This is a genomic window from Vibrio sp. CCUG 15886 (assembly GCF_028570825.1).
Classification (GTDB): domain Bacteria; phylum Pseudomonadota; class Gammaproteobacteria; order Enterobacterales; family Vibrionaceae; genus Vibrio; species Vibrio vulnificus_B.
This window is the reverse complement of sequence record NZ_JAQQBT010000001.1, coordinates 173,015-288,357: the sequence shown is the minus strand read 5'-3', so window position 1 is coordinate 288,357 and position 115,343 is coordinate 173,015. Positions and strand designations below refer to the sequence as shown.

Below are 115,343 nucleotides of genomic sequence, written 5' to 3'. Positions count from 1 at the left end.
AAACAGGCAACTGTGAAAAATGGCAGCCAAGCGAAGAAATTGCTGCCATCGTGCGTGACCTGTATGAATTCTCGCAAGCTCGCGCTGAATGGCGAGAGAAGAATGCGGTAGTCTTCCCAGATCGTCCTGATTACCGTTTTGAGCTGAGTGAAGATAACGATGTCGTTGCGATTCACGCAGACATGCGCCGCAGCGCAAACCGCTTGGTTGAAGAGTCGATGATCACAGCCAACATTTGCGCGGGTAAAACGCTGCAAGCCCATTTCGGCACCGGCGTATTTAACTGCCATGCCGGCTTCAAACCAGAGAAGATTGCCGATGTTGTGGAGCTGGTTAACCCAGAAGGTACGTTGGAGTTCACGGCTGAGTCGATTGCCACTCGTGAAGGTTTTGCTGCACTACGCCGCTGGTTAAGCAAACAAGAAACGACTTATCTTGATAACCGCATTCGCAAATTCCAAACCTACAGTGAAGTGAGCAACCAGCCTTTACCGCACTATGCGATGGGCCTTGATATCTACGCAACTTGGACGTCTCCAATTCGTAAATATGGCGATATGATCAACCATCGTATGCTTAAGGCTCTAGTTCTAAACAAAGAGCCTGTGCAAAAACCGGATGATAGTGTCGGCGAAGAGCTTGCTCTACACCGCAAACATCACAAGATTGCAGAACGTAATGTTGCAGACTGGTTGTATGCACGCACTCTAGCAGACGCTCCAGCAAATCAAACGCTGTTTACCGGTGAAATCTTCGATATTAACCGTGCTGGTATGCGCATCCGTTTACTTGAAAATGGCGCTGCGGCATTCATCCCTGGTTCTCTTATTATTGATAATAAAGAAAGAATTGAGTGCAATGGTGACCTAGGTACTGTTTCTATCGATAAAGAAGTGGTATACAAACTGGGAGACGTTCTTGAAGTCGTGTTAGCTGACGTTAACCAGGAGAACAGAAGCCTGGTTGCGAAACCTACCCAAGTATTCGCTGAATTACCCGTGGTAGAAGAAACTCAGAATTAACATCTTAAAAAGCGTTCAAATGAACGCTTTTTTTATACCGCCAATTCACAAAAACGTGATTTTCATTGGTAACACTGCAAGAACAGTTCTATTAAATATAACTATATTCATTCAGTGGTAAGCTACTTTATGCCAACAATAGAAATTATCAGATTTAACCACTTTGCTCCGAGGAAACAGGAACGTTATCCAGTGACAAAGAATGGCCTATTTTTCGTGGAGCAAGGCAGCCTAACCGTAACACAAGATTCCGGAGCAACGAGTGAGCTGACGGCAGGAGAATTTGCATTGTACAATTCCGGCCAATTAAAAGAAGCTCAAGCTCAACCGGGAGAAAATGGATTTTCAGCGTTAGCCTTGGTGTTTAGCATCACGCTGCTTCAAAAGTTCCGTAACGTTTACCCTTTATCTAAAATTCCAGCTCAACAGACTGACACCTTTTTCAAATTCAGTGGTCAACATAAGCGAATTGACCAGCTGAAAGATATGCTTATTGAAGAAGTTGAGAGAAAACAAAACTCGCAGGCGCAAGAACATTTAGCTTTGGCGTTAATGGCGCTCATGGTTGAAAAGCAGCCAGAGCTACTCAATATGATTATTCGCGCCACACAGTTTAGTGAAACGCAAAAAATCATTCAGTTTATTGAAAGCAATATCGAAGAAGAGATCTCATTAGAGACACTAGCCAAGCACATGGGTATGTCCACTGCGACCCTAAAACGACGCTTAGCGGCAGAAGAGATGTCATTTTCGCAGCTGTTGAAGATTAAGCGAATCTCTCACGCGGCGACTCAGCTTCGCGTAACCGATAAATCGATTACCACCATTGCGTATGAGTCTGGCTTTAAGAGTGCTGCCCATTTTAGTACCGCGTTTAAAGCCGTACAGCAAATGACGCCCAAAGAGTTCCGCGCAAAAGTACAGCAACACGGTAAAGCTTAGCAACGAGCTTTCCAAATCAGGTAAGCGTAATGCGTAGTGATTCACTCACTGCGCATCACCAAAAACACGCCAATGGGTCGTGTTCTATCTCCTCTAAAATCGAGTCAAGATCATCGGATTTCATCAGCGGGTAATAGGGTTCCCAATAGAACGTATCGCCGTCAAACTTAGCTTGAAAGAACAACCATTCGCCGTGCAATGCATCAAAGAGAATTTTGGCCACCGGTGAGGTGTATTCACTGTGACGAGAATCTAACAAATACGCAGCTTTGTAAAAAATCACTCCCGTCTCGATCGGTTGATATAGACATTTGCCGAGTTCAACGGGAAGGTTAACGTTTCTTTTTGTGCACAACGCTTGAGCACCTTTATTAAGCCGACTGATAGCAATTTGCGTCACTGACATAGTCATTCCTTCATCTATTCGGCTAGATTTGCTGACGTTTGCTGTCGAAGCCCCATCAGAAATCCACAGGCTTACTCGACGCCACCGTTTGCCGCTTTATAGACTTATTTTAGTATACAAAGTGTAATCGCCATGCGAGTGACTTAATGTTTAGACCTTCACAAAAATGTAACCTGAACGAAATATCATTCCACTCTCAAATAACCCTATTTTGGAGTAAGTTATGTTTCGCTTTGTGGTACCCGTCCTTTTATCTCTCTTTTCTATCGTCCCATTAAGCCACGCTAAAGAAGTGAATATTTCCGGTTCAACCTCCGTTGCACGTGTAATGGACGTGCTTGCCGAAGAGTTTAACAAGTCTCACACGGATTCTTTTATTGCAGTACAAGGCATTGGTTCGACCGCAGGAATCACGATGGTTAACAAAGGCGTAGTTGAGCTGGGGATGAGCTCTCGCTACCTCACAGAAAGCGAGAAAGGTGAAGATTTGAATGTGGATTTGATTGCTTACGACGGGCTAGCGGTGGTCATCAACCGTTCCAATACCCTTTCTAATCTGACTCAAGAGCAACTTTACAATATCTACAAAGGCAAAATTACCAACTGGAAACAAGTGGGTGGTGAAGACAAACCGATTGCTGTTGTCACTCGCGAGACTTCCTCTGGCACTCGCTATAGCTTTGAGAGCTTATTGGGTCTGACTCGTATTATTAATGATCGTCTTGTGTCGGACATCAATCCAAGCAACTTAGTTGTCAACAGCAATAGCATGGTGAAAACCATCGTAAATCATAACCAACATGCGATTGGTTTTATCTCGATGGGTTCGGTTGACAACTCCGTAAAAGCGATTAGCGTTGAAGGTGTTGCACCAAACTCAGATAACATCAAAAACCACTCATACTTACTGTCACGTCCATTCTTGATTTTGTATAAAGTCGGCTCTGTCGATAAAGACAGTAAAGCATTCATCGCTTTCATTAAGTCAACCCAAGGACAGAAAATCATTACCGATTATGGCTATACCTCAGTGAGCAGCCATAAAGAATAAGTGATTTCGCATTCAATAAAAAAGCCAGCCCGTTAAAGGACTGGCTTTTGACTTCTCCGCTCAAATTTGGCGGTAATTGAGAGAGATGTTAAGGCGTCACATCTGGCTCTACTGGTGTTTCAGGTTGCGTCTCGTCCACAATCGGCTTACGTAATTGCAAGAACCAGTACTCAGCCGACTCTTGGCCCTCAGTAGCAAGTATCACCGTGTCACCAAGGTTATACGCTTTCGCTTCAGTAGTTGAAACTTTCGCTGGCAATTGATACATGAAACTATCGCTAGACCAGTCGCCTTTCTCCCCTTTGACTGCTGCGCCGTGACCGAACAAAACAAACTGCTCGTTTGGTACATCCGCATTAGACACTGTGTATTGATTACCATCAATCACCGGGAATTTGGCGTAAGAGCCATCCAGCAGTTTGTCCTTCTTGTTGAAGATGTCACGACGAATCTGCTTCTCGATCACGCCTTCCACTTCCACATCAACAATCTCTGCCACATGGAACATGTCTGTGCCGTTGACAGACTGACGCCCAGCACTGTAAACGACATTGGCATCCGACTTAACACTGGCTACGCCATAGTTATCACCACCACGACGGGACATGCCTTCTTCGAACAGGAACAGGTATGGAAGATCAGCAATTGAGTTCCAAACCCAGTAGCCGATCAGGTCATAACTGCCGCGAGCAGCAATCAAACAACCCGCACCAGATTCAGCAAGTTCTGTTCTTAGCGCAACACTGACCGATTTAGGTTCAGCACAGAAGTAACCTGCATCACCTGGGTACATAAACTGCTGTGATGTCGCAGTTTTCGTTTCCATGTCATAGAGGTTCAATGTTGGTGGCGCAAACGCACCATAGTCCATCTGATTCGTATCTAGTGCAGCGATCATCCCTTGCTGAGACGGCAGTTGTACTGGCACACCATTGAGTGAAGCAATCTTGTCATTCCACGTATTGCTCGCGAAATCAAATTCAGACACTAACGTTGTATCATCTTCTTTGACGAGGAATAAGTTACCATTCGACGCAAAGTAGAAACTATCTGCATTGAGATTAAACTGCTTTTTGTACAAGTTGCTGGTGTCAACTTCAGCAAGCGTGCCATCCGCTAGCGTCATACGATACGCTTTGTGCTCAGGAATAACGCCACTTACGTGTTGGTTAGAGGTAACCAACATGACATAACCATTCGAAGCTGAGATCACTTGATTAGAGAGCAATTTGAAATCTGTTGTCGGCAAGAGCACTTCAACCGCATCACTCTCCCCATTTGCCGTTACTTGAGTAACAAACAACGCACCATTTTGAGATCCAGACACCTGCCAGAAGCGGTATAGCGTGTCACCACTTTGTACAGCTTGAACTAACGTTAGCCCCTGCAAACTTGCTTGATTACCTGCGACTTTGTGCCACTGATAGACATCTTGATTATCCAAAACAGCGACAGGGAGGTCGATGCGTGTTGGGTAGTCGTACGCGTCTGTAATTGCGCCAATTTCAGCGAAAATATTCTGCAGTTCAACTGGTACGGAATCGAGACCCAGCTTAGTTTCACCCGCTCGAACACCACGCATTAAGTCTGCATCTTTATCTAAGTTTGCGACTTGAAGACCCGATGCATCGACTTCCTCTCTAAACCCGTAACTTTCAAAGTCTAGTCCACCCGAAGTGGCAGAGAACTCATGAACAACGCCATTTGAACGCGTAAATTTGAAGGTATAAGGCAGTTTACTACCCTCATTCAAAATCATCTTGCCGTCGACGAACTCAGGTACAGAAGACACGATCATGGCTTGGGTTACCGTTACGGTTTGTTCCAACGTAAAGCCTTTGTAAGTAGCCGTAACAACAGACGTGCCTTCGACGATACCCGTTGCGAGACCTTGCTCATCAATAGTGAGCACATCTGGTGCGCTTGTCGTCCATGCGACACCTTCAACGATTTGAGATACAGAACCATCGTTATACTCACCGTTCAACGTTAGCTGTACAGATTGGTTCTTAGAGACGCTGCTATTCGGTAGGTTTAGGCTGATTCCTGTGAGCTTAGCTACCACACTAAACTCTTGAGATGCGCTGTAGCCTTCATAAGTTGCCGTTACCGTGGCACTTCCAACACCTTTCGCGACAAAGACACCCGAACCCGCAGGTTCAAGGATCGCTGGATTACTCGATACCCATTCAGCATTCTCGCTAAAGTCCACCACGTAACCGTTCTCGTGCACGCCTTCAGCGACCACTTTAAACTGGTCTTGGAGATACTGTTCGCGCTTGTCAAAGCCCAATCGCAAGCCAGATAATGTGGCTGGTTCAGCATTGAAAGCAATGGTTGACGTCGCACCTTGATAAGTCGCTGTGAGAGAGATATCACCCGTACCTACAACTTGAAGATGTCCATCAACAAATGTAATAGCGTTTGCTGGTGATGCTGACCAAGTGACGAATCCAGTCACCTCAGTTGTTGTACTGTCTGTCCAGATAGCAGAAACCAACGGCAGAAGCTTATCGCCTACGCTCACTTTTTTATCGACGCCGCTCAACACAATGTTGCTCAGCCCCACACCTTCAGCGGTAAATGTGCTTGATGTTGATACGCCTTTGTATTCAGCTTTAAAAGTGATCACACCCGGCTCTTTGACCTTCCAACGAGCGCCGACTTTTTCTAACGCAGTAACAGGCGTAACGGTGAAAGTAGCATCTTTACTGATGTCAGTTGACGATGCATCCGACCAAAGTGCAAATGTTGAAGGACTAATCAAATCCCCCACATGCGCGATTTGTGGCAGGCCAGTCACTAGCACATACTTGATACTTGCAGGAGCAGGGTCCGGTGAAATCACCGCATCATATTCTGAAGACCAACCTGGAAGGTTAGTGAAACGGTGTGCTTCTTGCTCGACGAACCAAGTATCGGCAAAAAGAGCGTTCCATGCATTGTTGTATGGAATGTCGTTAAGGCGATGCCACTGCTCCCATGAAATGTCACTTCTCACATTTCGTAACCAAGTCACGGTATTGTCGAACCCTGTGAGAGAGCCATCAAAATCAACAATCGACTTTAAGCCAACACCGTAGCGAACAATCATTTGCTCGGCGTAACGGCGATCGAGTGTTTGGTACGCCGCCCATTCATTTGCAGAAACAAAGTTGTCTTTGTTGACATCGGCCAATACATATTCAACCGTTGAGAAATTACTGATCAGAGCTTCAACACCTTCGCTGTCAATAGTCTGCTCCAGTGTTTGTCCGGCATATTCATAAAGAATCACTTCATTGCGTTGCGCCTTATAAGTGATTGGTAAAGATTTGAGGCTTTCGTACTCGTCTAGGTACACTTTTGCTTCAACAAAGTATCGACCATCTTGATCGGTCTTTGCTTGCGCCAAAAGCTTCTCACCTGCATAGATGGAAACTTCCGCATCGTACAGAGGGCCATCATAGACAATGCCCGTAAATTTTAAGCCTTTATACTCTCGTGAATCTGTCGCGGCATCTGAACCACCACTGTCACTACCACAAGCCGTTAACATCAAAATGAGTGGAATACCCATCAGGCCATTTTTATACATGAACTCTCCTTAACATGTATTAGATTTAAATATCGATAGCAGTTTAAAAACCAAAAACAGATATAAAAAAACATCCGTCACAGATGAATTAATATAAAAGTTGCTATCAAAAACTGACGCCCGCGGATTCTAATTTTCATAAAAATAAATATCAAATCAAACCATTCCCACTAAAAACGGCGCAAAAAACAAACTAATACCCACATTACCAATCAACACAAAATCAAAAAACAAACTAAATAACAAAGCCTTAAAAAGACAAATCAAACATTAGAAGATGACAAGATTATAAATAAACGAAATCAACATATTAATTAGTTGCACATTTCCGTTAAATGCATCGGATAAAACAACTCAATATCAGCCTTATTGAAACAAAATGTATAAGAAACGAATAGGTATTATTGAAGCCATATATCTCCAACAAAAACACGATTGAATTATCAATTACACTATTTTTGCGATCAACTTTACGTTCAATAATTAACAAAACTAAAAATATATACTTAAGCTAACGCTTAAAATTTATAAATATAGCGTAGATTTCATTCCATTCTATTTTTAATAGAGAATACCGTTGTGATGAAACTTATATTATTTAATCGTGACATCCACTCATCGCTTACGACTAAAACAAAACAATTTTTTAACACAATGCGTGCAATTGATTTTCAAACCCGGCTTGTGAACGGTTAACTTTCTATAAACAAAAAGAGACAAGCAACCCTTGTAGCATTCATGGTGGCTATAGCTTTTACATCACCTATACTCAATAAAGAGACCCGAGCGCCTCATCGCTGAATGGATATCAACACTCTTACACATTGGATAAGCATCATGGCAGACATAGATACCTCTCAATTAATCGTTCCGGATTCTGTACTAAAGAGCTGGCAAGAAATCGTCGATTTGGTTGCCAAAATGACGCAATGTCCTGCCTCTCTGATCATGCGTATTCACGAAAACGACATCGAGGTGTTTTCCAGCAGTCGTAGCGAAAATAACCCCTACGCGCAAAATGCAAAAGATTCGCTTGGACATGGCCTGTATTGTGAAACCGTGATTAGCGAACGGCGCATGTTGAATGTTCCCAATGCGCTTAACGATCCTGAATGGGATCATAATCCAGACATCAAACTGGGCATGATATGTTACTGCGGACTGCCTGTGTTTTGGCCAGATGACACCCCTTTCGGCACCATCTGTATGCTTGATAGCCAAGAGCGTTACTTTGATGAGGACGCGATGTCATTACTTGGCCGCTTTCAAACGGCCATTGAAGGACAATTAGAAACCCTTTACCGTAAAGAAGAGCTTGCCCAACTCAACCAAGAGCTGGAACAAAAGGTCGCAGAAAGAACCAAAACACTCGCCGATCTGAGTAGCCGATTGCTGACTGAAATCGAACAACGAACCGCTGCTGAAAGCCATTTGGACTTTCACCTTCATTACGACCCGCTCACAAAACTCCCCAACCGAATTACCTTGGCGGACGATCTCGCCGAACAGATGGCTTCTTTGGAAGATGATGAGCAAATTACCCTGATCTATTTCAGTTTGAAAAACTTTAAGTTTGTTAACGCAAGCTATGGCTATATGTTCGGTGATCAAATTTTATCCTCTCTGAGCCAACGCATTTGTCACAAGCTGCCTAAAAAGTGGAAACTGGCAAGAATTGTCGGATCGGATTTCGTCTTAGCAGCGCAGCATCTGCGCAAACCCGAGATACAAGAACAAGTCATCGAACGCATTACCAAGGCGTGCACCCAACCGTTTAACGTCAACGATATGAGTGTCAATTTGCAATGTCATTTAGGGGTCGCATTAGCCCCGATGGATGCAACAGACTCATTTAGCCTTATTCAGCGAGCGTGCTCTGCAATGAGCGAAGGTAAAAACGAAGGTTTGCAGGTCTCTTACTTTAATTTTGCCGCACAAAAAGCCGCAGAAGAGCGCTTGCAACTGGAGTCACATCTCTCTGAAGCACTCAAGAACAACGAACTTGAAGTGCATTTTCAGCCGATCATTTGCTTGAAACAGGGAGGGAAAATCATCGGTGCCGAAGCACTACTGAGATGGAATAATCCAACGCTTGGGCAAGTCTCCCCAGATCGATTTATTCCTTTAGCGGAAAGTAACGGCCAAATTATTGAAATCGGCTACTTCGTTTTACATCAAGCATTGAAACAAGCAGCGGAATGGCATCGCGCATCACCTCACGCGTTTAAAGTGGCGATTAACATCTCCCCCATCCAGTTCCGTGAACGACACTTTGTGCAACACTTACAAGACATTATTGATCTTTACCAATTGCCGGCAAAATGCATTGAACTGGAACTGACTGAAGGTATTCTGCTGCAAGATGAAGAGTATGCGCAAAACGTCCTCGCTCAGTTGCGTCAGTTTGGCGTCAGCATCTCGCTTGACGACTTTGGTACCGGTTACTCTTCACTCAGTTATCTGCAAAAATACGCTTTCGATACGCTAAAAATTGATCGCAGTTTTATCAATCAGTTGGAACACAATCAGCACAATCGAGAACTGACAAGAGCCATCATCGCCATGGCGCACAAACTCAATATGATGGTGATAGCGGAAGGGGTAGAAGATCGATACCAAGAAGACTTCATTCGAACCGAGGAATGCAACTACGCTCAAGGCTTTTTGTATGGCAAGGCGGTTCCGGCTGACGACTTCTCTCAACAATTAGCAAGTAGTCAGCAATTTTAACGTTATTTTTTAACTCACCGCATGAAAAAGCTGAGCGGCTCGCGCTTGAGCCGCTCAAATTGAGTTGAGTGTTGCGATGCTTTTTCGTTGCTTGCAACAGTAGAACGTTATTCTTCGATGATTTTATGTCCGCACTGTTCACAGACGAGATGGCGTTCAAATTCGTCCATCGAAGCGATGAATGCCCCTAAAACTGCGCCTTTTACAAAGCCTGAGAAAAACTCTTTCCAATCGCGCTTTTTGTCATCTTTATAAGGACTGGTTTTTCGTACCAAGATAACGACATGAGGTGTATCGGTGCCGCATTGTGGGCAAGCATGTGATTCGATTTTGTGTGACATAGAAAACTCCTGTAACAGCAAAGCCCCACTTGTAATCAGGACTCAACAGAAGCTAAAAAATACCATAAGCAATGAGTCATAGATATGACTCACCTCCAATTCATCCCATAAAGATATGAATAAGTTCTCTTATCTAATCATCAAAGCGATATTCGCTTAAGAAACGACCTGATACTGCTGCTCATGTAGCTCATGAGCTTTGGCATAAATCGACTCGTAACCAAGCTTTTCACGCTCTTCTTCTGTCATGAGTTGACGAATTGTGACATCACATTCTTTCATAATCTCTGCAGCACGTTTGATCTCCATCTCTTTTGGCCAATAGCGAGACAAAATAGTGATGATTTTGATGCAAACGGTTCTTAGCGTTGGGCTGCGCTCAAATATCTCCGCGTAAATGAGAAACAGTTTTTCGATGTTTTGTTTATGCTCAATCAGCGATTTGTACTTGCCTTCTAACCACTCGACTTTCTGCTGACCTTGCACTTCTAATGCTCTCGCCATCGCTGTCTTACTGGCTAAAATGGTTTCTAGCTCATCGTCGAGTAAACTCTCTTTACACCAGGTAATGCATTGTGAAAACTCGCTGTCAAACCCCATCGCATTCAACAGCCACGCGAAATGGTATCGATCATAAAAATGCTTAAACGGTTTGACACGATAAAGCTGGTTGAGTATCTCAAATGAAATTCGATACTGTTTTTCCGCCATGGCAATGTGTGCAGCAATCAGTTGAAACTGGCTTTCCAGCTCCTCATCAAAACTAAATTCGTAAGCATGTTTAAATAAGGTTTTCGCTTCTTTCAGCCAACGGAGTCTTTCTTGCGGCTCGGCGTCATTCAACGCATAGAGTAAAGCTCGAATATGATTCATGCGCATGAAATGGTTGTTACGAAAGGTCTCTTTGTTCACTTCCGAATAGAGGCGAAATCGTTGCAAAGCCGAGCGAGTGTCCCCTTCAGACAAACATAAGTTAGCGATCACCAATTCTCGTTCTGAGTTACCAGGTACAATTGAACTGGCAATCTTAAGGTGTGCAATGGCGTCAGGCACATCGCTGTTCATCAAGCTTAAGCTGGCGGCTTCAACCCTTACCGTGGTATTACTCGGCATTGCGGCAATCAACTCATGCACCAGTTTTGCGGCTTCCGACTTTTTACCTGTGTGCCTTAACGCATTGGCAAGACCCACTTTCGCCCAATCGAGCTCTTTCTTTTCCAGCGTCTGCTCATAAACCTTTTTGGCTTCTTCGTACAACTTCAGCCGAGTGAGGAAACCGCCACGAAATTTCTGAATAATGAAATAGTATTCGGGATGAAAGGGCTCCAACTCTGTACACACCGCCAAGCCCTTTTCCGCATTGCCTTCCGCCTCGGCTTGGTAAAGATCCACCAGCGCTTGCTTGCGCAACACCGCGTTTTCGAGCCGAGTTTGCAATATACCGATATTGAACGGTTTTAGAATGTATTCATCTGGTTTGAGCTCTAAGATGGAATGGACAATGAAGGCCGAGCTTTCCCCGGTCACGAGAATGAAAACAGCATCATTTGCCAGCAATTTATAATGTTTCAGCTCTTCAAAAATTTGCTTACCATTCATCCCTTTGCCGAAATTATAGTCACAAATAAAGATGTCGAACTTTTCTCGATTCGCTTTGAATACCGCCGATTTTGGGCTTTTACTGAACTGAATATTGCTATCGGAAAAACCCAATTTGAGCAACATACCTCGTAAACTAGTGATGACGACAGGTGCATCATCGATGATCAGAACTTTAAGCTGTGAAAAACGTCTTTTTGCCATAGTGTTATTAATCAGTACCATATCAATCTAGAGTAAAGAATCTCACCAGTTCCATGGCAGACTTGATCCCTAACTTTGTTTGAACTCGTGTTTTGTATGTGCTGACTGTCTTTTGATTGATGTCCAATTGATTTGCGATCTGCTTGTTACCAAGCCCTTTAAACAGCATCTGCGCCACCGCCAACTCTCTTTCTGACAGTTGATCGAGTTTATTTTGCTGTGCTGAGAAATCCGTTTTTTCGAGCTTACTGTGCGCTAAGATCTCTTGAACGGTATCGAACAGGGCGCTGCCTTTGGACAAAATGGTACTACGTGCGGTGAGCTCAGGTAACAGAACAATGTCAGGATTCGATTGTTCTGTCAGTAAAATCATCCGCCCACTAAAGCGCTGATCAATATCGGTCAACAATGTGTAATTTGTCGCATCAGACATAAACTTGATATCAACCACCACCAAATTGACTGGGTAATCCCTTAACGTTTTCACTGCGTGGTCGAGATTACGAGCAATCAATACTTGCGCCACACTGCTAGCACGTTGTAATTGTTTCGTGAGCGCGGAAGAGCTGACCGAGCACTCATCGATCACCAACGCGCAAATCCCGCCTTCAATGCTCTCTTGGCTCAGGCTACGACTCTGATTTTTGGCATATTGCTCAGAAAGCTCAGCGATCGTCAGTGGTGGCGAAGAGTAATAGCCTTGACACGTATCGACCCCAAGCGTACGCAGATATTGCCAAGACTCTTCGTCCTCGACGCCTTCCACCACGCAGTGCAACCCTAACGACTGGGCTAACATCAAACACATTTTGGTCAATTGTTGATGCTTGTAGTTAGTGACAAGATCAAAGACAAACCCTTTGTCTATTTTGAGCTCATTAAATGGCAACTTACCAAGCTGGCTGAGCGATGCGTACCCTGTGCCAAAATCATCAATGGATAAGCCAACCCCGTGCATACGCAGCCGAGCAAGATTGGCCAGAGAAACGGTGTTACCGTTGTAAACCTGATCTTCCGTGAGCTCTAACGTCAAGCGATGGGGATCGAAGTCGTACTGCTGGCATAACGCCATCACGCGGTCACACATCGGCTGTTGCAGATTGCTTTGGCTGATGTTGACCGACAGCTTTAAACCATCGCTCATGCTGGAAATCGCACTGATCGCCTTTTCCAACACGCGCCAGAATAACCTATCCATCCATTGGCACTGCTCAATCACTGACAGAAAGGAAGCGGGCGCCAACACGCCATGTTCCGGATGTTTCAGTCTGACCAGAGCTTCCACCCCAACCATGGCACCCGTAGCAAAATCGTATTGCGGCTGATAATAGTTGAAGATTTGATCGGTCTCGAACGCAACCTCGACCTCTTCACAACGAAGCGAATGTTGGATACTCGGCTCAACCGTGCGCTGTGTTGAGCTCGCATAGTGATTAATGACGTTGTAGAGCGACTCAATGCTAAAAGGCTTTTTCAGCACATCCACGTAAGGAAAGCCCGCCAGACTGCACATGTTTTTGGTCAGCTCAAGTACCGCGTCTTCGACCGCACTGAGAATGACGATGGCCGGCCGATGGGGTTGTTCGCTGAGTTGAGTGAGCAGGCTAATGCCATCCATCTCTGGCATATGAATATCACAGAAAATCAGTGAAAATCGCTGCTTCGCACAAAGCTTTAACGCTTCTTCACCATTGTCTGCCACTTGCACATCACAGTAATTGAGTGACGCCAGTTTTAATTTGAGACTGGTGGATTGTATCCGCTCATCCTCAACAATCAGTATTCTCATCGGTTACTCTCCCTTTGAACTGGCTAGCCATGCATTCGCCTGCTCGACCACCGTCTGCATGGATAAGATCAATTGCTGTTTGTTACGTTCAACGTGCTCAGGTTCTTTTTGCTGTTCAACGCGTTTCGCCAACGCGGCCAACTCATGCAACAGTAAAGCCCCTGCCGCCCCTTTTACACGGTGGGCAATGGCCGCGACATCGGCACCTTCTTGTTCGAGCTGTTCAATATCAAAACGAAATGACTCGATAACGACATTCGCCATCTCTTCTCTTTCTTCTTCTTGATATTCCTTCAACCAATTGGCGTTAGTGTCCGCTTGTTGAACTTGCTCAGGCAAATAGTGCGCGAGTACGCGTTGCAGTTGTGCCAGTGAATACGGCTTGTAGATCACCTTATCCATCCCGGCTGACATGGCTTTTTCTGCTGCGATGCGTGAATCCTCAGCGGTGCACCCAACAATTGGTTTCGCCGCAAATGAGAGAATATCGCTACGCGTTTTTGCCGTTAATTCAAAACCATCCATGATTGGCATATGGCAGTCAGTGATCAACAAATCAATGCCCTCGCCATGCTGTTGGAGATAACGAAACGCCTGTTCACCATCTGCCAGCGCAACGCTAGTAATGCCGATTTCTTTTAGCTGTTTTTGCATCAATAAGCGATTGATCGGTTCATCATCGACGATCAGCACCCTGCCCTGCAGCTGGCAGGTCACTTGTTCATTGGGACGACGAACGTTGTCAGACTCCTGAGCAAGCCACTGTTTGAGTAATAAATCCGGATAGAGGTTATCCATGGGTGACAATGACCAATCGACAAACTTTGGCAAACCGTGCACGGCATTCCCTCGCGTACCCCATTTTTCGAACCAAGCCATGACTAGGTCACTTGCTCCGAGGTAGTGCGCCACTTCAATCTCACTCGCATAAGCGCGGCCTTTAACCGGGATCCAGACCGACACCTTGGTTCCTTGCTCTAGCTCGCTATGGAATGCGATGGTGCCTCCCATCAAATCCAGCAAACTTTTAACGATAGACATCCCAAGGCCAGTCCCCCCAAAGCGGCGAGTAATGCTGGTATCGGCTTGAACAAAGGGCTGGAAGACACAATCGAGTTGAGCCTCAGTCATACCACAGCCAGTGTCTACAATCTCAATTGATAGCGCATTTTCGTCGCAAGCAATCGCCACCTTTATCTGCCCGGCTTCGGTGAATTTCACCGCATTAGAAAGCAAGTTGCTGACAATTTGGTTCACTCTCAACGCATCGTACTGCGCGTCAATGTACGCCGTGGGTTGCCAATGAACGTTAAACTGTAATCCCTTTAGCTGCGCGCTTGCTTCAAAACTTCGTAACACAGGGCCCAGCTCTTCGATAATTCGATACTCTTGAATGTCTAGCTGCAACTGGCTTGCCTCAATTTTTGAGAAATCGAGAATGTCGTTCACATGCAAACTCAGACGCTCAGCCGAACGGATGGCGTTATCAAGCAATTGCTGACTTTCGCTGTTTGAAAGGCGATGAGACAGAATCTCCATCAGCCCCAACATGGCAGCAATCGGGGTTCTTAATTCATGGCTCACCACCGCTAAAAATTGATTGCGTGCTTCAACGGCTTGCAACGCCGCGCGGTTGGATTCTCGCAGCGCCAGCTCGGTTTGCTTCAAGTTTGAAATATCGCTAAACAGCGTGAGATAGTGAGTCATTTCCATCTGGTCATGGAGGATGGCTTTGCGCGTCACATGGTAAAAACGCTCCCCCATACCACATTCGCTGGCCGGCACTTGAATGATCTCTTCAAATTCAGCTTGCTCTCGCTCAGATAAATGAAGAAACGAACAGACGCTCTCTAGATCGACACAGCCATTCTCTCGACATTGACGAAAACTCGCTTGATAAGCTTGGTTTGAAAGCACCAAACGCCCTTTTGAGTCCGAAATGGAAATCATGTTAGGGATGGTATCGAGCAACTTGGTTAACCAACTGATTTGATGTTGGGACAACTCAACCACTTTTTCACTCTGACGCAGCGAGTCTTTCAAGCGTGTCGACCAAAGAGAAAACAGCAACACGATCAGCAACGCCAGACACAAAGCGATCAACGAGTAGATAATGACCTGCTGCTTGTCATAGCCAAAATGAAGCATTACTTTGCGGTAGGCAGACTGAATAGAATCGATCTCCTTAACGGAGAATGTCTTCAGCGCGGTGTTTAGCATGTCATGAAACATGGGATCGTCTTTACGAACCACCATCGCTAATTTAACGACGAATTCGGTCTCTAGAGAATTTGCCAATGGCTTAAAGTGATCGCGATGATCGTCAATCAACAATTGATGAATCAGATCTTGATTCATCAACGCGTGACTCACTTTGCCCGATTCCAATTGCGGTAAGAGTTCTTCTAACTCACGGAACACACGCACATTTCGATAGTCTCGATTCACATCCAGATAGGAGTAGTAGTTGCCCGTGCGATCAAGAATTGCCAGATTACGCTCTTGATAGTCAGCGGTACTTTCCACCATATCAAAAGTGATATTGGCATAGGGCTCGGTGACGAGAAAGTCGCGCTGGTCCACGCCTTGGTAGTTACGAGCAGGCAGAAGGTCAACAACACCATCTTCCAACATTTGCAGCACATCGCGCCCTTCTGCTGGCACATACTCAAATTCGAGTACGCTGCGCATGCTGATACGATCCAGAATATCGTGCACATAGCCTTTCACTTTTCCATCTTGATCGCGATAGGAAAGTGGAAAGGTTTCTTCTTCGATCGTATAACGAATCACTTGCTCTCGCCCTTCGTCAAACAGCAAACGAAGGCTGGCTTGATCATTCAAAAAATAGATGTCTTTTGAATGAATTCGACTGCGTGTTAAGCCTCTTTGTTCTGCCAGAATCACTTTGTCGATAATGGACTTCAGTTTGCGCTGCTCTTTGTTAAACAACACACGATTAATTTGGGTACCCAGTGACTTGTCAAACAACACCTTGCCCTGGCTGACCTCTTTTTCGCTCAAGAAATGGCTAAGCGAGACATAGTTGCTGATAGTGGCATCGGCTAACCCTTGCAAGATCATTTGCGTAGCGGCCTGATAATTGCGTGCGGTGATAACGTTGTGATAACCCCGCTCGGCCAGCACTTCACAATAAGAGGTTTTTTCAACGCAGACCCATTTGAGGGATTCGAGCGGTTCAAGCTCAAGGGCTTTGTCGCGTAACCAAATCACGCGCACATTTTTGTACAGCGGCAATGAAAACAGGAAATCATTTGCGCGAGACGGCGTTTTGCCAAAGCCAATCACCATATCCACTTCTTCGTTTTTTAACCCAAGCAGCATCTCGCGAATACTGTCGTAGCCTTGGTAGCGGATCTGTATGCCTAGCTCTCTGGCAAAGCTCATTGCGTAGTCGTGGTGAATACCTTGAGGCGCGAGCTCTAGCCCTCCCCAATATGGTAACCAACTATTGTTTAGAATGCCGACATTCAGCACCGGATGGGCTGAAAGGTAATCGCGGTCTGCATCTGATAGATAATTAGCCGCAGAGGTCAATGATGTGAGCAAACTAAGCAAAGCGATCGCGGCGATTCGTAACAACAAGCAACAACTCTCTCTAGTGATGATTATAAGGTGGGGAAGTGTAGCGATTGATTGACAAGCGCACAACATTTAAACAGTGATGATAAATTTTACTTTTTATAACGATATCAACAAGATATATTTTTGTAGGAATATTCTCACAACAATTAATGAGCAATCACACATTAACTGATGAGTGAGAGATTGATGGCGAAAATGACTTTTCTATGTTCATTTTTTTTAAACTCGGTATAGTACCCGCCCCAACCTATTTTCCACTTAAGGATTGCGCCTGTGACTGCACCATTTAACACTCTTTCTCTCAAGCCTGAACTGCTATCGACTCTTGATACATTGGGCTATACAGAGATGACGCCAATTCAAGCTCAGAGCCTACCATTGGTGCTCGATGGAAAGGATGTGATTGGTCAAGGAAAAACAGGTTCAGGGAAAACCGCCACCTTTGCTTTGGGTCTGCTGAGCAACCTGAATGTCTCGCGCTTTCGCGTTCAATCGCTTGTTCTTTGCCCTACACGTGAATTGGCGGATCAAGTCGCAACGGAAATTCGTACTTTGGCTCGTGGCATTCACAACATTAAAGTGCTCACGTTGTGTGGTGGCATGCCTATGGGGCCACAAATTCTTTCGTTGGAACATGGTGCACACATCTTAGTTGGCACACCGGGGCGCATTCTCGATCACTTAAGCAAAGGCCGTATTGATCTTGCAGAACTGAATACGCTAGTGCTTGATGAAGCCGACAGAATGTTGGAAATGGGCTTCCAAGATGCGATTGATGCCATCATTGACGCCGCACCGACTCAACGCCAGACGTTACTTTTCAGTGCGACCTTCCCAGAGCAGATTGAAACCATCGCAAGCAAAGTGATGCAGAATCCGGAGATGGTGAAAGTAGAGTCTACACACCAAAAGAGCACCATCGAACAACGCTTTTATCAGCTCGAGAGCACCGAAGAACGTGACAACGCTTTGAAAGCTCTGCTGCTTACGCACAGACCTGAATCTACCGTGGTCTTTTGCAATACCAAGAAAGAAGTGCAAAACGTCACCGACGAGCTGAACCATCGTCGCTTCAGCGTTATCGAACTGCACGGTGACATGGAACAGCGTGAACGTGAACGCGCGTTAACCATGTTTGCCAACAAAAGCATTTCTATTTTGGTCGCAACTGACGTTGCCGCTCGTGGTTTAGACGTGGATAACCTAGACGCCGTGATTAACTTTGAGCTTTCTCGTGACCCTGAAGTGCATGTTCACCGCATTGGTCGTACTGGCCGCGCGGGCGCGAAAGGGATTGCGATCAGCTTCTTCAGTGAGAAAGAGTTGTATCGAGTAGAGCGTATTGAAGAATACATGGGTATTGATGTGCATCCGGCCAAACTGCCTCAACCGGAAAACCCTAAACCTTACTACCCTTCAATGCGTACGATTCAAATTTTGGGTGGCAAAAAGCAAAAAGTCCGTGCTGGCGATATCTTAGGCAGCCTAACCAAAGAAGCCGGAATTGATGGTAAGTTGATTGGTAAAATCAATATCTTACCTATGGTCTCTTATGTTGCTATCGATAACTCTGTGGCCAAAATCGCCGAACAGCAACTGCAAAACGGCAAAATGAAAGGGCGAAACTTTAAAGCCCGAATTATGAAAGGTTAAAAACGCGTTTCCGTTCATAGCAAGTGTCGGTGATCTTGACTCACCGACACTCAACTCCCCCTAAGCTCTACCACCTCTCCTCCTTCGACAACGCGCAAAGTCCATAAGCCACTCGCGTACAACTTAGTGACGAAATTCCCATGAAAGCATCGCGAAGAAGCCATTATAATCTTGTTCAACGCGCCCCATATTGGCCGTTTCTGCATCGAACAGATAATCCGCCTCATTGAAGTCTTCAAAACGCAGATTTAATAGCACACTTTGGTTTTCCGCCACGCGATAATCGCCTATAAATTCGAGGCGATGCGTCACCGAGTCTACATCTGGATAGCTGTAGCCTGCTCCTGTGGTATTGGTTTGTCCACGACCATGGTTGTAGCTATAGTCCAACGACAAGCTGAGTTTTTTCTCTAACAAGTTCTGCCGTTTAAAACCAAATCCCACTGTGGTCACCCTGTCTTTTGTTTCTGTTTCGTAGCGATTCCAACCCGGTGCTGCGCTGTTGGCGTGCTGCTGTTCAAAGCGAATAAATTGTTGATTGAAATAGAGATGACCCGTGGTGTCGTCTTCAAGATAAAAGCTGACGCCGAGATCATAGCCGTAATCCTGCCCTTCACTGCGACCGATATCAGGTTGCGGATACCGCTCATCAGCCAACCACGCGATAGCGGTAAATTGTGCGTTATCGGCAAGATCGTAACTGGCATCGCCACGCAGCTCCAAACGCTCACGATCTGCGAGGTAAAATTGACGTAGATGGGGCGCATCAGCAGAGGTTTGCGTCCATTTGGAACCATCACGTGTTTGATACGAGAGTTTTCCTCCCATTCGCCAATCGGCTTCAGGGCGATACACGGTACCTAGATAGAAGGTATGCTCATTGGTTTCTTCACGCACTGCGTATTGGCGCTTGTCTGCCCGATACTCATAGCCCGCATTCAAGCGTAACGAGCGGGAATAACGATGGCCCAACTTCGCATCAAACTTAAATGCATTCCTATCGTATTCTTTACGCGTTTGACCAATCACCACTTGGCGATCGGAGCGATCATCGCGATCACGATAATCCACCCCTAGCTTAAGCGAGGTAGAACGACTCAAACGATTGTGATAGTTCGTATCGATCTGAACCGTATCCACTCGCCCGTGGAAACTATCCGTTGTGACCGGAGACTGAGGAAATGGATTCATGCCCCCCCCTCTGAGGTAGCACGTGACAAAAGCAGGCGTCCGTTAAGACTTTGCTCTTCTAGCTGGTAATTTCCCGAAAGTGACAATTGATGAAAATCGTTTTCCGGCTCATACGCCAGTTGATTGGCATACGGATTCGCTTGCTCACCGTAGTAAAGGGCGCTGTATTTCTGACGAAAGAATGCGCCTTGATAAGAAATGTCCGCATTCCACTTCTCTTCAATGTAGCTAACCCCCGCAGCGGTATTCAGTGTTTCATAGTCCACCACCTTCGGAAGATATCCCGGTACATTGCCATAGGCAGGTATTGAGGAGGTATAAGCCGTCACTGTGCCTTTTTTTCTTTCATGTTGAACGGCGACATGCGGTTTCCAAGGAGAATGTGGCGTGAGCGCAAGCGAGAGATTCAGTGTTTCTCTTTTCACACCTTTCTCAAAAGTGGCTAACTCACCCGCCGTCTGTACATTATTTTCTCCACTGTACGCGCTGAGTAATGCTCCATTCCAATAGTATGGCGATTCTCGATAGCGCCCTTGGAAGCGTAGGCCATCATACTGGCCCACATCGAGTTGCATTAAAAACCGTTTTAACCCTAGATCTTCAATTTTCAGCTTGCTGTAAAACCCATCTTCGTCGTATCTCGATAGATCGGTGTTGAAGCTGCTACCCACGCCTTTTCCGGGATCATTGGAACTCCAAATTGGTGGGACCCAGTTATTAAACCGAGATGCGCCGTCGTTGTTTTGGTATCCCAGCCCAAAACTGATTTCCCCAATCCACTTGCCGTCACTTTCACACGGTTCACAACTCCAGCGACTGGTGTCTGCCTCACTCGCCTGTTGTAAGGCGTAGTCATCAGCGAGCGCGGGAATAGCGAGAGCGGCAACAATGGCGGCCCACAAAGGTGATACGTTCATGACACCCTCCCTAGTTTCTTAATGACATGCCGCGCGGATGATTGGTTCCGTGCACTTGATTGTGGCAGTTCAAACAACTGCCTCCCCTCACCTTGAGATCATTTTCCGGTATCTCAACATTAGCGTGCGGCACGCTATGGCAATCCTGACAAAGTTGCGGAAGCCGTTTAATCAATAACGCCTGATTGACCGCCCCGTGTGGATTGTGGCAGTTAGAACAGTCTTCTGTGACGGGTTCATGCTCCCACAAGAATGGGCCACGTTTTTCTGAGTGGCAATCCAAACAGGTTTCATTAATGGTGGTTTGCTTCAAGCTGTACTCATTGACGGTTTGATGGGGATCATGACAACTCGAACACTCCAGCGAACCGTTGAGAATCGGATGACTACTGCGTTTATGCAGATCAGACTTTGTTTTTGCATGGCAGTTAGTACAGGTTTCCACTTGTTTTTCGGCCACCATCATAGGGTCGTCTTTCTCATGCAATTTATGGCAACTCGAACAAGAGAGATCCTCAAAGGCATGTTCGCTACTGTGCCACGCTGAGCGACTCGAGTCGGTATGACAAGATAAGCACACACTGTTTTGCTTTTCTGACGGCACTGGAGACATAGGGCCAAAGGTAATCATGGGTTCACGCATTTCACCTTTGCGAGGGTTACGTTCATGATTGTTTGCCGGGCCATGGCACGCTTCACACTGTTTGTCGCTCATTGGCCCATGAATATTGGCCGACTTACCATGAATATTGTCGAAAATTCCCGTTGCGGGTAACTCTGAATCGTCATCATGGCAGCGTAAACAGCCATCAGGGCCACGTCGTGAATACTTTCCGTCACTAAACTTCTGATCCAATATTGCTTCAATCGCTTCACGAGAATCGACCACAGGCTGCGTAGAGCTCTCTTCGGCGCTCAAATTTGAAGAGAGACCAAGCGCCATCACTATCGTCACGAACCACCACTGAATCGTTGTTTTCATAAGATTTTCCTATTGCTCAACCGTGGTCCGGAAGGCTCTCCCGGACCACTCAGTTAACGGTATTCGTACACTTTATGGACTTTATCTACGCCTTGCTCCTGACCAATGGCGTGACACGTTGCGCACTGTTCTTTACCCGTTGCTTCCACAGCGGTATCCGCGGCAAACACGGCCCCGTTTTTGATCATATGATCGAGCACGGCATCACCAGGAATCGTATCGGGATCGGCATTGGCCAAAGGCGATTCAATATGACACGCTCCACACGCTACTAATGCGGGGCTGAAGTATTTTCCACTGGCCAACGAAGGTCGTGTATTTTTCTGGCTTGGTAAGTTGTATTGTCCTGAACCATGGCACGCTTCGCAGTTGTTAATCGCACCAGGGAAGACAGATTCACCTACATGCGCAGAGCCGAAGGCATGGAATGAATGAACATGATATTTGAGATCCGCGGCCATGCCTGCGTAATACGCAGAGCGCTCTGAATTGTGGCAATTTTTACACTGCTGCAAATCCGTTGCTGCGTGTGGATGAGCACCCAATTTGTGAATGGTGAGCTCTTTGTGACAATTGTTGCAAGACGTTACCTCTGCACCAACAGGCAAGGTATGCGGTGTTGCGATACCGCCCACATCAAACGTTCCTTTTGCGTTCTTAGCAGCAATCACATAAGGGTATTTCAAATTATCAATGCCAGTGAATGTCGAGCAATCCGCCAACTCACCCGTTGTTCGGTCGGCACACAGCGGCATATCGGCCACATTCACGGTCAACGTCGACGTTGCAGTTGGCAAAAGCGTCGCGCCAGTGAAGTCTTTCTGGCAAGTGAACAAGCCATTGCCTTGTGCGGTACAGGTAGAGAGATCCAAACCATTATTTGCCAGCATTGGGCCTTCACCGTTATCCCAATTGAGCAGTAAGTTGACATGACCATGCTCGTTAATAAATGGCGTGATTTCACTAAGCGCGCTAATGCCAACGCCATCTTTCTGAATGATGACATCAACTTCAAACATGGAATCCACAAAGCGCGCCTGCTTAATACTGACAAGCAACGTATCTCGTGCTGCCGCTAAGTTATCCAAACGGCCTAGATGCACTGTGCGAGCGCTTCGGCTGGCATCCATACCAATAATTGGGTCACCGTTCTCATCTCGCTCATAAGGGCGATGGCAACCTGTGCAGGTTTCTCTATCCCAGGTAAAACCGACTTCATTGTCGTGTGCGCCTCTGTCTCTGTACAAATGACAAGACTCACACGCCACTTGGCTAGGATGTTCAAACCAGTTGTTCGCATCTGAGGCTTTTGTCACATCTTGCGAGTGACAAGTCGTACAGTTACGCGCGTCTTGTGGAAATGGATTGCCTTCCATCACCAATCCATTGATGTCCGTAACCAAAACACCATTGCTATCGACTGGCTGTTTGTAGGTTGTCGGATCGCTTGAACTTGAGCCGAGGGCATACACATTTCCGTGATACTGATGCACGATGGCGGCCAGTGGTCGACGACGTGGGGCGGCACCGGGATTACTGTCATTGTGGCAAGACGTACAAACCGCGATGTTGTTATCAATGGAACGATACCCAGGACCATGATGCAGTGGTTCACCCATATGGCAGTTAGAGCAAGTCTCGTCTTCAATGACATTGCGAGAAACCGTTTGATCGGATGGTGTTCCAGGAATCCATTGGTACACATAGGTAAATCCTAGCTCTTGGTCACCATACGCCATCACAATACGATGCAACTTGTCTTCATCCCACGCGATCATGCCACCATTATCTACTGAGTCAGTGGGGTAAGGGTCGGCAACATTCAGAATGTCTGCAATCGCAAAGGTATAAGTGTAGCCACTCTCTGTTTTGAGCAACTCTCCCCCCGCTGTCCAAACATTTTCCATGCTCGCTCGATTGGTTGCGTCATTACTAGAATGGTGGAAGCTCTTCCAAAACGTATTGCCATCTCGCCCACCGCCGCTTCTTTGAGGCATTGCTTTAAGCACCGCGATACGAAAATCTTTCGTCGCATCGAATTCATAGGCGCGGCCTGATGCATCAAACACTTCAAAATCAACCACAAGCTTGGTTTCACTGGCCCCTTCAGGTACCACGAGTTGAGGGGTAGCCACTCTGACCGTAAAGTCTTTCCCAAGCTGGGGAGGCGGCGTATTTTGATCGTTACCACTTTCTGGTCCACAAGCAATCAGTAAAATACTGAGTACAGAGGCCAACATCGCTCTTAATATAATCATAGGATTATCCCTTATTCCTATTAATCTTCTGTATGTTGGAGTTGTTGCTTTATACTTTACGTAATTGTAGTGGAGTTTTCCCAGATTTCCCGTCAAGATACCCTATCGTAATAGGCTCATAAAAAGGAAGAAGCCAGTAAAAATAACTCGTTATAAATTATATTTCATCGGAGTGAATACAACTGTATTTTTATATTTATCAATTACTTTCCAACTATCAGACAAGACATTTAACGCGATTTACATAATAGCATTTCACTTTTGAGACATAAGGCACACATATGAATTTGAAATATTCAAGAATTAAACTACAAACTTAAAAACCAATATAATCAATCACATAAACAAAACAGGGCAGTTGACAAATGATATAAAGACTCATTTAACCCATGCATCCTCTCTATTTCCATTGAAACAGAATTAAGAAAAATCGACATCTAATTGATTTAGATCATCTATTCCATCGTCATAAACTAGATATTAATGAGGTTAAATAAAGCTAAACACCAAATACCTCACCCGTACATAAATGGCTCAATCACTAATCCAAATGAATCACGAATTCAATTCCGTAGCACAACAAATAAAAATATCAAAGAGATCGAGCAGATTTTAAATAATGTATTACTATCAAATTAGAAAGCCAACTAACTTTAGAAAGTATCACTGCACTATTTAATTATAGGAACGTCACGCTATGCTCGATAAAAAATCTACTTTAAACAACATCTTCTGTACCATTGCTCTGGTTATCGCTTCAATTGGATCAGCTTTCGCTAGCACGCAAGCCCTCGTTAGCGAGAAACAATGCGATGCATGCCATGGGGCAAATGGCGTGAGTGGGCACACTGATATTCCCACCATTGCGGGCATTCCTGAGTTCAATCTCAGCGACCAAATGCTACGTTACCTAGAAGGTCGCCCCGCCAATACCGTCCAACACGTGTCGGGAGATATCAGTCAATCCGGAGACATGGCAACCATCGTTCGTTCTTTAACGGAAGACGAAATAGAACAACTGGCAGCCTACTACGCTGATATGGAGTTTGTTCGCGCAAAGCAACCTTTTGATCAAGCACTGGCAAACCAAGGTAAAGCCATTCACCTAAAAAGTTGCGAAAGCTGTCATGCCGATGGCGGAAGCGATCCTCTTGATGAAGCGTCCATTTTGGCAGGCCAACAAAAAGGCTATTTGTTAACCACCTTAACGCAATTTCATCAAGGCAAACGTTCAGCAGATAAGAAAATGGATAAAGCGATTAAAGCCTTATCTCAAGAAGAGCGACAAGCACTTGTTGAATATTATGCAAGCTTCCAATAAATACGTTTATATCAGGGAGTGGTCTTATGAGCTTATGGGATAAACCTCGCAACAAATGGTGGTTAGGCGTTCCACTTGGAGGCGTTTTGGCTTTTGTTATTGGTGCCATAGCCATGACCGGCTTTCATTGGGGTATGACGTTCACCAACAGCAATGCGTTTTGTTTTGGCTGCCATATTGGGATGGATACAATTGTTGAAGAATACCAAGAGTCCGTTCATTTCAAGAACGCCAAAGGTGTGATTGCGGCAACGTGCAGTGATTGCCATGTCCCTCGTGAATTGCTGCCTAAGCTCAAGTTAAAAATCATGGCGACTGCGGATATCTTTCACAAGTTGTCGGGCGACATCACTCTGGACAACTTTGAGACAGAGCACCGACCTAGACTGTTTGAAAAAGTAACCAACGAATTTGTGGCAAACAAATCACAGCAGTGCCGCTACTGTCATAGTGTTGAGATGATGGATTTCACTGCGCAAGATCGAACGGTTGCTCGTCGGCATCAAACCATGGAGGAAAGAGAGAAATCGTGTATTGATTGTCATGCGGGAATCGCGCACAAACTGCCGCAACAATCTGAATAAACATGTCGACATTGCTATCGCTATACCCAAACAACTTGGCGTTGCAGGTCGGCGGCAAATGAGTGAGTCCTCATGAGCATAGATACGCTATGTGATTAGGCCGGGTTGGCGATCAGTGAACGAATGCAGCCAACACCGTTGCAGCTTCTAGTAGGAAGGGGATAAGTGGCTATGCCTACCAAGTAAGTAGCATAAGGTCACGCTCATTTGCTTATGCTAACTCCCCTATTTTGAAAAATAACTGTATTTAACAATAACCATATTGATAAATAAAATGGCGAGCCGATTGGCTCGCCATTCGCATTACTTACTGATGCTTACAGTACTCTGACAACTCGGAATCCTGCAAAGTTTGCTGCAGAATCAGGAGAAATAAACAACTGCGATTCCGCTTTTGCTTTTTCAGGAGAGAAGCTCCAAGCACCGCCTTTTAACAAGCCTTTGCTGTCTGCGGTCCATTCCCAAACGTTACCAACCACATCATAGAGACCAAAGCCATTGGCACTAAATGACTTCACTGGAGAAGTGCTGTTATTTGACCAAGGAGTTCCCCCCCACCCTGTATTAGCTTGGCCCGAACCAAACTTCTCGCCCCACCAATAATCGGCTTCCGATCCCGCTCTCGCAGCGATCTCCCACTCGTCTTCGGTAGGCAATCGGTAATGGTAGCCTGTTTTGTCAGATAGCCAGTTAACGTAGGCGTTCGCGTCATTTTGACTGACACAGACAACCGGAGAGTTTTCTTGCTGGCTGAAACCAGGATCACGCCAGTATTTGTTGGCAATAGGTGTGATCGCCGCTTGTTCGATACGAGTACAGATTTTGTGTAATTCAGCATCTGTCTGATAGTTACTTTGGTCAACAAAAACACGGAACTGAGCAACCGTAATCGGCGTTGTACTTATCGAAAATCCGCGATTCAAGCGAACTTGCTTACCCGCACGCTCACCTATCATATAAGTGCCTTCTGTCACGACCGCCATTTCAGGTGCTGGTAACGAGCCTAAGTTATCCGCAAACGTCTCACCCGTTTTGGCCACATTGCGTTTCGCCACTAGGTTCGCTCTCAGTGTTTGGTCTTGACTAACCATCAGATCGGTACGGAAGGTACTGTAGCCTTCTTTCTCAATGCTGATCTGGTGATTGCCCATCGGCAGCATAATCTCAACAGGGGTTGAGCCATACTTCACCCCATCAATCAAAACGGTATCACCATATTGATTGGAACGAATGGTCAGCGTATGCCAAGCGGTTTCGGTCACTTTTTCACCGTCAACGACCTGACTTGGAGAAAAACAGTATTTCGAATCAATGTTCAGCAGCTTACACGGCGCATTTTCAGCAGGTCGAGTGTTTAAAGAAACCTTAAGAATTTGCGTGTATTGATTCTCACCTGAAAACTCAGCTTTCGACGACTGGTGCTTCAATACATGGATATTCAGAGCGGCTTGCGATTGATTCTGTTTGGCCAATTTGGCTTCGGTTGTTCCGTCGATCAGTTCGCTTTGGTACTGACGAACCGCTTTTTGCAGCGCTAAGGTCGTTGTTTGTTTCGCACATTGTTCAAGTGTCATATCGCTACGACAAGTATTGGTGAACGATACGGTGAGATCCCCTTTCTGGCTGATTTCACTGCGTATGGTCGCAATACGAGCACGTTGACGTTCTTCTTGAAGCTGTGCAATTTTGCCACGAATCACCGTTTCTTCTGCGTTAATCGCGGCCAACTCGCTTGCGAGTGTTTCATGCGTTTGACGCGCTTCGAGCTGCTCGCTTTGATTCTGCTTGACCTTAGACCAAGCGGACTGATAGGCACTCTGAGCGGGCATCAAATCAAAATCAGGCGTATCACTTAAACGTTGATAATCTTTCTCAAGCTGTTGCTTCGCCTTATCGAGTCGTGCAACAAGTTCAGCCTCTTGTTGTTTCAATCGCTCAAGCTGCTCTGCTTGGTTATTCAACTGATTCTGTTTAGCCGATTTCTTCTTTTCCGTATCGCTAAGCAACGTGTTTTGGGTGAACAAAGCGTCATCAACAACCACCACAGGGCTTGCTTCTTCCGCCATCGCAGGAATTCCAGCAACAACAGGCAGCATGGCAAGTGTAAGTGCAGAAAAAACTAAACGCATGATAAATACTTCATTAAAACTTAGGGAACATGCCAAATTATCGAAAAATGGCGTTTAAATAAAAATGCGAAAGCAGGGTTACCCCTGCTTATCTTCAACCAACTTGACCCAAACGGTATCGGTCGAGCCGACATAAATCTCACGATTATACGTTTCGTAGCCCGGTTTCGACACCGTAAAACGATGCTTGCCTTTAGGCAAGAGCAATTCGACTGGCGTACTTCCGTAGCTAACGCCATTGATCGTCACCGCATCATTGTACTGATCCGATCTTACCGTTACTGTGACCCAATCTTTTTTCTCTTGCTTTGATGAGTTACTGCTCGCTGATAAACAGTAGCGGCTTGATACAGAAAGTAGTTTACATGCTGCCGTTGCTTCTGGTTTTGCTTGAAGCTGAGCCTGAATACTCGTGCTATACGCACCATTGCCAGAGAAGCCACTTTCAATCGTTTGACTCTCTTGAACGTGGATATTTAACTGAACACCTTGCAAGTTTTGCTTCGCCAACACCGATTCCGTCAAGCCTGACAAAAGTTTATCTTTAAAAGTGTTTACGGCTTTTTGCTTGGTGAGATATTTGCCTTGGCTAATACACTCGCCAATCGTCATCGTTGATGAACAAGTCGTCGTGTAACGTGTTTCTAGTACCGCGCTTTCGCGAAGCTCAGCTTCCAAACGTTTTACACGCGCTTCAACGTGAGACTCTTGTAAATTCGTGTATTCACTGTTTAAGCGTGCCAGCTTCTGTTTTAGCTGAGATAAACGAGATTCGCTTTCTACGATACTTTGATCACTCTTGAGCTTTTCGTTTTGATTCTGTTTCAACGCTTCCCAAGACTCTTGGTATTTTTTCTGGAAAGAAACAAGGTCAGTATCTGGGTCTTCCAGTAAACGAGCATACTGCTTATCAAGAGCAGATTTCGCTCGGTTACGTTTCGCTTCCAGCTCTTCGGCTTCTCGCTGCAAACGAGCGTTGTCGCCTTTCAACCCTTTCAGTTGACCGCTTTCTTCGCTGTATTGCTCTTCTACTGCTTTGATCTCTTGTTGTTTTGCATCGATTTTTTCATCAACGGCGGCAACTGGATCGGCCTGATTCACCTCTTCTGCCAACACAGAAGATGCCCATGGAAAACTTAGCGCAAGCAAAAGCGCTGGGATTGGACGTATGTTCATAGTTCCCTGCTCAAATAACGTTACATTCTGTACGTGCAAAACGAGATAAGCATCTCGTTAATCTAAACAAACCTTCCTTCTAGTACCGCGACAAATCCGTACTTGAGAAGAAGCTCAAGAGCTCTGCTAATTATTAGAAACGATCTCCTGAAAAATCATTGTATATCAATCCTGTTGAGAATATTGTTTTCAAAGTCTAAACCAAATCACACTTTTGAGCTAATTACATAATTTTATCGCTCAATTTTGCTCCTGCTGACAGTAATGGCATCAAGAAACAACCAGTTACATTACGAAAACTATTGAATAACCGAGCATCGTTTGCCGGTCAAAAAATCAGCATCATTAGCAAAAACTGTGTTTTCAAGTGAAACCACTCCAATATCTCTCTATAAAACATTTAACACAAAACGTGTAGCGAGATAGCCCAATAAGTCAGAAGCGTGAGCTAATCAAAAAAACCTATCTGCCATCTCAGCCTTAAGCAATGCTCAGCTAGAGGGCAATCACAATCTTGATTTTGCATGGTGTTTTATTATTGAAAGCGCTATTCTTCTGCACCTTCTACCCAAATAACGTCGATATCTTAAACTTGTCGGGCGGCCAAGCATCTCACCGTTATTTGAGTATAATAAACACTATGGCTTATTTAGACGATTAACCAAATGAAATTTAGAACATTTCTAATACTAGCAGTAGTCACACTTTTTGCAGGTTGTGCCACCTATGCTGGGCTCAACTATGATCAGCTGTTTGGCGAGGCCGAAGTCCGCGACCGGACCGAGCACATTCAATCGGCTCAAAGTGAGTTTTTTATGCACGATGTCAAGCCCATCATCGAAAACCGATGTGTGGTTTGTCACGCTTGCTACGACGCGCCATGTCAACTTAAACTCTCTTCTGTAGAAGGTATTGACCGTGGCGCAAGCAAGACGCTTGTTTATCAAGGGACTCGTCTCACAGCCACAGCACCCACACGCTTATTTGAAGATGCACAAACCACCCAAGAGTGGCGTGATGGGGGCTTTCACCCTGTGCTCAACGAGCGTGCCCAAACCGGTGTTGCCAACATTGATGCCGGCTTGATTGCGAGATTGCTGCAACAGAAGGAGCGTCATCCCCTTCCTCAACAGGACCAACTTGAAGGATTTGATTTTTCGATTGATCGCGAACAAACCTGTCCGACGATTGAAGAATTTGATCAGTACGAGCGTACCAATCCAAGCTGGGGAATGCCCTTTGGTATGCCAAATCTTTCGGCCAAAGAACACCAAACACTCATGGCTTGGTTAGAGAATGGCGCGATCATGAACGATCACCTCCCGCTCACTCGTGAGCAGGCGGCGGAGATCACGCGATACGAGCAAATGTTCAATAAGAGTTCGCGTAAAAACCAGCTTGCCGCACGTTATATCTACGAGCATCTTTTTTTATCGCACCTCTATTTCTCTGAGTTAGAGGGGGAACCTCGCTTCTTTACTATGGTTCGTTCGTCCACCCCACCAGGCGAACCCGTACAGCGCATTGTTACTCGTCGCCCCTACGATGATCCGGGTGTAGAACGTGTTTACTATCGAATCATTCCCGAGCAAGGCACTATTGTTGATAAGACACACATGCCTTTTGCTCTCAATAGCCAGCGAATGAAAGATTGGAAAGCGTGGTTTATTGACGCGGATTACGTCGTCGAGCAGTTGCCAAGTTACGATCCTGAGATTGCCGCCAACCCAATGAGCGCTTTTATTGACCTCCCAGTGAAAGCACGCTTTAAATTCATGCTAGATAACGCACAAAACACCATTATGGCTTACATAAAGGGACCAGTGTGCCGCGGCCAGTTGGCGCTGAATGTGATTAACGATCGTTTCTGGGTTTTCTTCCTCGATCCTGACAAAGCGGATATTCCTGAAGTTAATGAGTTTTATCGCTCACAAGCTGATAATCTAAAACTACCGGGCGAACTCGAAAGTAACACCCTACCAGTCACCAATTGGGTCAAATATTCCGCCCAACAAGCTCGCTATTTAGAAGCGAAATCGGAGTTCATTAACCATTGGTTTAAAAATGGTACGCATCTCACCACCGACATCATATGGGATGGCAATGGCACTAACCCCAATGCCGCGTTAACCGTGTTCCGTCACTTTGATAGTGCCTCGGTTGTACAGGGATTGGTGGGTGAGAAGCCCAAAACGGCCTGGGTTCTCGACTACGCCTTGCTAGAGCGCATCCACTACTTGTTAGTGGCAGGTTTTGATGTGTATGGCAACTTTGGCCATCAGTTGATCACTCGCATGTTTATGGATTTTCTTCGTTTAGAAGGTGAAAGTAACTTCATCGCCTTGTTACCCGCGGATATGCGCCACCAAGAGCAATCCAGCTGGTATCAACAGCAAAACCGCCAACTGAGCGATTTCTTGCAGCGCAATGTGGTGCCCTTTAGCCAACCGACTAGTGTTGTATATAAAACCGATGATCCCAAGTCTGAGCTGTTTGACATATTACGCCGTCAAGTGAGCCCAATCCTGAATTCGCGCTATGAGATTGTCGATACTGGCATGAGCCTGAAAAACGAAGCATTGCTGAAGTCATTGAATTTGGTAAAAGGTGAAAAGCTGTTGCCTATCCCGCAAATTACTATGTTGATGGTCAAAGCAGACTCTGGAAAAGAGCAGCTTTATACACTGCTGCACAACAATGCACATTTGAACATCTCAAGTTTGTTTAACGAGGAGAAAAATCGTGACCCAGCGAATGACGACCTCACCATAGTGCGCGGCGTTGTCGGAAGCTACCCTGCGGCGTTCTTCTCGTTGAACGAAAACCAAGTAGCCGAATTCGTTCAAATCATTACTTCAATGGAATCTGAGCAAGACTACGTTAAGTTATTGGATAAGTTTGCGATTCGTCGTAGCTCAACCAATTTCTGGTCGTTTAGCGACAAAGTTCATACTTGGTATCGCAACGATCAACCTATCGAATTTGGATTGCTTGACTATAATCGTTTTGAGAACCGATAGCACAACCTAACGTAAAGGAGGTTCCCATGAGTATCCGAGATAGAATCGAAGCTCTGGAGCAACAAATTTACGTCGCTTGTTCTGAAGGTGATTATGACACCGTGAACATGCTAGAGAGCAAATTAGAACGCCTAAGAGGGCGTGTTGAGCATCCATTTGATGACGACCCTAACGCGCTGGATACCCAATTTGATTGGGACAGCGACAATTAACTGGGTAAATATCGGGCATAAAAAAGCCTCCGTTGATTGACGGACGCTTTCTTTTTGGCCGGGAGCTGCTTGGAAAACGCTATTGAACCAAGTTCTTCAGTGCGTGATAACTTAGCTCAACACACTCTTCCAACGCTTCTTTTTCGTTGAGATAGAGACTCGTTGGTGAAGAGTGGGTTTCAATTGTTTTGCACAACGTCATTAACTTATTTAGACCCAAACTGCCTGCACTGCCCTTAAGTTTGTGGGCTAGCCCTTTAACTTGCGCTTCATTCGCCTCATTGGCAGCGCTCACTAAGGCTTGAAGAATTTCATCGCTGCTGCTTTTGAAAAGTTCGATAATTTGTCGCATTTTGTCAGCACCCAGCACCTCCATATCGGAAAGCACCACTTGAGGATCCATCAGGTTGCTAATTTGAGATTGGGCAATGCTTGAGCAAGCGTCACTGCTCACTGCCGTTGCTTGACTTTCTACGCACACCAGAACTTTTCCTTCTAACATTTTTTGAATCAGCGCTGAAAGCGCTTCTTTTTCCAGTGGTTTTGCAAGGAAACCATCAAACCCTGAGGCTAAATAGCTCTCCACTTCCTCATTAAATACATGAGCAGAAACCGCAACCATAGGTGTTTTTCTTTCACTTGAATACTCTTGCTGCTTTAAACGTTGGATCAAATCCGTGCCATTACAATCAGGCAGATTGATATCAACCAACGCAATATCAAATAACTGCTGCTCAAACAACATTTGTGCTTCCGCACCATCTTCCGCCATTACTACGGTATGGCCCAAGCTGCTGAGAAACCCTTCCGCAACAATGCGATTCACAGCGTTGTCTTCGACCAATAGGATCGTCGCTTGTCGGTTTTCGGTTTCGAGCGGACAAACAACGGGTTCAACGGCGTCGCAAGGCGTCAGAGGCACGGTGAACCAAAAACGACTGCCTTCGCCCTCTTCCGACGCCATTTCCATCTGCCCACCCATGGCTTGAATGATGCGGCGACTGATTGCCAAACCCAACCCTGTACCACCCGCGGCTTTTTGTCCGCCACTGGCTTGAGTAAAGGCATCGAAAAGGGTCGCCTGCTCTTGTTGAGCAATGCCGATGCCCGTGTCAGTGACTTCGAACTGAACCACATTCTCCTGTTCGAGATCGAGGCTAACGTAAATATCCACCGCACCTTGGTGAGTAAATTTAATCGCATTACCAACAAGATTGTTGAGCACTTGACTGATGCGCGTAACATCGCCACGCCAATAATGGTTAACATCACTCTCGATATGGTAAGAGAAAGTCAGTGATTTCTCGGCGGCGCGGCTTTGCATCAGTTGGAAAGTGTCTTCCACCATTTGATGCAACTCGAAGGCGGACTCTCTAATCTCAAGATGCCCGGCTTCAATTTTGGAGTAATCCAAAACATCATTCAAAATGGCCAGGAGATTTTTACCACTGCGATTGATGATATCGGCATAACGCTTCTGCAACGGATTCAGTCCGGAGTCCATCAGCAAGCGAGCGGTGCCAAGTACGCCGTTCATTGGCGTGCGAATTTCATGGCTCATCGTGGCCAAAAATGCCGATTTCGCTCGGTTTGCTTGTTCTGCTAGTGAACGCGCTTTGGCGTGATTGAGCACTTCGTGATTCAGTTTCTCATTGGTCAGTTGTAGCTGACGCGTGCGCTCAGTAACGAGCTCTTCTAAGTGTTCTTTATGCTCTTGAAGCTCTTTTTTCGCTTTGGCTTCCCCTTCAGCAACGATTTTCAGTGCTTGAGCCGTGTTCCTTGCTGTGATGATCGCCTGCCCCATATGCGCCAGCTCGTCATTACCCCGAACTTGAAGCTCAATATCAAGATTGCCCTGAGCCACTTGCAACAACGCCGCTGAGTATTCCGTTAAACGCGTCACCACTGAAACATAAACCACTCGCCAAACAATCACGATGGCGACGATCAGGCCAGCGAGTGAAATCACCGTTAGAATGAGCTGCGCTAAGTTCAGTGTGCGAGTTAACTCTGACACGGCTTTTGTTGTTGTCTGATTTGAGTCGTCCACAAGCTTATTAACGGTACCGTTGAGCTCAGAAAAGAGCGCGAGGTTTTGCTGCATGAGCTTCTGAGATTCTAGGTTGTTTTGGTATTGTTGCCCGAGGATGTTAAACACGACTTGGCGCTTGCCCAACTCGGTAAGTAAGCTGGACATTTGCGCAGAGCGAGTAGGATCTTCCACCGCTTGAACTCGACGAACCATAATTTTGAGGTTGGCATCAAACTCATTACGCACATCTTGGATACGCTCAATATTGGTGAGTGTACGTGCTTCTTCGATCTGGTTGAGCATTTTGAATGCGAGCAGATGCAGTTCATGCAAGCGCTCGGAAAGATCAAGGTCAACTTCCACCAAGGCATCAAGTGCTTGGTAAGCTTGAGGAATTTTGTTTGACTCCAATAAGTCATAGATATGTGTCACATTCGCAACCGCAATGGTGCTGGTATTGAGCACTTGAGTGCGCGTCAGTTGTTCAAGCTCTTCGCTGAGTAGGCGCATCTCTTCAACTCGGCTATCAATCTCTTTTGCTAACCACAGTTTTTTCTCCACCGATACGCCCAAGTCGGCCAAGTTATCGATCACACTTTGCACATGAGTTTCGAGGCGCTCTAACAATAGCGGATCAAACGACTCTCCACCGCCAAGCGCTTTAATATGCGAAAGTAGCGACTCCAACTGAGAGAAAAGTTCTTTCCCTGACTGTTTTCGCTCTTCTTCATTTTTGGCGTTTGATAAGGTTTGGACCGATGCAATAATACGCGAGCTGAGCTCAGAGACTTGCCTTGCTTCAATCATGGCGGGAATAGCCGTATCAACGACATTGCGCTCTGTTTTTGCCACGAACGAAAAGCCCGATACACCAATTAACGCCGATAACATCACCAACATTGCCATGGCGATGAACGAGAGTAACAACTTCCGGCCGATACTCGCTGTTGCTAATAACATATTTTTCTTAACCTTACACAACGGCAAACAGCAGATCAGCATTGGTTCGCCGGGGAGAATACGCTATATTCTGCTACGTAACTTCCAACGATGCCAATGAACCTTGCTGCATGTTAAAGACTAAGCACACTTTTTTGCACTGTTTGCGCAAAACTTTACCACTTTCCCTTCCAATTCTATTTTCTACCCCTGTTTATGCGGCGGAAAAACTCTGTGCGATTTATCCACATTTAAAAGACTCTTACTGGCTTTCTGTCAATTACGGCATGGTGTCTGAAGCGGAGAAGCAAAAGGTTAATCTGCGCGTGTTAGAAGCGGGAGGCTACCCAAACACTGCCAAGCAGCAGCAACAACTTATGCTATGCAGCAAATGGGGTGCAGATGCTATCTTGCTTGGTACCGTTGACCCCATGGCGTTTAACGAAAACCTGCAACAGTGGACGGGCAGCATTCCCATTTTCGCAACCGTAAACCAATTGGTGCTCGATGAAACGCAAAGTAAGAATCTGAAAGGCACCGTCGGTGTGGATTGGTATTGGATGGGTCATCAAGCGGGTCACTACTTGGCACAGAAACATCCTGCTGGCTCAGGAACCAAAAATGTCGTGTTATTGTTAGGCCCGAAAAGCAGTGGCGGCACCAAGCCCGTCGATAAAGGTTTTAGAGATGCCATTAAGGGCAGTGATATCCATATCATGGAGAGTTTCTGGGCGGATAACGACAAAGAGCTACAACGTAACTTAGTACAACAAGCGATCGACACACCCGATGTTGATTACCTCGTTGGCAGCGCAGTGGCAATGGAAGCGGCGATCAGCGAATTACGTAGTGCCAATAAAACCGGCCAGATTGGCTTGATTTCTACTTACCTCAGCCATGGCATTTATCGTGGCTTATTACGCAATAAAATTGAGTTTGCTCCAACAGACCAAATGGTACTGCAAGGGCGCTTATCGGTGGTTCAAGCGGTCAACTATTTACGTCATAAGCCATATCAGATTCACAGCTCACCAACTATTGAGCCACTAACCCCAAACACGCTGAACTTCTCAACTATTGAAGACTCTTTATCGCCATCCGAATACAGGCCAATTTTTGACGTCAAAGCAGTTGAATCTCAGTGACGATTTATGCTTAATTATTTTCGAACCGAATCAGGTAACCATAACGGAAACATTTGATGCAAAAAACAACTCGCACGATGCCAGCGCATAAACACATTGCATTGGTTGCACACGATAACTATAAGCCTGAGCTGCTACGCTGGGTAAAAGAGAACAAAGAAAAATTGCAGAGCCACTTCTTGTATGCCACGGGGACAACTGGCCACATGCTTAGTCGTGAAACCGGGCTTGCAATTAAAAGTATGATCAGCGGCCCAATGGGTGGTGACCAACAGCTTGGTGCTTTAATCTCAGAAGGCAAAATCGATATGCTGATTTTCTTCTGGGACCCACTGAATGCGGTACCGCATGATCCGGATGTAAAAGCGCTACTGCGCATTGCCAGTGTGTGGAATATTCCAGTGGCAACCAACCGTGCAACGGCAAAGTTCCTTTTTGAATCGCCATTGTTGAATGAAGAAGTTGATGTCGAAATCCCTGATTACCAAGCCTATTTGGCAGGTCGCACCTAATTCTTCTTTCTAGTGCCTCAACCGCTAAAAGCGGTGGTTTAGGAATGACAACAAAAATGCCAGCAACTGAGTTGCTGGCATTTTTATTTGTTCTTTCGTGCTGAGTTTACCTCAGCGACCATACTTATCTAGCTGTTGTGTTTCACCACTGGGTAGTCATTTTCCAACAGCTCCTGAACAAATCCGGAGCCTGCACCACTGTGTGTGATCCAAACTTTCTCTTTGGCGCGAGTTAACGCCACATAAAACAAGCGTCTCTCATCGGCGTACGCAAAGGTGTCTGAAGATTGAGTTAGTGCTCCATCAACATGCAGCTGCTTTTTCTTGGCTGGGAATTGGCCTTCATCAACGCAAAGAATAATCACGTAATCCGCTTCTTTGCCCTTACTGGCGTGGCAAGTCATAAAGTTGAGTGACAGGTTTTTGAAGCGTTTTACCCAATCATCATAAAGGTCCGGTTTGTGACAGTGATTACGACCAAGTAGCAGCACTGATTTCTGCTTGTCCGACTTTCTATCTAACTGGTCGAGGATCTTTTCCACCGAGTTACTTGGCGCTGTGTGTACTGCTTTTTGTTTCTGCTGTTTGTAACTCTGCAGCGTTTTCACCAGTTGTCGTGGATTCGCCTGAATAAATCGGTTTGCCACCTCTCCAATCATGTTATTAAAACGATAAGTGGTATCAAGGTGATGCACCGTTGAGTGCTCAAAACGCTGCTGGAAGCCCGTGGTTAAATCAACATCCGCGCCAGCAAACTGATAAATCGCCTGCCAGTCATCACCGACGGCGAAAAGAGAGGCTCCTGGCTGCTTATGGGTTGTTTCGCAGAGCGCTTCAACCAATGCCAGCCGATCGGGTGAAATGTCCTGATATTCGTCGACCATAATGAAACGCCAAGGAGAGACAAACTTCCCTTCTTTGACGTATTTCGTTGCACGACTGATCATGGTTGGAAAATCGATCTGCTCTGTCTCTTTCAGCATTTTTTGCCATGCGCTGAAGCACGGCCAGCACAGTGACAGTTCGCTGTTTAAGCGCGTGTAATCAGGCAGTTCCACCAATCGCTCTTGGATCTCTTTCTTACTAAAACCCAGTGACGCAAATTGAGTCAGTTGCCTGTCCAGCCAAGCAATCAGTTTGGGGTTTTCTGATTGGCTGCCCAACTCATCATCCCCTGTGAGGTAGGCAATCGGCCATTTGGTTAAATGTTTTTGCCAACGTTTGAAGTTGGTTGGGGTCATCCAATGTTTTTTCAGCCAATCCACACACCATGCTTGACGCAGTTTGTCATCCAAAGCGATGGGGGAAATCTCTACAGGCTTACTTTCCACTTGGTGAATGATCGACAAGCCTAACTGATGGAAGGTAGACACACTGGTGTTTTGTGCGGCAAGCCCTATTTTATCCACTAAACGCTGTTTCAGCTCCTGAGCCGCATCACGACCAAACGCCAACAACAGCATTTGTTCATCTGTCGCTTGATGGCTTTGTAATAAATACGCCACCCGGGCGGTCAATACGCTGGTTTTCCCTGAACCAGCCCCAGCCAAGACGAGATTGTGATCATCATTCAGCAACACCGCATGTTGCTGAGAAACATTGAGCGGCGAAGATTCGATTTGATTGAACAACACTTCCCAATTTTGCCTTTCCTGTTCAAGCCAAGACAAATTGCGCTGTTGAATCGCTTGCTCTCCATCAAGTAGCCAGCTTTCCATCGCAGCCACCCGCTCTGGCAGTCGCTGTTTCGCTTCATCAAGTGTCATGTTCATTTCTTTTAATTGACCATGAACATCACGAACCCAAGTGTCTACGGTTGAATGCGGTAAATAAGCCGGTAGATAGATTAAACGGTGTAGCCCGTCTTCCCAAATTGGCAAATACTGACTCAATTGGCGACATTGCTGATCGTGCCACTGTTGATATTGCTCTACCGCATTCCGAGCAAATTGTTTGCACTCTGGCCATGGAAGACCTTGTACCAGCCAGCTCTGCTGCTTACCTTCGACCGGATGCGCAAAAAACTGTAATGCCCCCCAAAACAAGCCTCGTTTTACATGAATCTCACCATTCCAAACCGTGAACGGAATGTGCTCCTCGCTTCCGACCGATACCAAGAGGAGAGACTGACCTTGCAATTCGACATGGTGATACTCTTTTTGGATAAAAAACTGGGCGGTTTTATTGGCCGTTAGCAGCATGGATTCATTTCTCTTGCTTCTGAAATCAAGGGTTTCAGGGTTATACCATTTTGTAACCGGAAAATGTAGCCATTAATCCCTATCAAGCAGCAGCGAGTGGAGAAATACTAAACAGGCAAAACTTTTTATGTGTCCAAGTCATATTGTTAATGGTGGTTTCTGCTACACTGCCGTGTAACTCGTTCATGCTCATTTACACAGGAAAACCGTGAACTTACGTTTCAAACTTCGTCACTTTTGGGCCAATAAAACCATTAGCTATAGTGTATTGATCCTCATCACTTTGCTCGGTGTTGTGGTACCAGCTTGGTACTACGAACAAAATACCTTGATCACGCCTTTAATCCTCGGCGTTATTGCCGCCGCTTTGGCGGAAAGTGATGACAGTTTTAGCGGCAGGCTTAAAGCCGTGTTGCTCACGTTTATCTGTTTTGCTATCGCGGCGTTTTCGATTGAGCTTCTCTTTAATACGCCATGGCTCTTTGCGATTGGACTCTTTGTTTCCACCTTTGGCTTCATTATGTTGGGCGCAGTCGGCCCCAAATACGCCAGCATCGCCTTTGGCTCTTTGCTTATCGCAATCTATGCCATGCTCGGCGCACACCAAAGTGTCAATATTTGGTTTCAACCATTGCTGCTACTCTCAGGCGCCGCATGGTACTACTTTATGTCGATGGTTTGGCAAATCCTCTGGCCAATGCAGCCTGTCCAACAGAGCCTATCCAACGTCTTTCACCAGTTGGCCAACTATCTTGATGCAAAAGCACAGCTCTTCCATCCGGTAACCAACATGACGCCTCAACCGATGCGCATTAACGCTGCAAGCCTCAATGCCCGGACTGTTAATGCACTCAACAACTGCAAACAGACGTTGCTGAGCCGTTCGAAACGAGGCCATATTGATGGGCCAAGTGACCGCTTCCTTAATATTTACTTTATTGCGCAGGACATTCACGAGCGAGTCAGCTCGAGCCATTACCGCTATCAAGATCTTGCTGTACAGTTCGAGCGGTCAGATATTTTGTTCCGCTTTAAGTATTTGCTTGAGGCGCAAGCAACTGCCTGTCGAGAAATTGCCGAATCGTTGCGCTTAGGCAATGAGTATAACCACGCGTCTCAATCCATTTTGGCTTTGGCAGAACTGCAAAACGCATTGAGCTACCTCCAAGAGCAAAAAAATCCAAAATGGTCTCATCTTCTCGGCCAACTTAACTACTTATTCAATAATCTCGCTACCGTTGAAAAGCAGTTTAATAACATCAGTAATCCTGATGCGGAAAAATTGGAAGAGAATTTGCTGGACGACACTAATCCGCATACTCTTAAAGCCATGTTTCAGCGCATTCGGGCCAACTTCAACAAAGACTCGATGCTGTTTCGTCACGCCATTCGTATGGCGATAGCGTTGACTGCCGGTTATGGCGTGATCTATGGATTCGAGATTGAAAGAGGCTATTGGATCCTATTAACCACTTTGTTTGTTTGCCAACCAAACTACAGCGCAACAAAACAAAAGCTGGTTGCACGTATTGCAGGCACCTTTGCTGGCTTACTTATCGGTGTTCCCCTACTCACGTTTTTCCCATCGCAAGAGAGCCAACTGGTGTTTATCGTCCTCTCTGGCGTGCTCTTTTTTGCCTTTAGAATCAATAATTACGGATTTGCGACTGGTTTCATCACCCTACTCGTGCTCTTTTGCTTCAACCAGTTGGGTGAAGGTTATGCGGTCGTATTGCCTCGATTGGCCGATACGCTCATCGGTTGCGCACTTGCTGTTGCTGCTGTGGTTTTGATTCTGCCTGACTGGCAGTCTCGTCGTTTACACAAAGTGATGTCTGATGCGATAGATGCCAACAAACAGTACTTACTGCAAATCATTGGTCAGTATCGGATTGGTAAAAAAGATAGCCTCGCTTATCGTATCGCACGGCGCAATGCGCATAACCAAGATGCAAATCTTTCTTCTGCGATCAGTAACATGCTGATCGAACCTGGAAAGTATCAGACAGCAGTCGATGAGAGCTTCCGTTTTCTCACTCTAAATCATGCCATGCTGAGCTACATCTCCGCCCTTGGAGCTCACCGCACTCGCTTGGATGACGAGTCCACACATCAATTGGTACTCGACGCACACCGAACAATCCACCAGCACTTAGAGACGCTTCAATCTCAGTTGTACAATCGCTGTGATGATTGTGATGTCGACACGAGTAACGCTGCGGACTTGGAAAAGCGATTGAGTGAATGGCGTGAAGATGACGAAGGCAGTGCTCGTATGGTGCTTCAACAACTGCACTTAATTTATCGAATGATGCCAGAGTTACACTCATTAGCCAGTAAGCTTGCAGTGCGTACGCAGTAACCAAACATTCCACTTCATCTATAGGTGATAAACGCCCTATTTGCACCGTTTATCACCTTTCATCCACGCCCTTTCTATACCGTCCAGTTTTACCGTGCTCTGACATTTTCCGGACAATAAAACAGCGTTCATCCAGTACATTGTTCATTATTCACTCGTTGTGATGGACAACACCGTAATGAATGATGAGCAAAAGAAACGATACAGATCGGTGATTAACATGAAACAAACTGATTTCGAGCGACTGCGTGAAGAGCTTAAAAGGCTGTCTCCTCTTCAGCTACAACATTTACAAGGCGACATTCAACTTGCTTTGTTAAAGAAAGACAATGACATTCTAAGCCTTGAAGAGCGTGATGCATTGGCTAAGTTATTTGTTTAAGAAGAGATTATCTAAACACGATTTTGCTAGCATAGTTGCCACCATTGTCAAATCCAACTATGCTTAAGACAGGTTAATTAGTGAGCGTTTTAACCATGCCAGTTTCAGGAGTTCAATCCGGTTATCAACTCATTCAGCAATCCAGTAAGATGGCTGAAGAGGCTGCGTTGGAAGTGAACCAAGCAAACGGAAATCCTACCTCTGATGAGCTCGCTTTTAATCGTGTCGAATTTGATCGCAAACCTGAAGAAAAACCCACTCAACCACCCAAAGATCACAACGAAGCTTTGATGAAACTGAGCCAAGCCAATAGCTATAACCGTATTGGTGCGAGCGTTATTGAACGAAACAACGATGTGATTGGTAGTCTATTGGATATCCAAGTGTGACCATTTGTTACGCTTACCACCTTGTTTACTCTTCCTGATTCAGTAGAATCGACGCTTCCTTTTTCTTGCTGACAGACTTATGCCCGTTAAAACTACGCAAAATAAAAATATTCATACCGCACTTCGCTGTCTAGATAGCGCGCAACAGATAGAGCAAAAACTCAACCCCAATTACGCCCCACCAAAACGCACCTTACCCAAGAGCCCTTTTATTAGCGATAAAACTCTAAAGAAGCGTTGGGATGTGGTGAACTGTCATGCCACTCAAGACCAATTATTAGATCAACATACTCTTAAGCACATGGCGCTCTATCAGAAGAACATTGAGCACTTTGTTGGTACGGTAAAAGTCCCCGTTGGGCTAGCTGGACCATTGCGCGTCAATGGCCTGTTTGCCAGCGATGATTATTTGATCCCCCTTGCCACGACAGAGGCCGCTTTGGTGGCCTCCTATTCACGAGGGGCCAATCTCATTACCGCTGCCGGCGGAGCAACGGCCATGCTGGTGAATGAAGGAGTGACACGCACCCCCGTATTCGCATTCACTAACTTAGTCTCCGCGGGTCAGTTTGTCGCTTGGGTGACCACCCACTACGAGCGTTTTAAGCAAATCGCCGAATCCACGACTTCGCATGGTACGCTCAGTGACATCAATATCAACATGGAAGGCAATCATGTCTACTTGATGTTTGAATACCAAACAGGTGACGCCTCTGGGCAAAATATGGTGACAATCGCGACCAACGCCGTATTTCAGTCAATATTGGAAACCTGCCCCATCGACATCAAAGAAGCCTTTCTAGATGGCAACCTCTCTGGTGATAAGAAAGCAAACAGCAAAACACTGACAAGCGTTCGTGGGAAAAAAGTGATCGCCGAAGTGACTCTTTCCCGCGAGATGGTTGAAAAGTACTTGCATACTACGCCTGAAAAAATGGTCAAATTCGGTCAGATGACGACGACGGGTGCGGCATTGAGCGGCGGAATTGGTGTCAATGCCCATTACGCCAACGCGTTAACGGCACTCTATTTGGCTTGCGGACAAGACGCCGCTTGCGTGGCTGAATCAGCCATTGGCATTACCCGGATGGAACTTACCGCCGATGGGCACTTATATGCGAGCGTGACATTACCAAATCTGATGGTCGGAACCGTTGGCGGCGGCACTGGCCTACCAAGCCAAAAGGCCTGTCTAGACATTCTAGGCCTGTATGGACAAGGCAACGCGCGTGCATTGGCTGAAGTTTGTGCTGCACTTTGCTTAGCCGGAGAGCTATCGATTGTTGGCGCTTTTGCAGCAGGACATTTTTCTCGCGCGCACCACAAACTGGCTCGCTAAAGCGACAGTCTCTCAAAACAGCTGTTTCTCACGGCTTAATTACTCTGAATTAAGCCGTGAAGAGCAAACGCCCAGATGATCAACCTCTTAGCGTTCAAAGAAAAGCCACGATGATCACAACAAGCGCCGGCAGGATAGAAAACCACTTATGCCCTTTTTCTTTGCACTCCCCACGATGACACATGGCAATCTGAATCGGAGCAGAAAAAAACATCACAATCAAATAGCTCACTGCGTAGGTTTGCCCGACTAGAATAAGAAAAACAGCATGCAATGCGATGTGCAATAAAGCATAAGCCTTTTCTACTTTCATTTTTACGATCAATAACAGCGAAAACAACACAGCAATCAAAATAGACATAAACAACACTTATCAATAATAATTCTCATTCGCAATGATATAGCAGTGTAAATTCGCTGTCCAACTATCGTTTCAATAGGCGAAAAAGATAATTCGTCCCAACATCTCCCTCTCTTTTATTGAGTAAACGAATAGTTGCGTTATTGACGTTTTTCTTTCTAAACGTTTGCGTAATCGCTAACCTTCTCTTAACCTTGAATTGAGGCTTTCATCACGGATTTTCCATTGATATAGTGCACTTAACGAAAACACGATTAGACCATTCGAGGCATGGAGCTTCCTCACTTATCTCAAGAAGAGAAGAATTGGTACCGACATATTCGGCAAGATTTAAGAGGGTCAAATTATGGAAATGAATATGGTTGAAATTCTAGGCTACGCAGCGTCAATCATGGTCGCAATCTCACTAACGATGAAGGACATCGTTCGTCTGCGCGTTTTAAACTTCATCGGTTGTGCACTATTCACTGCATACGGTCTGATGATTGACGCATGGCCAGTGGTTGTGACTAATGGCTTTATTGCGTGTGTCAACGTCTACTTCCTAGCCAAAATGCAGCAGGAAAAAAAAACTCTAACGCCTGAAAAAGCGTAATTTTATAGAGTAACGAATTGCTTAAAAGCCCCTAAGGGGCTTTTTTTGTTGGTCGGATTCGTTTTCAAAAAGACTTACCTAGGTTACCAGTGCCTTCAAACGTCATTTTGGCGTTGCGCCACATACCATTGCTAAACCCGTCACGAGGAGTACAATCAACTAAAACCGCGAAATGAGACAATACGATGAACATAGGTGCTATTGCAAAATTAACCGGATTATCAAGCAAATCCATTCGCATGTACGAAGAAAAAGGCATTATTTCACCACCGCTACGCAGTGACGCTGGCTATCGTGAATATGGACAAAAACACATCGTCGAACTCAATCTGGTATCACGCGCTAAAAATGCCGGGTTCTCTCTTCAAGAGTGCAAAGAATTTGTTCAACTGGCACAAAACCCTAACCGTAAAAGCAGCGAAGTCAAAGAGAAGACCAAAGAAAAACTGGCTGAAATTGAACAGAAGTTGGCGCATTTGCACGAGATAAAAAAGCAGTTGGAAGGTTGGGTTTCTTCCTGCCCTGGTAATTCAGACAGTCATTGCCCGATAATCGAAGAGCTCACCAAATAGCAAGGTTTTTACCATCGCCTCCTCATCTGGGAGGCGACTTACTCACTAGTTTAAAAGTAGGTACACATACGTTTACCGTCGCGTTCAATGACACTAAACGGCGTTTCGTAGATCTTCTCAAGCACCGCTTCTTCAATCACCTCTTCAACACTACCACTGGCGACAATTTGACCTTTTTTCAAAGCAATAATCTGGTCGGAATAACACGCCGCAAAGTTAATGTCGTGGATTACCACCACCACTGCCTTGTTCATCTCTTTGGCCAATCGGCAAATCGTCTGCATGATCTGCTTTGAATGGCGGATATCCAGATTGTTCAGTGGTTCATCAAGGAAAACATAATCGGTATCTTGGGCAATCACCATGGCAATAAAAGCGAGCTGCCGCTGCCCACCACTGAGTTCATCGAGATATTTGTCTTGGATATCACTGAGATCAAGATACTGAATCGCGCGGTCGATCTGTTGATGATCTTGCGCCGTCAATCGACCACCAGAATGAGGGAAACGGCCAAAGGCCACCATTTCGCGAATAGTAAATCGCATCGTGATGCTGTTTGCTTGGCGTAAAACAGCCAACTTCTTCGCAAGGACTTTGTTGTCCCACGTTTGAATCTCTTTCCCTTCGATCAACACCGCCCCGCCATCACGATCAAGCAAACGCGAAGCCATCGACAACAGTGTACTTTTACCAGCCCCATTCGGCCCAATAATGGAGGTGACGCTTCCTTTTTCAAATTGACCACTGGCTGCCGACACAACAGCAAACTTGCCAAAATGTTTAGTGAGTTTATCTAGAACAATCATTGCCTACCTACACAATACGATTTCGCAGCAACATCGACATGAAATAGATGCCACCCACAAAGTTGATGATTACGCTGAGCGTTGTTTGAAATGTTAAGACGTTTTCCACCAGCCATTGGCCGGCTAGCAACAGTGTGACACCCAAAATGGCGCAGCCGGGTAATAACTGGGCATGACGATAAGTGTGAAACATCTCTCTGGCCAAGTTAGTCACGAGTAAACCAAAGAACAAGATTGGCCCGATTAGCGCAGTGGCGACGGCAATTAAAACCGCGCTCAACATCAGCACCTGCTTGGTTACTTGACGAACATTCACCCCCAAACTGGTGGCGTTATCTTTATCTAACCAAAACACGTCCATGACGGCATGCATGCGATACATGAGCAGCGATGCAATCAACAGAATGGGTGCCGTAAAGTAGACCAATTGAGTATCAATATTGTTGAAGCTCGCAAACATACTGGCTTGAACCGTCGCGTAATCATTAGGATCCATGATCAAAACGAAGAAAGAGGCAACGTTAGAGAAGAGTTGGCCAACAATTAAACCCACCAACAACAAAGTAATCAGATTTTTCTCTTTTCCTCGAAAATAAAAGCCGAACAATGCCATAGAGAACAAAACCATGGCCACGACGGAGAGCGAAAAATTCAAGTAGGCGTTAAGTACATACTGGCTCAAACCGCCGAACACCACCACAATGATGACTTGCACCAATAAATAGAGAGAATCAAATCCCAATATTCCCGGTGTCAGTATGCGATTGTGCGTCACGGTCTGAAAAAGAAGCGATGCTTGAGAAATCGCAACACCTGCTAACACCATCGCCAACACTTTGGGGATACGGCGAGAGAGAAAGTATTGATAATTATCCAGTGTAAGTCCTTTGCCCAAGAACAGAATCACCATCACTAGACTTATCGCCAGCAGCAGCCACATTTTGCCACGATCAGACACGTTGCTTCCCTCTCAAGATCAGATAGATAAACACAACGCCACCCAAAATGGCGATCACCATGGAAATGGGCACTTCATAAGGGAAAATAATCAAGCGGCCAAGCAAGTCACAACCAAGCACCAGCAAGCCGCCATATAGAGCTGTCAGGGGAATATTGCGCCGTAAATTATCACCATAAAAATAGCTCACCAGATTTGGCACAATCAGCCCCAAGAAAGGCAATTGGCCAACAATCATGACGACACTGGCGGCAAGTACCGAGACTAATAGGACACCAATCACCACCACCTGCTGATAGTTCAAACCAAGGTTGAGAGCGAAGTCCTTACCTAAGCCTGCAGCGGAAATTCTTGTTGCATAGAGATAGCTGAATATTCCCACCGGAAGCGCAATGTAGAGCAGTTCGTAATCACCTTGCAAAAGGTTGGCAAAATTGGCGACCGACCAAGCAGAAAGGTTTTGCAGCAAGTCATACCGATAAGCAATAAACGTCGCCAGAGAATCGATGATATTGCCAAAAATGATGCCGATAAGGGGAATAAACACGGCATTTTTGAACTGTATACGTTGAACAAACGTGACAAACAACCATGTTCCGCCCATCGCAAAGCTGAAGATCAGTAACCAATTGTCCCCTTTGCCAAAAAACACTAAGCTGACGATGTAGCCCAACATGGCACATTCAATCGTGCCGGACGTAGATGGCGCAGCAAATCGGTTTTGGCTGACTTGCTGCATAATCAAGCCCGCGATACTCAAACCCGCACCAGAAAGCAATATCGCCAGCAGGCGAGGTAAACGGCTTGTCACGAGCAAATGAAGCGCCTGCGTGTCCCCAGACAACAACATCGCTGGTGTGAGATCCCCTACTCCGACAAACACCGACGCAAAGGACAGCAAAAACAGAGCCAGCAATAACTTTTTCACTCTGCCCCCACGAAAGAAGAGCAAAAGGCCAATGCTTGTTTGCTTCGACTTGACGATTGATTATCAGGCCCAAAAGCGGCGAAGGAGATACCAAAGATTGCTGTTTCAGTTGCCTCTACCCCGAACTCACGGTGAGAAGCGGGCATCATTTGGCGATGAGGGTCTCTATCCATGTACTTAATACCAATTGAGAAGTGTTATCATGCGCATTCGCAATATACAGATTCACTCATTAGTATTCAACTGGTTAAACAAGATGGGGCCGTCGCATTTGAGTTTAAAGCGACATATTAGGCCTTTTTGTTATCTGCCAATGCGTGAGTTTGCGTGTGGGAACGCGCTTTAGGTATATAAAAACCGCACGCAGCTCTTTTGGCGAAAGTGGGCTGCTCCCATGCCCCACATAAATCTTTGACGTTTTCTTTAGCACGACAAAAGTGCCGGCATTTACCGCAAGTCTCCATTCCTGCTCCTTGTAACGATATTTAGTCCTTGAGATCTACCTTCGCTGACACGAGGTACATCCGCGGCATGCTTGACGTGTATGTGGGTTCAAGCGACCCCGTTGTACTTTGCAATAGGCGTTTTTGAGTGCTCTTCTTGCCGAGAACCAATCGTCCGGTTTAGTAAGAATTAAGTATCCATTAAAGCGTTTAACCAGTTCACTGCGATACTCGTCAATAAAACGGCTGTCATAGCCGATGTCAAAGTAGTCTAGTGCTTGCTCAATACAAGTGAAACTGGCGATGACGTCTTGAATCGATGGTTTGCTCATAGGAAGTATGCTTGTTATTTTTACGCAGTGTAGGCCTATCGCCATTTCGCTTCTTTGACTTAGGCCAACTCCACTTCAACTATGTTTTTCATCAATTGATTCAACAAATTGCAACATAGATCGCTACAAACCAGCGACCTCGCAGGCTACACTCCCTCCTCATCGCGAAAGGAGCTAAGACGATGAAAGATTTCGAACAATTACTCGAAGTGGTCCGACGTAAGGCGAAGTACGATCAAAGTAACTCTTGGTATTTGGGGCCACATACCTATCTCAACGAACTGAAAAAGGAAGTCGACGAAGTGTTCGATGAGATCCCGCGAGAGCGTACGTGTTACTTAGAAGATGAATTGGCGGATGTACTCTGGGATTACCTGAATGCCATCGTAGCGCTGGAAAAAGAATCGGAGATCCGCTTAGATTCAATATTGCACCGAGCCTATGTCAAATATAGCCAACGCGTAGCGGCGATTGAATCCGGCACTGACTGGGCGGATATTAAAGAGGCGCAAAAACAAGCTCTTGAACAAGAATATTCTCAATCTTCTCGCTAACGTCTAGGAACAAATATGATCCCATTTCAATCTCACGCGGTATCGGGTGTGGCGCTGTCACGTTTTGATGGCCAATATAAAATCTTGATGATGAAGCGCACTAAAGGAAACTATTGGTGCCATGTCGCAGGCGGAATCGAAGCAGGCGAAGCGGGTTGGCAAACCATCGTTCGCGAATTTGCCGAAGAGACCCAAATAAACGTAGAAACACTCTACAACGGCCAATATCTGGAACAGTTTTATCAAGTCAAAAGTGACTCTATCGTCAACATCCCTGTTTTTGTTGTCTATTGTGAAGATAATCAAGTCGTTACACTCAATGATGAACACACTGAATATCGTTGGTGCGATTTAGAGCAAGCCAAATCTTTGGCCGAATTTCCGGGTCAAGAAGCGCTGTATGATCATGTTTGGCAACACTTTGTCTTACGCAGCCCTTCACCACTCTCACGCATTCCACTTGCCAAATAGTGGGTTAAACGCATCCATCAAAGAGTGAACTGAGTGGATGCGCTATCTCACTAACGGGTTTTAGGCTTGTGGTAAATCGTCAATAACGTTATCGCGATAGAAGTAACGTTTGTCATGCTCTCCAATCGGCCGCAACACTCGGCAAGGATTACCAACAGCCACGACATTGGCGGGGATGTCTTTCGTCACCACACTGCCGGCACCAATCACGCTGTTTTCACCAATCGTTACGCCTGGTAACACAACACTGTTCGCCCCAATCCAAACGTTATCTTTAATGTGCACAGGAATGTTGAATTGCGCTACTTTACGTCGCAGTTCAGGATCAATCGGATGTCCCGCCGTTGCGATGGTGACATTGGGTGCAATCATCACCGAGTTACCGATGTAGATGTGCGTATCATCCACCAAGGTTAAATTGAAATTGGCATAAACATTGTTACCTAAGTGTGTATGTTTACCCCAATTGGCTCTTAGTGGTGGTTCGATGTAGCAGTTCTCACCGACTTCAGCCAAGAGATCACGCAAAATCGCTGTGCGTTTTTCCATTTCTGAGGGTCTGGTTTGGTTAAAATCATAGAGAATTTCCAGACAAGCTTGCTGCTCTAACGCCACACTCTCATCATCACAAAAGTAAATCTTTTGTTGATGCATTCGCTCTCTCACACTCATTTTTCTCTCCACAAAACCGTTTTGCCTTGATGACCACCGCGCCACAAGGGAAAACGCTAATGTAGCAAAACCGATTGATTTCCTTCAGTTCTGTTCATTGAAATGGAGAGCGGGATAACAGATTTTCATTGCGCAGACACCATCACACGGCGAACGGTTTATTTCGGTAGCAACGCGTTGGACGGCCTACTTTGCCATGCGCTAAAAACGCATAAAGGTCTCCCCTTTCAACCGCCTTGTCGAGATATCGCCTCGCAGTGCTTTTACTCACGCCAAGTAACGCGGCCACACTCGCAGCGGTGTGCTCACTGTGGCCGTGGGGAAAGAGTGAAACCACCTGCTGCAAAGTAAACTCATCCACGCCACTGGCCTCATCCACCACCAGTTCAGTGGCGTGAAAAATGCCATCCAATTCACTTTGCTTGACCATTTTCTGGCTATCCACCAACTGTTTCATCTTCATCAAGCGAAGTAAACTGGCTTGTAAACGCGTGTAGTTAACGGGTTTCACCAGATAGTCGAACGCGCCGTAACGATGAGCGAGATGCACTGTATTGGCGTCGTTGGCGGCAGTGATCACAATGCACTCTGGTTTTGGTTGTAACACCAAACAGCGTTGAACTAACTCAACACCCAATCCATCGGGCAAGTAGTTATCAATGATCACCAGATCGGGTTTCGCGGCAATGATCAACTGCTCGGCGGTCGTCAGATTAGCCGCTATTCCTATCACCTCAAAATCATCCAGTTGAGCAATAAAGAACTGATGAAGCTCGGCGATTCTCTCATCATCTTCTACAATCACGACTTTTATCATGCTCACTCCTTCGGAAGATAAACGGTAAATAGCGTTTCTTGCTCGTCGCTGTCGAGCTCTACATGACCATGAGCCTCGGACAGAATGGATTTCACTAAGTGAAGGCCAATGCCATGCTCCCCTGTAGCACTCTTGGTCGAGTAACCCCAGCGGCATAAGCTTTCCAGATCCTCATCAAGACTAGGGCCATTATTAGAAAAAGTAAGAATGAACTCTTCTTCGGTTTCACGTAGTTTCACCACCATTGTGGCATCGTTTTGCCCTTGGCACGCTTCTAAACCATTGTCGATCAAGTTCCCCACTAGTGAACACACTTGTTCCTCACTCACTCTTTGCGTCAGTCCAGAAAGATCGCCATAACACGCAATGTTCAATGACTGGTTCGATTCTCTCGCTTTGCTCAGTTTGGCCAACAGCAACGCCGTTAGCTGAGGCATGCTTTTCACACCTTGTAGCGAGTCTATCCGTGTTTGATTTTGTGCCGCTTGCGCTAAACAGACAGAGAGCGCCTTATCAAAGGCTCCCATTTGCAGCAGGCCAGAAATGACCGACAGCTTGTTTTGATGCTCGTGATGTGTCACTCGCATGCTTTCAAGATACTTGTCGACCTGACTGATGCGATCCGAAAGGGCTTGCAACTCTGAACGCTGTCGCAGAGTAAATACCGCACCAGCTGCTTCCCCATTCGATGTACGCATGGTGACACGATTGATGATCACGCCATCTGAGCCAAGCTGCGCGACTTTATCTAAGAAATCGTCTCCATCTAAATGAAACAGATGACTGGCGTCATCCAACTGCTTGGTTTCCTTACCCACCAGCTCGCTTTGACGAAGAATGGCTCTCGCTGCGTCGTTCGCCAAATAAATATTTCCCTGTTGGCTCACTGCAACAACCGCTTCATGAGTCGCATCCAATACGCCTTGATGGGTTTTCAACGCTTGCTTTAATTGCCAAGGCTCCAGATCTTGCATTTGTTTTTTTACATAAGACGAAAATCGCCACGACAAGAGCAAAAACAGCGATAGAGCAGAAAGAGCAAATAAAAGCAGCGGTAACAGTTTTTCCCGACTCCAAAGGTTGAGCGTTTCGACAAGATACCCCACTTTAACCATGCCAACCACTTCCCCTTCAGGGGAAAAAATCGGTGAAATATAACGTACCGAAGGACCTAAAGAACCAACGCTTTGCGAGAGATATGCCTCACCAAAATTGAGTGCTCTTTGAATGTCTCCCCCAACCACGGGCAAACCGACACGCTCACTCACCGGATGTGCCAACCGGATGCCCTCTTCATCACTAACAGTAATAAAATCAGCATCACTCACCAATTGCACGACAGAAATGATCTCCGACACCAGCTGTGCATTTTCACGCTCAACGGCATCAATGAGACTGGGCAATTTTGCTAACTGCTGTGATTGCACCTGCGCACGCAAGGCAATTTGGTTATTCAGAACATTTTCTAATTGATACGCACTGTAACTCCACCAAGCAGCAATGCCAATCAGGACGGTACAACTCAGGATAAAGGCCAGCTGCCTTGTAAAGGATAATGTCATCGAATCGTGGCTAATGAGGAAAAACGACGCCTCCAGAATACCGCGAAGTAGAGAGTATTCCGTCTCTTTCGATGCAAAAACATGACTCTGATCGCTGGTTTAAATTTTATGATTTTTATTGGTTTAATTTTCTTAATCTCACGCTTTTTTCAAAGTGACTTTTCACTCAGTTACAAAATTAACAAGCTAAAAATCAATACCTTAATGAAATTGATTTGGCTCACTTTTCGACGCCACTGAGCACTTAAGATGAGTACAACACTTTGGAGGTTTGATTATGAATAGCACAAACTTAAAACTGCTGTCCCTTTTTGTCTTGGGTAGCGTGTTGTGGTTTTTACCCGTCCCTGATGGTTTGACAGAACAAGCGTGGCAGATGATGGTCATCTTCGTGACCACAGTGCTCAGTTTGATTCTCGCCCCGTTGCCCCTTGGTGCAATGGCCCTTTTAGGGTTGACCGCTGCAACTTTGTTGGGTGTTTTACCCATTAAAACGGCGTTGAATGGTTTTGCCCATCCAACAATTTGGATGATTGCTGCAGCCTTCTTTATTTCACGTGGTTTCATTACCACAGGATTTGGCCGCCGCGTTGGTTACTGGTTTATCTCGAAATTGGGACATAACTCGCTGGGTCTGGCATACGGATTGGTGTTAACCGATCTCCTGTTTGCCCCTGCAACCCCAAGTACCACGGCTCGCTGTGGCGGTATCATTGCCCCGCTTTTCCGCTCGGTTGCCAGCTCCTATGACTCTGACCCAGAGAAAGGGACCCAAAACCGTATTGGCGCATTCTTAGTGCAGTGTATTTTCCAATGTAACGCCATTACTTGTGCCATGTTCCTCACCTCTATGGCAGGTAACCCACTGGCCGCTAACTTTGCAAAAGAACAGGGGGTCGAAATAACTTGGGCTGGTTGGGCAGCAGCGGCTATCGTGCCCGGGCTGTTGTGTCTTTTCCTCATCCCACTCGCGATGTATCTGTTCTTTCCACCAGAACTGAAAAAGACGCCAGAAATGCGCGCGATTGCGAAAGAGAAGTTGCAACAAATGGGGGCCATGACCCGCGATGAAATCATGGTGTGCGCCACATTCATTGGCATGGTCACACTATGGGTACTGGGCCCAACACTCGGCATTCACGCCACCGTCACCGCATTGATTGGCCTCGTCTTCTTGTTGCTAAGCCGAACCATCACTTGGGACGCAGTACTCAGTGAAAAAGAAGCGTGGCACACCATTACTTGGTTTGCGGTGCTCATCATGATGGCGTCTGAACTAAATAAGTTGGGCTTTATCAAATGGTTTAGTAACGGCATCGGCGAGTCGCTTTCTGGTTTTGGTTGGGCAACCACCATTATTTTGCTCTTGCTGGTTTACTACTACAGTCACTACTTAATGGCGAGTGCGATGGCCCATATCAGCGCCATGTATTCCGCTTTCTTAGCCATCGCCATCTCGGCAGGTGCACCACCTATGCTGGCTGCGATTGTGTTGGGTATTTTTAGTAACTTGTATATGTCGACCACCCACTATTCGTCTGGCCCCGCGCCGATTCTGTTTGGCGCTGGATTCCACAGCTTACAGAACTGGTGGAAGATCGGCTTTGTCTTCTCCCTCATCGTTATCCCCATTTTCATCTTTGTCGGAGGTATGTGGTGGAAAGTGCTCGGCCTTTGGTAATAAGTGCGCGAAAAAACGATGTACAACAGGGCCTAAACACCCTGTTTTTTCGTTTGTCATTTTTATTTCATCTTCGCTTTGCACTATGGCTTCAAGAACTTCTGTCGCATGTTCACCGTGAAACCACTCAAACGTTATCAATACGAGCGCTACGCTGTCCTGTGTAATCTCGCCTATCCAAGGGTGTTTAAACAAACACGCTATGGTTTCGATCCCAATGGACAACGCATCATCAAAAACCAATTTGGCAAAACCATGATTCGTGTGCTGTGGAGTAAAAATGCGGATGAAGTGGTGGTCGTCATTAAAGGCTCACACAGCCTTAGCGACTGGCTGCTTAACTTCGCATTATGGACAAAAAGCACCCGGTCTCTTGGTCTTCCCTATCGTATTCATGCTGGGTTCCATCACCTGTTAACTCAAGAGAGCCAGCCATCGAGGAATCAAGATCACCTTGGAATGACGGTGCTTGAAAAACTTGAGCAGATTTTGCTTGAACGCGTCAAAGAGGGGAAGCGTATCGCGATCACCGGTCACTCATCTGGTGGTGCCATTGGCTGTGTTTTTGCCGATTATTTTGAGCGAAAATACCCCAAATCGATTAAACGTGTGGTCACGTTTGGCCAACCTGCCATTGGCGACTGGCGCTTTGCCAAACACTATTCTTTGGCACATAAAACCTATCGAATTTGCTGCGACCTCGATATCGTTACCTTTATGCCACCATTGCCCTTACTCTATTCTCACAGTGGCAAATTGCTCTGGCTCTATAACGGTAGAATCTATGAAAATACCCCTACTTATGAACGCTTGGGTCGCTCAGTGCTCAGTTGGCTTATCCGACCATTCACTTACCACCTAATGAGCAAATATATCCGAAATAAAGATTTTTTTGACGAACGATAAACAGACGCTCAAAAGCAAAAAGAGACCCATGGTCTCTTCTCGATAATTTTTCATGCCGACATTCGCTACAGGGAAGCGATCTCTTTCTCTAACTGATATTTTTGGTCGGTGACGATTTTCTCTAACACAATAATACGCTGGGTCAGCTTATCGATCTGTTGCTGCATCTCTCTTTGCACATCAGCAGACGCACCTTCCGTTTTCGTCAACTCTAACGCCTTAACCTTTTCACGATGATTTAAAACGATTTTTAGCATGCCACTACCAAAAATGGCGGTGAAAATAATCAAAACAATTAAAATGTCGCCCAACTGTTCCATGTTGCTACCTCTAGTTAACGTTATCCATTAATCAAAAACAATTCATGTAGTTTATAAAATAGCTAGAGTAATAACGCAATCATTGCGTCGCAGATCACATCGCGTTTGTCGCTGAAACAAAATGAAAGAGGGAGAAGAAAAAAACAAAGATTAAATCAATGATTACAAGGAATTATTGAATAAGATCGTGAGTAAATAGAACGAAAACAAGAGAAGAGAATGGAGGCGCGTCCCGGAGTCGAACCGAGGTCCACGGATTTGCAATCCGCTGCATAGCCACTCTGCCAACGCGCCTTTTAGATAACCATTGCTGGTTTGAGTTAGGATGGTGCCCCGGGCCGGACTTGAACCGGCACGACTCGAAAGTCGAGGGATTTTAAATCCCTTGTGTCTACCAATTTCACCACCAGGGCAACGCATACTGCGATGGTAACACCACCTGCTCTAACGACCTTCGCCGTGAGAACGAGGCGTACTTTAACGGATTTTTTATTTGGGTCAATAACAAAAACAAACTTTTTGAATCAAATGGTTAGTTTGCCATCGCCTCAGTACGGTTCGCGCGCAGTATGGGGGATTTTTCAACATTCTTCCGTTTTGCACTCTCATTGAATGTTTAGATAAGTCATGATGGCTCGATGATCTGAACCGATCACTTCATCGATAGACTCCCTTTTGCAGATAGCAAAATCACTGTTGAGCCATAAATGGTCGATAGATATTTGCAGCCATGACGGCAGTGTCAATGTCGGTAAGTTTGGCCAACTTGCAATAGGGGCAGTTTGCATTCCAGAAAAAAGCGTGTCAAAGCGCTCACTGTTCGCAGAAAGATTCATGTCGCCCATGATTAAAATATCTTTCGTCGGGCTTTGTGTCGCTTGGTATTCTAGCGCCTGAATAAGCGCGTTACGTCTCAACCACATCTCTTTGTTGCGAGGTGAAGGTGGGTGGGCGGTAAGCAAGAATACAGGGTGTTCTTCATCCACTTGCCAAATGCCTCGGATGAGATTTTGATAGCCTTCGATGTAAAAAACATCCATGCCATATAAAGGCTGGCGAGAAAAAATAAGCTGATGCGACGGTAGGCCCACTTTCGGCTGGCCACCGAAGCGATAGCGGTATACGTCATCCAACACTTTTAACTGCTCTAAATGTGGGGCTGTGACTTCTTGTAGCAAAACGAGATCAGGCTGCACCCGTGATAGGTAGTCGATCAATTGGTCGACATGTTGATTAGAGAACAACATATTGTACTGAAATAGACGGACGCTATTTCGGCACTCCCCTTTCGAAACCATCCCTTTCGGTACACCAATGACCGCGAAATAAATAATGAGCCCAATGGATGCCAGCATTGGTGTCCACGCACGTATTCCAAAACTGATGAATGCGACAATCACGAGAGGCACAATAAACAGTGCGGGATAAGCCGATATGTTTTCGGCCCACCATAAATGAGTTTGCGCTTTTACGCCCCAGTAGAAAAGGGTGCAAAGAATGATAATGAACCACAAGCCATAACTTTTAAGCATTGCTGAGTCATACCTATTGAGCCGCTACCTTAGTTAGTCTAGCAATGTTTATTAGAGAGGCTGCTCCATTTTTCTTAAATTTCAAACTTTTCTGACACTCTCCGCACATAGACAGTCGATAGACTTGGCTATACTTCTCTTTCAATTCACTACAAGGTATCCCCATGAAAGCAAAACTAGCAGTTGCAGCGGCAACGCTATTTTTACTGGCAGGATGTCAGCAAGAACCTCAAGAAAACAGTACGTTGAACGAACGTCATACCGCGATCTGTAGCTCTACAGAAAGTATGCCCGGAGGCTGGCATAACGCTGAAATCGATCACCAAGTGATGCAAGCACTCGACATGGTGCTTGAGCAAATGAACACTAACTCCCCGTTGAAAGAAGTGCTGTCAGCTCATACCCAAGTGGTTAGTGGCGTTAATTACGCTATTGAATTTCAGTTAGAAAATGGAAGCTCTTGGAACACCATCGTGTATCGCAACCTGAAAGGCGAATATCAAATTACCCAAACGGCTAAGCTAGGCTTGTTCTGTCAGCAATAAACTCGCATAACAACCTTCCAGAAGATACCAATAGCCAAACGACTTGGCGTACCAATTAGGCAACAATGAGTCACTCTCAATGAACCTTGCATCAAGGCGTTTGGCGAACAAAAAGAAATCCCCTTATCGGATTAAAATAAGGGGATTTTTAATCACTTTAAGCGGTAAAAGGCTAAATGCCGCTCAAAGCTCCGCACATCATGATCAAAATGCAGATAACCGCCAGAAAGCCCATCGGCTACTCCAAAGTGAGAACGACTCGACGGTTGCAACCATTCTGCTGGTTTTCTTCCGCCGCACAGATTGGAGTGGTTTCACCAAACGCCTTTTCTACGATTCGATTGCCCAAACCCAGATCTTTCTTGAGGAAACGGGCTACGGTGTTGGCACGTCTTGCAGACAACTGCTTATTGTAAGTATCTGAGCCTGTGCTGTCGGCATGCCCTTCCACTGAAATTTTACGATTTGGGTCAACAATACCAATATAGCTACGAATCGCATCTTGATGGATGTCGGTTAAACCAAATTTGTTGTGCTGGTAGTTCAGCACCAGTGACATTTTTTTCTCATCGAAGAAGCAATGTTCACTGCTGTTTTGTGCTTTTACTTTCTGCACATCACGATTCAAGACACGGGCTTCCGTCTGTCCTTCATCAACCACAATCGAGCCTTCGCTTTGTGTGGTTTTGTAATGCGTTGAGAGCAATGTTTTGGTTATGATCTGTTCTTCTGATGTATTGACACAATTGGCCTGGGCATAATTGGAAAGCAGCACCAGTAACAGTATAGGCAGTGTTTTTTTCATTTTAATCCTTAAGTCTACCTGTCTCTTCATTAATGAGATTCAAAATATATTTGTATACGTCATTGCCTTCTTTGGCATGATAGATATTGTCGTGACCAAAGCAGTCGCCAATCCCATCGCTTTTGTCTACGACGTAGTTAACCCCAATAACCCCCATCGTCACCTTGGTCTTTGACGCTTTGTCACTAGGGTTTTCACTTTGGAAAACGTTCCTTTTTTGTGAAATTCTCGTTTTTAACTTTTCGCACAAACCTGCCTTTACAAGTCTGTTTAGATATTTATTGTATCGAACTTCACGCCACTGCCTACCTTCCAAGTAGTAGCGAACAAAATCACCATCTCTACCATCAGAAAGCAAAATAAATACTTGCTCCGGATTTAAGTCCGTGGCTTGCTCAGCCATTTGGGCTGCACCAATAATGCCTTGCCAAGATTCAGTTAGGCCGTATCGGGAAGCATAATAATTTGAACTGTTAAACTTAGTTAGAAATGCGTCATAGTCTTCAGTTAAAGGGATATCCTCGAATGTTTTAATATTGCTGGAATCGTTCCGCGAGTGAACTTTCGGTGCCGTAAACATGTTATTCACCGTGGCTGATGGTGTCCTATATGATGAATAGTCAAACGCCGTACGCTGTCGGCCAACCTTCTTAACTGCAGTATGGTGGAACCCGATCACCGCCACTCGACTTTTCCTATCTGTTTTAAACTCCCGCAGGTCGTCCACGATTCGGTTGATCGTGTCTGCAACTACATCATATTTCGTCTTGCCACTTCCTCCCCAAGGATTCACCATCGAGCCACTCATATCGATAATGAAGTAAATATCTAGGGGTTGTGGGAGAAATTTTCTAGACGTAGATGTCCCCATAACTTCAAAGTCTTTGGTTAATCCCATCTCGCCGTCATTGTAAGAAATCCAGGAGTCGTGCTTTGTTTTGGCAGAAACAACAAAATCGGTAAAAGGCGCTAGTTCGCCACTGCGCTGCACGCAGCCGTCTTTGTACTCGCAGCGTCGATTAAACACTCGAGCAACGACTTCGCCTTTGTTGTCTGGAATATAGTGATCAACAATCTTTTGTGCGTATTCTTGGTTCTTCTCATCACCCTCTTTGGGACTCGCAATTAAAGCCAAGCTCGCCACTTCCGCCGCTTCTGTAATTTTGGCGTGCGCCATATGCCTTTGAGTCATTTGCATAGAGAACACCATGATGATCACAAGAACTGGCAACATGCCCATAAAAATAATGCCCGCGACCCCTTGTTGCTTTTTGATGGACATACTAGACCCTCGCAAACGAAAATGACGTGGATACCGCTTTAACGACATTGCCCTCTGCCAAACCAAAGATATTAAACGGCGTTTCGTAACAAAGCGTGATTTGGTACATCGGCAGCCGACGGTTGCGAGAAGTGATTGGCAACAGCTCTAGTGCCTCTTCTTTAGTGAGACTGTCTAGATTTGGCAAATTACAACCGTCGGTCGCGCCACTACTAAATTTTTTATAGCGTTTTCGAAAGTTGCTTGGCTTATCGCCCTCTACCGCAAGCTGTTCGACAAACACACCAAACTTAGATTCTTCAAAGCCCGGCATCATTCGCTTTAAGGAGGCTTTGGATAGATAATTCACAGCTCTCTTTGTTTCAGAGCAGTAAGGATCGGCTCTACCACAAATATCTAAATCACCATTAAAAAACTGTTTTCTTTCCGCCATGATCGTTGCGAGTGAATAAACGGCTCGGTCAAGTTGTCCCTTGGTATTGATAGCAACAACATAATTGGCCATGACAACAAAAAGCCCAGAAATGAACATCAATACTAGCGCAAGCTCTACCATAAAAGCGCCTTGTTGCTTAGCTTTCACAACCCGACCCTCCGCCAATTTTAAATGCACAACGCTCGTATTCTTGAATAGCCATAAGCTCACGTTTCACTTGAAAGTCTGGCAAAATACCATCCAAAATCGTGTTATAGGTGTACTGCATACGATACATCGCTATCGCCATATCCTTTGGTTCGTCTTTTCGCTCAGGACAAGTTTCAATATCGTCATAACCGACATTGCAAGTCACAAAGTCTTGATAGTTTTTGAAATAATCGACCGTAATATTGACGCTTTCTTCTTTGGCCAAATATTTCCATGCCACACCAGCACTTTCGTTAATGGTTTTTTCCAACAGTTTTTGATAATCCTGCGGGGTCGTGGCATTGGATGTCCCTGCTTTTTTGGTCTTGATGACCGATAGTGTCAAAGCATGGTCGGAAATACTCATTGAATAACTCAACATACAGAGCTCAATCCAACTAAACACCATGATAAGAAAAATTGGTAATCCCATTGCGACTTCAACCGTCAAGGCACCCTTTTGTCTTTTTTTCATAGTTCGACATACCTTTTCTTGGTGTAATCCACAACAAAGGCACCTTTGATGTTTAAGCTATTAAGAAAGGCTTTCGCTTCCTCTATGTCAGTAAATTCACCAATGCAGTAGCGCTTCCATAAACCATGCGTATACGAGTAGACAGTGCCATAGTTGGCTTTTAGGAAATTGAGATAATCGTTCGGCACTGCTTTGTAAGAAGCCAGCACTTGAATACGATACAGTGATGGCGCTTTAGGCTTGAGGTTATTCACATCGAGCTTACTTACAGGCACTACGTTATTAACTGGCTTGGCCTGTTCCACTTTTTTCGTTTCTTCTTGCGCTTTTGGTGTCACTTGAGCAGTCTGTACAACTGTAGCTCGGGTCGTGTCTTTGTTTATTTGAGCGACTTGTGGCTGCACGGCTTTCTTCCCTTTGTTCTTTCCTTTGTTGACAGTTTTCATTAATGCCGCCAACTGTTTTCTCGCGTCTTCTTCGCCTTTTTCATGTTTTAACACTTCCAGAGCGATATCAGGGCGGTTGGACTGCACAGATGAGATGATGAGATTTGACCGAACTTTGGCATCACTTGGCATAGCGACATAAAGGTCATAAAGAATTTCCGTCGCTTCGACATAACGATTTTGCAAAAGGTAGACCACAGCGATATTGTTGCCCGCCTCTCTATCCGAAGCGCCACTTTTACGACTTTCTTCGAAATGCTGAATAGCCGTTTCATACTCTTTACGTTGCGCGTAAATCTTACCAACTAATAGATGATAGGCCGCCTCATCTCCACCTTCATCAAGGAACTTTTCGCTCTCTTGCAGTGCTGAATCGTAGCGTTTTTTCTTATAGTTTAAGTTCGCCAAACTATAGATATAATCTGGTTCATCTAGATCTTTGGCTGTATAAGTATTGGTATAAAGTTCTGCTGACTTGATATCCCCCATATCCAAATAGAGGTTAACCAATTTCACCTTATAACTTGGCACTTCCGCCAAATTACCCTTATAGAATTCTACCAACTGCTGATTTTCACCCGAACTCAACAACAAACGTTCTTTAGTTTGCAATTCCGAACTAATAGATGAGCAACCTACAATCCAGAACAGAATTATTAATTTAATTATCCATTTAGCCATCAGTTAGCATCCTCATAATGCCAGGAGCAATAATCAAAATAATTATTGGCACCATGATAAAAACAATCATAGGGATTGACATTTTTGCACCAAGCTTTCCTATTTTCTCTTCAAGTTCCATCATATTTATTTGACGAATATCGGTGGCAAGTGTGCCTAACACTTGGCCAACTGAAGAACCAAATTGCAAACTTTGAACAAGCGTCATAACAAAACTTTGTGCTTCACTCGAGGGGACCATTTCATAAAACTCCTCAAGCGCTTTTTCTATTCCAATTACTTTGGATCTTTGCACAGTTACATTAACAGTAAATGCCAAATATTTATCAACCGTTTGCAGCTCTTTAGCAAGGTACTCTAGCGTTGCTTCAATGGTCATACCCGTATGAACACACACGTTCATCAAATCCAACAAAAATGGCAGGCGCGAACTGACGTGACGTGTGATAGTGTTCGTCCTCGAAGATAAATACAAATCTGGACCAGCAACAAAAATAATTAACGCAAAAGCGCCAATAAGTATCATTTCATTAAAATCAATGACCTCTTGACTCACTGCTAGTAAGCCACCTCCAATCGTTAAGAACAGAGGTACTATTTTAAATAAATAGTAAGTTTGAGAGATAAAGTCACTATAGATCCCCGCAGCGACCAGTTTCTTTTTTGTTTCATCTTTATTAAAACTAAAACGCTTGAAGAAGGATAAAAAAAGATCATCTCGTTTTTGTTGCTCTTTGGTTGAGCCAATTATTTTTCTAACTGATATTTCCGCCCTGGTTTCATCCCACATTTTTAAGGCAAAAATAGCCACAACAACAGAAACAATAAGTGCAACTAGAATAAAAATTGCACTAGGAAGCGAAAAAGTCATGATTTCACCCCTCTTAAAATAAACCAGATGCAAATAAATCCAATAATTTCACTAGTAAGAACGTAGTAAAATATCGGTTTTCCACCTTCTTCAAACATTACATAATTATAATTTTCTGGGCTTGTAAATTTCAAAATCAACAAGAAGATAATGGGTAAACAAGCAATGATTTTGGCTGACATTCTTGCTTCTGAAGTCAGAGCGTTTTTCTTCTTGTCGATAGCACGTGCTTCAAACATGATGCGGTTAATACGAGAGATAACCTCTTTTAATTGGCCACCTCGACTCAGGTTAATGCGAATAGTCGCCGCAAAGAAAAAGTATTCTACATATGGGAAAGAAGCGGCACTTCTTGACAGAACATCATCAGGGTCTTCACCAATCAGCAAGCGCTCCGCCATCAGCTTAAATTGCTTCCCTACATCATTTTGCAGCTGATTCCCTACATACTCAAATGCATGAACAATACTTTGGCCTGAAGAGAGCGCACCAGAAAGAATATTAAGCGCATCGGGAAAATCTTCTTTAAACTTAGCCGCTTTGGCTTGCTGAAGTTTAATCACAAACACGACAAATAAAGGTGGTTGTGCGTACATCAACAACGTCAGAAAATCCATCTGCAAGACAAAGTCGTTAATAAAGTAGAGTGCGATCGCCGTGACCAACAAGAACAGCCCTATCTTCTTAATTGGATTGGGCATCAAAATGGTCACAAACGCTTTAAAATGACGACGAACTTTGGCGCGAAAACTCACTTCAAATTTTTGCGCATCAATGACGGTTCTTTGCCCTTTAACCCCTTCAAAATCTTGTTCTAGCTCGATAATACGTTGGATCGCTTTTTCTTGTTTGCGCTTATGGGTAAGAAAGTAACCTCCCAGCAGAACCCAAGAGAGCACCATTAACCACATCATGAAAACAACTCCCGCACCGTATCTTCTAAACCAAAGAAACGAGCTCGCTCATAAATAACCGAACGCTTTGACAAACCAGGCGAGCGAAACTCACCTTGGATCTTGCCGCCATCAAAGCTACCTGTGGTTTCAAATCGGAAAATATCTTCCATCACCACATTGTTACCTTCTAGCCCGACTATTTCACTGATGTACATGACTTTACGGCTACCATCATGGAGACGTCTTACCTGCACAATCAAATCCACCGCACTCACGATGGTGCGGCGTATCGCCTCCAATGGTAACGAAGCAGTTGCCATCATCACCATGCTTTCAGTACGCGCAATTGCATCTCGCGGCGTATTGGCGTGTAATGTAGACATTGAACCATCGTGGCCGGTGTTCATCGCCTGCAACATCTCAAAAGCCTCTGCACCACGACACTCACCGACAATAATACGGTCCGGACGCATACGCAGGGCGTTGATAACGAGGTCACGAGCCGTGATCTGCCCCGTGCCTTCAACACTTGCTTGACGTGTTTCTAACCGAACGATATGAGGCTTTTGCAACTGCAATTCGGCCGCATCTTCAATGGTGACCACACGTTCGCCCTCGCCGATAAATCCAGACAGCGCGTTGAGCAAAGTTGTTTTCCCCGAACCAGTACCACCAGAGATCAAAATATTGCATTTACAGTGGCTGGCGATAGACAACAACTTGGCCATTTCTATCGACATGGCGCCAAACTCAACCAAGTTTTCTAGTTTGATCTTTTGCTCTTTGAATTTACGAATAGAGATGGAGGTGCCATCAATTGCCAATGGAGGAATAACGATATTGACACGGCTACCGTCTTTTAATCGCGCATCACACAAAGGAGATGACTCATCGATGCGGCGACCAACATTCGACGCAATGCGCTTGGCAATAGTATTCAGCTGCTTTTCATTGACGAATTGGATCGGTGACTTTTCTACCTTACCGCCAATTTCAATAAAGACGTCGTATGGGCCATTGATCATGATGTCCGAGATATCGTCATTTTCGACCAATTTTTGCAGTGGTCCCAACCCTTTAAGTTCATCGTAAAGCGCTTTAACTAGCTCGGCGCGCTTTAGCGAACTCACCTGCAGTTGTTTTTTGTCGATCAAGATATTGACCGACTCAGACAACTGCTCCGCCAGCTCTTCGTTACTGATTTCGCTTAAGGTTGAGGCATCAATCGCATCAAAAATTTCATCTCGCAAGTCGAGATAGATCTGCTTTAGTTGATTCATTTTTTAAACAACGTGAATTTCTTAGCGTTTTTAGTCTGGATTTGCTTTCCGGTAAGAGACGAAACCATTTCAGCGATAGACGTCGCGTATTTGCTCTTCATCAAGCCACTGGTGCCCATTTGAATCAGCTTTTGCTCCAAACCCGGTTCATAGGCAAAGTCGACAGACGAATGGCATTTAATTCGCTCTTTAGCATTTTTTAGTGTCACCAAATAATCTTTGTGAGGACGTGTCTGGCTAAAAATCACCTGATGCTCCGCTTTACCGATTTTCTTTTTGAATCGGTTGTAAGCGCGTAATGAAGAGACCGACGGTTCACAAACTAAGTAAATCCGGTGGTATTTATCCGCTAAATCTTGGTCGTGAACCTCTTCAAAGGAGCTCATCGGTACCGAATCAATAATAAAGTTATATTTATCAATCAGTTCCGAAGAAAGACTAAATAGAGTCGAGGCATGATCGCTCAGACACGCGGTGGTTTTTTCCAAGGCTAAATAGTCCAGCTTTTCGGTCACTTTACACAGATACGTGGTGGCAATAGCAGAATCGATCTCTGACTGATTCAAGTCGATGCTGTTTTCCTTGATTTTGTACCCCTTAACACCGAGAAAAATATCGCCATTCATCGCACCAGAATCGTGATCAACCACTAGAGTTTTTAGATTGGCATTTTTAACCAATGCATTGGCCAACACACTACTAATACAAGAAACCCCGATACCACCTTTTGTACCCAAGATAAGGATTCTTTTCGCAATACGTGTCTTACCGCTTTTAGATGCTTCTGCAATGTCACGCTTTAAGCTCGCTAATAATCCATCGAGCTCTTCATCCCAAAGAATGTAGCTGGCACCGCACGACTGCACACGGTCGCGTAGCTTGATCGAATCAAAATTACTAATAACCAAAAGCTTGATGCTGACATCAAGACGGGTCGCAATATCAGAAACCTCATCCACCATGTTTTGGTTATTACGCATATCCAAAATGACGTGATTTAAGGTGACGTCACTGCGATTCCAGGTTTTTTCTTCATCCAAATCGGTTACTTTGAGGGGCTTTTCAAACCCCTCGATTGCGTACAGTTCATCAACGGCAGCAAGAAATCCCGAATCGTCAGACACGATCAAATCTTGGTTGGTGTTGCCACCTTTTCTTTTTGAGGATGAACTTTTAAATAATGTATCGAGATCCATCATCAGTAAGTACTCTTCAATGGGTTGACCAAACTAATGTTTCGGTTGTGTTCTAACGCGCAACCGAATCGGTATTCGTCTTTGCTAGAAAATGCGAGACTTCCACAGTTTTGACTGCGGATATGAACATATTGAGCTTGAATTAGAATGGCTTTTTTCTGTTCGTTCGGCGCAATTTCAACTTCGTAGCGGATCTTGCTAATTTTTGAACTTTTTAGCTGCACCAAAAGCTTATCGATAAATTCACTCGCACTTGGCTGATAGTAAATCTTGAATTTTGCTTTTGGTTCACGCTCATTGACTTCATTAATAAATGACATGGCGCGAGATACCGAATACTCTTTGCCTGTTGCATCAAACTCATAGCTCTCTTGAAGCTGTTCCATCACACTGGTGTTTGAAATATTAACGTTTGAACAAGCGTTCAGAAGCAAAACAAATAAAACCAATAACCATTTTTTCATTAATTGAATCCCCCTTTGTTCAACGTATCTTCCAACTCAGGTTCATTCATTGATGAGAGGTCGATTCTCAGTAGACGCTCGATATCACTGGTGCGACGGAAGCTTGGTAGTTTGATGTCTTCCGCTTTTACTGGGTCAACTAAGTTCACCGTGGCGACAATGATTAATTCAGTCTTGGTTTGATTGGATTTTGTATGGCTGAACAAAGCGCCAAGAATAGGAATATCACCCAATACAGGGATTTTGCTTAATGACTCGCGCTCTTCCGACGTTAACAAACCTGCCAACACAAAACTCTGGCCATCCTTTAGTTGAACGGTCGTTTGAGCTTTACGTGTACGTAGCGCTGGCACATTGATCAAACCATTCGCGGTCTTATTTTCTTCGTCGATAGAACTAACTTCTGGCAAAAGTGATAAACGAATGTTTTCGGAATCCGTCACTTTGGCGACCATAGACAGTTTTACACCATATTCTTTATAAGAGATGGTAATGCCGTCTTCATCACGTATTGCAATTGGGATTTCCCCACCGACAAGAAAGCTTGCAGTTTCACCAGAAATCACCGAAAGATTGGGTTCGGCAAGTACACGACCAATTTGGTCGTCACCACTAGCAGTAATTACCGCAACGATGTCCTGAGCGGTAAAATCAAGCAGTTTGTTCACAAAACGCCCCGCCTGACCACTGTCTGAATAAGAGACACCTAGTTCAGATAGAAACGAGCTCGATACTTCAGCTACCGTTAGTTTGACGTTGATCTGCTCGGTAGTCAGCACCTTGAGATTATTAATAATGTTGTCGTAAATATAGGTGGCAGTGTAATCAAGCGAATCGACCTCATCGCCGTTAGCATCCTTTAACGTAAAAGTATTACGTGTCGAGTTCTTCTTGAGCATTTCGCCGACGGTACGGTAAATCTGAGTTTTAATCTCATCGCTGCTTACCACCCCATCGAGTACGACCTGTTCGCCCACATTAGTAATGTTGATAGATTCGTCTGGAAAACGGGCAATCAGTGTCTGCTTTACTAATCGCAAACTTTTGTTAACCACCACTTCCGCGTTGTAAAGTTCATTTCCAGCTCGGTCATAGACAATCACCGACGTCGCACCCTGGCCAACACCGTAAACTACTACTTTGGTTTCATCGATGATTTTATAATCGGCAATTTCTGGATCACCTACAAATACGGTTGAAATTTGACGTTTCAACGAAATGGTTTTTGCTGATCCCTGATTTAAATTCATTAGTTCATTAGAATTAACCGATAATGAAGCAAATCCAATCGTGGTGATTAGTAAACACAACAATGTTTTTTTCATTTTTATTCCTTACCACGTAATTCTCTAACGCCAAATTGATCTTCCAAAATATCGCTACTGCGAATCGATAGGTAACGTTTGGCTACGCTGGAAGGAACAATACTGATATCACCAATCTTTTGTGCCATTTCCAGTTTCAATACCTGCGGAACTTTCAAAGCAATCACGAGGCTATTTGGTGATTTTTCGGCTCCAGACTCTTTGTCGTCTTTTTCTGACTTTATGACTTGAATAACTTTTGCATCACTAATAATGATTTTGCTGACAAGATCACCGATATCTTGGTATCCGGTTTCTAATAAATTAGACTTTGATGATGTAGTGGAAACAAAACTGACACTGTCGCCAGGTTGCAAGGTTATATTTTCGATGATGCTAGATCTCTCTGGCTCGTAATAATATGGCACTTCATCTTTTTTTAGAGACAAGAACATATAATCACGATCACCAGGGTTACTGATAACATCGTTTGACAATATGGTTCCTTTGAGTAAAGGGCGGTTAAAAAGCGCTCCCGGCTGGATATTCAGTTCGTTCTTTAGTGTGTATCGGTTGCTGTGCGCTTCAGATAGCTTAACTTCAACTTCCTTGTACACAGACTTAGACACAATCCCAGACTTTTCAATACCTTGAGTCAACTCAAGCAAGACTACGGTGGGTTCTACTACAGGTTCTTCTGCGACAACTTCTTCAGTTTCAAACATATCACCCATAAGAAAAAACAGCGTGCTGAATATTGCAAGGGAAAGGAAGAGAATGATAACGGCTCTATTCATTATTTTTGGCTTTATTAAGTGAAATAAATGGAGGTTACCCTCCATTTTATGAGTATGAAAATGTTACGATTTAACAGTTTGCGCGCTTTCCATTTTTGTTTTAACAGCTTCCATTGCATTATTAATAGTGTCTTTGAGAGTGCCATCCTTAAAGACAAACAAAATAATTGCAGACATTGCCACTGCAATAATCGCGTATTCTACTGCGGTAACACCGCGAACATCGTTTTCAAGTTTCAGTTTCCACTCAATCGCTTTTGTCATAACTTTGTTAAACATACTATCCTCTTATTAACTTTAAAATGTGTCGTTATGGGGTGAAGACAAATTAAACTAATGGAATAACAAACGCCAATGAATAAGTTTTATATATCCATAATACAAAGTTATGATAAAAAAGCATTATGACGCTATAAATATAATAGTTACTAAGAAAGTGCAAACTAATATAAAATAGGATTTATTTTTGGAAACATTTATGCCACTCGCCATAACATTAATATTTTTTACAGCACTCTACGCATCATTTACTGATGCCAAATCTCGCGTCATATCGAACCACACCGTTGTTTTTGCTTTTCTTTGTTGTTTTATTTTCGCTTTTCTAAATGGTTATTTATTACACTCTTTGTTAATTGCAACCTTATGCTTTGCATTCAGTTTTATATTGTGGCTGTTAGGATTTTGGGGCGGTGGTGATGCAAAATACTTTCCAGTGATGATGGTGGGCGTAAAACCAGACTATGCAATTGAAGCCATTTGCTATATAGGCTTGTTTGGTGGAATCACTGTAATAGGTGTTTATGTGTATTGCTTGATTGCCAAAAAGGAGATAAAAAAAATAGGCATCCCTTACGGAATACCTATTTCTGCATCATGCTGTTTGTTTATGCTATTAAGCTTGTTGGTCCTCAGATAGCTGTTAATGATGCTGTTCAAAAAGATCGTTGAGTTTCGCCTTTAAGCCAATTTTGTCTAACTCATCAGACATCCCTTCGCTAAACCACACATTCATATTGACCTGTTGGCTAGTAGGAATCTTCTTGTAGTTAGGCTCTCTAACTGACCAATCTGGACAAACCATGATGGTGCCATGGTTTTCCAACTCTTTGTTCATCAGTCTTGCAGAACTCGTGCTTACCCAACTTGAGACAAACCGCGTATCGATTTTGTTCTCTTTCAGTAATTCTTGAACCAAGGTTTTCGACAAGGAGTTGCAATAAACCACTCGGAACGGATAGCACTCATATAAGTCTATACATGCTGTGTGACTAATTACATAACTTGATGATCTTAACTGATAAGAATTACCATTTTCAGAGCTCAATCGATTGAGGCTAAATATTACATCGAAGTTAGCGATATCGATCGTAGACGTTGTACTAAAACTGGTGATCGCTAAGTCTGTATTATTCAGTGCACGAAATTCGCTCACGACTTTTTCTACGAGAATAGGACAGAACGAATCTGCAATCGCAATGTTATATTGCTCTCTCGTATCCACTTTTTCTAAATCTTTGAATAGCTTTTCATACATGGACATTGTTTGATCCGCATATTCTAATAACACCTTACCGTGTTTCGTAAGCCCAAATCCCTCTTTTCTAACAAAAATACTAGCCCCAATTGTATTTTCGATCTTTTTGATATGCTGCGACACAGCGGGCTGAGTCATAAATAGTGACTCGGCTGCAGCTGTAAAGCTTTTGTGTTTTGCAACCTGTGAAAATGTCCGAAGATATTTTACGTCGATCATTCTATGAACGGTTTTCATGACAGCTATCTACCTTGATGTTACCCAGTTTTATGGTTTTTTTGTGTACTTGGTATTTCTGATTTTTAAAATCAAGACAAAAATATCAATACGCTACGCGAGTTACAAAAAACTATTGTTTATGCAACTATAAACACAGCTTATATGATGTATTTTCCTTTGTAATAAAATTGTAAATAAAATTCTCCTCAAGCCAGAACCCATATAGGCAGAGCAGTATTATCATCATGAGGCATTTATTCGAACTGTGAATTAATCTTTATGTAAACTGACTGACGAATATGTGACAACGGTCACATACAAAACTTCATCCTGATAGTTGGCACGTCATACCTTAAATAAACTTGACAGCGGAATTTTTCTCATGAATGGGATATTCAAGATATTTCGCGGCAAACAATAAGGATTTCAATGCATTATCACCGAAGTTTACAGTTGATTTCATTTCGAACAAACAATAAAGAAGAGGTGAAACACCTCTTCTTTTGCTGGTAATGGAAACTGCCGAATGTCTGGTTTCCTAGCTATTTCTTCTACGCCACAGTAAAACGAATGCCATTAGCCATGCCGATCCAAAGCCTAGAGAACCCGCATCTTCACCACCTGAATCTCCTGTTGGTGGGTTGTCTGAATCATCATTTTGACCAGAAATCGTGCTGGTTGGTGACAACTCTATTTCAAACCATCCCTGCTTGCTCTCTCCGTTATCAAAAAGAACTTCATAGTTGAATCTGTCGATCATGGTTAATGCTGTTTGAGACGGAGCTTGATAAATCAATTCCTGATTCACAATTTGCACTTCACCATGTTCTGCTGGGCGCGTAATACGCAGTTGGAACTTCCCTTTGTATTCAGATTCAAGAGGCTTCACATTCAGTGAGTTACCAAACTTGAGCTTAAGTTTGCCCTGCTTCACACTAGGCGTCGTGGCATGTACCGTTAATGTCAAACTATGAGTAACCGCCTCTCCTTGTTCGTCACGAACCGTTGCACTGAACACAAGCTTTTCATTGCCAACGGATTGAGAAGGAATCACAACGATTGCAACCGACTTATCCGCATTAAGTATTGTCGCTTTGCGCCCAGAGACTTGTTTCCAATTGAACTGGTGGTTGCTGGAATCAATGTCTTTTAATTGCACAACCGACAGTTCAATACGCTCGTCCGCACTGACTTGCAACTTAGAGGCGTTAACACTAAAAGTGTGTAAGTCGTTGACCGGCAGAATATTGATTGAAACCGTGGCAATATTTGAGGTCGTCCCCTCGGCATTCGTCACTTGGAACGTGAAACTATCTTTGCCAGCAAAGTTCGCTTGAGGTACATATTGGCCATTGTGAATCAGTCCATTTTTCGGCAGTTCAATAATCTTAACCTCTCCACCTTTGCCTGCTAATTGCTGCAAATTGAGGATAACACTTTCATCTTCACGTCCCTCAAGTGTGATGTTGTCGACCACTAAAGTCTTCGGTTTAACAAACTGAATGATCAGTGTTGCTTGAGACATCAGTCCTTGAGGGTCTTTGATCTCATACGTCACCGTTGTGCTTGTTTCACTGCCGAAAGTCGCTGGTGCACTGAATTCAATTTCATTTCCTGAAAGGCTCGCTTTACCCAGCCCTTGCTGAGAGACGATACGAGTTAAAGTGAGCGTCTCGCCATCTTTCTCAATATCGTTGTCCAACACTCTAAAGCGTTTTACTTCCCCTGCTTTTATTTGCCCGTGATCATTTTGCGCTTCAGGCTGATGGTTATTCACCTTCACTTCCACGTTTTGGCTGACTTCATTTTGGGCATCATCAGTCACAGTGAGCTTGAACTGCATGACATCACTCGCTGTCACACCTTCAGGAACCACAAAACTGCTGGTTTTCTGTTGGCCATTGCGTAGCGTCACTTTTGGACCAGAAATCTGCTGCCATTGGTAACTAAACGCTTTGGAATCTTCGTCCTCCACTTTGTCAACGCTCAGCTCAACGAGTCCTCCAACGTACACGACGTCATTAACCACTTTGGCCGAAATCACCGGGGGTTTGTTAATCGCCAGTACAGTAACAGATACTTTTGCTGTGTTACTTGCGTTTCCTTCACTGTCGCGCAAACGATATTGGAACTCATCAACGCCTTCAGCTCCTAAATCAGCTTGATACTCTTTTCCGTTCACGGTGCCTTTGCTTGGCTGAGTCATGAGCTCAACCTGAAAACTGTGGCCAGGCATTAAGTTGGTATCATTGTTCATTAAGTTGAGCTGTACACTCTGGCCCTGGGTAACTTGGAATTGATCGTCCAGAGCTTGAGGAAGCGGGTTAACTTGGGTTTGTAGTAGAGCTGCAAACGGGAAGTTTCGACCTCGCGAGCTGTTCATCCGGCCACCTTGTAACGTGGTATTGTCGGCGTAGAACTGCTCTTTGCGAATGCCATCGCTGAGATAAGCGTCGTAATAAGAAGTTGAAAATTCGGGAATTGCATTGGTTAGCTCAACCACAATGAGGTGACGCTCTTGTGTCAGTGCGAATGGTTGTGGGAACATCGCCCGTCCACCATCGGAATTCAGTTGCCCACGAGCAATTTCAACGCCATCTTCCGCCTTAAAGGTCACATCTCCACGCCAGTTGGTTTGATAAGGGTATTTGGTCACCTTATATTCCATAGGCTGTGTCTGATCACTTTTCTGCGCATAAAAATGGATGCCATCTAATGAGGTGTTTTCAAAATGTACATCCACCGCAAAGCCGAGTGCATTAATTCGGCGATCATATTGCGTATATTGACGTGCAAATGAGGTCATCCATGCATGTTTGCCACGCTGATCCGGCAATTGCAGTGTCAACGTTGAATGCTGATTCGTACTGACAATGTCACTGATAGTGATGCCGGTATTGCGCCCAGCCGTGTTCAACCTTAAGGAAGGCGTTGAGTCATCAGAAAGTAAGGTGACATTACTGCTGCCTGGGAAAACATCACCATTGTCACTCCAGCCTCCTGCGTTTAGTTCATCTAGCCCGTCCGCTTGGAATATTTGCACCTGCATTGGACCAGTACTGTTGAACTTGTTGTCAATCACCACAGAGGTCGCCAACAGGCCTTCTCCTTGCAATGCTCTGTCGTAGTCGACTTTTCGGCGGTTTTGCAAGTAGAGTCTTGGCCCCATTTTCTGTAGGTAAGGATCAAGATAGATGACGCTTTCACCTTGCGAGGTGTTGACGGTATAGCTTTGGTTACTGTTTAAAACATCTGGCTCCAAGAAGCCTGATGCTTCTTTGCTCCATGCTGTCATATTGACCGGCGTGTCGCCAGAATAAAGGTCGCCAGGTTTGCGGCCCCATGAACCACCGCCCATCAAACCCCAATGGCCTATCGAACCATCATGCTCATAAGAATACAAATCTGGAAGACCCAACATCAAATGACCGAGTTCGTGAGCAATAACGCCCATTGTTGACTGGTGGTCGCCTTGAAAATCAGCAAACAAGCAATACGCATTGATGGTGACACCATCGATGGTTTCATTGTTATGGGCAAACTTATGAGGCCAAATGTAAGGTCGACGATTACCGCCAGCGGCAGCATCGTAACCCGCAAACACGAACATCACTGAGAGTTCTGAAGGCTTGATAAAACCATCACCATTGCTGTCGTAAGTGGACAAATCAATATACTGATCAAGCTCGGCATAAGCCGCCGTAAAAATGGCACGTTGTCTAGTGGTACAAGTATTGTCCTCTTTGGAGTGACAATCAGGATGCGCCATATCTAATGAAATGTTAATCACCCCATCATTCGCAGTACCTTGCGTTTCTCGCGCAGGAGTAACAACGTACTTGTTGTAACTGTTTTTGAGAAAGTAATCTCTAACGCTTTGCCCATCCTGACCAAAAATTCGGTTAGTAAAGTCATTGACCATCACTTCATCATTAAAGCTGACTTGAACCACAAGCAAAGGTTGAGTAACAGGTTGATCTGCTTGACGGATTCGTAAAGCAACAGCATGGTGCTCCGTTGTGTTGATGTCTGATGAATACCCTTCATCAAAGCTAATTCGAGCTGGTTTTACTGGGTGAAGTGATGAATTAGATGCCGCTGGACTTTGCGAAGCTTGAGTAACAACAACATCGGTTGAAACCACTCTACCCTCACCATCAAATTCTGCGTATTTACCGTAGTACCAAGTATCGCCTTGATAGAGATAAATGGTGCCTTCACGGTCTTGGTACCACGCTAACGCTTGATTCCCCATTAAACGCATTTCACGTACCGATCCATCACTCATGGTAAACTCATGCCAATCCGGAGACGGCAAAGTAGTCGCATTAAGTGAGATGGAGGAGAGCAAACTTGATATAGCGATTCCGATTTTCGCTTTTTTTATTTTTAAAGACATTATCCCGCCTTATTATTGACAATAATAGAGGCAAAATATCAACCAGACCAATTAATTACCAATTAGCATTTGGATTCATAATATAAATTAAAGTTATACTTTCACCCCTTTATGACAATCAAATGAAAATGCAATAAAGATCAATAGGATAATGAACAATATAGCGTCCGGACAATAAGCTTAGAAAATTAAGAAGGTAAATAAATCAGAAGCCTACCCAAAATTGATGCTGACAATAAAAATGAAGTACTGATTATCGACTTAAATTTATAAGTCGATAAAAGAAAGTTATGGGGAAAATAAATCGCCTCGATCGTTGGTCTCAACTCACGAGGCGATTTTGTCTGTTTATACTGCAATATTTGCTCTGCACATTTCTCCCAAACGGATCGTCTGGCTATGTGCTATCACCCACTTACCACCTCAACTTGTTGAGGCATTAGCGGCAAAAGCGGACTTAAGGCGAATCGAAGAGCCCACTCGCGACGGTATCACGTCAATCCGCTGTTGCATCTGCTCTTTCAACTCTGACACATGGGAAATCACCCCGATCATCCGGCCTGTTTGCTGCAGCTCCACCAAGGTTTGAATCGCAAGATCAAGCGATTCAGGATCCAAGCTGCCAAAGCCTTCATCAATAAACAAAGTCTCTAAACGAATACCACCGCTGTATGACTGGACAACATCCGATAAGCCAAGAGCGAGGGAAAGTGCCGCCATGAAAGATTCACCACCGGAGAGTGTGGCGACATCACGCGATTTTCCGGTGTAGCTGTCTTCCACAATCAGATCGAGCCCACGACCCGCCGTGCCCTTAAAGCCTTCGGTTTTTCGCGTTAACTGGTAGCGGCCTTTACTCATTAGCGCCAAACGATGCGAAGCCTGAATCAGCACATCATCCAGCAACACCCCTAACACAAAACGGTGTAAGCTAATACGACTGCCTGTTTTGCCGCTCGCCACATCGTAGAGTGTACCAAAGACCTTGTACTCTTCTTCAAGGCGATGATTATGCGTGTGCAGTTCAGCGATCTTCGCTTGCACGGTCTCAAGCTTCGCCACCAGTGAACGCACCGCATCCAACTCATTTTTGTTCTGTTGATACTGCTGTTCTGTCGTTGTCACCAACAGCTCTAATTGCTCAAGCTCGGGCACTTGCAGATCTTTCAAACGCTCTTTAAGGTCGTGATAACTCTGCTCTAAACGTGTCGCCTGCTGTTGATGTTGCTCAATCTCACGTTTCCATTGTTCGATCTGTTCTGGCTCGACACGCAACGCCAAATAGTGCGGTTCATCGTCAAATGACGATGCAGACAACGCCTCCAACCATGCAGCTTGGTTTTGCTCACTGCGCTGCTGAGTCTGCAGCAACATCTCACTGTGTGCCTTAACTTCACTTTGACGCGCGGCAAGCGTTTGTTGACTCTCATCAAAACGCTTTTGGCTCGTCTCTTTTGCCGTTTGTAAAGTCGCCGTTTGTTGCTTGATCTGCGCGATTTCCTGCTCAACTTGGGCAACCTGGCTAAACTGCGCGGCAATTTGTTGGCTGAACTTCGCCAACTGTTGCGTTTTTTCTTTCAACGTTGCGCTGCTAGAAATATGTTGCTGAGCGAGTTCTTTTTCCATCTCCTCGCCTTTCGCACAGCGCTCGGTCAGTTGTTTAACATGGCTTTCTTGCTGAGTGAGATCCACCCCTTGCAGCTGTTTGAGCGTGTGACGGATTTCAAGTGCTTGCGCCTGTAAGGTTTCTAACGGACTCTTAAGCAGCTCACCGAGTTGTGTTGCTTTTTCCTCAATCGCTTTCTGCTGTTGCTTAACTTGTGCAAGGTGCAGCTCCAACTCTTGGTGATGTTGATTGAGCTGGGCGAGCGCGGTTTTTTCCTGCTCACGGGCCTGTTCTACTTGTTGTTTATGCACAGGCTCACCAATAAACTGCGCTTTTTGCGGGTGCTCAAGGCTACCACAAACCGGGCAAGCTTCCCCTTGATGAAGGCGTTGAGCCAAAATAGCGGCTTGGCCATTATGCCAACTCAACTCAATGTTATCCGCGGACTGTTGGGCATTGAGCCAATGCTGCTTGGCTTGCTGATGTAACTGCTCTTTTTGTTCAGTTTGCGTGAGCAAATTCTGAAGGACTTTATTAAGGTTCTGGTATTGCTCATAGTCACTGATCTGACGCTTTAGCTCACTCTCTCGCGCTTCAAGTCGCGGAATCTCTGCCGCTTGCAGCTTTGCCTTTTCAAACGCATCAACGGCAGACGTCAGCTCCTGCTGCATCACGACTTTATGTTCTTGCACGCGCTTTAATTGATGAGCAAATTTCTGTACGTCTTCTTCAAGACGAATGATCTCTTGTTCAAACTGGGCTTTTTCCACCAGCTTGCTTTTAACCGTCTCTAATTCATACGTTCGCTGTTGTAACTGAGGAATTTGCTCGGCATTTTTCTGCGCCTGCAAACAATGTTGTTCCAGCTCATTGCACTGCAACAACAGTATGCTTAACGATACGTTAAGCTCGTCAATTTTGCCTTGCTGAGCATGAACATCATTGAGTGCGTTTTTCCACTGGCGATACGGTGCGTCAAGCTGCTGAGCTTGTCGTGCTTGTTCCAGCTTTTGCGCCAACTGATGCATTTGATCATTTTTCGCCAAATGGGCATCTAAATTCGCTTTGGCCAAAGCCAGTTTATTAAAATCCTCGACCAGAGCTTTGGCCGTGGAAAGGGATTGCTTGGCCGAATTGTAACGCTCGAGAGCGTGTTTCTCTGTCTCTTGCCACTGCGTCAGTTGCGTTTTTTTGTCTACAAACGCCTCTTTGAGCGCCTGCTCATCACTGACATCCGCCACCTCTAGCGCCCCACGAATTTGGTTATCAAACTCTTCTTTGGCTTTACTAATCGCATTGGCTTTGTCTTTTAGCGCCCATTCAATGCGTTTGTAAATTTCGGTTTGGAACAGTTGGCCAAAAATCTCTTCACGCTCTTTGGAACTCGCCAGCAGCAAATCACGGAATTTCCCCTGTGGCAACACCATGACTTGGCGAAACTGCGTTTCGTTTAAGCCAATCAATTCCGTCACTCGCGTTTTTACTTCAGCCGTTTTGCTGGTGATCAGCTCTTCGTCATCTTGGCAAAGATAAAGCGCGGCAGTGTGTTTTTTGGTGGTGGTGCCTTCACCGCGCGCTTTTGCCGCCTCTTGCTCAGGCAGGCGAATTACCTTATAGCGTTGTCCGTGTAGCAGAAACTCTAAAGTCACTTCCGTGGCTAGATGGATAGAGGCCAAATCTGAACGCATCTGCATACCTTGGCGCTCATTGCCTGTGGTTTCGCCATAAAGGGCAAAACAGATCGCATCCAAGATAGAGGTTTTTCCCGAACCTGTGGGCCCATTAATTAGAAACAGTGGGTTGTCACCCAGTTGGGTAAAATCAATAACTTCACGTTCAGCAAATGGACCAAACGCCTGCATGGTAAGTTTGAGTGGTTTCATCGCGATTCCTAAGACTTGGTCAATTGTTGAATGAGTTGGCAAATCGCGGCATCTTGCGTTTCGCTCAATGGGTTGTCCTGCGCTTGTGCAAAGAAATCACGAAACATGTCAACTTCACTACGAGCCAACTTAGCTTGCGATAAACCTTGCTCTACGTTCATTAACATCCCTGGTTTTTCTAAATGAAGAACATTGGGATAGACCGCTCGTAACTTTTCCATCGGGTTTAAAATGGCATGTTTGTCGTGCAAGCGAACAAGCAAATAGTCCTGATAATTGGGATCTTGCTTACCTTGTTCGAGAATATCGTTCATTTCGCCCTCAATCACCCGCATGTCATGAGGGGCATCGAGCGCAATGTGTTCTGCGCAGACAAAACCGTTTTCATCCAACTCCACTAACGTGAATCCTTTTTTCTGGAACTGCTCAGAAAAACTGTATTTCATCAATGAACCACTATAACGAATGTGTTCTTCCACTCGCTTTTGTGGTTGGTGCAGGTGCCCTAAGGCGACGTAATCAAAAATGGAAAAATGCTCATAGCTAACGCGGTCAGATCCACCGATGGAAAGTGGACGCTCCGACTCACTGCTCTGCGCCCCGTCGACAAAACAGTGGCTCAGTAACACCTGACGCAGTTTGGGGTCAAAATGATGGCGAATTTCATCAACCAAGACGCGATGCGCCTCATCATAATTGCTCACCGGCACGCCAAATGCGTCACGCACTTGTTCAGGATCGCTGTAAGGCATGCCATAAAATGCCACATCGCCCGCCCTCTCACTTTTAAGCACAACCGGTTCGATCATTTGTGAGAACTGGCTAATGATATGCAGCCCTGAGGGTTTCATTTGCGAAGCACCAAAGCCCAAACGCGCAGCACCATCATGGTTGCCTGGAATCAGGATCATCGGTGTATCAAGCTCACCACAAATTTCATCAATCGTTTTGCCGAGCAATTCGATGGCGGCAGTAGGCGGCACCGAGCGATCAAAAATATCGCCAGCAACAACAACGGCATCAACGGGATGCTTTCGAATATAATTGACTAACTGGTCGAGCACGACGCGTTGATCATCAAGGAGTGAAACGTTGTGAAACTGGCGTCCGAGATGCCAATCTGAGGTATGGATGAACTTCATGAATTGTCACTGCCAACAAATGAGAGAAGAGTGTGGAATATTGTTGGCCATGATAGCACAAAACCGTGCAGATTCTATGGCTGCTCAAGGCGCAAATAAGTAGCAAAACCCATCACATTCAATGAGTTCCTTTTGACAAACTCACGTTATCTGGCACTGGTTTTCTGGGTAATTTCAGCGGCGTTTTGGTGGTGATGCTCGTCATCGCTAAATCTTGCCGCGACATCTCTAAATTGCTCATGAATGTTCATAAACGAATCAACGATTCGTGGGTCAAAATGGCTTCCTTTGCCCTCTGAAATGATCGATACCGCTTTTTCATGGCTAAATGCAGGTTTGTAGACACGATGAGAAATCAGCGCATCATACACGTCGGCAATCGCCATCATACGGGCACTCAGCGGAATCGCCTCCCCTTTGATTTTCTGTGGATAGCCAGAACCATCCCACTTTTCTTGGTGAGAATAGGCAATTTCTTTGGCGTACATTAAGAAATCACATTGAAAATCAATCGACTCTTCCACGGTTTCGATCACGAGTTTACCAAGCTCGGTATGGCTTTTCATGATCTCAAACTCCTCGTCCGTGAGCTTGCCGGGTTTGAGCAATACCTCATCAGGGATGCCGACTTTGCCGATATCATGCAAAGGGGCAGACTTATACAATACATCCAACGTGCTCTCGTTGAGTTGGTCTAAAAACAGCCCTTCTCGAATCAGTTGCTCGCCCAACAAACGAATATAGTGCTGAGTCCGACGAATGTGATTGCCGGTTTCATTGTCACGCGTTTCTGCCAAAGAGGCCATCGCACCAATGGTGGCATCTTGCAAGGATTCCAGCTCATGAGTTCTGGCCTTCACTTTGTCTTCCAGAACAGTATTTTGCTGCGCCAGCTCCTCCATCGCGTGTTTGAGTTTAAGGTGATTCCGAACGCGAGACATTAAAATTGGCGGGCTGATCGGTTTTAAGATGTAATCCACCGCTCCGACGTCGAAACCTTTTTGCTCATCTTCAATCTGTGATTTTGCGGTCAGAAAGATAATTGGAATGTGCGCTGTTCTGGGATCGGCTTTGAGTTGAAGACACACTTCATAGCCATCCATCTCTGGCATCATGATGTCGAGAAGAACAATATCAGGCAGGTGAGACTGGCACGCAGAAATCGCCTGCATACCATTGGTGGCAATCAATACTCGATAGGTTGAGCTGAGCAACCCGTTAAGTAGAGAACGATTTTCAGAGTTATCATCCACCACCAACACGGTGTCACGATTCCCTTCCATTTTTCTCTCCCGAAAGCTTCCCAAGATCTAAAGGATAGATGCTCACGGCCTTTCTCAGTGATTTACTCGCTGACTCAAAATCACAGTCATTCACGCAACGGCAGCACGCTTCAAAATCCTCAGACTTTAGTAAAGTATTGAGTAGCACGTAGTGCTCGTCAAGAAACTCGATCGCATAAGCGTCTAAACTGTCCAGCAGGCTATCTAGGGTGTGGATAATCATCAGCTCTTCATCTTTTAATTCCAGTCGCTTATCGCTACTTGGCTTGGGTCTGCCTAATGCCAACGCCAGATCCTGAAAAAAGTGCTCTAGATATCCATCCAGTTCCTTGTTCAGCTTATCGATCTCCGCTCTTTCTTTGCCATGCTGTATCGCCATTTCCAAGCGTGAAGCAATATCCGACAATCGAATCGCGCCTAAATTGGAGGCCGAACCTTTCAGTGAGTGAGCAATGATAATGGCTTGCTCAGTGTCTTGCTTATCCAGCGCAATGGTGAGCCTTTCTGGTGCCGAGATCTCTTTATCCATGAGCTGTGACAAGAGCCGGCGATAAAGCGTTTGATTACCCGCTACTCTGAGTAGTCCATTCTTGTAATCGAGTGATTCCAACGTCTCTAGTGTCCGCTTCTCTGCTGCCGCTCTCTCTGTCGACTTAGGCGTGGCAGCAGATTCGATGGATGAATCAAGCTGCTGAGTTTGCGATTGTTCGGCATCGACTGGCGACTCATCTTTTTCGTTTAGCGTTCGTGGACACCATTTCCGAATGGTGTTGAACAATATCTCAGGGTCAATCGGTTTTGAAATATGATCATTCATCCCTAAGTTTAAACAACGTTCGCGCTCTTCTACCATGGCGTGGGCCGTCATCGCGATAAGAGGAATGGTATCGTAACTTGAGTTAGCGCGAATTCGATGGCTAGCTTCATAACCATCCATAACGGGCATTTGTAAGTCCATGAAAATGATATCAAAGTGAGACTCACCTTTTGCCATGGCTTCTAAATGATCGAGTGCTTCTTGGCCATTATTGGCCACAGTGACCAGCAAACCATTGCCTTCCATCAGCTCAACAGCAATCTGTTGATTGATTTCATTGTCTTCAGTGAGCAGAACTTTCAGCCCTTTGAGATCATTTTTGCTGTCATGAGTGGGCAGCTCTTTCTTACGAATCTGCGTGGTTGGATTTCTATCACGACCAAACAACTCAACCAGCAGATCAAAAAGGTAAGATTGCCCCACCGGTTTAGAGAGAAAACCCGCGATATCGAGATCATTGGTTGCGTCCAGTACGTCTTCTTTGTCATAGGCCGTCACAATAACGATTTGCGGTTGATACTCGCTGGCGAAGGATTCTCGAATCAAACGGCTGGTTTCTATGCCGTCCATTTCTGGCATGTTCCAATCCATAAAAATCAAATCAAACTTTTCACGCTGTTCCGATGCTTTCCGTATGCAATCCACCGCTTGTTGACCTGAGTTGGCAAGCGCCACTTTGCCGGGCAAAGTACTGAGCATCTCTTGCATAATTTCAAGTGCATGCTCGTTATCATCCACCACAAGAATGCGTATTTTTTCCAGAGACTGAGGCACAATGCTTGGTGCCGAGCTGTTGGCTGGATCGGCTTTCACCAGTACGTTGAAAATGAAGTGGCTGCCTTTGCCCGCTTCACTTTCGACTCGAATTTGCCCGCCCATTAGCTCGACCAGTCGGCGGCAAATTGAAAGGCCTAAGCCCGTCCCACCATATTTTCGCGTGGTACTGCCATCGGCTTGAGTAAAGGCAGTAAAGAGGCTTTTCATCTGTTTGTCCGTCATACCGATGCCGGTATCCGAAATACGAAATTCAAGTTCCACCAAATCTTCAACATTTCTAATGTGATGTACAGAGACTGTGATTTCACCTTTCTCGGTAAACTTAACCGAGTTGTTGACTAAGTTGATGATGATTTGCCCCAAACGCAGCGGATCGCCGAGCAAACATCGGGGCGTCTCCCGTGGTAAGTCAAAGATCAGTTCTAACCCTTTCTCAAATGCTTTCTGTCCTGTCACCATCGAAACGTTATGAAACACGTCGTCGAGATAGAATTCCGTTGTTTCGATGCTTAGCTTACCCGCTTCAATTTTGCTGAAGTCGAGAATGTCATTGATGATGCCAAGTAAGAGCGTCGCTGAACTGTGAATTTTGGAGACATAATCATGCTGCTTGGGGGTAAGATCGGTTTTTAACGCTAAGTGTGACATTCCGATGATGGCGTTCATCGGTGTGCGTATTTCATGGCTCATGTTGGCCAAGAACATCGATTTCACTTCAACCGCCTCTTCCGCTTTCGCTTTGGCGTCATTGAGTTCTTTTTCCACCGCCTTTCTAGAGGTGACATCGCGCAGAAACAGTGCAGCATGGCACGCCCCATTGAGCTCAAAGATGGAGACCCCCAAATCGATCGGCACCATGTGCCCTTCTTTCGTTGTCGTTTCCACTTCGAAGAACCCGCCCTCAACGTCAGGCTGATTTTGCAATGCCAAAGGGGCAGAAAGCACATGCGAAAGTGCATCAGGCAAACTCATATTGAGCAACGTTAAAATGTTCTCTCCTGTCGCCTCTTCGCTGCTGTAACCATAAACATTTTGCGCGGTACTGTTCCACAGTGAAATAGACAGGGATTCATCCACAATAGCGACGCTTGACGGTGCGCCATCAATAATCGTGCGCGACAGCTCTTCGCTGGCTTTAAGGTCTGCGGTACGCAGCTCAATTTCTTTCTCTAGCCCGGCTTGATGCACAGCTAATTCTTGGTTTTTCGCTTTCAATTCCGACATCAACTCATCGCGGCTCGGCTTCGCCAAAAACTGTGTCAGTTGGTTTAGGATCTCATCAGACAGTGGAATTAATGAGGGAATGGAGACGCCGATGGCCTTCTCACGTTGAAATGTATGAACACAAGCAGGGAATGAACAAGCTTGCGGATCGAGCTCTGAGCTGGCAAGAATGACTTTCAAGCTGTCGTCATCTAGCTCAAAGCTCAAAGTAAAACGTTGAATATCTGCGAGCGTAATACGCACAAACTCACCGAGACGTAACATATGAATGTCACACCGACAAGCATCATAGCCAAAGGCTTGCAGGATGGATAGTAATCGCTGCCGAATCAAAAAACGGCTACTTTCATTATTGGTCAAGGTTAGAGAGATCGATTCAGTCATAGTAGTACCTAACTGCAATTACCGTTGAATCATCGTAGGACTTACCAAAATTGGTGGTTAAGAAATGCGTAAACGAACCAAGGGAATGGTATTGAAAGCTTCGGCAGGATTCTGGATCGATGTTTTCCTTGATGCCATCGGTGGTAAAGAGAAACGTATCACCATCTTTAAAAACATCGTGAAATGGTTTTAGTGTTGGCAACAATTCTCCGACCACTCCTGGTTGTGCATGATACGATTGCCACTCTTCTCCGCAACGGCGTAACAAGGTGTTGCCAATCGCGACCCCTTTGAGCTGGTGCGTTAACCGGTCGAAGTAAACCATTGTCATTGCCGCACCTTGAGAAGTTAAAAAATGTTCGTGCACTTTTTCCATCAACCACACAATGTCACTGGAGCAGATCTCTTTGATGTATGACTCCATTGCCCTTGCGGTTTTCGCTGCTTTTTCACCATGACCTAGAACATCAATAATGACGACCAAAAGCCCATGCTCAAATTCGTGGATAACAGCCCCATCGCCAGAGACATATTCGCCGCTGCAAGGATCATTGACAGTAACAAAGTCAAATCCCATCGTCACACCCACTTCTCAGCAACAATCGTGGTGCCTTTCTCTAACTCAGTTGTCAATTCAAAGCTATCCATCATGCGTTTCACTCCTGGCAAACCAAGCCCTAATGAGTGCCCTGTGCTGTAGTGGTCACTGAGCGCATCTTCAATGTTGCGTATCCCCGGCCCTTTATCTCGTACGGTCACTCTCAGACCAATTGCCTTGCCGTTTGTCAATTCAGAAAGCTCTACCCGACCAAACTCTGCGTACTTCACTACGTTCATTGCTAACTCTGATACCGAGGTGGAGATTTCACTGACTTGGCCTTCGTCAAAGCCCAATTCACGCGCTACGTTGTAACATCCCATTACCGCACTCATCACGTCGGTTTCTGATGCGATGTAATAGGTTTGTAGGCTTCTGACCACTTCTACCATATTGCGTTTCCATAACTAGCCATCATCATTCCAAATAAAGAAACCCCTGCTCTAAATCGGCGACACACAGAGTTGAGGCAAGATCAATACCGATGTCCATAAGGCCAATCACAACCCCCGGTCGAAGTCCAACGAGTAAGCAGCGACGCCCCATCACTTCAACGGTTTTCACGACATCGAGTAGGCGGTGCATACTGTCTCCATCCAGCGTTTTTACTCCCGATAGCTCTATCATGACCCCTTTTGCTCTGGTCGATTTCACCGCATCTAAAAGATCAAGGCTGAAATCTCTCAGCGTACTTTCGGTGAGATCAACTTGAACAGACGCGATCAACACATCTTGTAGTTTGGAAATCGAAATTGCACTTTGCATCGTCATCACTACTCATGAGGAAAGTGTTTCAAACCGCTCACGGTCAGCCCAACAATTTTGAATGCATTTTCGAGCGCATCTCGCAAGGTGGCATTGGTACGAACCTCACCAACATTGATACCCAGTTGGACCATAGTACGCGCGATAGAAGGTGAAACACCCGAGACCAGACAATCGCAACCCATTAATTTTGTTGCTTTCGTGATTTTAATAAAGTGGTTGGCTACCGCCGTATCGACGACCGCAACACCAGAAATATCCATAATAAAAATTTTGGCTCTATTCTCCGAAATCTTATTAAGTACTGCGGACATAATATCTTGGGCGCGTTTTGAATCGATAATGCCGACGATTGGCAACATCAAAATATCCTGCCAAATCATCGTCACCGGTGTCGACATCGCTAATAACGCTTCGCTCTGTTCAGAAATGCGTTTATTAATTAAACGCGAATAGGTATCTACTACTATAGTGGTATCCAAATGCAACAATTTGGTAAATGCCGTCACCAATGAGCTGTATTCATCACTGTATAAACTGCCGTCGTACATTCTTTTGGTAAATATCACCATCGAGATGTTCATACCGGCAAAATAAGTTGGCAAGGGTAAGCCGACACGGGCATGAATCTCTCCAACATCCCGTCTTTCCTTGAGGTAGGCCGAATCTATCCTGGCATCAAAGAAGGTCTTCCAGTAGCGAACTTGCGAATCTTGAACTCGTTGTAGCTTTTGCGCATCACCGAAATAGTGCTCATATTCAGGGGTGTTTCTGAGCCAATCGTAAAAGTGCTTAACGTACTCATCGAGTTTGGGCACCATTATTTGACCAAATTTACGAATCAGCGCTAAATCCGCTTCAGTAAGATCATGAAGTTTCAGAAGTTCATCTGCATCTTCGACTTTATTTAATACACTTCCCAGTGACATATCGGCTTCTCCACCTTTTGTATGCAGTATTTTTCAATAATAGACCAATGCCAATAAAAGCCATGGGTAATATGAAGGTTTGTACTTTTTCCAAACTGAACTAAACCTTATAAAAGAGCAATAATAATGATTGTTATTTAAGTTAAAGCTAAAGTAAAAGTCGTGGCTTATTTTTTCATTCAGGGATATGAATCAAGAGGCAATTTATGCGAATCAATCAACCCGTGACGCAGAAAGAGGTGACTTACCCTCCTCACTACAACCTTCTCTCTGTTACCTCTCCTTCCAGTCATATCACGTATGCGAGCAAAGAGTTTTGTGATGTCGCTGGTTATACGTTAGAGGAGTTGATGGGGCAGCCACACAACATCGTGCGACACCCTGACATGCCACCCGAAGCGTTTAAAGATTTATGGGAACATTTGAAAGCGGGCAAATCTTGGATGGGAATGGTCAAAAACCGTTGTAAAAATGGCGACCATTATTGGGTTGATGCGTTTGCCTCACCAATTAAAGACAGCACTGGTAAAGTTATCGAATATCAATCTGTTCGGTTGTGTCCAAGCCGAGAAAATGTCGAAAATGCCACTCGGCTATACGCACAAATTCGTGCTGGCAAGACGCCGATTCAACTCAAGCTTCCTCGCACTCGACTATGGCAAAGGCAATCAATACTGTTTTTTGGCGCGACTCTCTTAAGCTTGGCGTTCAATACCGCGCTTCCCGGCTTAGGTATTTGGTCACTTCTCTTACTGTCTGTGGCGATCAGCTACAGCTCCACCCGTCGATTAGAATCGCTTTCAGCAGAAGCGCGTAAAGTGTTCGATAACCCATTGATGGAACTGGTATACAACAAGAATGTAGACGATATTTCCGAGATAAAATTGGCACTTAAGATGCGCCAGTCTGAGCTCAATGCGGTGGTGGGACGTATTCAGGACTCCAATCAGCAACTGATTGACTCTGCAAGAAATTCATCTTCAAACAGTGACAAAGCTTCGCACAACCTCAAAGGTCAAACCCACGAGACAGAACAAGTGGCTGCTGCCATTACCGAAATGCACTCCACCGCCAATGAGATCGCGCAAAACGCGCAAAGTGCCTCTGATGCGACAGATCAAGCTCACTCCGCCGCGAGTGAAGGGATGATCACCGTGCAAGACACTGTCAAGGCGATAAAACTACTGGCAGGACAATTGGATGAAACTTCAGACGTGGTGAGCCAACTCGCGCAACACGGCAAAACCATTGGTGATGTGCTGATCATCATTCAAGGTGTGGCTGAGCAAACCAACCTACTCGCCTTGAATGCGGCCATCGAAGCCGCTCGAGCTGGTGAACAAGGGCGAGGCTTTGCGGTCGTCGCCGACGAAGTGAGAAAGCTTGCGCAGCGAAGCCATGAATCTACCGAAGAAATTCAGAAAGTGATTGGATTGATCCAAAGCAGCACTCAAAAAGCGGTCTCTTCCATGAGTGAAGGGACACACTTGGCTGAACAATGTGTCTCTTCAGCCGACGCCTCTGGGCAAAAACTGCAAATACTTCTCGACCAAGTAACGGACATTTCTGACCGAAACAACCAAATTGCTACAGCAGTTGAAGAGATGGCTCGAGTCACGGAAGACATGAGCTCTAGCGTGCAATCCATCAGTGATGCTTGCTCGGCCACCAACGTGCTCTCAAGTGACACCTGTCACCAATGTAACGCGTTGGTGAAATCCCTAGATAGCCAAGGTAAGCTGGTTTCTCAATTTAGACGCATTTGATGTGTTCAACCGATAAACGATAAGTAATAAAACGCACAACGGGCAGCCAAACCCCGTGGTGCGTTTTTATTTGGGCCGTGATACCGAGAGATTGGCTTGTTGTGAATAAGGAATCTTATCTTCGCCATCGGAGGTTGGAAGTGATAAGATCGCGCCAAAGCCGTCTGTACACACCTTAGCTGAAGTTGCTATCACAGCTTTTTAGCCAAATGCGGTATGTTTTCAGACAGACAAAGAAACACAAAGGGCAATTTATTCAAATGGTTAACAATTCAATTCAATGGTTTCCGGGCCACATGCATAAAGCCCAAAAAGAGATTGCAGAAGCGATTCCGCAGATAGATGTCATTATTGAAGTGCTAGATGCACGTATTCCTTTTAGTAGCGAAAACCCTCTTATTTCTAAAATCCGCGGTGAAAAACCCGTCGTTAAAGTACTGAACAAGCGCGATTTAGCCGATCCTGAGCTAACAGAACTTTGGATTGAACATCTTGAAAAAGAACAGAATGTAAAAGCGATGGCGATCACCACGTCACAGACTCAAGAAGTGCATAAAATTCTTGAGCTATGCCGTAAGCTAGCTCCTCATCGTGAAGAAGTCGGCAAAAACATTCGCACCATGATCATGGGCATCCCAAACGTGGGTAAATCCACCATCATCAACACTTTGGCCGGCCGTGCGATTGCACAAACGGGTAACCAACCAGCGGTGACTCGCCGACAACAGCGTATCAACTTGCAAAACGGCATTGTGTTATCAGATACCCCTGGGATTCTTTGGCCAAAAGTGGAAAACCCTCATAGTGGTTTTCGTTTAGCCGCTACTGGCGCGGTGAAAGATACTGCGATGGAATATGACGAAGTAGCATTTTACACCGTCGAGTACCTCGCAAAGCACTACCCAGAGAAGCTGAAAGAGCGCTACCAGATCGAAGAACTGCCAGAAACTGATGTTGAATTGATGGAAGAGATTGGTCAACGCCGTGGGGCATTGCGTTCTGGGGGTCGTGTTGACCTTCACAAGGCCAGTGAAATCCTGCTGCATGAGCTTCGTAGTGGCACTCTAGGACAAATTACCCTAGAACGCCCAGAGATGATCACGGAAGAATTGGTGGAAGTGGAACTCGAAGCTGCGCGCCGTGCGGAAGAAAAGGCAAAGAACAAAGAAGAGCGTCGTAAACGTTACCTACGTAACAAACGTTAATGAGCGTTAATAAGTGTGAATAAACGGAAGGGATGCCCCAACGGCATCCCTTTTTACTGAACTGAAAAATGCAACATTTTACTGGCTGGCTTCAACCGTGAACGAGTGCCAGTTCAAGCCCATCCAATAGTGCTTGCGCGTTTTGCCAAGTCATCACCTTTTCTACCACGATTTCCCCTGACAGATCTTCGCGCTGACGACTCTCAGCCACCCTGCCGCCAATATGCAGGTAAAACTCAATCGCCTCGGTGTTGGATTCACTCACCTGTAAATAAAGGCCACGATCACTAAAGTAATGTTGCTGCCACTGCGCAATTTCTTTTAATAACTTGCTGCCAATTCCTCGGTTTTGAAACGCGTCATCGACGTAGAGTGAATCAATGAAGGTACCCAACTCAAAGTCATGGTTACCGAAAGCACAAATAAAGCCTAGCAACAGACCTCCTTCTTCGGCCAAAACGATGTGCTGACTAAAGGGAGGGTTTGTTAATCGAGTTTGCCATAGCAGCAGTTTCTCGGCTGAGACCTCGTGAGTCAGGTACTGCTCACTCAAGATACCGCCATAGTGTGACTTGAGGCTGTTTGCGTGAAGTTGGGAAATCCGTTCAAAATCGCAATAATTCGCTACTTTAAAATCCATTTTTAAGTCCTTATCGCTACAAATAGTCTTTTCATAAAGAGTTAATACTACACTCTTCCCACCAGTAAAGGGAAACATTCCGTTCACATATTTTGCCATTTAGTTTGACTTACACCTGTTCGCTGATATTCTAGCGTACAACTGTTCGCTTAAATATTTGAGGTCTATCTTGCAACAACAGAAACCGCCATTCATATGGCTCAACATTGTCATCTTTGTTACGTCATTAGTACTCGCCCTTGTGGTCACACCTTGGTACGGTATCAAGGAAGGGTTTGGTTTTGAGCACCTCATCTGGTTACTCGTCACTTTTAGCTTCACCAACCTTTCCATTACTGCTGGCTACCATCGTTTGTGGAGCCATAAGACTTACGAAGCGCATCCTTTGCTCCGTGTTGTCTTTGCCATCGGCGGTGCTTTCTCTCTACAAAACAGCGCCTTGCATTGGTCTTCAGATCATCGTATGCACCACAAGTTTGTTGATCACCACGATAAAGATCCCTACTCCGCGAGCCGCGGCTTCTGGTTTTCTCATATTGGCTGGATGCTACGAGACTACAATCAATCAACCTACAACGATTACACTAACTGTCGCGACCTCCAAAAAGATCCCGTCATTATGTGGCAGCACAAATACTATGTGCCACTAGCAATAGCGACAAACCTGGGCATCCCTTTGCTACTTGGTTGGTATTATCAGGACATCATCGGCATGCTACTTGTGGTCGGTGCACTACGTTTAACGCTGAGTCATCATTCGACGTTCTTTATTAATTCCTTAGCCCATATTTGGGGGAAGCAGACCTTTACCGACAAAAACAGTGCAAGAGACAATGGGTTCTTAGCCGTTTTAACCTTTGGTGAGGGATACCATAATTTTCACCATATCTTTGAAAACGACTATCGCAACGGGATTTATTGGTGGCAGTACGACCCAACAAAATGGTTGATCAAAAGCTGTTCATGGTTAGGTCTAACCCGCAACTTGCGCCTCACTCCACAAATGAAAATCGACAAAGCCAGAGCCGCCACACGGCTAAAAAACGCGCTCAACCAACTTGCTCAGCGTGGTGAACAAGAGTCACTCAAACAGCAATTGCAATTGGAATTCGATGGCCTAGTTGCCACGATGAAAGATTACTACGATGCAAAGAAACAGCTTCTAGAGTGTAAAAAACAGACTGCTTTGAAGAAATATGAGGTGGCGTTAGTAAAAATACGCTATCAACAAGCCAAAGAAGACTTGTTAAGCCGTTATAAACGCTGGCACGCGCTCACTGCGCATTATGCTTAGCTCCTAAATATTTTAACCCTCTAAAACAATCAGGCTCCGTTATGGAGCCTGATTTGTTAGTCGATATGAATTGTGGCACTTGGTGCTTACGATTCAATGTTGAACACGTACTTATCCATCAAAGACACCATGCGGCCAATTTCTGGTTTGGTGATGGTGTCATTGGCACCCAAGGCCAATGCTTTCGCACGGTTGTCTTCACTCATTAATGAAGAAAACATCACAATCGGTAGAGTCTTGTAGGCTTCACTGTCTCGTAGACGTTTCACTAAGTGCATACCGTCCATGCGAGGCATTTCTACGTCGGTCACCACCGCATCAATCAGTTCACTCAACGGCAAATTCTCTTCACGCGCGACTTCAATCAGATTCATTAACTTATCGTGCGCTTCACCGCCATCTTTACAGGCGATGATATTGTAGCCTGCCGAGGTCAGTGTCTCTTGGATCAGAGAGCGAATGAACGCAGAGTCGTCCACCACCATAATGGTTTTGGCATTACGCTTGGTGACCATACGCTGATTCAAATCGACACTGCGGTCGGCTTTAACATCGTATTTCTCCATACTCAGCTCTGGGTTGATGTCAGCGATGATTTTCTCGAAATCGAGGATCATGATCAGATTGCCATCTTTTCGTACGACCGCGACTACGCAATCTTGTTCGCCCGCTTCCAAAAACTGACTCGGCGACTCAACATCATTCCATGAAATACGGTGAATGCGACTGATACTGTCGATTAAAAAGCCGTTCGTCATTTTGTTGAAATCAGTAACAATAACGAACTTGCGCTCAACCGCAGGACGAGTAGGTACGCCTAACCAGCCAGCCAGATCGACGAGTGGCGTTAACACATCACGCGAAGAAAATACACCAATCATATGCGGCTGAGCATTTGGATAATCCGTTGTTTCTGGAACTTGGATAACTTCACGCACTTTCGCAACGTTGATGCCGTAATAGCAAGTTTTCGTCTCACCGTTAGGCAAAACCTTCTCCAAATGAAACTCGATAATCTCAAGTTCATTGGTTCCACTTTCGGTCAAAATTGTACTACTTGAATAGCTCATGATTTCAAATACTTTTCATGGTTAATAAACCACCTGTTGCCAGGCTACGGTTTTTTATCGATTGTTTTCTTTTTAACTGCTTGGCTCAGTTTTGTAAATCGGCAAACAACTCAATAGTTCAAATATTTAAACAAAAACTGTGATTCACCACGTTTGCCAGCAAAAAATGCCCGTTATCTTCAATAATAGTCGCAGTTTTTTAATTCGCTGAAGTTTTCTTCATTCGCTGAATGATTCCTGTTTCCTTATATGCAACTAACCATGGAGAGTGATAGCGTGCACGCTTCAAACCGCCCATCATGGATGGTGCGATACACAAGATAAATGTCAAAGAACAAACGAAAACTAGAATGCAGGAGAAAGGGGGCAAGTATCGCTCAAGGAAAGACAAAAAAGGCACCTACGTTAGTGCCTTTTCAATTACTCTCTCATTTACTCATGAGAAAGGTATTTTCGTTTAAACTCAGATGCAGAGGCAAATACAAGCAACAAAACAAATGTGAATAGTGTCCCTAGGCCGTACCATAAGTTTTCATTGGCTAGTAGCTCGTAGCAGCTTACCGCAAAGATCATGAGCGCTACTAGTAGGTTAAAACGGTGTATCCAAGGATGTTTAACCGAAAAATGGGCGTATTTTCTACCAATCATACTTCAACTTATCAAACCTTACTTATTAATGTATCAATAAGACCACACGCTATTCCAATAAACAACTCTATTTCGCTATTTTTGGCTGAAAATCACATCCTTAAAATTTTCAGACGATATAACAAGCGAATCATTCGGTGAGCTAATTATTCCAAGCGAAGTCACGCCTAGATTGGCATAAAAGCAAGCAACTATGTAACTATTTTTTACTTAGAGTTACTAACAATGAACTAGATCTCATTGTCATGCCACTCAACGACACTGTTTCTCTCAATCAACGTCGGTTCAAGCTGTACTACCTGCACTTCTGCGGTCTCTTTATTAATTTTCTTTAATAGGGTCTCTACCGCTGCTTGGCCTAAACGATATTTGGGTTGATGAATAGTGGTAAGCGAAGGCGTCATAAATTTAGCGATGTGAATATCGTCATAACCGATAATAGAAAGGTCATGAGGAATCTCCACCCCCAGCTCATTGGCAGCATTGATCACCCCCATCGCCATCATGTCATTGCAAACAAACAAAGCGCTTGGCAAAGGGCCTTTGGCGACGATTTTTTTGAATGCTTGATAGCCCCCTTCGCATTCGAAGTCCGCTTCCACAATCCACGCAGGGTTGAACGGCAATCCGTGCTCATTGAGCGCCCGCTTATAGCCTTCATAACGCATTTGAGCTTGATGCTTAATCAATGGGCCAGTAATACAGCCAATCTCTTTATGCCCCATTTGTATGAGGTAATTCGCGGCAAGATAGCCACCACGTAACGAGTTGTCCTGAATCTTATCGCTACTAAACAGCATCGGCCCCCAATCCATGACTACCACGGGAATATCAGGGTAGCGCTCAAATACATCCAAACGCTCCCCTTCAAGCGAAGAACACATCAGAATCAAACCATCGACGCGTTTTTGCAGCAAGGTCATTATCGACGATTTCATCCTCTCGTGGTCGCCTTCCGTATTGCAGAGAATTAAGTTGTACCCTTTTTGATAACAGCTGCGCTCTACCCCCTTAACCACTTCACCAAAAAAAGGGTTGGTTGAGGTCGTCACAAGCATTCCGATGGTATTGGTTCGGTTGACTTTTAAACTACGGGCTAAGGCGGAAGGGGCAAAATAGTTGAGTTCTTTAGCGGCATGATTCACCCGTTCTGCAATTTCTTCACTGACAAAACGGGTCTTATTAATAACATGGCTAACGGTTGATGTGGAAACACCAGCAAGCTTTGCAATATCTTTCATCGTAGCCATGTTGTTCTCCTAATTATTGGCTAACTGTGCGCGGCTAAAAACTCATCGACCTCTTTACGGGTTGGAATAGAAGTTTGCGCTCCAAATCGAGTCACTGAAATCGCCGCCGCTGCATGAGCAAACTTAATCGCTGATTCTAAAGGCATATCCTCCAATAAACCAGTGACCAATGCCCCATTAAAAGTATCTCCCGCGGCGGTTGTATCGGTGACGTCGACTTTAAAACCGCAGATGCGTTGCCCCCTGCCATTTTCGCTGAGCCAAACCCCTTTAGAGCCAAGCGTAATCATGACGATCTCAATGCCTTTTTGATGTAAGACATTGGCGGCTAGCTGAGCGCTTTCATCATCCACTACCTCAATCCCGGTTAACACCTGAGCTTCTGTCTCATTTGGTGTGATCACGTCGATGCATGCTAGTAGCTCGTCGGATAATGTGCGCGCTGGTGCTGGATTTAAAATCACATTAGTTTTTGCCGCTTTAGCTTCTCTGGCCGCAAGCTCTATCCCGCAGATAGGGGTTTCTAATTGCATAAGAAGAAATCTAGCATCACGGATACGTGGCAAATCCGATTCAATGGCCACCTCGGTTAATTTGGCATTGGCTTCCGCCGAGATACAAATACTGTTCTCGCCGCTGTCTGCGACTTGAATCATTGCGATGCCTGTTGGGCAATTGGGCTGCATCTTCACGCCATCGATTTGAATACCATCAAGCTTGAAGTTTTCACGAATATTGATGCCAAACGAGTCATCCCCAACACAAGCGATGAAGCCCGTATCTGCGCCTAAACGTGCAGCGGCAACGGCTTGATTGGCCCCTTTCCCACCCGGAATCACTTGATAATTTCGCCCATGTAACGTTTCCCCAGGACGTGGGAAGGATGGGACTTGAAGCACATGGTCTGCGTTAACACTACCTAAAACCACTAACTTGTTCATTGGGTATTCCTCAGCTCTTGAATGAGCTTTGTTCATTGTAAAACGACACTGATGACGTTGAGTTTTCTGCTTACTAGAGAGCAAAGCGTGAACCAAAAACTCAATGGCATCGGGCGTTTATGCCTCTGACCAACGTCAGAGGCATAACGTGACAATTACTTCGTTACGACTTTCAGTGGAACAGGGATGTAATCTTCAACCTGTTCACCTTTCAGCACTTTGTCTGCGGTTTCAATACCTAGCGCACCGATAAGGTCTGGCTGCTGGGCAATGGTCGCGGCCAGTTTGCCACGATTCACCGCTGAGATACCGTCATCCGTGCCATCAAAGCCCACAATCATCACCTCTTTGCCCGACGCTTGAATGGCGCGCAACGCCCCCAATGCCATTTCATCGTTTTGTGCAAAGACCGCTTGGACATCTGGGTTTGCTGCCAGTAGGTTTTCCATCACGTTCAGACCTTTAGTGCGGTCAAAATCCGCAGGTTGGCTCGCAAGCAGTTCCATATGACTGCCTTTAACCGCATTCATAAAGCCTTCTCCGCGTTCGCGCGCCGCTGATGTTCCAGCAATACCTTCAAGCTGGATCACTTTCGCTTTTTCGCCCACTTTTTCGACGATAAAGTTACCGGCCATTTCACCGCCCACCACGTTGTCTGACGCAATATGACTCACAACGTCGCCACGGCTTGCACCACGGTCTAAAGTTAGAACAGGAATCTTGGAGCGGTTAGCAATACGAATCGCATTCGAAACCGCATCCGAATCGGTTGGGTTGATCAAAATCGCTTTCACGCCACGAATAGTCAGGTCTTCCACGTTCGAAAGCTCTTTGCTCGGGTCGTTTTGCGAATCCAAAACAATCAGGTTGTAGCCCAGCTCTTTTGCACGCGTTTCCGCACCATCTTTCATGGTGACAAAGAATGGGTTATTCAGCGTCGAAACAACGATCGCCATTGTATCTTGCGCCTGCGCACCAAGAGAAACGGTAGAGGTTAGTAGTGCAGCAGAAATCAGTGTTGCCAATTTTTTCATTGTTGTCGTCCTTTGTACTTTTTGTAGGGGTGCCAAGCCGAAGCTTGGCTGTCAGAGAGTTATTCCAGAGTTCAAATCATTTATTTTTGTTATCCACCATTACCGCCAGCAAAATAACAGCAGCTTTGGCGATCATTTGGTAGTAAGAAGAAACATCGAGTAAGTTCAGCGCGTTGTTTAGGAAACCGATGATTAACGCCCCGATCAACGTGCCCATAATCCGCCCTTTACCACCCATTAAGCTGGTACCACCAAGCACCACGGCGGCAATCGCATCAAGCTCATAACCCATCCCTGCCGTTGGTTGAGCCGAAGATAGACGTGATGTGACGATGATGCCTGCCAAAGCAGCAAGTAGGCCGCAAATCGCGTAAACACCGATTTTGACTTTGTCGACGTTGATACCGGATAGACGAGTGGCAGACTCATTCCCACCCAGAGCATACACATAGCGACCAAAGCGGGTGTGGTTAAGCAGATACCAAGCGGCCGCAAACACCACCACCATCAACCAAACCGGTACCGGAATGCCTAGCGCATAGCCAGTGCCAAACCAAGCGAATGCATCTGCCGTATCAGTGAATCCGGTAGAGATAGGACGGCCATCGGTGTAAACCATGGTAACGCCACGCAGCAGCGTCATCGTCACCAGTGTGGCGATAAAGGCTTGAACTTTGCCTTTGGCGATAATAATGCCGCTAATGGCCCCCAACGTTGCCCCCGCTAACAGCGCGGTTGGCACTGCGATTAATACCGGGACTTCCATCGCGACAAGGCTGGCAGCAAACGCACCACATAAGGCCAACACCGACCCCACACTCAAATCGATGCCCGCGGTCAGAATAACCAAGGTCATCCCCACAGCGATGATCGCGTTCACCGAGGTTTGACGAAGAATGTTGAGAATGTTGTCTACGGTGAAAAAGTTTGGATTGAGAAAAGAGACCACCACGATGAGGAAAAGTAACGCGATGAGCGATTTCTGCTCAATGAGCCACTCTTTACTGATCCAAGTTTTGTTTGTCTCATTTGATTTGTTTTTGCTCATGATTTCACTACTCATGCTGCTTCCTCAGATACTTTTTTGCCGACTGCACAGGCCATCAGTTTTTCCTGATCGGCGTGTTTTGCTTCAAACTCACCAGTGATGCGACCTTCATGCATCACTAAGATGCGATCGCTCATGCCGAGCACTTCTGGCATTTCAGATGAGACCAGAATGATGCTCATCCCTTCGGCTTTGAATTTGTTGATTAACTGGTAAATTTCTTTCTTCGCGCCGACGTCTACGCCTCGAGTCGGTTCGTCTAGGATCAAAACTTTCGGTTTGGTCATCAACCCTTTTGCAATGGCCACTTTTTGCTGGTTTCCGCCAGAAAGATTGCCAATAATTTGTTCGCGAGATGGCGTTTTGATGTTGAAAAGCTGGATAAAATCATCCACAGCAACCACTTCATCTTGATGTTGGATTTGCACACCTTTGCTTAGCTTATCGAGCGCACAAACTGACATGTTTTCTTTCACCGAAAGGCCAAGGACGAGGCCGTCGCCTTTGCGGTCTTCTGAAATGTAAGCAATGCCATTTGCCAAACCATCTTGTGGGCTTACCGGATTAATGGTGCGATTATCAAGATTGATCACGCCTCTCTCACTCGGCAAAGCGCCATAAATCACTTTCATCAGCTCTGTTCGTCCAGCGCCCATCAGACCAGATATACCCAAAATTTCACCTCGCTTTAAGGTGAAACTGACATCGTGTACACCTGAACCCGTCAGGCCAATCACTTCTAAACAGGTTTGACCGTGCACCACGTCAATTCTTGGGTATTGCTCTTCAAGCTTGCGCCCGACCATCATCTCAATTAAGCCATCTTCGTCTGTTTGCGCGACTTCGCACTGACCGATAAATTTGCCATCGCGCAACACCGTGATGTCATCACAAATTTCGAAGATCTCTTTCAAACGGTGGGAGATGTAAACAATGCCACACCCCTGCTCTCTCAGCTCTCGAATAACCGAAAACAGCGCCTCTGTTTCGGTGTCCGTCAAGGCGTCTGTTGGTTCATCCATGATGATGACTTTGGACTCAAAAGAGAGCGCTTTAGCGATTTCCACCATCTGCTGCTCACCCAGACTTAACTGACCAAGTAACGTCTTTGAGCTGTGCTTCACTTTCAAGCGCGCAAGCAGTTTGTCCGCTTCCGCGTACATTTGGGGCCAATCAATACGCCCAAACGCCGAGGTAATCTCTCGACCAAGAAAAATGTTCTCTGCGATGGTCAGTTCACGAATAAGGTTTAGTTCTTGGTGAATAATGCTGATCCCAGCTTGTTGTGAATCTCTTGGCCCTTTGAACTGCGCGGGTTGGCCTTGATAAACTATCTCACCTGCGTCTCGTGAATAGATACCGGTAAGCACTTTCATCAAGGTGGATTTCCCTGCTCCATTTTCTCCCATTAAAGCCATCACTCTTCCTGGGTAGACATTGAGCGAGGCCTTATCTAACGCCTTCACGCCAGGAAATGCTTTTTCAATTTCACTGAGCTGTAAAATCGCTTGGTTCATACTCTCTCCTCAACCACCTAACTTGGTGAAACCTGTCAATGGGTTAGAACACAACGCCAGCTTGAAAAATCACATTGGCGTAAGGGGTGCATTCACCGGTGCGCACCACCGCTTTACTCGACTCCGTTCGTTGCTTGAATTCTTCGTGAGAAACATGCGTCAGTGACAACACTTTGCCTGTTTTTTCTTCTTCACATTGAAGCTCAGCCACTAATGCCTGATAAAGCTCAGGGCTTACCTCTGCAAACTCCGTGGCCACAATTGCCCCTTCGATTTGCGATTCAGAGAGCATCACTCGTACGGTTTCAATAAAACTTGGCACACCGTGAGTCAACGCCAAATCAATGCGAGAGACGCCATCTGGGATCGGCAAACCAGCGTCACAAATCGTGATCTCGTCCGTGTGACCTAAGGTGGCCACGAGGTAGGAAAGTTCAGAGTTTAGCAGGGCACTTTTTTTCATTTTTGTTTCTCAATTTGGGTGAACTCTATCGATTCGCGTTAGAGAAAAAATCTCATCGAAACGTTTCGATGAGATAATAGAACGCGAATGAAAATTTTCTATCGGCTTTGTATCAATGTGTGATTGAGATCGTTTTCGAAGTGGAATGGGGAAAGAAAACAGCGTGATTAGTCACAAATACATTTCGACAAATGTCACGAATTGAGTATGCTATGCAGAGTTATTTGTTAGTAATTGTATCTTTACGTTACTTTTGTCCCATATTGTGAGGCATTTTCGCTCCATGAACTTCGCGCTACTTTCTGCTTTCATCCCAACCTTTTTCTTTGTCTCTATCACCCCGGGGATGTGTATGACTTTAGCCTTAACCCTTGGTATGAGCATTGGATATAAACGCACACTTTGGATGATGCTCGGAGAGCTGGTTGGTGTTGCGGTTGTTTCCGTTGCAGCGGTCGTCGGTATTGCCGCCGTTATGCTCAATTACCCTATGCTGTTCATTAGTTTCAAAATATTGGGCGCGACCTATTTGGTTTACTTAGGCATCCAAATGTGGCGATCTCGTGGAAAGCTGTCTCTTTCTGCTGAAACCGGCCCTGTCAGCCGCGCGAATAATTGGCAATTGATCATGCAAGGGTTCATTACTGCCATCGCCAATCCGAAAGGCTGGGCGTTTATGATTTCTCTCTTACCTCCTTTTATCGACAAAAGCGCGCCACTACCACCACAGCTTTTGCTGCTGGTCGGGATTATTCTGATTTCGGAGTTTGTGTGTATGACGCTCTACGCCACTGGTGGTAAAGGTTTGAAACGCTTGCTTGGTCAATCACAAAACGTGCGTCGCTTGAACCGAATTGCTGGTAGTTTGATGATTGGCGTCGGTATCTGGTTGTTTTTCAGCTAAAGCCTTCTATAGGAGAATCTGTTTATGCGCCATTATTTATGACGCATAAACACCCAAACTGGACCAATCAGCAAAAACTTCAGGTCCTCAAAAAACGAAGGCTTTCTCCCTTCAATCTTGTGGCCGACAAACTGAAAGATCCACAAGACAATAAAAAGACCAACGGCCATCTCGGCTAAGGGCAGCCCCAATAGTTCAACACTCCAAGCGAGCGCGATACTGGCAAGGGTATAACCCAGCATCATCAAAAAGACACTAATCGACAGCCGATAGTAGAACCACCAAACTGGCAAAGCGGCAACCCAGACCCAGTTCAGCGATAGAGCAGGCAGAGGAAGCGAAGGCAGCGACCAAATCAGCGCTACGATCGAAAAGAAAATCCCCGGCACAGCAAAGGTATGGATTTTTTGATTGGTCGAGTTTTGATGACTTTCACCGTAGGCATCCAGCCATTGTTCTAATGAGCGCATTCCCTTACCCCCAGTAGTCTTATTGCATCACTTGATTTAAGGACGCTGCGACTTAGGCAGCTTGTCCACCACCAATTGATATGAACGTTGGCACAAATCTTCAATCAAACCCGATTCCACATCGCCATTTAAGTACACAGTGATCCAGTGGCGCTTATTGGTGTGGTAACCCGGTGTGATGGAATCAAACTGAGACGTTAACACTTCGCCATCTTCGGGCTTCGCTTTAAGTGTAATGTATTCTCGCCCTTCTCGGCTGGCTAAAATCGCAAACATTTTGTCTTTGACCTTAAAGACTAAGGCTTCCGGGCCAAATGGAAAGCTGCTTTCTGCGCAAGCGAATGTATCAAGGTAGGCTTCAAGTTCTTTGGTGGTCATCATCAATCCTTCAACCGTTTTTATGGCTTATATTGTACTTACCATGCCACGGCTTAAGTTGAAGTTAAATCACGGCATCCAAGATTGTGAAACGGCACAAAAAAAGAGCTCGAGGAGCTCTTCTTCGTTTACCACTTTTTCAATAAGCGTCCAACTAGGCCTGGGTGATAAGCCCAACAATGGTCGAACATCGACATCAACGCAGGGTTACCATATTTCGACAAACTGACAGCGTGGAAACGGTTCTTTTGCTCTTTCAAAGCCTCTACTTTAGCCAGCATTTCTTCTGACTGTCTAGGAGCAATAAAATCCGATAACACCACTAAATCCGCATTGCGGTATTTATCCCCACTCATAAGATCGATCGATTTCATCAGTACAGGTTCAAATGCGGTGCCGCCGTGAAATGTGTAGGTAAGAAAATCCGCCGCTTCGCGCAAGCCATCTTGCTTGGTCAGCTCGTACGTAATTTGCTCTGTTGAGAATAAGATGACATAGCAGTCTCGCCCTTCAGCTAACGCAATCTGCATCAGCGCGTAAGCCATTGCTTTCGCACTCTGCTCAGGGAAACCACTCATCGAACCCGACGCGTCAACACACAGCACAAACGGCCCTTTCTCAATCTCTACTTGCTGATTATCCGGCTTTTGCGCTCTTACCTTGCGCAGCGTTCTCGACTTGCCCTGCACGCGATAATTCATCAAACGTTTGTCGGCCAAATGTTTGTAGAACACCACTTCCAGTTCTGGGTAGGCCAAAAACATGGTTTCGTTTGGCAGCAATTTGTTGAGATCATCACTTTCATGGATGCCGACGATATCATCCGTCGCTTCGTCGCTTTTCTCCTCGACCATCTGCAACTCTTCTGCTGGAGTGCGTTGCAGATCGGGATCATCTACTTCGTTGGCCATGCGACCTAACTGCTCAGCAATTTCCTGTAAACCATTGTTCTTTTTCAGAAACTCAGCGTAACGCTTCATGACAGAAACGTCTGTTTTGCTGAGTTTGGCCGATGCCATGTCCCAAAGTCGCCCAACGCTTCCTTCATCACCAGAATCCGTCACTTTGTCCATGTTCTTCATGGTTTCCATGCGTTGATAAAGATCGTTGAGGACTTTCTCTTTGTTGACTTCCAGTTCAGTCACTTGGGCTTGTTTGATGGCTTCAAACAGACTTTGATACCACTGATCGCAGAAATAGTGAGGAAACATTGGGTTATTTAACCCTTTGTTTTTATCGAGCAAGCGTCGAGCTTGTAGATAGAAGGCGGAATGCCATTCTAACTTACGCACGACATCATCAATGCGTTCGAAAAACTCATTTTCCGTCAGGTGAATCACTTCTTGATAGAGCGACAATTCTTGTTGGAAGCGTTCTGTTTCACACACTTTGGTAATGCGGCGCTTTACACTGCCACGCCATTTGGACAAATGGTTTTTCACCGAGGCTTTCACTCCTCGGTTTTCCGCCATCACCATTAACTGTGAGCGTGCCATCAGATCATTCACCGCAGACTCAACAATCCCTGAGTCTGCAATCATTAAGGCAAGGTTTAGGCCATCGGCTCCTAACATATTAATTCCTTACGAGAAATATTCGTTGAGGTGTTTAATACGGAACATGGTTTTCTCACTTTCGCTTTTCACACTTTCCAAAGTATGCGATACCTGTTGGATCGTCGCTTCCATCATTCTTGGTAACTCAGGGTCGATAAAGTTGTGCGGCAACGCACCGTGGAAATCCGAGCGAACCTTACGTAAATGGTGTTCTGCGTCAGTGAGCTTACTGAACGCGCTGTCACATTTTTCTGCCCATTTCTGGTAATGTTCTTCATTTAGACCATCTTTAGTCACCAAGCTGACCAACACCGCACGGTTGGCAATGTCTCTGATCACTAAGTTGTTGGATGCATCCAGATCAAACTTCAAGCGACATAAATTGGTATTTTGGTTTACGAAACCATAAAGCTCGCCCTGACCTTCTTTGATCACTCGATCGAGTTCATCTTTCTGTAAATACACCCAGCGGCTATCACCACGTTCAGATTCAGAAACAGACATGTTGCTTTGTAGCAGCACCAATTTGACCAAGTTGCGCGTTGGGCCAACGCTGTAAATACGAGCTTCTGACGTGTCAAAAGTATGCACTTCTTTACCCTTACGCAGCAGACCAGCAGACGATTCCATCGAAAGCACAATGCCATATTGCTCTTCAAGCTCTTGTTGGATATCCGCCAACTCTTCTCGGCAATAGTCGATTTGACTTTGTACTTCCTTTTGATCAAACGCGTAGTTAAGCGCAAACTCTTGGATAACCGAGGTCACGACCTCACGCGACTCTGGGCTGTTCCACAAGCAATCTTGCAACAGCAACAAATCGAGAGGGTTGATCTCGTCGCGACCATTAAAGAACGCACTGGCTTTGAGTAAACGCACGGCTTTTTTCCAACGTCGGTCAGAAACGTAGAGATCCGTCTCCGCAACATCAGCACCCACCGCTTCTGCTTTCTCTTCCAGCATGGTTTTCAGTTGGAACAGTTTTTCAAACACGCGATCGCTTAATTTAAGCGACTCTAAAGCCTTCTGCCACTGATGATACTCTTCGTCGGTGATCGCAAGCCCTTCAGGAATACGCGCTTCCTCCGGTGTGCCAACCGTCAGCATCGATTTAAAATTCTGTTTGTTCTGAATACGGTTAACAAACACGCGCACCAACATACGGTCATAAAGTGCTTCTAGGCCGCTGTCTTCGTCAGGCAATTCATTGGAAGCCGAGATAAGCAAACGCATTGGAACACGTTCAATATCGCTGCCGTTTTTGAATGTTTTCTCATTCACCACGGTCAGCAAGGTGTTCAAAATGGCAGGGCCTGCTTTCCAAATCTCATCAAGAAACACCACTTGCGCAGTGGGTAGGTAGCCTTTTGTCAAACGGACGTAACGCCCGTTATCTTTGAGCTCTTGGATACTGAGCGGACCAAACACCTCTTCAGGGGTTGAAAAGCGAGTCATTAAGTATTCGAAATAACTACTGTTATCAAAGGCTTGAATAAGGCGTTTAGCGATTAAACTTTTTGCAATACCAGGAGGACCAAGTAAGAAAACACTTTCACCAGCTAATGCCGCCAGCAAACAGAGTTTAATGGTGTACTCTCTTTCATACACGCCGTCGGCTAACGCGGCCGACAATTTGTTAATTCTTTCAGAAAGTAACGCTTTATCTGCATTAGACGCAAAAGAAGGGCGAATCATTACGTTACTCCTAATTCTCTTCAGTTATGGTATACGTACTTTTATACATTTGTTATCACTTTGTTACAAGTGCATTTTTTATTGACAAGCTCTTATAGCAGAACTGATTTTTCAGTGTTCCGCAGCAAACAAAGATTGCAATTATGGGAGAAAAATCACTGATTACGCAAACGATATCTGGGCAGTTCTCTAATAAGAACTTTCGTTTATCGGCTTTTGTGCGTATCTTGTTGGCTTCTCATCATGAGACAGTTAGCTAGGAAAATGACACATCTATGAGCACCGTCATACATAAATGGAAAAACATCGCCCTAATAGAAGAAGAGGTGCTACTCCCGACCGGACACGCCATCGCGCACACAACGATTCAACACCCGGGCGCCTCTGTCATCCTTCCCGTCACGGAAGAGGGCAACATCATACTGATTAATCAATTTCGTCCTTCCCTGAAAAAATGGTTACTAGAACTCCCTGCTGGCACCAAAGAACAAGGTGAAGATCCTCAACACTGTGCAGAACGTGAGCTGGAAGAAGAAACCGGCTACAGCGCAGAGGAGTTTATCTCTTTGGGCCAAGTCACACCGCTTGCGGGATTTTGCGACGAAATTCAATATTTGTTTGTGGCCAAGAAACTGACACAAACCAATCGCTATCAATGCGATGAAGATGAAGTGATTCAAGTGGTCAGCTTATCCCTTGAACAACTCGAAGAAAAAATAAGAGATGGCAGCATTAGCGACGCCAAAACCATTGCTTGCTTAAGCAAAGCCAAGCTTTGCGGCTATATATAGCCAACATGAGGAGACACTATGGATTTTCGTTCTGACACCGTAACTCGCCCTACTCCCGCCATGCGCGAAGCCATGGCTAACGCCATCGTCGGCGATGATGTTTACGGTGATGACCCAACCGTTAATGAGCTGGAAGCCTTTGCCGCCAAAGAAGCCGGCTTTGAAGCGGCGCTCTTTACTACTTCAGGTACGCAAGCAAACCTGCTAGGTTTGATGGCGCATTGTGAACGCGGTGATGAGTATCTTTGTGGCCAACAAGCGCACAACTATCGTTACGAGGCTGGCGGTGCGGCAGTATTGGGTTCCATCCAACCTCAACCGATTGAGAACAATCCCGATGGCACTTTGCCGTTTGACAAGCTAACCGCCGCCATCAAACCCGATGACAGCCACTTTGCGCGCACTAAGCTGCTGAGCCTTGAAAATACCATCAATGGTAAAGTGCTGCCTTTGAGCTATTTGCAGGAGGCGCGTGCTTTCGTCGACAAACACAATCTAAAACTCCATCTTGATGGTGCTCGTGTTTATAACGCAGCAACGGCGTTGGATGTCCCTGTAAGAGACATCGCTCAGTATTTTGATTCGATGACCATTTGTCTTTCCAAAGGATTAGGTGCTCCGGTGGGTTCTCTGCTGCTGGGTTCTAAAGAACACATCGCAAAAGCACGACGTTTACGCAAAATGGTCGGTGGCGGTATGCGCCAAGCGGGTATTTTGGCCGCGGCAGGTAAGCTTGCTTTGACCGAACAAGTGGCTCAGTTAAAAGTCGATCATGCCAATGCAAAAGCATTGGCGCAGGGTTTGTCTGAGTTGCCTGGCGTGCAGGTCAATCCTGATTTCGTGCAAACAAACATTGTGTTTGCCAAACTGGATGACGGTATCGACATCGACGCGATTGCGCAAAAATTGGCGGAAGAATCGATCATCATTACCCCAGGAAATCCGATTCGTTTTGTGACTCACAAAGATATTTCTCGCCAAGATATTGATCTATTTCTAGAAAAGTTGCGATTCTTCCTCGGCTAACGTCTTTACTCTTGAGCTTCCCCTTAGGGGAAGCTCTATGCTGCGACACAACACGTTTAGTTTGGAGCCGCCATGTTAAGACCAATTCTGTGCCTAGCCGCCACTGCTTTCACCTTCACCGCTCACGCAAACGCTCTTCAAGGTAATCCTGAACTCGGCAAAGTCAAAAGTCCAAGTTGCGTCTTTTGCCACGGCGCATCTGGCGTAGCGGCCAATAATGCTTACCCGCATCTGGCAGGCCAAAACGAACAATATCTGTTTGATTCCATGAAAAGCTATCAAAACGGCCAACGGACAGGTCCGCTAGCCGATATGATGCAGGCACAATTACAACGCCTGAATGACCAAGACTTAAGAGACGTCGCGGCCTATTATGCGCAGCAAACTCGTTAGTTTCTGCTGAATAGCCGACTCATAATTGCCGATCTTTCGGTTGATCATGACATTAAGAATCGATTTTGCGAAACCGCTGTAAGGGGAATAAAACAGTGGCGTGAGGGCAAACCGAGATTGAGTCATCACGGGCTTTAACTTCGAAAAGGTGTTAAAGCCTTCTCGACCATGATAATGCCCCATGCCACTCTCACCGACACCACCAAACGGCAAGTCGTGTTGTGCGACATGCAGCATGACGTCGTTGATACACAAACCACCAGACAGTGTTTCTTGGGTGAACTTTTTCTGTAACCACTTATCTTCACTAAAGAGGTATAACGCCAAAGGACGCGGCCTCTGAGCAATGTAGTGGAACACCTCGTCAATATGTTGATAAGTGATGATAGGCAGTATCGGCCCAAAGATCTCTTCTTGCATCACCGCCATGTCGCTCTCTACCTCCGTCACTAGATAGAATGGCAGTTTTCGACTGCCTCGCTCTGGTTCAGAGTTTGGAATGCAGTTGATGAGCTTCGCGCCTTTTTCCTTAGCGTCGCTGAGCAGGTGCGTTAAACGCTCAAAGGCATTGGCATCGATAATCGAAGTGTAATCTTGATGTTGAATTGTGCTAAAGCGTTTCGCCATGATGGCTTTGGTGGTTTCGACGACTTCGTTCAATCGAGATTGAGGCACAAACAGATAGTCAGGTGCGATACACGTTTGGCCACAGTTATACAATTTGCCACCAAGCAAGCGTTCTAGTGCGATCTTCACATCAAATTTTTCATCTAAGATCACTGGGGATTTTCCACCCAACTCTAAAGTCACTGGCACCAAATTATTGGCTGCGGATTGCATCACCGCTCGTCCCGTTTTCGTTGAGCCAGTAAACAGTAAATGGTCGAACTTGAGCTTAGAAAACTCTGGCCCCATCTCGGCTTCGTCCGCGTAAATGGCCACTTCATCACGATTAAACTGCGCTTCAAACAGCTCGACCAACAACTGAGCTAAATGAGGTGAATTTTGCGACATTTTGAGCATCACGCGATTTCCTGCCGCCAGCGCCGCAACCAGCGGACCAATGGTGAGCATCAGCGGATAGTTCCAAGGCACAATCACGCCCACCACACCTAACGGCTGAGGGACAACTCTGTTTTTAGCAGGAAAAAACCAAACAGAGGTATGTCGACGACTTGGCTTCATCCATTTCTTAAGTTGTTTTTTTGCATCTCGAATGGTTTCAATACTGGTAAACAGCTCGAGTAATCCCGTTTCACTGATTGAACGAGTACCAAAGTCTTGTTCGATGGCATAGATGATCTCGGCTTGATGCGCTTTGATGAGCGATTCAAGTTTGTTGAGGTTCTCGAGTCTTTTTTGGTAGGTGGGGTATGGGTTTCTTAAAAACGCATCGCGACTTTCTTTGAGCTGTTGACTCAATCGCTGTTTTAACTCCATGCGCCTACTCCTTATAAATGCTGACCAAACCACTATACGCGTTATTTGAGTATTTGTTCAATAAATGACAGTGATGATTTGCGCGTTTTGATACATCCATTTAATTCGTGCCACACGAACTATTTGTCTTTAGATCAATAAATTGTCGAATATTGTGTTTACAAAAGGCAGATGGTTTGACTTTTTATTCTAATTTAATGATATTCCATTCTCCTTTAACTTAACGTGAAAACAGACATGTCTCACACACATTCTCACTCGGTTGACGCAGCCGTGAGCAAGAAATCTTGGCAAATGCCAGATACGCTTATTCTGATTTTTATTGTTGGTATTTTCGCAGCCATTCTTACTTATCTTATTCCTGCGGGTCACTTCGACAGCCAACAAGTTAGCTATATGGTTGATGGTGCAGAAAAAACACGCACCGTTATCGACCCATCTTCTTTCAGCTATGCCACCGATGAACAGGGTGAACTGGTCTACAACCGTGTTGGACTTTTCGCCTCTGGCGGTGGCATTGGCTTGATGAACTTCCCATTTGAAGGGCTGGTTTCTGGCTCAAAATGGGGCAGCGCGATTGGCGTCATCATGTTTATGCTGGTGATTGGTGGTGCGTTCGGTGTTGTGATGCGCACGGGTACAATCGACAATGGCATTCTGCGCCTGATCGATAAAACCAAAGGGAGTGAGGCTTTATTCATTCCTGTGCTGTTTTTGTTGTTTTCACTTGGTGGTGCCGTGTTTGGTATGGGCGAAGAAGCCGTTGCGTTCGCTATTATCATCGCGCCTTTGATGGTGAGACTGGGTTACGACGGTATCACCACCGTGATGGTTACTTACGTCGCAACACAAATTGGCTTCGCCACCTCTTGGATGAACCCATTTTCCGTGGCTATTGCCCAAGGGATTGCCGGTATTCCCGTGCTTTCAGGCATGACGGTGCGTATGGCGCTATGGGTAGGTTTCACGCTAATCGGTATCGCCTTTACCATGATTTATGCCTCGCGCATCAAGGCCAATCCAGAATTTTCCTACAGCCGTCGTACCGATGCCTATTTCCGTCAGCAAGAGTTAGGAAGCCATGACTCGCGTTGGAACCTAGGTGATACGCTGGTGATTCTCACGGTGATTGCGGTCACCATTTGGGTAGTATGGGGTGTGGTCGTGCATGCTTGGTACATCCCTGAAATTGCTTCGCAGTTCTTCACCATGGGCTTTGTCGTGGCCATTATTGGTACGGTTTTCCGTCTCAATGGCATGACACTCAATGATGCCGCAGACGCGTTTAAAGAAGGCGCGAGCATCATGCTTGCCCCTGCTCTTCTCGTCGGGTGTGCTAAAGGGGTTTTATTGATTCTTGGTGGTGGCACCACAGATGAAGCGAGCGTCCTAAACTCTATTCTCAACAGTGCTGGCGGTGTGATCAGCGGTCTGCCTGATGTGATGGCCGCGTGGTTGATGTACGTATTCCAATCGGTGTTCAACTTCTTTGTGACGTCAGGTTCTGGCCAAGCAGCACTCACCATGCCATTGCTATCACCACTGTCAGACATCGCGGGAGTTACTCGCCAGGTCGCGGTACTGGCATTCCAACTTGGTGATGGGTTTACCAACGTGATTGTGCCAACCTCAGCCTCTCTCATGGCGACGCTGGGCGTATGCCGCATTGACTGGGGTGACTGGGCGAAATTCTGCTGGCGCTTTATGCTGTTACTCTTTACTCTATCGAGCATTGTTGTGGTCGCAGCGCATTTGATGGGCTTTGCGTAAGCAAAACCGTTTGTTGCAAGCCAGTCGGAAAAAAGACGGCTGGGCTTAGCCATCCCAATTGATAAGGGCGAGATCCATTCTCGCCTTTTTTTGATTTTGCTCCGGAGCGATTGAGTGACGCTCGCGAGTGATGACTAATTTGGAGTTTACCGTTTCATGACAACACACTACTTAGATGACGTTATTCAAGGTCACCAAGTAATCCAATCTCTCAACGTGGATGATCTTCCTGCGGGAGAACACAAATTTTGGTTCCGCATTGCAACCAATGCACTTGGTCAATGGCAACACATGCCTGTCCTCGTTTTCAAAGGCGCCGAATCAGGGAAGAAGTTTGTCATTACCGCTGGTGTTCATGGTGATGAATACAATGGCGTGCTGGCAGCCCAGCAGGTTGCACGCGATTTAGTGGGCAAGTCTATGGCAGGCTGCGTGACCATCGTACCAACCATTAACCTAACGGGCATGCTCAATCACAGCCGCGATTTTTACTCTGCCGATCCAGATGTGTCTCCTGCGAATCTAAACCGCTTTTTCCCGGGTGACGACAAAGGCAATGAAGCACAGCGCTATCTGCACGCTATTTGGCACCATTTATTAAAGCCCAATGCTGAACTGGCGATCGATTTACACACTCAAACCAGTGGCGCTATCTATCCACTGTATATTTTTGCCGATTTTCGTCTTGCTCAATCATTGGAAATGGCGCGCCTTGCAGGACCCGATGCGATTTTGAATGATCCTGGCGACGCGGGGGTACTGGAAACGGTATGGAATCAGCATGGTATCCCAAGCATCACCATTGAAGTGGGCATGGGGCGTTATACCGAAAGCGACTTGGTTGCTCGCACCGCTTCTGGCATCGCCAATATTCTGAGACATCATAACGTCATCCAAGGCGATAGCATCGCACCTAAGCCGTCTTTTGAAGGGCAAAGCGTGACCTCTATTCGCGCCGAGCTCGGTGGCTTTATCCTTCCACAAGTGGCGATGATGCAATCGGTCGAACAAGGAGCGCTGCTGGCGATTCAATACGACAGCTTCGGTGATGAAGTTTGGCGTTATCACGCGCCGAAAGCCGGTATCGTGCTCAGTCACAATATTGAATCCATGCGCGCGGCAGGCGCACTTGTGGTGAGATTGATTCACGCATAAATCACACAAAAAGGGCGATTGGCAACACCAATCGCCCTTTTTACCAATCTCTTGTAGATATGCCCAAGTGACTTCAAGGTGCCGGATTCAGAGCTTGGGGTTAAACCCTCATTTAGAACTGATAAGCAATATGGATACCTGCGCCATCATGGCTCACCCATGGCAGCACTTGGATATTTTCATCGTAGGCGTCAGTAAAGATCCACGCTGACAGCGTGCCTAAAGCAGCACCTGCGATCACATCACGCCAGTAGTGCCTCTCCGCCTCCACTCTCCCCACGCCAACCAAGGTGGCAATCGTGTAGGCAGGCAAACCCGCCTGCCAACCGTAGCGAATTTGCAGCGTCGTCGCGGAAGCAAATGCATTGGCTGTATGATTAGAGGGAAAACTATCAAAACCTGATTTATCCGGCCTTTCTTCTTCAATGGTCACTTTTCCCAATAGACCGACGGCAGACGCAGTGCCAATACTCAACCCCGCTTGCCAAAAGCCTTGCCAATCTTCTTTATAAAGTGGCACTGCCGCTGCGGTGGCGACCAAGCCATACGCTCCTATGTCACTAAACGTCTCCCACCCTTTAGAACCTTGAGCGTAAACAGGCGCAGCACATAATGCGCCTGCAGCAAGCGTTGTTAAACAGCAACGTTTCATGAAATACCTCATCACAAACAAGCTAATGTTTGCGCCAAACTGTGCACCAAACCATTTGGGTGACATTGAGAATAAAAAAAAGCCAATCACAATAAGAGGTGATTGGCTGTATATATTTGTGAACAATCAGGTTCACTAACAACGTCAGTTGGCTAGGTGACCCTCGGCTTAAAAAGGGTCAATCTTATTAAAGCAGAAAGCGTGCCAACTTTAAAAACGTACACCAATACTATTATTTGCTACATTTTTAACCAAAATGCAGATAAACAAGGTTCATATTCGTCGATAAACCAAGTTAATTTAATGCAAATTGCAAAAACAGATTTGCATTATGCAATTACCGCAAAGTTCAACAAGCTATACTCGCTGATATTGGATGACGTACAACTGCTCTATCCCAGGGTAAATTTCTTGAATGACTTCTTTCAACGTTTCCAGCGTCATATTTTCTTGCTCTGCATGAAACTCGTTCAACTCCGAGAACGCTATAGGGTCCACGCTTAAGATTTTCAGTTGGCAGAAAACGCGCCCTTCCTCTAGTGTCGAGACTTCAACGGTGGTTCCTGGTTGATAGTCCTTTTCTGACTCATCGCGAATTGTGATGGTTTTCTTGCCTGCAAGAATGTCTGCTTCAAAACGTGAGAAAAAAGTCATTTTGGTTGGTGCTGTCATCACTACCTCTTCTATTTGATCAGCCAAAAGGGGCATTAGAATGCATTCGTCATACACTTAAATCAGTGAACTGATGCAATGCGCATTTTCATAACGTTGTATATGTGTTTGAATGAGTAACCTAAAACACGGAAAGAGCTGATATGAAACGGATAATTCTACTGCTAAGCCTTTGTTTATTTCTATTCAACCCTGCAACTTTGGCATCACCACAGCAAGGTTGGATTTTTGACTCCAGCGACAATGGTATCACCATCCATTATCGTGAGCACACAGATGGCTTGGTGGAGATTCGTGCGCAAATGTTTTTCCCCACCAGCTATGCCGCATTTTTGAAATTACTCGAAGACACTGACAACGTGCCTAACTGGATTGACAATGTAGCTCACAGCCACGTCGTGCAACAGCTATCACCGCGAGAAAACATCGTTTACACCCAATTTGCTGCGCCCTGGCCTGCACAAAATCGCGATATGCTGACTTATTCAAAGTACAGCCTAGATGAAGCCGGATTCACCTTGAAGATCAGCGATGCACCTGAGACCGCTTTCCCTCGGGATCCTGACTACATTCGCATCACGCAAGTCAAAGCGCTCTGGGTACTGAATAAGCTCACCAACGACACCACTCACATTGAATACACCGCGTTCGCAAATCCTGGTGGCGCCCTACCCGATTGGTTGGTGAACAAGCTGGCCAAGGAAAGTGCACGCGCCACCTTTGAAGGCTTACGTGAGCAGTTACCGCGTTTTCAACACCTTCGGCATCCACACATTTCCGAGTAGCCTCAAACGATCATTATCCGCTACTCGTCATACGTTATCGTTATCCGTTATCCACTCACGTTAAGCGAACAGAGCGGTGTTTGGCTCTGTTTGCCAATGTCTCTGCAATCGTCAACAGCAAGCCAAACCAAATCAAGCCAAAGCTCACCATTTTCACTTGGTCGAAATACTCAGCAAAAATAAACACGGCGAGGAGAAACTGTAACGTTGGCTCAATATATTGCATCAGGCCAATGTTCGTCATATTGGTATAACGAATAGCAATGGAATAAAAAATAAGGGGCGCGATGGTGACAGGTCCGCTACCCAAATATAATAAAAGCGTTGAAAGATCGGAGGAAAGAGAAACCGCGTCGCCTTGCGCGTATTTCATCGCCATATAAATGGAGGCCACAGGAGCAAGCAGCAATGCTTCAAAAAATAATGTCGTGCTCCAATCGTAGGCTATTTTCTTTTTACAAAAACCGTAGAGGGTAAAAAACACCCCCATGGTTAATGCAACGTACGGAATTTCACCGTAATGGACAATTTGATACCCCAGCCCTAAAGCGGCAAAAATGATCGCCAGTTTTTTTCCCGGAGAGAGCGTTTCTTTGAGCACCAACACGCCAAGTGCCACCATCATTAACGGGCTAATGAAAAAACCTAGACTGGCATCAATCACGCGATCATTGGTCAGCGCCCAAGTGAAGGTGGACCAAGAGATGCACATCAGCAACGCGGCGATCAGGGTATAAAGTAGCGATCTCTTATCGTGCCAAACTCGACGAAATTGAGGCAACTTGCCTGTAATGAAGTACACAAGCACCAAGCCAACTGGAACAGATGCAATGATGCGCATAGCCAACAGCTCATCCATTTGAGCAGACGGCATCAAACGGTAATAGATTGGTGTCAGGCCCCAAATAAGAAAAGAGATGGCCGCCATGATATTGCCATAGCTGGTGGTTTTCATAAGTGCTCAATGACATAGTAAAGACGTGGCAATTCTAACTCTACACTCCATTTTTCGCTATAATATTTTGCAAATACATACAATCACAAAATATCTTCCCTTACATAGATTGCTTATATTAAATACAGAATTTAATTGACCGAATTAATATATCTACATCTATAAATAACGCTTCTAAATCATCTCTTTTTTTCATCACACTTTTTCGAGAAATTAATTCCAAATCCAATCAATTAATTCGCCTCATCGTTATTCTCATCCTAAATTATGCCTGACATCACACATAGGCAAACCTTCTGAAAAGATGGGACGCAAAGCTTCCGGTCTGTCGGTATTTTTATCATACCCAAGATAGCGGGGCCGCCGCTCTCACTAGAGAGTGTTCTCACCAAGCACGTCAGTGCGCTCTTTACGAGCGATTCATCGCCTTGGGAATAACATGCGTATGCTGTGGTTGAACATTGGCCATATAGCCAAATAAAGTCAGCAATCAAAAAGAGTATGTTATGAAAAAACAACCGCAAAAAACCTTACTGGCCATTGCTCTATCCGTCGTAAGCGGAACCGCAATGAGCCATGGTTATGTTTCTGCAGTGGAAAATGGTGTCGCAGAAGCTCGTGTGACACTGTGTAAGTTCGCGGCATCAACTGGAGAAAAAAACACCAACTGTGGCGCGATTCAATATGAACCGCAAAGTGTTGAAGGGCCAGATGGCTTCCCCGCGTCCGGTCCGCGTGATGGCAAAATTGCCAGCGCCGAGAGCGCGTTAGCGAACGCACTTGATGAGCAAACCGCAGACCGCTGGGTAAAACGCCCGATTCAAACCGGTGCGCAAAACTTTGAGTGGACCTTTACCGCCAATCACGTGACCAAAGATTGGAAATATTACATCACCAAACCAGATTGGAATCCAAATCAACCACTTGCCCGCGCCTCATTCGAGCTCACCCCTTTCTGCGTCGTGGACGGTGGCATGGTTCAACCGCCGAAGCGCGTTAGCCATACATGTAATGTACCTGAACGCGAAGGTTACCAAGTGATTTTGGCGGTTTGGGATGTGGGTGACACCGCCG

General features: G+C 45.5%; 98 protein-coding genes, 2 tRNA genes and 1 riboswitch (2 of these 101 running past the window's edge). Of the genes, 34 read left to right on the top strand and 66 right to left on the bottom strand.

Translation table 11 applies throughout. The features are described 5' to 3' along the window. Together rnb and PQQ36_RS01270 are read left to right on the top strand one after the other, a co-directional pair. Positions 1 to 1,022, top strand: the 3' portion of a protein-coding gene (gene rnb, locus PQQ36_RS01275; RefSeq protein ID WP_072616170.1) for an exoribonuclease II. 973 nt of this gene lie to the left of the window's left edge; the window shows 1,022 of its 1,995 coding nt (coding positions 974-1,995); the start codon falls outside the window, past its left edge; its stop codon occupies positions 1,020 to 1,022. Between the two features lie 129 nt (positions 1,023 to 1,151). Beyond that, positions 1,152 to 1,964, top strand: a complete 813-nt coding sequence (locus tag PQQ36_RS01270; protein WP_026050868.1) for an AraC family transcriptional regulator — start codon at positions 1,152 to 1,154, stop codon at positions 1,962 to 1,964. A 55-nt stretch (positions 1,965 to 2,019) separates the two neighbouring features. Here PQQ36_RS01270 and PQQ36_RS01265 read toward each other — a convergent pair whose 3' ends face one another. Continuing rightward, positions 2,020 to 2,376 carry a DUF3024 domain-containing protein gene (locus PQQ36_RS01265; protein WP_011151999.1) on the bottom strand — a complete coding sequence of 119 codons (357 nt, stop codon included), beginning with the start codon at positions 2,374 to 2,376 and terminating at the stop codon, positions 2,020 to 2,022. A gap of 217 nt (positions 2,377 to 2,593) precedes the next feature. Here PQQ36_RS01265 and PQQ36_RS01260 point away from each other — a divergent pair, with 217 nt between their 5' ends. Continuing rightward, positions 2,594 to 3,421: a phosphate ABC transporter substrate-binding protein gene (locus PQQ36_RS01260; protein ID WP_015727824.1), complete on the top strand. Its 828-nt coding sequence runs from the start codon at positions 2,594 to 2,596 to the stop codon at positions 3,419 to 3,421. Between the two features lie 88 nt (positions 3,422 to 3,509). On the opposite strand, the gene PQQ36_RS01255 is transcribed toward PQQ36_RS01260, so the two are convergent. Then, entirely contained in the window at positions 3,510 to 6,998 is a 3,489-nt protein-coding gene (locus PQQ36_RS01255; RefSeq protein WP_273660248.1) for an Ig-like domain-containing protein, read from the bottom strand. Positions 6,999 to 7,835: 837 nt separating this feature from the next. On the opposite strand from PQQ36_RS01255, the gene PQQ36_RS01250 reads away from it, so the two are divergent. Further along, the gene (locus PQQ36_RS01250) at positions 7,836 to 9,728 is read left to right on the top strand and encodes a bifunctional diguanylate cyclase/phosphodiesterase (RefSeq protein ID WP_176308195.1); all 1,893 of its coding nucleotides are present in this window, start codon (positions 7,836 to 7,838) and stop codon (positions 9,726 to 9,728) included. 107 nt (positions 9,729 to 9,835) lie between these two features. Here the strand turns inward: PQQ36_RS01250 and PQQ36_RS01245 are convergent, their stop codons facing one another. The 4 genes from PQQ36_RS01245 to PQQ36_RS01230 form a co-directional block, all read right to left on the bottom strand. Continuing rightward, positions 9,836 to 10,069 (bottom strand): hypothetical protein, encoded by a 234-nt coding sequence (locus PQQ36_RS01245; RefSeq protein ID WP_011081122.1) that lies wholly within the window; start codon positions 10,067 to 10,069, stop codon positions 9,836 to 9,838. 156 nt (positions 10,070 to 10,225) lie between these two features. After that, a complete protein-coding gene (locus PQQ36_RS01240) occupies positions 10,226 to 11,872 on the bottom strand; it encodes a response regulator (RefSeq protein ID WP_172665233.1) in 1,647 nt (548 codons plus the stop codon). Positions 11,873 to 11,894: 22 nt separating this feature from the next. Then, positions 11,895 to 13,661, bottom strand: a complete 1,767-nt coding sequence (locus PQQ36_RS01235; protein WP_263195089.1) for an EAL domain-containing protein — start codon at positions 13,659 to 13,661, stop codon at positions 11,895 to 11,897. A 3-nt stretch (positions 13,662 to 13,664) separates the two neighbouring features. Then, complete coding sequence (locus PQQ36_RS01230) at positions 13,665 to 17,336, bottom strand: hybrid sensor histidine kinase/response regulator (protein ID WP_337249682.1); 3,672 nt, start codon at positions 17,334 to 17,336, stop codon at positions 13,665 to 13,667. Positions 17,337 to 17,540: 204 nt separating this feature from the next. On the opposite strand from PQQ36_RS01230, the gene dbpA reads away from it, so the two are divergent. Continuing rightward, positions 17,541 to 18,920, top strand: a complete 1,380-nt coding sequence (gene dbpA, locus PQQ36_RS01225) for an ATP-dependent RNA helicase DbpA (RefSeq protein WP_273660246.1) — start codon at positions 17,541 to 17,543, stop codon at positions 18,918 to 18,920. Between the two features lie 123 nt (positions 18,921 to 19,043). Here dbpA and PQQ36_RS01220 read toward each other — a convergent pair whose 3' ends face one another. The 4 genes from PQQ36_RS01220 to PQQ36_RS01205 are packed head-to-tail and all read right to left on the bottom strand — an operon-like array spanning position 19,044 to position 24,250. Continuing rightward, a complete protein-coding gene (locus tag PQQ36_RS01220; RefSeq protein WP_273660245.1) occupies positions 19,044 to 20,111 on the bottom strand; it encodes an MtrB/PioB family decaheme-associated outer membrane protein in 1,068 nt (355 codons plus the stop codon). Further along, positions 20,108 to 21,028, bottom strand: a complete 921-nt coding sequence (locus PQQ36_RS01215; protein ID WP_273660244.1) for an MtrB/PioB family outer membrane beta-barrel protein — start codon at positions 21,026 to 21,028, stop codon at positions 20,108 to 20,110. The genes PQQ36_RS01220 and PQQ36_RS01215 overlap by 4 nt, the downstream gene beginning before the upstream one ends. A 10-nt stretch (positions 21,029 to 21,038) precedes the next feature. Next, entirely contained in the window at positions 21,039 to 22,010 is a 972-nt protein-coding gene (locus PQQ36_RS01210; protein WP_011081116.1) for a DmsE family decaheme c-type cytochrome, read from the bottom strand. A 53-nt stretch (positions 22,011 to 22,063) separates the two neighbouring features. Continuing rightward, on the bottom strand, positions 22,064 to 24,250 hold the full coding sequence (locus PQQ36_RS01205; protein WP_040110681.1) for an OmcA/MtrC family decaheme c-type cytochrome: 2,187 nt from the start codon (positions 24,248 to 24,250) through the stop codon (positions 22,064 to 22,066). Positions 24,251 to 24,965: 715 nt separating this feature from the next. Between PQQ36_RS01205 and PQQ36_RS01200 the strand changes: the two genes are divergently transcribed. Both PQQ36_RS01200 and PQQ36_RS01195 read left to right on the top strand, forming a co-directional pair. Further along, a complete protein-coding gene (locus PQQ36_RS01200) occupies positions 24,966 to 25,589 on the top strand; it encodes a c-type cytochrome (protein ID WP_015727815.1) in 624 nt (207 codons plus the stop codon). A gap of 26 nt (positions 25,590 to 25,615) precedes the next feature. After that, complete coding sequence (locus PQQ36_RS01195) at positions 25,616 to 26,173, top strand: NapC/NirT family cytochrome c (protein WP_263225148.1); 558 nt, start codon at positions 25,616 to 25,618, stop codon at positions 26,171 to 26,173. Positions 26,174 to 26,490: 317 nt separating this feature from the next. On the opposite strand, the gene PQQ36_RS01190 is transcribed toward PQQ36_RS01195, so the two are convergent. Together PQQ36_RS01190 and PQQ36_RS01185 are read right to left on the bottom strand one after the other, a co-directional pair. Next, complete coding sequence (locus PQQ36_RS01190; protein WP_263162706.1) at positions 26,491 to 28,302, bottom strand: SUMF1/EgtB/PvdO family nonheme iron enzyme; 1,812 nt, start codon at positions 28,300 to 28,302, stop codon at positions 26,491 to 26,493. A gap of 78 nt (positions 28,303 to 28,380) precedes the next feature. Then, entirely contained in the window at positions 28,381 to 29,478 is a 1,098-nt protein-coding gene (locus PQQ36_RS01185; protein ID WP_011081111.1) for a PEGA domain-containing protein, read from the bottom strand. Between the two features lie 665 nt (positions 29,479 to 30,143). Between PQQ36_RS01185 and PQQ36_RS01180 the strand changes: the two genes are divergently transcribed. Continuing rightward, positions 30,144 to 32,498, top strand: a complete 2,355-nt coding sequence (locus PQQ36_RS01180) for a fatty acid cis/trans isomerase (protein ID WP_263225151.1) — start codon at positions 30,144 to 30,146, stop codon at positions 32,496 to 32,498. 26 nt (positions 32,499 to 32,524) lie between these two features. Next, a complete protein-coding gene (locus tag PQQ36_RS01175; RefSeq protein WP_011081109.1) occupies positions 32,525 to 32,710 on the top strand; it encodes a hypothetical protein in 186 nt (61 codons plus the stop codon). A 79-nt stretch (positions 32,711 to 32,789) separates the two neighbouring features. Here the strand turns inward: PQQ36_RS01175 and torS are convergent, their stop codons facing one another. After that, a complete protein-coding gene (gene torS / locus PQQ36_RS01170; RefSeq protein ID WP_263225154.1) occupies positions 32,790 to 35,702 on the bottom strand; it encodes a TMAO reductase system sensor histidine kinase/response regulator TorS in 2,913 nt (970 codons plus the stop codon). Between the two features lie 110 nt (positions 35,703 to 35,812). Between torS and torT the strand changes: the two genes are divergently transcribed. Both torT and PQQ36_RS01160 read left to right on the top strand, forming a co-directional pair. Further along, a complete protein-coding gene (torT, locus tag PQQ36_RS01165) occupies positions 35,813 to 36,826 on the top strand; it encodes a TMAO reductase system periplasmic protein TorT (protein ID WP_103199768.1) in 1,014 nt (337 codons plus the stop codon). Between the two features lie 56 nt (positions 36,827 to 36,882). Beyond that, positions 36,883 to 37,338: a methylglyoxal synthase gene (locus tag PQQ36_RS01160; protein WP_011081106.1), complete on the top strand. Its 456-nt coding sequence runs from the start codon at positions 36,883 to 36,885 to the stop codon at positions 37,336 to 37,338. A 128-nt stretch (positions 37,339 to 37,466) separates the two neighbouring features. Here PQQ36_RS01160 and helD read toward each other — a convergent pair whose 3' ends face one another. After that, positions 37,467 to 39,539 carry a DNA helicase IV gene (gene helD, locus PQQ36_RS01155; protein ID WP_273660242.1) on the bottom strand — a complete coding sequence of 691 codons (2,073 nt, stop codon included), beginning with the start codon at positions 39,537 to 39,539 and terminating at the stop codon, positions 37,467 to 37,469. A 208-nt stretch (positions 39,540 to 39,747) separates the two neighbouring features. Between helD and yccS the strand changes: the two genes are divergently transcribed. From yccS to PQQ36_RS01135, 4 genes are all read left to right on the top strand, one after another. Next, on the top strand, positions 39,748 to 41,901 hold the full coding sequence (gene yccS / locus PQQ36_RS01150; RefSeq protein ID WP_072611138.1) for a YccS family putative transporter: 2,154 nt from the start codon (positions 39,748 to 39,750) through the stop codon (positions 41,899 to 41,901). Between the two features lie 220 nt (positions 41,902 to 42,121). Beyond that, the gene (locus PQQ36_RS01145) at positions 42,122 to 42,283 is read left to right on the top strand and encodes a hypothetical protein (RefSeq protein ID WP_015727806.1); all 162 of its coding nucleotides are present in this window, start codon (positions 42,122 to 42,124) and stop codon (positions 42,281 to 42,283) included. A 95-nt stretch (positions 42,284 to 42,378) separates the two neighbouring features. Continuing rightward, positions 42,379 to 42,672 (top strand): hypothetical protein, encoded by a 294-nt coding sequence (locus tag PQQ36_RS01140; protein ID WP_011081102.1) that lies wholly within the window; start codon positions 42,379 to 42,381, stop codon positions 42,670 to 42,672. Between the two features lie 79 nt (positions 42,673 to 42,751). Then, the gene (locus PQQ36_RS01135; RefSeq protein ID WP_017790800.1) at positions 42,752 to 44,011 is read left to right on the top strand and encodes a hydroxymethylglutaryl-CoA reductase; all 1,260 of its coding nucleotides are present in this window, start codon (positions 42,752 to 42,754) and stop codon (positions 44,009 to 44,011) included. Between the two features lie 94 nt (positions 44,012 to 44,105). Here PQQ36_RS01135 and PQQ36_RS01130 read toward each other — a convergent pair whose 3' ends face one another. After that, positions 44,106 to 44,372, bottom strand: coding sequence for a hypothetical protein (locus PQQ36_RS01130; RefSeq protein ID WP_017790799.1), 267 nt, complete (start codon positions 44,370 to 44,372; stop codon positions 44,106 to 44,108). Positions 44,373 to 44,718: 346 nt separating this feature from the next. Between PQQ36_RS01130 and PQQ36_RS01125 the strand changes: the two genes are divergently transcribed. Both PQQ36_RS01125 and cueR read left to right on the top strand, forming a co-directional pair. Continuing rightward, positions 44,719 to 44,967 carry a YgjV family protein gene (locus tag PQQ36_RS01125; protein ID WP_011081099.1) on the top strand — a complete coding sequence of 83 codons (249 nt, stop codon included), beginning with the start codon at positions 44,719 to 44,721 and terminating at the stop codon, positions 44,965 to 44,967. A 185-nt stretch (positions 44,968 to 45,152) separates the two neighbouring features. Then, positions 45,153 to 45,539, top strand: a complete 387-nt coding sequence (cueR, locus tag PQQ36_RS01120) for a Cu(I)-responsive transcriptional regulator (protein WP_011081098.1) — start codon at positions 45,153 to 45,155, stop codon at positions 45,537 to 45,539. Positions 45,540 to 45,589: 50 nt separating this feature from the next. Here the strand turns inward: cueR and vctC are convergent, their stop codons facing one another. From vctC to PQQ36_RS01100, 4 genes are all read right to left on the bottom strand, one after another. After that, complete coding sequence (gene vctC, locus PQQ36_RS01115) at positions 45,590 to 46,345, bottom strand: iron chelate ABC transporter ATP-binding protein VctC (RefSeq protein WP_017790798.1); 756 nt, start codon at positions 46,343 to 46,345, stop codon at positions 45,590 to 45,592. A gap of 7 nt (positions 46,346 to 46,352) precedes the next feature. Next, the gene (locus PQQ36_RS01110; RefSeq protein WP_017790797.1) at positions 46,353 to 47,303 is read right to left on the bottom strand and encodes an iron chelate uptake ABC transporter family permease subunit; all 951 of its coding nucleotides are present in this window, start codon (positions 47,301 to 47,303) and stop codon (positions 46,353 to 46,355) included. Continuing rightward, positions 47,296 to 48,231: an iron chelate uptake ABC transporter permease subunit VctD gene (vctD, locus tag PQQ36_RS01105; protein ID WP_017790796.1), complete on the bottom strand. Its 936-nt coding sequence runs from the start codon at positions 48,229 to 48,231 to the stop codon at positions 47,296 to 47,298. The genes PQQ36_RS01110 and vctD overlap by 8 nt, the downstream gene beginning before the upstream one ends. Before the next feature lie 499 nt (positions 48,232 to 48,730). Then, a complete protein-coding gene (locus tag PQQ36_RS01100) occupies positions 48,731 to 49,006 on the bottom strand; it encodes a hypothetical protein (protein ID WP_011081094.1) in 276 nt (91 codons plus the stop codon). A gap of 182 nt (positions 49,007 to 49,188) precedes the next feature. Here PQQ36_RS01100 and PQQ36_RS01095 point away from each other — a divergent pair, with 182 nt between their 5' ends. Then, the gene (locus PQQ36_RS01095) at positions 49,189 to 49,560 is read left to right on the top strand and encodes a MazG nucleotide pyrophosphohydrolase domain-containing protein (protein WP_011151966.1); all 372 of its coding nucleotides are present in this window, start codon (positions 49,189 to 49,191) and stop codon (positions 49,558 to 49,560) included. A 15-nt stretch (positions 49,561 to 49,575) separates the two neighbouring features. Beyond that, on the top strand, positions 49,576 to 50,031 hold the full coding sequence (locus PQQ36_RS01090; RefSeq protein ID WP_011081092.1) for an NUDIX hydrolase: 456 nt from the start codon (positions 49,576 to 49,578) through the stop codon (positions 50,029 to 50,031). A 60-nt stretch (positions 50,032 to 50,091) separates the two neighbouring features. Here PQQ36_RS01090 and PQQ36_RS01085 read toward each other — a convergent pair whose 3' ends face one another. The 3 genes from PQQ36_RS01085 to PQQ36_RS01075 form a co-directional block, all read right to left on the bottom strand. After that, a complete protein-coding gene (locus PQQ36_RS01085) occupies positions 50,092 to 50,685 on the bottom strand; it encodes a sugar O-acetyltransferase (protein ID WP_011081091.1) in 594 nt (197 codons plus the stop codon). Between the two features lie 160 nt (positions 50,686 to 50,845). After that, the gene (locus PQQ36_RS01080; RefSeq protein WP_026130829.1) at positions 50,846 to 51,520 is read right to left on the bottom strand and encodes a response regulator; all 675 of its coding nucleotides are present in this window, start codon (positions 51,518 to 51,520) and stop codon (positions 50,846 to 50,848) included. 2 nt (positions 51,521 to 51,522) lie between these two features. Beyond that, positions 51,523 to 53,082, bottom strand: a complete 1,560-nt coding sequence (locus tag PQQ36_RS01075) for a GHKL domain-containing protein (RefSeq protein ID WP_017790790.1) — start codon at positions 53,080 to 53,082, stop codon at positions 51,523 to 51,525. Between the two features lie 277 nt (positions 53,083 to 53,359). Here PQQ36_RS01075 and PQQ36_RS01070 point away from each other — a divergent pair, with 277 nt between their 5' ends. Both PQQ36_RS01070 and PQQ36_RS01065 read left to right on the top strand, forming a co-directional pair. Further along, positions 53,360 to 54,763, top strand: a complete 1,404-nt coding sequence (locus PQQ36_RS01070; RefSeq protein ID WP_273660241.1) for an anion permease — start codon at positions 53,360 to 53,362, stop codon at positions 54,761 to 54,763. Positions 54,764 to 54,880: 117 nt separating this feature from the next. After that, positions 54,881 to 55,669 (top strand): lipase family protein, encoded by a 789-nt coding sequence (locus PQQ36_RS01065; protein WP_026130827.1) that lies wholly within the window; start codon positions 54,881 to 54,883, stop codon positions 55,667 to 55,669. 65 nt (positions 55,670 to 55,734) lie between these two features. On the opposite strand, the gene PQQ36_RS01060 is transcribed toward PQQ36_RS01065, so the two are convergent. The 4 genes from PQQ36_RS01060 to PQQ36_RS01045 all read right to left on the bottom strand — a co-directional run bounded on the left by PQQ36_RS01060 (position 55,735) and on the right by PQQ36_RS01045 (position 57,521). Further along, positions 55,735 to 55,989: a hypothetical protein gene (locus PQQ36_RS01060; RefSeq protein WP_011081086.1), complete on the bottom strand. Its 255-nt coding sequence runs from the start codon at positions 55,987 to 55,989 to the stop codon at positions 55,735 to 55,737. 220 nt (positions 55,990 to 56,209) lie between these two features. Then, positions 56,210 to 56,283 (bottom strand) — tRNA-Cys (locus PQQ36_RS01055). A 32-nt stretch (positions 56,284 to 56,315) separates the two neighbouring features. After that, positions 56,316 to 56,402, bottom strand: a tRNA-Leu gene (locus tag PQQ36_RS01050). Positions 56,403 to 56,594: 192 nt separating this feature from the next. Next, positions 56,595 to 57,521, bottom strand: coding sequence for an endonuclease/exonuclease/phosphatase family protein (locus tag PQQ36_RS01045; RefSeq protein WP_015727744.1), 927 nt, complete (start codon positions 57,519 to 57,521; stop codon positions 56,595 to 56,597). A 164-nt stretch (positions 57,522 to 57,685) separates the two neighbouring features. Here PQQ36_RS01045 and PQQ36_RS01040 point away from each other — a divergent pair, with 164 nt between their 5' ends. Beyond that, positions 57,686 to 58,066, top strand: coding sequence for a cystatin domain-containing protein (locus tag PQQ36_RS01040; protein ID WP_011151958.1), 381 nt, complete (start codon positions 57,686 to 57,688; stop codon positions 58,064 to 58,066). A gap of 238 nt (positions 58,067 to 58,304) precedes the next feature. Here PQQ36_RS01040 and PQQ36_RS01035 read toward each other — a convergent pair whose 3' ends face one another. From PQQ36_RS01035 to PQQ36_RS00975, 13 genes are read right to left on the bottom strand one after another with little or no spacing between them, the layout of a single operon-like run. After that, positions 58,305 to 58,871, bottom strand: coding sequence for an OmpA family protein (locus tag PQQ36_RS01035; RefSeq protein ID WP_015727742.1), 567 nt, complete (start codon positions 58,869 to 58,871; stop codon positions 58,305 to 58,307). A gap of 1 nt (position 58,872) precedes the next feature. Further along, a complete protein-coding gene (locus PQQ36_RS01030) occupies positions 58,873 to 60,201 on the bottom strand; it encodes a TadE/TadG family type IV pilus assembly protein (protein ID WP_017790787.1) in 1,329 nt (442 codons plus the stop codon). Next, positions 60,155 to 60,736, bottom strand: a complete 582-nt coding sequence (gene tadF / locus PQQ36_RS01025; RefSeq protein WP_017790786.1) for a tight adherence pilus pseudopilin TadF — start codon at positions 60,734 to 60,736, stop codon at positions 60,155 to 60,157. Before tadF ends, PQQ36_RS01030 begins: the two co-directional genes overlap by 47 nt. Beyond that, entirely contained in the window at positions 60,726 to 61,253 is a 528-nt protein-coding gene (locus tag PQQ36_RS01020) for a TadE family protein (protein ID WP_015727739.1), read from the bottom strand. Before PQQ36_RS01020 ends, tadF begins: the two co-directional genes overlap by 11 nt. Next, a complete protein-coding gene (locus tag PQQ36_RS01015) occupies positions 61,250 to 62,380 on the bottom strand; it encodes a tetratricopeptide repeat protein (protein ID WP_017790785.1) in 1,131 nt (376 codons plus the stop codon). The genes PQQ36_RS01020 and PQQ36_RS01015 overlap by 4 nt, the downstream gene beginning before the upstream one ends. Further along, positions 62,373 to 63,251 carry a type II secretion system F family protein gene (locus PQQ36_RS01010; protein WP_017790784.1) on the bottom strand — a complete coding sequence of 293 codons (879 nt, stop codon included), beginning with the start codon at positions 63,249 to 63,251 and terminating at the stop codon, positions 62,373 to 62,375. Before PQQ36_RS01010 ends, PQQ36_RS01015 begins: the two co-directional genes overlap by 8 nt. Continuing rightward, positions 63,248 to 64,165 carry a type II secretion system F family protein gene (locus tag PQQ36_RS01005; protein ID WP_017790783.1) on the bottom strand — a complete coding sequence of 306 codons (918 nt, stop codon included), beginning with the start codon at positions 64,163 to 64,165 and terminating at the stop codon, positions 63,248 to 63,250. The genes PQQ36_RS01010 and PQQ36_RS01005 overlap by 4 nt, the downstream gene beginning before the upstream one ends. After that, a complete protein-coding gene (locus PQQ36_RS01000) occupies positions 64,162 to 65,427 on the bottom strand; it encodes a CpaF family protein (RefSeq protein ID WP_011151949.1) in 1,266 nt (421 codons plus the stop codon). Before PQQ36_RS01000 ends, PQQ36_RS01005 begins: the two co-directional genes overlap by 4 nt. Beyond that, complete coding sequence (locus PQQ36_RS00995; RefSeq protein ID WP_017790782.1) at positions 65,424 to 66,626, bottom strand: AAA family ATPase; 1,203 nt, start codon at positions 66,624 to 66,626, stop codon at positions 65,424 to 65,426. The genes PQQ36_RS01000 and PQQ36_RS00995 overlap by 4 nt, the downstream gene beginning before the upstream one ends. Beyond that, positions 66,626 to 67,087 carry a hypothetical protein gene (locus PQQ36_RS00990; protein ID WP_011081074.1) on the bottom strand — a complete coding sequence of 154 codons (462 nt, stop codon included), beginning with the start codon at positions 67,085 to 67,087 and terminating at the stop codon, positions 66,626 to 66,628. Before PQQ36_RS00990 ends, PQQ36_RS00995 begins: the two co-directional genes overlap by 1 nt. Then, the gene (locus tag PQQ36_RS00985; RefSeq protein WP_017790780.1) at positions 67,087 to 68,412 is read right to left on the bottom strand and encodes a type II and III secretion system protein family protein; all 1,326 of its coding nucleotides are present in this window, start codon (positions 68,410 to 68,412) and stop codon (positions 67,087 to 67,089) included. Before PQQ36_RS00985 ends, PQQ36_RS00990 begins: the two co-directional genes overlap by 1 nt. Positions 68,413 to 68,414: 2 nt before the next feature. After that, positions 68,415 to 69,233, bottom strand: a complete 819-nt coding sequence (locus PQQ36_RS00980) for a hypothetical protein (RefSeq protein WP_017790779.1) — start codon at positions 69,231 to 69,233, stop codon at positions 68,415 to 68,417. 18 nt (positions 69,234 to 69,251) lie between these two features. Beyond that, positions 69,252 to 69,467: a Flp family type IVb pilin gene (locus tag PQQ36_RS00975; protein ID WP_015727731.1), complete on the bottom strand. Its 216-nt coding sequence runs from the start codon at positions 69,465 to 69,467 to the stop codon at positions 69,252 to 69,254. A gap of 187 nt (positions 69,468 to 69,654) precedes the next feature. On the opposite strand from PQQ36_RS00975, the gene PQQ36_RS00970 reads away from it, so the two are divergent. After that, positions 69,655 to 70,107: an A24 family peptidase gene (locus PQQ36_RS00970; RefSeq protein ID WP_225454091.1), complete on the top strand. Its 453-nt coding sequence runs from the start codon at positions 69,655 to 69,657 to the stop codon at positions 70,105 to 70,107. A gap of 3 nt (positions 70,108 to 70,110) precedes the next feature. On the opposite strand, the gene PQQ36_RS00965 is transcribed toward PQQ36_RS00970, so the two are convergent. The 10 genes from PQQ36_RS00965 to PQQ36_RS00920 all read right to left on the bottom strand — a co-directional run bounded on the left by PQQ36_RS00965 (position 70,111) and on the right by PQQ36_RS00920 (position 86,751). Further along, positions 70,111 to 70,962 (bottom strand): LysR family transcriptional regulator, encoded by an 852-nt coding sequence (locus tag PQQ36_RS00965; protein WP_015727729.1) that lies wholly within the window; start codon positions 70,960 to 70,962, stop codon positions 70,111 to 70,113. Positions 70,963 to 71,482: 520 nt separating this feature from the next. After that, complete coding sequence (locus tag PQQ36_RS00960) at positions 71,483 to 75,343, bottom strand: M6 family metalloprotease domain-containing protein (RefSeq protein ID WP_273660240.1); 3,861 nt, start codon at positions 75,341 to 75,343, stop codon at positions 71,483 to 71,485. Between the two features lie 423 nt (positions 75,344 to 75,766). Further along, entirely contained in the window at positions 75,767 to 78,832 is a 3,066-nt protein-coding gene (locus tag PQQ36_RS00955; protein WP_017790775.1) for an AAA family ATPase, read from the bottom strand. A gap of 8 nt (positions 78,833 to 78,840) precedes the next feature. Further along, positions 78,841 to 79,974: an exonuclease SbcCD subunit D gene (locus PQQ36_RS00950; RefSeq protein ID WP_273660239.1), complete on the bottom strand. Its 1,134-nt coding sequence runs from the start codon at positions 79,972 to 79,974 to the stop codon at positions 78,841 to 78,843. Between the two features lie 146 nt (positions 79,975 to 80,120). Then, positions 80,121 to 81,257 (bottom strand): response regulator, encoded by a 1,137-nt coding sequence (locus tag PQQ36_RS00945; RefSeq protein ID WP_011081066.1) that lies wholly within the window; start codon positions 81,255 to 81,257, stop codon positions 80,121 to 80,123. Then, positions 81,241 to 84,459 (bottom strand): hybrid sensor histidine kinase/response regulator, encoded by a 3,219-nt coding sequence (locus PQQ36_RS00940; protein ID WP_225463490.1) that lies wholly within the window; start codon positions 84,457 to 84,459, stop codon positions 81,241 to 81,243. The genes PQQ36_RS00945 and PQQ36_RS00940 overlap by 17 nt, the downstream gene beginning before the upstream one ends. Next, positions 84,452 to 85,036, bottom strand: a complete 585-nt coding sequence (locus tag PQQ36_RS00935) for a SpoIIE family protein phosphatase (RefSeq protein ID WP_017790771.1) — start codon at positions 85,034 to 85,036, stop codon at positions 84,452 to 84,454. The genes PQQ36_RS00940 and PQQ36_RS00935 overlap by 8 nt, the downstream gene beginning before the upstream one ends. Before the next feature lie 2 nt (positions 85,037 to 85,038). After that, on the bottom strand, positions 85,039 to 85,449 hold the full coding sequence (locus PQQ36_RS00930; protein WP_011151940.1) for an anti-sigma regulatory factor: 411 nt from the start codon (positions 85,447 to 85,449) through the stop codon (positions 85,039 to 85,041). A 25-nt stretch (positions 85,450 to 85,474) separates the two neighbouring features. After that, complete coding sequence (locus PQQ36_RS00925) at positions 85,475 to 85,828, bottom strand: STAS domain-containing protein (RefSeq protein WP_080721517.1); 354 nt, start codon at positions 85,826 to 85,828, stop codon at positions 85,475 to 85,477. A gap of 2 nt (positions 85,829 to 85,830) precedes the next feature. Then, positions 85,831 to 86,751: a protoglobin domain-containing protein gene (locus PQQ36_RS00920; protein WP_017790769.1), complete on the bottom strand. Its 921-nt coding sequence runs from the start codon at positions 86,749 to 86,751 to the stop codon at positions 85,831 to 85,833. Between the two features lie 206 nt (positions 86,752 to 86,957). Between PQQ36_RS00920 and PQQ36_RS00915 the strand changes: the two genes are divergently transcribed. Beyond that, positions 86,958 to 88,517, top strand: a complete 1,560-nt coding sequence (locus PQQ36_RS00915; RefSeq protein WP_017790768.1) for a methyl-accepting chemotaxis protein — start codon at positions 86,958 to 86,960, stop codon at positions 88,515 to 88,517. Positions 88,518 to 88,777: 260 nt separating this feature from the next. Further along, positions 88,778 to 89,722: a ribosome biogenesis GTPase YlqF gene (ylqF, locus tag PQQ36_RS00910; RefSeq protein WP_011081059.1), complete on the top strand. Its 945-nt coding sequence runs from the start codon at positions 88,778 to 88,780 to the stop codon at positions 89,720 to 89,722. 91 nt (positions 89,723 to 89,813) lie between these two features. On the opposite strand, the gene PQQ36_RS00905 is transcribed toward ylqF, so the two are convergent. After that, the gene (locus tag PQQ36_RS00905) at positions 89,814 to 90,362 is read right to left on the bottom strand and encodes a GNAT family N-acetyltransferase (RefSeq protein WP_011081058.1); all 549 of its coding nucleotides are present in this window, start codon (positions 90,360 to 90,362) and stop codon (positions 89,814 to 89,816) included. 169 nt (positions 90,363 to 90,531) lie between these two features. Here PQQ36_RS00905 and PQQ36_RS00900 point away from each other — a divergent pair, with 169 nt between their 5' ends. After that, positions 90,532 to 91,656 (top strand): fatty acid desaturase, encoded by a 1,125-nt coding sequence (locus PQQ36_RS00900; protein WP_172666047.1) that lies wholly within the window; start codon positions 90,532 to 90,534, stop codon positions 91,654 to 91,656. Between the two features lie 86 nt (positions 91,657 to 91,742). On the opposite strand, the gene PQQ36_RS00895 is transcribed toward PQQ36_RS00900, so the two are convergent. The 8 genes from PQQ36_RS00895 to rbsD form a co-directional block, all read right to left on the bottom strand. After that, complete coding sequence (locus tag PQQ36_RS00895) at positions 91,743 to 92,726, bottom strand: chemotaxis protein (RefSeq protein ID WP_011151933.1); 984 nt, start codon at positions 92,724 to 92,726, stop codon at positions 91,743 to 91,745. A gap of 432 nt (positions 92,727 to 93,158) precedes the next feature. Further along, complete coding sequence (locus PQQ36_RS22585) at positions 93,159 to 93,374, bottom strand: hypothetical protein (RefSeq protein WP_011081055.1); 216 nt, start codon at positions 93,372 to 93,374, stop codon at positions 93,159 to 93,161. Positions 93,375 to 93,604: 230 nt separating this feature from the next. Next, positions 93,605 to 94,624, bottom strand: coding sequence for a substrate-binding domain-containing protein (locus PQQ36_RS00890; RefSeq protein WP_015727716.1), 1,020 nt, complete (start codon positions 94,622 to 94,624; stop codon positions 93,605 to 93,607). 20 nt (positions 94,625 to 94,644) lie between these two features. Next, positions 94,645 to 95,565 carry a ribokinase gene (gene rbsK / locus PQQ36_RS00885; RefSeq protein ID WP_273660224.1) on the bottom strand — a complete coding sequence of 307 codons (921 nt, stop codon included), beginning with the start codon at positions 95,563 to 95,565 and terminating at the stop codon, positions 94,645 to 94,647. Between the two features lie 155 nt (positions 95,566 to 95,720). Then, positions 95,721 to 96,599, bottom strand: a complete 879-nt coding sequence (gene rbsB, locus PQQ36_RS00880) for a ribose ABC transporter substrate-binding protein RbsB (RefSeq protein ID WP_225471509.1) — start codon at positions 96,597 to 96,599, stop codon at positions 95,721 to 95,723. 76 nt (positions 96,600 to 96,675) lie between these two features. Further along, positions 96,676 to 97,662 (bottom strand): ribose ABC transporter permease, encoded by a 987-nt coding sequence (rbsC, locus tag PQQ36_RS00875; protein WP_015727714.1) that lies wholly within the window; start codon positions 97,660 to 97,662, stop codon positions 96,676 to 96,678. Beyond that, positions 97,659 to 99,164 (bottom strand): ribose ABC transporter ATP-binding protein RbsA, encoded by a 1,506-nt coding sequence (gene rbsA / locus PQQ36_RS00870; RefSeq protein WP_273660218.1) that lies wholly within the window; start codon positions 99,162 to 99,164, stop codon positions 97,659 to 97,661. The genes rbsC and rbsA overlap by 4 nt, the downstream gene beginning before the upstream one ends. A gap of 43 nt (positions 99,165 to 99,207) precedes the next feature. Next, positions 99,208 to 99,627, bottom strand: a complete 420-nt coding sequence (gene rbsD, locus PQQ36_RS00865) for a D-ribose pyranase (RefSeq protein WP_011081049.1) — start codon at positions 99,625 to 99,627, stop codon at positions 99,208 to 99,210. 283 nt (positions 99,628 to 99,910) lie between these two features. Here rbsD and PQQ36_RS00860 point away from each other — a divergent pair, with 283 nt between their 5' ends. Continuing rightward, the gene (locus tag PQQ36_RS00860) at positions 99,911 to 100,531 is read left to right on the top strand and encodes a LysE family translocator (protein ID WP_039538277.1); all 621 of its coding nucleotides are present in this window, start codon (positions 99,911 to 99,913) and stop codon (positions 100,529 to 100,531) included. 32 nt (positions 100,532 to 100,563) lie between these two features. Here the strand turns inward: PQQ36_RS00860 and PQQ36_RS00855 are convergent, their stop codons facing one another. From PQQ36_RS00855 to PQQ36_RS00840, 4 genes are all read right to left on the bottom strand, one after another. After that, positions 100,564 to 101,001 carry an Mpo1 family 2-hydroxy fatty acid dioxygenase gene (locus PQQ36_RS00855; RefSeq protein ID WP_273660213.1) on the bottom strand — a complete coding sequence of 146 codons (438 nt, stop codon included), beginning with the start codon at positions 100,999 to 101,001 and terminating at the stop codon, positions 100,564 to 100,566. A 36-nt stretch (positions 101,002 to 101,037) separates the two neighbouring features. Continuing rightward, on the bottom strand, positions 101,038 to 101,379 hold the full coding sequence (locus PQQ36_RS00850) for an MmcQ/YjbR family DNA-binding protein (protein WP_182291699.1): 342 nt from the start codon (positions 101,377 to 101,379) through the stop codon (positions 101,038 to 101,040). A 128-nt stretch (positions 101,380 to 101,507) separates the two neighbouring features. Next, the gene (gene viaA / locus PQQ36_RS00845; RefSeq protein ID WP_045619679.1) at positions 101,508 to 102,953 is read right to left on the bottom strand and encodes an ATPase RavA stimulator ViaA; all 1,446 of its coding nucleotides are present in this window, start codon (positions 102,951 to 102,953) and stop codon (positions 101,508 to 101,510) included. A gap of 9 nt (positions 102,954 to 102,962) precedes the next feature. Continuing rightward, positions 102,963 to 104,630 (bottom strand): ATPase RavA domain-containing protein, encoded by a 1,668-nt coding sequence (locus PQQ36_RS00840; RefSeq protein ID WP_273660206.1) that lies wholly within the window; start codon positions 104,628 to 104,630, stop codon positions 102,963 to 102,965. Positions 104,631 to 104,905: 275 nt separating this feature from the next. Between PQQ36_RS00840 and PQQ36_RS00835 the strand changes: the two genes are divergently transcribed. From PQQ36_RS00835 to PQQ36_RS00825, 3 genes are all read left to right on the top strand, one after another. After that, a complete protein-coding gene (locus PQQ36_RS00835) occupies positions 104,906 to 105,421 on the top strand; it encodes an NUDIX hydrolase (RefSeq protein ID WP_011081043.1) in 516 nt (171 codons plus the stop codon). Between the two features lie 18 nt (positions 105,422 to 105,439). Further along, entirely contained in the window at positions 105,440 to 106,447 is a 1,008-nt protein-coding gene (gene ltaE, locus PQQ36_RS00830) for a low-specificity L-threonine aldolase (protein WP_263220226.1), read from the top strand. 72 nt (positions 106,448 to 106,519) lie between these two features. After that, the gene (locus PQQ36_RS00825; RefSeq protein WP_176297083.1) at positions 106,520 to 106,840 is read left to right on the top strand and encodes a c-type cytochrome; all 321 of its coding nucleotides are present in this window, start codon (positions 106,520 to 106,522) and stop codon (positions 106,838 to 106,840) included. Here the strand turns inward: PQQ36_RS00825 and PQQ36_RS00820 are convergent. Beyond that, positions 106,799 to 108,280, bottom strand: coding sequence for a coniferyl aldehyde dehydrogenase (locus tag PQQ36_RS00820; RefSeq protein ID WP_185090582.1), 1,482 nt, complete (start codon positions 108,278 to 108,280; stop codon positions 106,799 to 106,801). The genes PQQ36_RS00825 and PQQ36_RS00820 overlap by 42 nt on opposite strands. A 294-nt stretch (positions 108,281 to 108,574) precedes the next feature. On the opposite strand from PQQ36_RS00820, the gene yfcC reads away from it, so the two are divergent. Beyond that, entirely contained in the window at positions 108,575 to 110,050 is a 1,476-nt protein-coding gene (gene yfcC, locus PQQ36_RS00815) for a putative basic amino acid antiporter YfcC (protein WP_434076222.1), read from the top strand. A gap of 156 nt (positions 110,051 to 110,206) precedes the next feature. Then, positions 110,207 to 111,205: a succinylglutamate desuccinylase/aspartoacylase family protein gene (locus PQQ36_RS00810; RefSeq protein WP_238827378.1), complete on the top strand. Its 999-nt coding sequence runs from the start codon at positions 110,207 to 110,209 to the stop codon at positions 111,203 to 111,205. A gap of 112 nt (positions 111,206 to 111,317) precedes the next feature. On the opposite strand, the gene PQQ36_RS00805 is transcribed toward PQQ36_RS00810, so the two are convergent. Both PQQ36_RS00805 and yqfB read right to left on the bottom strand, forming a co-directional pair. After that, positions 111,318 to 111,857, bottom strand: a complete 540-nt coding sequence (locus PQQ36_RS00805) for a phosphatase PAP2 family protein (RefSeq protein WP_373560952.1) — start codon at positions 111,855 to 111,857, stop codon at positions 111,318 to 111,320. 357 nt (positions 111,858 to 112,214) lie between these two features. Beyond that, a complete protein-coding gene (yqfB, locus tag PQQ36_RS00800) occupies positions 112,215 to 112,529 on the bottom strand; it encodes a N(4)-acetylcytidine aminohydrolase (RefSeq protein ID WP_045619685.1) in 315 nt (104 codons plus the stop codon). Positions 112,530 to 112,672: 143 nt separating this feature from the next. Between yqfB and PQQ36_RS00795 the strand changes: the two genes are divergently transcribed. Further along, positions 112,673 to 113,314, top strand: a complete 642-nt coding sequence (locus PQQ36_RS00795) for an START domain-containing protein (protein ID WP_273660191.1) — start codon at positions 112,673 to 112,675, stop codon at positions 113,312 to 113,314. Positions 113,315 to 113,369: 55 nt separating this feature from the next. Here PQQ36_RS00795 and rarD read toward each other — a convergent pair whose 3' ends face one another. Then, positions 113,370 to 114,269, bottom strand: coding sequence for an EamA family transporter RarD (gene rarD / locus PQQ36_RS00790; RefSeq protein ID WP_273660189.1), 900 nt, complete (start codon positions 114,267 to 114,269; stop codon positions 113,370 to 113,372). A 276-nt stretch (positions 114,270 to 114,545) separates the two neighbouring features. After that, positions 114,546 to 114,637: riboswitch (cyclic di-GMP riboswitch) on the top strand. Positions 114,638 to 114,775: 138 nt separating this feature from the next. On the opposite strand from rarD, the gene gbpA reads away from it, so the two are divergent. Then, positions 114,776 to 115,343 carry the beginning of an N-acetylglucosamine-binding protein GbpA gene (gbpA, locus tag PQQ36_RS00785; protein WP_273660188.1) on the top strand. 890 nt of this gene lie beyond the right edge of the window, so only the first 568 of its 1,458 coding nucleotides appear in the window; it begins with the start codon at positions 114,776 to 114,778; its stop codon lies beyond the right edge, outside the window.

Bases quoted from the DNA above. Each gene is read 5' to 3' on its own strand.
- PQQ36_RS01090 (WP_011081092.1), top strand. From the start codon at position 49,576: ATGATCCCATTTCAATCTCACGCGGTATCGGGTGTGGCGCTGTCACGT.
- PQQ36_RS00920 (WP_017790769.1), bottom strand. From the start codon at position 86,751: ATGTCACTGGGAAGTGTATTAAATAAAGTCGAAGATGCAGATGAACTT.
- PQQ36_RS00795 (WP_273660191.1), top strand. From the start codon at position 112,673: ATGAAACGGATAATTCTACTGCTAAGCCTTTGTTTATTTCTATTCAAC.
- PQQ36_RS01040 (WP_011151958.1), top strand. From the start codon at position 57,686: ATGAAAGCAAAACTAGCAGTTGCAGCGGCAACGCTATTTTTACTGGCA.
- PQQ36_RS01215 (WP_273660244.1), bottom strand. From the start codon at position 21,028: ATGAACGTATCACCTTTGTGGGCCGCCATTGTTGCCGCTCTCGCTATT.
- PQQ36_RS00840 (WP_273660206.1), bottom strand. From the start codon at position 104,630: ATGATTCGCCCTTCTTTTGCGTCTAATGCAGATAAAGCGTTACTTTCT.
- PQQ36_RS00915 (WP_017790768.1), top strand. From the start codon at position 86,958: ATGCGAATCAATCAACCCGTGACGCAGAAAGAGGTGACTTACCCTCCT.
- PQQ36_RS00850 (WP_182291699.1), bottom strand. From the start codon at position 101,379: ATGACCACCAAAGAACTTGAAGCCTACCTTGATACATTCGCTTGCGCA.
- rbsB (WP_225471509.1), bottom strand. From the start codon at position 96,599: ATGAAAAAATTGGCAACACTGATTTCTGCTGCACTACTAACCTCTACC.
- PQQ36_RS01210 (WP_011081116.1), bottom strand. From the start codon at position 22,010: ATGAAAACAACGATTCAGTGGTGGTTCGTGACGATAGTGATGGCGCTT.
- PQQ36_RS01045 (WP_015727744.1), bottom strand. From the start codon at position 57,521: ATGCTTAAAAGTTATGGCTTGTGGTTCATTATCATTCTTTGCACCCTT.
- PQQ36_RS00980 (WP_017790779.1), bottom strand. From the start codon at position 69,233: ATGGAGGGTAACCTCCATTTATTTCACTTAATAAAGCCAAAAATAATG.
- PQQ36_RS00825 (WP_176297083.1), top strand. From the start codon at position 106,520: ATGTTAAGACCAATTCTGTGCCTAGCCGCCACTGCTTTCACCTTCACC.
- cueR (WP_011081098.1), top strand. From the start codon at position 45,153: ATGAACATAGGTGCTATTGCAAAATTAACCGGATTATCAAGCAAATCC.
- PQQ36_RS01185 (WP_011081111.1), bottom strand. From the start codon at position 29,478: ATGAACATACGTCCAATCCCAGCGCTTTTGCTTGCGCTAAGTTTTCCA.
- PQQ36_RS01095 (WP_011151966.1), top strand. From the start codon at position 49,189: ATGAAAGATTTCGAACAATTACTCGAAGTGGTCCGACGTAAGGCGAAG.
- PQQ36_RS01270 (WP_026050868.1), top strand. From the start codon at position 1,152: ATGCCAACAATAGAAATTATCAGATTTAACCACTTTGCTCCGAGGAAA.
- PQQ36_RS01010 (WP_017790784.1), bottom strand. From the start codon at position 63,251: ATGACTTTTTCGCTTCCTAGTGCAATTTTTATTCTAGTTGCACTTATT.
- PQQ36_RS00805 (WP_373560952.1), bottom strand. From the start codon at position 111,857: ATGAAACGTTGCTGTTTAACAACGCTTGCTGCAGGCGCATTATGTGCT.
- PQQ36_RS01235 (WP_263195089.1), bottom strand. From the start codon at position 13,661: ATGAGAATACTGATTGTTGAGGATGAGCGGATACAATCCACCAGTCTC.
- PQQ36_RS00975 (WP_015727731.1), bottom strand. From the start codon at position 69,467: ATGTTTAACAAAGTTATGACAAAAGCGATTGAGTGGAAACTGAAACTT.
- PQQ36_RS01100 (WP_011081094.1), bottom strand. From the start codon at position 49,006: ATGAGCAAACCATCGATTCAAGACGTCATCGCCAGTTTCACTTGTATT.
- PQQ36_RS00855 (WP_273660213.1), bottom strand. From the start codon at position 101,001: ATGCGCTCATTAGAACAATGGCTGGATGCCTACGGTGAAAGTCATCAA.
- PQQ36_RS01015 (WP_017790785.1), bottom strand. From the start codon at position 62,380: ATGGCTAAATGGATAATTAAATTAATAATTCTGTTCTGGATTGTAGGT.
- PQQ36_RS00950 (WP_273660239.1), bottom strand. From the start codon at position 79,974: ATGAAGTTCATCCATACCTCAGATTGGCATCTCGGACGCCAGTTTCAC.
- ltaE (WP_263220226.1), top strand. From the start codon at position 105,440: ATGGATTTTCGTTCTGACACCGTAACTCGCCCTACTCCCGCCATGCGC.
- viaA (WP_045619679.1), bottom strand. From the start codon at position 102,953: ATGTTAGGAGCCGATGGCCTAAACCTTGCCTTAATGATTGCAGACTCA.
- PQQ36_RS00905 (WP_011081058.1), bottom strand. From the start codon at position 90,362: ATGGATTTTAAAGTAGCGAATTATTGCGATTTTGAACGGATTTCCCAA.
- torT (WP_103199768.1), top strand. From the start codon at position 35,813: ATGTTAAAGACTAAGCACACTTTTTTGCACTGTTTGCGCAAAACTTTA.
- PQQ36_RS00955 (WP_017790775.1), bottom strand. From the start codon at position 78,832: ATGAAACCACTCAAACTTACCATGCAGGCGTTTGGTCCATTTGCTGAA.
- PQQ36_RS01080 (WP_026130829.1), bottom strand. From the start codon at position 51,520: ATGATAAAAGTCGTGATTGTAGAAGATGATGAGAGAATCGCCGAGCTT.
- PQQ36_RS01130 (WP_017790799.1), bottom strand. From the start codon at position 44,372: ATGTCTATTTTGATTGCTGTGTTGTTTTCGCTGTTATTGATCGTAAAA.
- PQQ36_RS00820 (WP_185090582.1), bottom strand. From the start codon at position 108,280: ATGGAGTTAAAACAGCGATTGAGTCAACAGCTCAAAGAAAGTCGCGAT.
- yfcC (WP_434076222.1), top strand. From the start codon at position 108,575: ATGCCAGATACGCTTATTCTGATTTTTATTGTTGGTATTTTCGCAGCC.
- ylqF (WP_011081059.1), top strand. From the start codon at position 88,778: ATGGTTAACAATTCAATTCAATGGTTTCCGGGCCACATGCATAAAGCC.
- PQQ36_RS01035 (WP_015727742.1), bottom strand. From the start codon at position 58,871: ATGAAAAAAACACTGCCTATACTGTTACTGGTGCTGCTTTCCAATTAT.
- PQQ36_RS22585 (WP_011081055.1), bottom strand. From the start codon at position 93,374: ATGATTGGTAGAAAATACGCCCATTTTTCGGTTAAACATCCTTGGATA.
- PQQ36_RS01070 (WP_273660241.1), top strand. From the start codon at position 53,360: ATGAATAGCACAAACTTAAAACTGCTGTCCCTTTTTGTCTTGGGTAGC.
- PQQ36_RS00925 (WP_080721517.1), bottom strand. From the start codon at position 85,828: ATGACGATGCAAAGTGCAATTTCGATTTCCAAACTACAAGATGTGTTG.
- PQQ36_RS00835 (WP_011081043.1), top strand. From the start codon at position 104,906: ATGAGCACCGTCATACATAAATGGAAAAACATCGCCCTAATAGAAGAA.
- PQQ36_RS01255 (WP_273660248.1), bottom strand. From the start codon at position 6,998: ATGTATAAAAATGGCCTGATGGGTATTCCACTCATTTTGATGTTAACG.
- PQQ36_RS01160 (WP_011081106.1), top strand. From the start codon at position 36,883: ATGCAAAAAACAACTCGCACGATGCCAGCGCATAAACACATTGCATTG.
- PQQ36_RS01125 (WP_011081099.1), top strand. From the start codon at position 44,719: ATGGAAATGAATATGGTTGAAATTCTAGGCTACGCAGCGTCAATCATG.
- PQQ36_RS01000 (WP_011151949.1), bottom strand. From the start codon at position 65,427: ATGAATCAACTAAAGCAGATCTATCTCGACTTGCGAGATGAAATTTTT.
- PQQ36_RS00945 (WP_011081066.1), bottom strand. From the start codon at position 81,257: ATGGAAGGGAATCGTGACACCGTGTTGGTGGTGGATGATAACTCTGAA.
- PQQ36_RS00985 (WP_017790780.1), bottom strand. From the start codon at position 68,412: ATGAAAAAAACATTGTTGTGTTTACTAATCACCACGATTGGATTTGCT.
- PQQ36_RS01220 (WP_273660245.1), bottom strand. From the start codon at position 20,111: ATGAATCCATTTCCTCAGTCTCCGGTCACAACGGATAGTTTCCACGGG.
- PQQ36_RS01260 (WP_015727824.1), top strand. From the start codon at position 2,594: ATGTTTCGCTTTGTGGTACCCGTCCTTTTATCTCTCTTTTCTATCGTC.
- PQQ36_RS01135 (WP_017790800.1), top strand. From the start codon at position 42,752: ATGCCCGTTAAAACTACGCAAAATAAAAATATTCATACCGCACTTCGC.
- PQQ36_RS00940 (WP_225463490.1), bottom strand. From the start codon at position 84,459: ATGACTGAATCGATCTCTCTAACCTTGACCAATAATGAAAGTAGCCGT.
- PQQ36_RS01085 (WP_011081091.1), bottom strand. From the start codon at position 50,685: ATGCATCAACAAAAGATTTACTTTTGTGATGATGAGAGTGTGGCGTTA.
- rbsA (WP_273660218.1), bottom strand. From the start codon at position 99,164: ATGAACCAAGCGATTTTACAGCTCAGTGAAATTGAAAAAGCATTTCCT.
- PQQ36_RS00935 (WP_017790771.1), bottom strand. From the start codon at position 85,036: ATGGGATTTGACTTTGTTACTGTCAATGATCCTTGCAGCGGCGAATAT.
- PQQ36_RS00990 (WP_011081074.1), bottom strand. From the start codon at position 67,087: ATGAAAAAATGGTTATTGGTTTTATTTGTTTTGCTTCTGAACGCTTGT.
- PQQ36_RS01020 (WP_015727739.1), bottom strand. From the start codon at position 61,253: ATGAAAAAAAGACAAAAGGGTGCCTTGACGGTTGAAGTCGCAATGGGA.
- PQQ36_RS00890 (WP_015727716.1), bottom strand. From the start codon at position 94,624: ATGGCTACGATGAAAGATATTGCAAAGCTTGCTGGTGTTTCCACATCA.
- PQQ36_RS00960 (WP_273660240.1), bottom strand. From the start codon at position 75,343: ATGTCTTTAAAAATAAAAAAAGCGAAAATCGGAATCGCTATATCAAGT.
- PQQ36_RS01175 (WP_011081109.1), top strand. From the start codon at position 32,525: ATGAGTATCCGAGATAGAATCGAAGCTCTGGAGCAACAAATTTACGTC.
- PQQ36_RS00995 (WP_017790782.1), bottom strand. From the start codon at position 66,626: ATGATGGATCTCGATACATTATTTAAAAGTTCATCCTCAAAAAGAAAA.
- PQQ36_RS01205 (WP_040110681.1), bottom strand. From the start codon at position 24,250: ATGTTGGCCTCTGTACTCAGTATTTTACTGATTGCTTGTGGACCAGAA.
- PQQ36_RS01180 (WP_263225151.1), top strand. From the start codon at position 30,144: ATGAAATTTAGAACATTTCTAATACTAGCAGTAGTCACACTTTTTGCA.
- torS (WP_263225154.1), bottom strand. From the start codon at position 35,702: ATGTTATTAGCAACAGCGAGTATCGGCCGGAAGTTGTTACTCTCGTTC.
- PQQ36_RS01195 (WP_263225148.1), top strand. From the start codon at position 25,616: ATGAGCTTATGGGATAAACCTCGCAACAAATGGTGGTTAGGCGTTCCA.
- PQQ36_RS00860 (WP_039538277.1), top strand. From the start codon at position 99,911: ATGAACTTCGCGCTACTTTCTGCTTTCATCCCAACCTTTTTCTTTGTC.
- rbsC (WP_015727714.1), bottom strand. From the start codon at position 97,662: ATGAGTAGTGAAATCATGAGCAAAAACAAATCAAATGAGACAAACAAA.
- PQQ36_RS01230 (WP_337249682.1), bottom strand. From the start codon at position 17,336: ATGTTGTGCGCTTGTCAATCAATCGCTACACTTCCCCACCTTATAATC.
- yqfB (WP_045619685.1), bottom strand. From the start codon at position 112,529: ATGACAGCACCAACCAAAATGACTTTTTTCTCACGTTTTGAAGCAGAC.
- PQQ36_RS01200 (WP_015727815.1), top strand. From the start codon at position 24,966: ATGCTCGATAAAAAATCTACTTTAAACAACATCTTCTGTACCATTGCT.
- rarD (WP_273660189.1), bottom strand. From the start codon at position 114,269: ATGAAAACCACCAGCTATGGCAATATCATGGCGGCCATCTCTTTTCTT.
- rbsK (WP_273660224.1), bottom strand. From the start codon at position 95,565: ATGAACAAGTTAGTGGTTTTAGGTAGTGTTAACGCAGACCATGTGCTT.
- PQQ36_RS00930 (WP_011151940.1), bottom strand. From the start codon at position 85,449: ATGGTAGAAGTGGTCAGAAGCCTACAAACCTATTACATCGCATCAGAA.
- PQQ36_RS01145 (WP_015727806.1), top strand. From the start codon at position 42,122: ATGAAACAAACTGATTTCGAGCGACTGCGTGAAGAGCTTAAAAGGCTG.
- PQQ36_RS01240 (WP_172665233.1), bottom strand. From the start codon at position 11,872: ATGGCAAAAAGACGTTTTTCACAGCTTAAAGTTCTGATCATCGATGAT.
- vctC (WP_017790798.1), bottom strand. From the start codon at position 46,345: ATGATTGTTCTAGATAAACTCACTAAACATTTTGGCAAGTTTGCTGTT.
- PQQ36_RS00895 (WP_011151933.1), bottom strand. From the start codon at position 92,726: ATGAGCTATTCAAGTAGTACAATTTTGACCGAAAGTGGAACCAATGAA.
- helD (WP_273660242.1), bottom strand. From the start codon at position 39,539: ATGCTGCTAACGGCCAATAAAACCGCCCAGTTTTTTATCCAAAAAGAG.
- rbsD (WP_011081049.1), bottom strand. From the start codon at position 99,627: ATGAAAAAAAGTGCCCTGCTAAACTCTGAACTTTCCTACCTCGTGGCC.
- PQQ36_RS01140 (WP_011081102.1), top strand. From the start codon at position 42,379: ATGCCAGTTTCAGGAGTTCAATCCGGTTATCAACTCATTCAGCAATCC.
- PQQ36_RS01250 (WP_176308195.1), top strand. From the start codon at position 7,836: ATGGCAGACATAGATACCTCTCAATTAATCGTTCCGGATTCTGTACTA.
- PQQ36_RS01190 (WP_263162706.1), bottom strand. From the start codon at position 28,302: ATGCGTTTAGTTTTTTCTGCACTTACACTTGCCATGCTGCCTGTTGTT.
- PQQ36_RS00810 (WP_238827378.1), top strand. From the start codon at position 110,207: ATGACAACACACTACTTAGATGACGTTATTCAAGGTCACCAAGTAATC.
- PQQ36_RS01245 (WP_011081122.1), bottom strand. From the start codon at position 10,069: ATGTCACACAAAATCGAATCACATGCTTGCCCACAATGCGGCACCGAT.
- PQQ36_RS01030 (WP_017790787.1), bottom strand. From the start codon at position 60,201: ATGTCGTTAAAGCGGTATCCACGTCATTTTCGTTTGCGAGGGTCTAGT.
- PQQ36_RS01075 (WP_017790790.1), bottom strand. From the start codon at position 53,082: ATGACATTATCCTTTACAAGGCAGCTGGCCTTTATCCTGAGTTGTACC.
- PQQ36_RS01060 (WP_011081086.1), bottom strand. From the start codon at position 55,989: ATGGAACAGTTGGGCGACATTTTAATTGTTTTGATTATTTTCACCGCC.
- PQQ36_RS00965 (WP_015727729.1), bottom strand. From the start codon at position 70,962: ATGAAAACCGTTCATAGAATGATCGACGTAAAATATCTTCGGACATTT.
- PQQ36_RS01265 (WP_011151999.1), bottom strand. From the start codon at position 2,376: ATGACTATGTCAGTGACGCAAATTGCTATCAGTCGGCTTAATAAAGGT.
- PQQ36_RS01005 (WP_017790783.1), bottom strand. From the start codon at position 64,165: ATGATGTGGTTAATGGTGCTCTCTTGGGTTCTGCTGGGAGGTTACTTT.